The sequence below is a fragment of the Mesorhizobium qingshengii genome, assembly GCF_900103325.1.
Lineage (GTDB): Bacteria > Pseudomonadota > Alphaproteobacteria > Rhizobiales > Rhizobiaceae > Mesorhizobium > Mesorhizobium qingshengii.
On the sequence record NZ_FMXM01000012.1, the window covers coordinates 57672 to 173014 of the forward strand.

Genomic DNA, 115343 nt, shown 5'->3' on the forward strand with positions numbered 1-115343 from the left:
CGAAAAGGCGATCCGGCCGCCGGCCTTGTGCATCTGGTCGAAGAACTCGGTATCCTCGCCGCCGGTCTGACCACGCGCCAGGCTGAAGCGGCGGCCACGCAGACTGTCGGCGCCGGCCCGCAGCAGCACATTGCAGGTGTAGCCGGTGTGGATCTCGCCGCGCACCCAGACGGGCAAGGTTGAATGAAAGTCGCCGCGCCGCATCCAGTCCGGCGCATCCGGGCGATAGCGCGCCCGCACCGGACCGAGCACGGCGGCCGCACCGCTCGATTCGGCCGTCGCGACCAGTTCGGCGAGCCAGCGCGACGAAGCCGTCTCGTCATCGTCGATGAAAGCGACAAAATCCGCTGTGCTGGCGTCGAGGCAAGCGTTGCGGGCGATCGAGATGTTGCGCGCCGGGGCATGGCGATAGTGGATCGGCAGCGCCAGTTCCCGCGACAGCGCCGTCACCAGGTCGCGGGCGCTTGGCGTGTCGTCGTTGTCGGCGATGATAACGCTGACATCGAATCCTGAAGGCATGTCCATGGCAGCCAGCGAGCGCAGCGTGTCGGCCAGCTCCGGCCGCCGGAACGTGCAAACACCGATGTCGATGCTGCGGTTGACGGGCACCGCCATCACGCCACCCTGCGCCGCGAGCCGAGGCCGAGAAGCTGCAGCCAGAAGCCGACGGACCAGCCAAGATGCATGACCATTGCCGAGACGCCGACAAGCGCGACATCGGCATTGCGCTGGCGAATGGCCGTCCACAAGCCATAGCCCAGGCACACCGACGCCCAGAGCAGAAGCGGCACCGCCGCCAGCCAGTAGACGAAAGAGAAGGCCGCCAGCAGGACGACCGGAAACACCAGCAGCGGCACCATCTGCCGGACCTTCGGGATCACCCGGTGCTTCAGCACATTCTTGGCGCGGCCGCGGCCATAGCCGAGATACTGGAAAAAAAGCCCGCTCAACGAGGCGCGTGGATAGTAGACCATCTGCGTTTTGCCGCTCATCCAGATCTTGTAGCCGGCCTGCCGCAGCCGGTAGTCGAGCTCGGCGTCCTCGTTGTGGCTGAACGTCTCGTCATAACCACCCACGGCCCCGAACGCCGATATCCGCATCAACGCGTGATGGCCGTGATCGATCCATTCTCCCGCGGAAAGATGCCGGTGCTTGGAGCCGCCAGTGCCGAGCCTGGAGTTCTGTGCCGCGGCGGCCGCTTTCTGCACGGCGCCGCTGCCGCTGGTCAGCATCGAGACAACGACCGAATCGGCACCGGTTGCCAGCGCCTCCTCGACGAGGCGGTCGCAATAATCGTCGGGATAGCCGCCATGCGCGTCGATGCGGATGAGATAGTCCGCGCCTTCGCCGAATGTGCCGACGGCGAGATTGATCGCCGCGCTCTGTATGCGCCGCTTGTTGTGAAGCAGGATAACGCGCGAATCCTTGGCAATGACATCCTCGACAATGGCCAGCGTGCCGTCGGTGCTGCCGCCGTCGGCGATGATGATCCTGGCTCCAAGCCTTGCGGCCGAAGGTCGCAATTGATCGAGCAGCGCACCGATGTGGGCGGCTTCGTTCAGGCACGGAACAACGATCAGGCTGGATGACGGTTTTCCAGTTTGCGTCATCAACTCACGTCCATCTCTAGCCATCCTATGCCAATGCTTCCGCTGCGAAGGAACCGGGCACGGCGGTCAGGCTGCGCAGCCGCTCGACGAGCGCCCGGCAATCGCTGCGATCGTAGCTCCACGTCCTCGGGTTGCGGGCAAGGACACGCGCCTTCAGCCTGCCGAAGCGATGCTCCTCCATCTTGCCGAGCGCTGTCTCGAGCCCCTCGGGCGTGGCGTGGGAGAGCAGGACGCCGATATCCTGCTGGTTGAGGAACCGCCCGGTTTCGGTGTTGCCCATCGAGATCGGCACCGCGCCGAAGCGGCAACCCTCATAGAGTCGGTTGGGCAGCAGCCATTCGGAGTTCTGTCCTGCTTCGAAGAAATCGATCGCCCAGGAAAAATGAACTTCCCTGTAGATCGCCGCCATGTCCTCCGGGTTGCGATAGGGCCCGCGAAACGACAGCCACGGTTCGGATTCGACAAAGCCATGGAAATCCGGAAATTCGGACAGCGCCGGACGGCCGCGCAGCACGACCTCGAATCGCCCATCCATCCGGCGGGAGAAATCGGCCAGGAGTTCGAGCGAGCGGCGGCAGCGCAGGGCGCCGAACCAGCCGATCCGCCATGGCGGGCCGACCGGGCCGCCCGCCGGCTCGGGGTCGCCGGGCAAAATCGCCGCGGTCTCGAAATATTTGTTCTCGACCAGCTCGATCGGTGCCGCGACCTGGCCGAACGGCTTGAAGTAATTGGCGATGAAAGCGGGCGAACTGGTCACCAGCAGCTTCACGTCCCTGGCCAGAAAACGTTCGGTGGCGCGCAGCGCCTTGCCCAGAAAATCGTTGCGAAGCACGAGACGATGAATGTCGAGACATTCGTAGACGATCGGAACCGAGGTACCGAATGCCGACTTCGCACGCCGCGCCAGCGCCAGCATTTCCAGATTGCGCGCGATGATGAGATCGGGCCTCGGCATGCCGCCAAGGCTCGAGCCGATCGAAACCGCCGCCTTGGCGACCGCCGCGAGGCGCTGGCCGAACCGGCCATCACGCGTCGCGCCAAGGTCGATCGGTCGCAATCCCTCGATATCCGCAATCGGATCGGCCGTACGACGGAAGCCGCCCAACGTGACCTGGGCTCCACCTGCCCTGAGCATCGTGATCCGCCGGCGCACGGCCGGGTCGGAAACGTCGTGCACAAGGTACAAGACATGCAGCATGAAAACTCGACCGCTGTTGGCCCACCCACGGGAATCCTAGTACAGCTCTTGCTGCATCGCAACATTTTTGGTGCGGCGATCGACGTTTTCTGTTGCACTGCAAAATTAATGCCCTAGTTTGTCCTTGGCGGCGGTTGTGGATTTTCAGGGGTCGGAAATCCACGCAAAGATCAGGAATCCTGAATTTGGAAGCCAATGCATTCGATCCGCCAGAAGGCTCGCTCCGCAAATCGGTCGGGCGCGGCGCCGTTGTCACGGCCATGGCGCAGTCGGTGCGAGTCGCGACACAGATCCTATCCGTTATCGTGCTGTCGCGGCTCTTGTCGCCGCAGGATTTCGGCGTCGTGGCGATGTGCGCGCCGGTGCTGGCCTTCATCGCCCTGTTCCAGGATTTCGGCCTGACCCAGGCGACGATCCAGAAAACCGGCATCAGGCATGAGGAGGTGAACTACCTCTTCTGGATCAATGTCGCCGTCAGCGCGATCCTGGCCTGCGTGCTCGCGGGTGCCGCGCCGCTGGTCGCCGCCTTCTACGGCGAGCCGCGCGTGGCCGGCCTCGTGGCCGCGTTCGGGCTGCAGATCATGGCCTATGGGCTTGGCGCCCAGCATCTGGCGCTTTTGACGCGCCGCATGCAGTTCGGGCGTCTCGCGATCATCGATGTCGCCAGCGCTGTCGCCGGCCTCGCCGTGTCGATCGCCTGGACCTTCATCGACCGCTCCTACTGGGCGCTTTTTGCCGGCACGCTGACCGGTGCCGTGCTGCCGACGCTCTGCTACTGGGCAGGTTCGCGCTGGCGTCCGAGCCTGCCGCGCAAGGTCGCTGGAATCAGCGAGCTGGTCAATTTCGGCGCCGGGATTACCGGCTTCAATTTCGCCAATTTCTTTGCCCGCAATCTCGACAATGTGCTGATCGGAAAATACTGGGGCGAGGCCCAACTCGGCCTCTATGACCGCGCCTACAAGCTGCTGCTGTTTCCGTTGAGCCAGATCACCAATCCATTGTCGAAGGTGATGGTGCCGGCGCTCTCCAGACTGAAGGACGAGCCGGACCGCTACCGCAGCGCCTATCTGCGCGTCATGCCGCTGATCCTGCTGGTGGCGCTTCCCGGTGTCGCTTTCGCCACCGCGATGTCGGACGTGCTGATCCCGTTCGTGCTCGGCGAGCAATGGCGCGAAAGCGCCAGCATCTTCCTGGCACTTGGCTTTGCCGGGCTGCTGCAGCCGCTCAACAACCCGGCGGGATGGCTTTTCGTCAGCCAGGGCCGCTCCGGCGACTTCATGCGCTGGGGCATCGTAACGGCCGTGACCTCGGTGATCGCCTTCATGCTCGGCCTGCCTTATGGCGCGCTGGGCGTGGCGATCGCCTATGCGATCAGCGAGTATCTGCGGACGCCTTTCCTGTGGCTCTATATCGGCAAGAGCGGTCCGCTGCAGGCCCACCATGTGCTGCGCGCCGCAACGCCTTTCGTGCTTGGCGCACACCTGGCACTGGCCGCCATCTGGTTCATCAAGCCGCTGTTGCCGCAGCAGCATATCGTTGCCCTGGCCAGCGGCGCCGTCCTCGCCTACCTCATCACCATCGTCATCGCGCTGGCATTCGCTTCCGGCCGCGAAGCCCTGCGCGAGGCGATAAAAATGCTGCCGGCAAGACCGCCCGCGGCGACGCCTCGCGAGGCGCAATAATTTGGACGCCTTCGCTAGCTACGGACATCCACTCCAGTTTCAGGTCTGAATTCATGCACTACCGATCAATCTCCGACATGAACGACGCGATCGTCAGGAACCTTCACCGGCTGCCCCGCGACATCGACCTTGTCGTCGGCGTTCCCCGAAGCGGCATACTGGCGGCGACGCTGGTGAGCCTGACGGCCAACATTCCGATGACCGATCTGGATAGCTTCCTGACCGGACGGGTCTACACCTCGGGCGTCACCAAGCGCCGCGCCGCGCTCGATCGCAAGGTCTCCGAAATGCGCAAGGTGCTGGTGATCGACGACAGCGTCGCCGGTGGCAATGCCATGCGCGACGCGCGCGCCCGCATCGCGGCGGCCGGCATCGAAGCGGACTTCACCTTTGCCGCGGTGTTCGGCCTGCAGCCGGAACACCAGGAGACCGACTTCGTCTTCGAGGTCGTGCCGCATCCACGCATGTTCCAGTGGAACTTCATGCATCACAAATTCCTGGCGCAGTGCTGCGTCGATATTGACGGCGTGCTGTGCCTGGATCCGACCGAGGCGGAAAACGACGACGGTCCGGTCTACGAGAAGTTCCTCAGCGAGGCGCGGCCTCTGCATGCGCCGACCCACAAGATCGGCTGGCTGGTCACCAGCCGGCTGGAGAAATACCGCGCGCTTACCGAGGCGTGGCTCGCCAAGCACGAGATCAAGTACGACCAGTTGATCATGCTCGATCTGCCGAGCAAGGCGGAACGGCAGCGGCTTGGCGCGCATGGCAGTTTCAAAGCCGATTTCTACCGCAAATCCAATGCCGTCCTGTTCATCGAGAGCGAGCACGAGCAGGCGCTGAAGATCACCGAACTGTCCGGCAAGCCGGTGCTGTGCGTCGAAACGCATATGGTCAGCTTTCCCGACGCGCTGTCGCTGCCAGCGCTTGGCCAGGCGGCTCGCAACCTGCCGGCAAGGCTGCGGCAGATCAAGTCGCAGGAAGGGCGCAAAGCGGCCGCCAAGATCCTCGCCCGCGCGCTGCTTGGCGCGCGCGGTTACGAGACGCTGAAGAACCGGGTCAAGCGCCCGGCCTGACCCGGACTATCGGCATCCTTACGCCGCTTGCCGCGCGCGCTGCTGTACCGCCCTGTCGAGTATCGAAAAGAAGGTGGCGAACTGGCGATCCGGATCCAGTTCGGGCCGCCCGGCGAAGCCGCGCGCGAGGCCCGAGAGCCGGTCATATTCCTGGTTGTCGTTCCACAGCCGCCTGACGGCCGCGACCCAGTCGGCAAGCGGAGCATCGTAGTCCAGCACCACGCCTCCGGGGCCGATCGCTTCAGGCAGACCGCCACGCCGCGAGCCGACAACCGGGATTCCACTGCAATGGGCCTCCGACGCGACGCGGCCCCAGGCCTCTTCCCATTTGCTGGGGGCAAGCAGGATCCTGGTGCGGCCATAGACCGTCTTCATGTCGCTGGTGCGGCTCTCGAGCGTGACATTGCCGAGCGGCGTGATCGTCTCCTCGATGCGCGCCCGATGATCGTCCTCCAGCTTCCAGCTTTCGACGAACAGGAACGGGATTTCGGGGCACGCGCCAGCAACACGCACCGCAAGCTCGAAGCCTTTTTCCTCATAGGGGTTGATCAAAGTGACAAACTGGCCCGTCGTCGGGGTGCTGTAATGCGCCGGATTGATGGTCGGCGGGATCACCGCCGCCTCGATGCCGAACTCTCTCTTGTAGGTGCGCGCGGTGAACTCCGAGTTGGCGATGTACAGTGCCGAACGCAATTCCCGCAGATCGCCACCCAGTTCATGGAACTCGACATTGCGGAGATAAACGACCAGCGGCACGCCCTCGGCCTGCAATGCCTTGCCGAGCGGAACCGATTTGTGACACTGGACCAGCGCCACATCCGGCTTCTGCCTGTCGACGGCAAAGGCCGCTGCCTCCCAGGGAAACCACGCCCGGATCACCGGATAGCCGGGATAGCTGTCGACGACCGCCGGCTGCCGCAGCAGCTTCATCTTGGCGCGCGCCTTCAAGCCGAAGACACCATCCCCGAACAGCGCGGCCAGCACCGCGGCCTCATGCCCATGTTCGATCAACTGTTCGACCAGATGATGGGTGCTTGACTGGACGCCGCCGCTGAATTCCGGTGGGTAGCCGTTACCGCCTGCAAAAAGAACTTTCATGGTCCTGGCTCCTGGTCTTTTCGCGTTTCATTCCATGCAGCCCGATCGAGGGCTGCGTTGAAGGCCGCCTCAGGCATTCTGCGGCGGATCGAGTTTCGCGAACGGATTGGTACATGACTGCCATCCGGTGAACCGGATCGGATCGCTTGGCGAACTGCGCCATGCGTAGTCCGTCAGCATATGGAATTCGGCGATGACCCAGCGGTCGAAATGCACCAGATCTTCCCGCTTCTGCTGGGGCAGCAGGCGGCGTGCGGTGCCCAATTTGAGCTCCTCCGCCAGAGTAACGGCGTCGCTCAACTTCTCGCTCGGAAAGATCCACGGGTTCCTGTCGCGGAACGCCAGCACGAACTGTTGCAGATGCTCGATGCGCATGTTCAGCGTGCCGAGGTATTTTTCGAGCGTGACACGGACGAGGTCCTCGTCTGAAAACGAGGAGACGGCGGCATAGGCAATGCCCGTCGACACCACCCCACCCGCCACGATCGCCAGGGCCGAGCGTCTGGAAATTTCGATCATCCGATACCTCCTTTCACGCGATCCGGCTCGCCGCCCGCAAGGACAGCGCTGCCGCGGTCAGGCTCGGATTGGCGCAGGAGCAGCTTGGGTAGGTGCTGGTGCCGACGACAACCAGGTTTCTGAGCCGGTGGTGGATCATGTTGCTGTCGATCACCGAATCGGCCGGACCGGTGCCCATTCTCAGCGTGCCCTGGACATGCGATTCGGTCGGCCGGATGCCGCGGTCGAAGAGCTTTTCGACCGGCAGCGGGGCAAGCAGCGCAGGCAATTTCTCCAGCGCCCGGGCCATGCCCTTGACCGCGTAGTCCGACGGCGCCTTGAAGCTGACGAAGGCATTATCATCCTCGTCGAGGGTAACGAAATTCTCGTGATCGAGCAGGTTTTCGGTGACCACGACAAGCGGCAGCGCCTGGCGCAGCCGCCCCTTTTCGGCACGCATTCCGTGTTGCCAGCGGTTCTCGAAATAGACGAGCGCCGCCGCATGCTCAGATCGGTGCGGACCGTCATAGAGGCCGAAATTCAGCCCCGTCGTGATGGTGCTGCCGTCGAAATTGTCGACACCGTCGAGATAGACCTCGAAATTCCAGCCGTAGGATTCGTGCAGGCCGCGCCCGACGAATTCGTCGCCCAGACCGGATCGCAGCATGATGGCCGCGCTCTGGATGGCATTGGCGCCGAGAATGAAGAGGTCGCTGGTGACCGTATATTCCTTGCCGCCATGAACGAACGTGACCGAACGAACCGTTCCGCCGACATGATCGAGCCGCCGCACTTCGGCACCGAGGCAGACCGAAACGTCGGGATCCTCGAAGACATGCATCAGCCCGTTGTTGACCGTGAATTTCGCGTCGACCGGGCACAGCCAACAGCGCAGATTGGCACAGCACGAAGTGCGCTGCGCGGTCGGCACGCGTGCCCGTGCCGTCGGCATGACGAAATGCTGGCCGGGCTGCGCCGCCTTCATCATCCGGTCCGGTGTCGACATGCGATGCGGCGGTTGCGGAAACGGCCGCGAACGCGGCAGCATCGCCGCCATGTCGGGATCGCCTGAAATCGACATGATGTCTTCGGCGTCGCAGTAGAAGGGCTCGACGTCGTCATAGCTGATCGGCCAGTCGTTGCCGATGCCGTAGGTGGTTTTCAGCCTGAAGTCATTGGGATGGAACCTTGGCGTCTGCGCGAACCAGCAGTTCGTTCCGCCACCCAGTCCGATCGTGTAGTTCCAGGGCTTGTCGGAATTGGTCTTGTAGGTCGTCTCGTCATCGATGTCGGTGTTGGCGTTCTGGTCGAGTTGCCATTCATGGGTGTTGTGCCGGCCCCACTCCAGAACCAGGATGCGTGCCTTTCGCCGTTTCGCGAACTCATGCAAGAAGAAGGCCGAACCGAAGCCGGAACCGATCGCGACAAGATCGAAATGATCCCTGGTGATTTGCTCGGGCTTTACGTCCAGCACCATCAGCCACAAGTCCTTTCCGCGCCGAGCGCACCCACCAGATTCTGCTTGCGGCTCTCCACGCCCGGCCTCACGCCGCGATTCTGCCGATCGAGTGGTATTCGATGCCGTGGCGAGCGACGACCTTGGGGTCGTACAGGTTGCGGCCATCGAAGATGACCGGCGTGGTCAGCGCGTCCTTCAGCGCGTCGAAGGATGGAGCGCGGAAGCTCTTCCATTCGGTGGCGATCAACAGCGCATCGGCGCCGCGCAATGCCGCTTCCTTGGTGCCGCACAACAGCATATCGTCGCGCAGGCCGTAGATGGCCTGGCATTCCTGCATCGCCTCGGGGTCATAGGCCTGCACAGTCGCTCCGGCGTTCCAGAGCGCCTCCATCAGCACACGCGCCGGCGCCTCGCGCATGTCGTCGGTGTTGGGCTTGAAGGCCAGGCCCCACAGCGCAAAGGTCTTGCCCTTGAGATTGCCCTTGAAATAGCGATGTACCTTGTCGAACAGGACGGATTTCTGGTCGTTGTTGCGCTCCTCGACGGCGCGCAGCAGCTTGGCGTCGAACTTGACGCCTTCGGCGGTCTTGATCAGCGCCCGCACGTCCTTTGGAAAACACGAGCCGCCATAGCCGAGGCCCGGATAGATGAAATGGTAGCCGATGCGCGGATCGCTGCCGATGCCCTTGCGAACCTCCTCGATGTCGGCGCCAAGCTGCTCGGCAAGGTTGGCCATCTCGTTCATGAAGCTGATCTTGGTCGCCAGCATGCAATTGGCGGCATATTTGGTGAATTCGGCGCTGCGCACGTCCATCACGATCATCTTCTCGTGGTTGCGGTTGAACGGCGCGTAGAGCTCGCGCATCACCGCCTCGGTGCCCTCGCTCGAGGTGCCGACGATGATGCGATCCGGCTTCATGCAGTCGGCGACCGCGGAACCCTCCTTGAGGAATTCCGGATTCGAGGCGACGTCGAAGGCGAGGTCCTCACGACCTCTTTTCTTCAGCGTTTCGGCGATCCTGGCCTTTACCTTTTCGCAGGTGCCGACCGGCACGGTCGACTTGCCGACGACGATCTTGGGCGCGTCCATTTCCCGGCCAATGGTCTCGGCGACCGCCAGCACATATTTGAGGTCGGCCGAACCATCCTCGCCGGGCGGCGTGCCGACCGCGATCATCTGGATCTCGCCATGCCTGACCGCGGCGACGGCATCAGTGGTGAACTTGATGCGACCGGCGGCGTGGTTCTCCTTGACCAGGCTCTCCAGCCCCGGCTCGAAAATCGGCACGAGACCTTGGTTGAGCCGCTCGACCCGGCCTGCGTCGATGTCGACGCACACCACCTGGTGGCCGACTTCGGCAAGCACCGCCGCCTGCACGAGACCGACATAGCCAATTCCAAACACCGTCAAATTCATTCGGTTTCGTTCCCATTCAAGGCGGCGGACCGTTTTCGGCCCGGCCAGTTCAATTCGACTTTCCCAACTACTTTACGCTGCATGCCAGCGATTCCGGAAACTGACAGGGCTCGCCGAGCGCGGTGAAGGCAACGCGCTCGACCTGCAGCGAAAGCTTGCGGCCAGGATCGGCGAACGCACCCATCCAACCCTTCATCGTGTCGCTGCCCCACAGGCTGAAGAAGATCTTCTGCGCATGGGTGGGCAGCTTCGCGGGGTCGGTGATCGTGTTGACCAACTGGCCGTTGAGGTACCAGCGCAAACTGTCCTTCTGCCAGACGAAAGCGTAGTCGTTGAAAGCATTTTCGGTACCGCCCGCGACGTCGACCAGCTTCTCGTTCTTGCCCTTGCCGCCGATATAGGCGTTGACCTGCACCTTGGAGGTGTCCTTGGTCAGGATCTCGAAGTCGATCTCGTCCCAGGGCTGCTTGTCGGTGGGGCCGATATAGGAAAAGAACGCCGCATTGAGACCGGAACCGGTGTCGGTCTTCATCCGCGCCTCATAGGTGCCGTAGCCGAAGCGTTGCTTGGTCTGAATCTCGCCGCAAACGAAGTCGCGGTCCTTCAGCTTCTGCTTTTCGAAGCCGAGCGACAGCACGCCGTCGGAAAGCTCAACCATGCCCTTCGACCAGGTGCAATTCTGATGGCTGCCGTTGTTCCAGCCGTCGGAAACATACCAGCGCGCACGATCGAAGCTTTTGAAATCGTCGACGAATGATGGCGACGTCGGTATATCCTGGGCATGGGAAGGGGTCGTTGACAGGTTGCCGAGAGCGGCCAGCAGCAACGCGCTGATCGAACTCAGCCGCCTCAAGCCGGCTTGCCTGGCCTGAGGCGTGAACGGCGTTCCGCCGGTTGCGACGGTGGACGTAGCTTTCGGATTCGAATTCATACCAAACTCACCTTTGTGCTGTGCTTCCCCCAACCCAAAGTCGACATTCGAACCGCTCCTGAACGGGCCAACCTTGACCTCCTACGTGACCCTCCCGAATTGCTTTTCCTGCCTCGCATCAAATCTGTTGCAACAGTTCCGAGCCTTCACGCTCTGCCGGCGCCTGTCGGCTTGGCGAATTCGGCCGGGGTGGCCGAATCGGACGCGCCATCCTCGTGGAAGACCCCGTCCAGCGAATGACGGAGCTCCTTCATCATGCCGTTCTGGCGCGACAGCGCCGCGATCCGGCGCTCGCAGTTCAGGATCGTCTCCGTCAGCGCGCTGACTTCGGATGACCGACGGTCGGAGGCGGAGCCGTTTTCCATCGCCTCGACCAGGAAGGCGGCGTTGGTCGCCTTTGTCCGATAGCGATTCTCAAGTCCGGCTCTCTCGGCCTCGATCTCGGCCGCGATCTGCTCAAAAAGCTTTGCCAGACGATCAAGTCGCGAACCGTCGGTCTGCCGGTCGCGGGCCGGATCCCTTGATCTGAAGCCGAATATCGAGGCCATGAGTTCAGGTTCCTGTCATCGCCGGCTTCCAGGCCGGGTTTCTGGCCGATCCCCGCAACCGGGGTTCAAAAAATTGCATCGTCCTGCCCCTCTGACGGGAGAGACATTGAGACCATCCGATCGGGGCCAGTTCGGGTGGTCGTCTAATTTGCTGCACCGCAACATAGACTGCCATCCCCGGAGCCGTGAGGCAACCACCCAATTCGTAAACTCATAAATCCGTCCGAAATGGTTTGAACGACAAGCCGGCACTGGTGGACGAACCGGACGCGCCGGACACCCTCAACGCTCCTTGCCGGTACTGGTTCCGGCCATCAGAAAACGCAATGGCGGCACACGGCTCCGTTTCGAGGTGAAGCCGGCGCGGCGAAACAGCGACTCGAGCTTGTCGGCGGCAACGCCGCGAACGATGGGAACGAGGTTGGATTGACTGGCCAGTGCATAGGCCGCGGCCGATGCCAGCCCCCGCTCGGCCTTGACGTCGAGGAAATTGCGCAACCGGTATTTGTCGCGCACGTGCCGCTCGTGCCGCCTCAGCACCGCTTTCGAGCCTTCCGGCAGGCTTTCGATCGCCAGCAACGCCAGATCCGCATCGGCCAGGCGCTCCAGGTCCTGCGTCTTGTGACGACCGCTCAGCGAATCAGCGCGGACGATGGCGCCGTAGCCGCATGAGCGGATGACCTTGAACCGTGCCCCGCGAGCGACGGCGCGCGCGTAGAGCTCATAGTCCTCGCCCAGGCGCAAGCTCTCGTCGTAGCGCAGCTCGTGGCGGTCGAGGAAGGCACGGCTGATGACAGGCTTGAGGAAGCCCAGCTCGCCCCTTTGCACTCGTCGCCTGGAGATGTTGCCTTCGACGAAGCGCTCGAAATCGAGGAATTCCGGCTCGGCGGCGAATTGCGGGGCGACGATTTTCGTCACGTCGCCGGTCGCATCGTCCCGGATGAGCATGATGTTGTCCGCCGCGAAATCCCAGTCGGCGCCGGCAAACAGGTTGCGAAACCGGCCCTCCAGGAAAAAATCGTCGGCGTCGAGAATGCTGATGAACGGCGACCTTGAACCGGCGATCGCCGCGTTGCGGGCGAAAGAAGGACCGCGATTGACATCGAGACGCATCACCGTGAGCCGGCCGCTGCCGTCGTCGGCGGATCGGGCGACTGTCGCGGTGTCGTCAGTGGAAGCATCGTCGACGACGACAACCTCCGCCACTTCCGCTTCGCGCAACGCGGACGCGATAGCGACGGCGATTGTCGGCGCCGCGTTGCGGGCCGCGATGATCACGCAGACCTGGGGTTTGGTCATCGACATGGATTTGCCTCTCGTACAGGTGATACCGACTTGTTTTCGCCCCGTACCCATTCGATGCCCGATATGCTTTTCATCACTGACTGCCCGGCCGTTCAAAGATGCGGCGGCTGATGTCGGCCGATGCCGCCCAGCCGGCCTCGGCCAGATAGCGGACCGGCGCACGGCCGCACAATTCCCATAGCACCGTTCGCCGCTGCGGCCACCGCAGGGACGACAGCCACGGCGCGATGACCATGTTGAGCAGGTCCTCGTTGCCGATGCGTGACAGGATTCTCTTGGCCCGCTCCGACAGAAGCGTGCCGGCGCCGCCGAGCAGTACATCGGCGGCGCGCAGGCCAAGCAGCAGCGTGTCGTCCAGCCCCTGCCGGACCGCGGCGTCAAGCACAAGCTGCTGATCCGCCTCGTCGAGCCGGCTGGCGCTGGCGCGTACGTCGCAGACATAACCCGCGCAGGGTTCCCGATTGAACAGCGCCTTGGCGACGCTGATGCAGGACAGAAACAAAGTGTCGGCAGCCGAAGTGAACGGCACCGTCGCACCAGCGATCTCGAGCTGTCGCTTGCGCCGCAGAAACCCGTCCGCATCGCGCGGGCTCGGCGAGCCGGGCTGCTGGAGGCGATAATGAAGATCGACCGTGGACGGCCTCGGCCCGTCGCCGCGCGTCATATGCTGTTCGCCAAGGAAGCGAACCCACCAGACGGAGCGCGACTTGCCTGCGACCTCGTAGCCGATCGAGCGGAGCGCATCACGCGCCGGGAAAAACCCGGCCGGCGAAACCAGAATATCGACGTCGCCGGAAGGCTTCATGAAATGGTCGTCATAGAGCAGCTGCTGCTGGAACGGGCCCTTGAGGAAGACGAAATCGATCTGCCTGCCGCTGAGCACGTCATGGATCGCCATCGAATCCATGATGCAGGACGCGTTCATCGAAACCGTCCTCCTGCGGTAGGTGTCCAACCAGTGAAAAAGCTCTGCCGGCCTTTCACCCGCCGGCGCGCGCGACAGCGCCTTGAGGACAAAGGTCGCGACCTTGTTCAACCTGGCAATGTCGGCAACATTGGCGACGGTCAGGCCAGGCATCGACATGTCGCCGGCACTGGCTCCCGCCCCCGCGAAATACAAGCGCAGGCAAGCCTGTACATAGGCAATCTCGTCGGCACAGTCGGCGGCACGCAATCGTTCGTATGAACCGTCCGGCAAGGCCATTTAGCGCACTGTCTCCTCAAGAAGTGATTTGCTCGCCGCCTATGCTGCAAGTGCGAAGCAAGCATCACCAAAAACCTCGATGCCGTAAAGCCTTTCCTTTTGCAGTGCGGAATTCTGCCCTTTTGCAGCGCGGAGTTTCACAACCTTAGCGTTTGTCTCATGATCCGAGAGGCAGCGAAAATTGCGGTTGAGATATCACCCTTGCCAAGGCATTTCAGTGGGCCTTTGCCAAATGAAACTCCTTTTTTAGCAGTGCCTAAATAGAAGGCGCTCGGGCAAATATTTTATGCAAGCAAAATCAAATGCTTAAAGAATCGCCATCGACATAGCGCCGACGCACAAGGATTCATCTTGAAAGATGTCAGGTTTTAGGCATCTCTTACATACATCGCGACGCCCGCAACCCATAATTGATTAACGCCTGGTAAATCAGACTTGACTCATAAATGCTGCCATGCAGCTATTGCGCCGCAGCATGAGAAATGCTGACGGCACTCGACAGGCCGTTTCCAGTCTTTATTGGAGAGTAAAATGGAACAGAATGTTGAAAAGCATGAATACGAAACGCCAAGCCTGACGGTACACGGTTCGATTGAAACCATCACCCAGGGCGGCGGCGGCAGCACGGCGATCGATGCATCGTTTCCCGCGCATACGCCGATCGGCGACCTGACGTTCTCCTGAGCCTATCACAAACTTCCAGAGTGACGACGTTGGGACTCTGGACGCAAAAACAAGAGAGTCGGGGGGCTCAAAACCTCCGACTCCCCCTTTATTGCCTGGAACTGTCGAAGCGTAGTGTAAGCGAGGTTTGGGGATGAACTGGAACACATCCGACCACGATTTGGCAGACCACGATTTGGTGAGCGCGACCAAGGACGCCGTGGCTTGCGAGTTTGGCGAGGGCCTGGCGCTGCTCAACCTGAAATCCAACATCTATTACAGCCTGAATGGCGTCGGCGCCTTCATCTGGGACCTGATTCAGCAGCCGAAGTCGATCGGGGACATCCGCGGCGCCGTGCTTGCGCGCTACAATGTCGAGCCGGGGCGCTGCAAAGCCGACGTCGACGCATTGCTGAAGGGCCTGGCGGATAACGGGCTTGCGAGGGTGCACCATGAGGAACTTGTCTAAGCAGGTTCCGCAAAAGTGGTCCACGGTTTTGCGACAGGAACCTGCGACAGAAAAACGCCCGAAGCAGACGAAGCGCCCGCGAGGCATGCGTAGAGTTCTCTCCCTGAGCGGCTCGGAAATGATCTTCCTCGCCCGCTGCCTCTTGGTGGTCACTGCGGTTCGGCTGGGGCTGACGCTGCTGTCCTACAACCGTGTCCGCAGCCTGGTGACGCGGCTCGAGGCGCGTCAGTGCGCCAGCATGGGCGAACTGCGCCGGGTCGCATGGGGCGTTGCCGCCGCGGCCCGTTTCGTGCCGCGCGCCACTTGCCTGACCCAGGCGCTTTCAGGCCAATACATTCTCGCCCGCCAAGGCAATGCCTCGAAGATCCGCATCGGCATCGAACGCGGCACCGGCGAGCACTTGAAAGCGCATGCCTGGCTGGTCAGCGACAACCATGTCGTCCTTGGCGGATCGATCGACGGTTTCGCCCATCTCGTCGATCACGGCAGCCGATGAGCGGCGTGGCCGGAATCTTGCTGCGACAGGGACACGCGGCAGCGGTCCAAGGACACGCATCAGTGGTCCGGGGACGCGCTCCAGCGGTCGCCGCAGCGGATATACAGCAGATGCTGGCGCGCATGCGCCATCGTGGCCCTGATGGAAGTTCGTGGTGGCTAGACACCGGCATCGCCCTTGGCCACTCTTGGCTCAACACGTCAGATGAAGCCGGCCCCGGTCCGCTGACCATGGCGGGCGGCAAGCTGGCCATCACCGCCGATTGCCGCCTGGACAACCGTGACGAACTGCTGGCCAGGCTGGGCATCCGGGACAGGTCGGTCGCCGACGCGACTTTGCTGATGCGGGCCTATCTGCGCTGGGGCGAAGCCTGCCCCATGCAGTTGCAAGGCGATTTCGCTTTCGCCATCTGGGATGCCGAGCGACAGCTGCTATTTTGCGCGCGCGACCATTTCGGGGTCAAACCGTTCTACTATCACGCGGCGGACCGGCATTTTGTCTTTGCCTCCGAGATCGGTCCGATCCTTGGCGTCGACGGGGTCGACACGCGCGTCAATGAACGCCAAATCTCGGGTTTCCTGGCCGGGCTGCCCGACGACCCGCAGTCAACGCCCTACAACGATATCTTCAGCTTGCCGGCCCGCCACAGCCTCACCGTCACCGCGCAACGGGTTATGCTGCGCAGATACTGGCAGATCGAGCCGTCGTCACGACCGATGCGCTCGGATGCGGCCGAGGAATTCGCCGATCTGTTCTCGCAATCGGTCCGTAACCGCATGCGGGGAACCTCTTCGATCGGCGCAATGCTGAGCGGCGGCCTCGATTCCTCGTCGATCGCCTGTGTCGCCGGCATGCAGAATGCCGCCGCGCGCAAGCCAAAGCTGCCCACCTTCTCCCTGATTTTCGAGAAGGGCTCGTCGATGGACGAACGCCCGTTCATCGATGCAGTGCTTGATCAGCGCAACGTTGACGCGACGCTGATTCCGGTCGGCAACTATGCGCCGTTCGCTGAATTCGAACGCGTGCTGGAGGAACAGGAAGGAACGTTCCTGGCGCCGGGCCTCACGCTCACCCGCGGCATCTACCGGACGGCGGGCGCCAATGGCATCAAGGTGCTGCTGGACGGCCATGGCGGCGACGAGGTCGTTTCGCAAGGTCATGGCCATCTGCATGAGCTTGCCAATGCCGGGCGGTGGATGGACCTGTGGCGTGAGATCCGCAGTGCCTCCAACACCTATGGCGACAGCACGCTCGGCATGTATTTCCAGTTCCTGACCATCTACGGGCCGGCCTGGCGCATCGCGAAGCTGAGGCACATGGCGAACCGTGTCCTGAACAGGATCCGCAAGCCGGCCCAGGCGCCGCGCGGCGGAAGCTGGCGCGACCTGATCAATCCGGACCTAGCCAGGCGAACCGAGCTTGTCGACCGGTTTCACCGCGCCGGTTACATGCCGCCCGGCGTCAAGGCCAGCGATGCCTTGAGCCATCGCTGGATCCTTTCAAACGGCTATGTGCCGCATGCTTTCGAGGTCCTCGACAAGGCCGCGGCCAATTTCGGTGTCGAGCCGCGCTATCCCTTCTGGGACAAGCCGCTGGTCGAGTTCTGCCTGGCGCTGCCGGGCGAAGAAAAGCTCAGCCACGGCTTTGGCCGCTATGTGCTGCGCCGTGCCATGGAGGGCATCCTGCCGGCGGCGGTCCAGTGGCGGCGCGACAAGATCGATTTCACCTCCAATCTCGTCAATGGCATGCTGCGCAACCACCGCGACCTGCTGGAACAGCTGCTCGTTTCGGATTCCAGCCGCATAGCACCCTACGTCAATCTTCCGGAGGTCAGCGCAGCCTATGCGCGGCTGCAGCGCCAGCCTGACCAGGCAGCCCCCCTGGATGTCCAGTATGTCTGGCGCTCGGCTTCATTGTCGCTCTGGCTGCGGCAGGTCCAACTCTCCGGGAGCCCCGCATGATGTCTCGCAACGAGCCGCTCGCCCGATACCTCGATCATCCCCTTGCGCAGGGCGGGGCCGCGCGAGAACGGCGCTTCTACCGGGCCTACGGCCTGACCATCACGTCCGAAGTGTTGCTGCCCGAGTTGGAGCCGACGGCGCCGGCGCCGGCGGATGTCGTGATCGCCGTCGGTGCGATCGACCTGCCGAAGCCCTCGCCCGAGGCCGCGACCGACTTCCGCTTCGAGCCGGACCGGCAGTATCTGGCATGGGATGCCGTCGGCGCGTTCCTGATCACCGATGGTCGCCGCATCGACGTCGAGCCGGCGCCCGGCGTCGACGACGCGCTGATCGCGTTTCCGTTGCTGGGCCCGGTCCTGGCGCTGCTGCTGCACCGGCGCGGCCTGCTCGTCCTGCACGCCAGCGCCATTGCCGTGGCCGGCAGGAGCGCTATCTTCATTGGTGACAAGGGCGCCGGCAAATCGACGACGGCAAGCGCGATGATCCGTGCCGGACATGACTTGCTTACCGATGACGTGGTGGCCCTGGACCTGACCAATCCGAACCAACCGATGGTCGTTCCGGGTTTCCCGCAGATCAAGCTGGCTGCCGATGCGGCGGCCGCGATCTCATTCAGGGACGCGGAAGTCCGGCCGCAAGCGCATCCGGCGATCGACAAGATGCAGCATCGCCTGAACGGCGCCTTTTCCGGCGACAGGGTGCCGGCAAGCAGGATCTATATGCTGGAGCGCGGCGAAAAGGCCGATATCACGCCCTTGCCGGGCATCGCCGCCTTGCCGGCAATCATCAAATTCTCCTACGTGACGCGTTTCGGCCGCGCGGCCCTGCCCGGCGATTTCGCGGCGACGCATCTTCGGCAATGTTCAGGAATAGCGAACCATGTCGGCGTGTACCGCCTCGAGGTGCCGACGGGCCTGGAGCGGATCGATGAGGCCGTGACCCTGATCGAAAGAGATCTGGCGGGCGATGTCTAGGTCATCGGTCTTTAACCTGTCACTGTTTCGCGACGTCGCCGCATTCGGCGCCGTCATCGCCCAGATCGGTGGGCGGCGAACCTGGACGGCGCTGCTCTTCCTGATCCTGGGCAGCCTGACCGAAGGCATCTCCATCCTGCTGCTCGTGCCGCTGCTGCATCTGGTCGGGCGCGCCGACCAGGATTTCGCGGTCAGGCTGCCGAACAATGATTTCGTGCGCTGGCTGGTGCCGGACGGAACGCTGCAACTGACGACGGTGCTTTGCGCGCTGGTCGGGCTTGTCGCCGTGCAGGCGGCCTTCAACCGCTTCAAGTCGGTCTACATGGCGAAACTGCTGTTCGATTTCATCAACCGCTTGCGCATGAACCTGTTCGAGAGCATCGGCAAGGCGCGCTGGGGCGTCTTCACGCGCATGCGCAGTTCCGATCTCGACCATGCCCTGACCGGCGACATCGACCGCGTCCAGGGCGCCGCCTTCTCGCTGTTGATGCTGGTGCAGATTGCCGTGCTTCTGGCCGGCTATCTCCTGGTTTCCGTGTTCATCTCGCCGGTCATGACGTTGTTTGCCGTCGTGATTGGCATCCTGATGTTCGTGGCGCTGCAGCCCTTTCGGGCGCGGGCCACCGCCTTTGGCCGGGTTCTGACGGCCAATCGGCAGGACCAGTACCGGACGGTCTCGGAATTCCTTGGCGGCATCAAGGTGGCCAAGAGCCTGAACGTCGAGGCGAGCTATTTCGCACAGCTGCAATCGACCCTCGAAAGGATGAAGGCCGACAACGTCGACTATGTGCGCAACAGCACGATCGGCACCGCGCTGTTCCAGGTGGCGAGCGTCGTTGGCCTCAGCCTGTTTATCTATGTGGCGCTGGTCCGCTTCAACCTGTCGCTGGCCGAGATCGTCGTGCTGCTGCTGGTCTTCATGCGTATCGCGCCGCGCTTCATGGACATGCAAACGCAGGCCCAGCAGGTCCTGATCAATCTGCCCGCCTATGCCGCGATGCGCAGCCTGCAGACGCGTTTCGACGCCGAGCGCGAGCCGGGCGACGCCGAAGCCGGCGAAGGCGACAAGCTGTCGCTGGCAACCGGGCTCAACATAAGGGACGTTTCCTTCGGATATGCCGACGACCCCAACAAGACGGTCGTCACTGGCATCACCTTCGGCCTGCCGGCGGGCAAGGTCACCGCCCTTATCGGCCCCTCCGGATCAGGCAAGAGCACGATCGCCGACATGCTGCTCGGGCTGCTCGAGCCGACCGCCGGCAAGATTCTCGTCGACGGCGTCGAGATCGATGCCGCCAATCGCCGTCGCTGGCGCGGTCAGGTGGCCTATGTGCCGCAGGACGTGTTCCTTCTGCACGACACGATCGCGGCGAACCTGCGCCTTGCCGCGCCGCAGGCCAGCGACGAGGATTTGTGGACCGCGCTACGTTCCGCCCATGCCGGCGAATTCGTCGAGCGGCTGGACCTGCGGCTCGAGACGGTGGTCGGCGACCGGGGCGTGCGGCTTTCGGGTGGCGAGCGCCAGCGCATTGCGCTTGCGCGCGCGCTGCTGCGCAAGCCGTCCCTGCTCATCCTGGACGAGGCCACCAGTGCGCTTGACTGGCAGAACCAGTCGCTGATCGCCAAATCGATCGACGGATTGCGCGGCACGATGACGATCCTGACCATTGCACACCGGCCGTCGATGATAGCGTTCGCCGACTGGGTGGTGGCAATGGAACATGGCCGTATCGTTGAAGTCGGGCAATATCAGCGGCTGAAGGCAAAGGCCGGAAGCCGATTGTCGAGGATGCTGTCGGGCGAGCAGTCCGAGAGGGAACCTGCCGACGTGGCTTGAGGCCGGATGCGGCCGAGTTAGTGCAGGCTGCGCCTGGCGCCCAATTTGTCGCCTTCGGCCACCTCGGTGGTGTTCAACTTTCTTTCGGCGTCGCGAGCCATGTCGGCTGGCGTCGGCGCGCCGCCGGCGATCATGGCATAGACGAGCACGAAGTAACCCGCCTGAATGACGACGGCGCAAATGATGACGCGCACCAGTATCGTGCCTGTCGAAGCACCGCCCAACCAGGACCAGCCAACGACGATCGCCAGAGCGAAGATCATCCCAAGGATGAATTTTGGAAGTGCCATACCCAACAGCCCATAAACCGGCTCGGGTTATATCCAACGATTGCCCTACCCGAGCGCCGTCCCTTGTCATGCGGGCTTGTCAAGTCGCCCGCTCTCGGCCGGTTGCTTCCGGCCTTTCCAACCTGTCGGTACTCTGACAGGTATAATTTGCAATTCTATTAAGGCGAGCAATAGGCGGCAAGGGCAACTGGACATATTTTTGATTGGAGCTTTTGTGATCGACTCACTCATGGTGCAATGCACACGGAGGGATTTTGCCCGATCTCCTGCGGTCATCAACTTTCAGTAGAAATACGATATTAACTAGTATTTTATGTTATTTCTCCATAGTATCAGGTAGCTCTAAAGCACTGGCATGTTCCACGCTCCGGCAGATAGGGCGCCCCGCCTAAGAACCGCCTCAAAATTGCCCCTATTTTTTCGCCTATGCCCATTTATTGTCACAAATGTGCTAAGTATCCCGAAATTTGTGCATGGCGAGCTTATTATTTAGTCAATTCATGACGCGACTATTTCAGTAGGCCGGGAAATTGTGTGTTGCGCTGCAACATTTTTTTGGTATCGTGTGGTGAACCATTCGTTCAACGCATGGAGTTTACCGCATGAGGGACGTTGCCAAGTCGGCCACCGCGAGCTTTTCGCAGGCCGACATCGAATTTCCACCGCCGATCGGCGGCCTGCTCAAGCGCGGCTTCGATATCACCGGTTCACTGATCGGCCTGATCGCTCTCAGCCCGCTGTTTGTCATGATCGCGTTGCTGGTCAAGTTTTCCGACGGCGGGTCGATTTTCTATGGCCACAGGCGAATCGGACGCGGCGGACGGGTTTTCCCGTGCCTGAAGTTCCGCACCATGGTTCCGGACGGCGACAAGGTGCTGGCAGCCTATCTCGCCACCAACCCGGACGCCAACGCGGAATGGATAGCGACGCGCAAGCTGAAGAACGACCCCCGCGTCACCCGTGTCGGAGCGGTGCTGAGGAAACTCAGCCTCGACGAGCTGCCGCAGATCATCAACATCTTGCAGGGCGACATGAGCCTTGTCGGACCTCGGCCGGTCGTGCGCGACGAACTGGAGATCTACGGCACTTCCGCCGTGTATTACCTGAAATCCCGCCCCGGCCTGACTGGCTTGTGGCAGGTCAGCGGCCGCAACGACGTTTCCTATGACAGCCGCGTTGCGTTCGACCGCCATTATGTCGAAAACTGGTCGCTGTTCGAGGACGTTCGCATCATCATCAAGACCGTTCCTGCCGTCTGGATGTCGCGCGGCTCCTACTGACCGGCATCGAACAACCATTCGGCAGCAAGCACATCGGGCGATGGGGCCAAAGCGGATCGGAACGTTCAGTTGAAAACAGATATGTTCGAAGCCTCTCGCAGCGGCCCGTTTTCCGGCCGCCTGCGGCGGGCGCGATTGCTGGCCACATGCCTTGTCGTGTCGCTCGTCGTCCCCCACATCGCCGTCGCCGGCGACTATCGCCTCGGATCGCAGGACAAGCTCATCATCCGCGTCGCGGAATGGCAGACCGTCGAAGGCACGTTCCGCGACTGGTCGGCGGTGAATGGCGAATACACGGTCGGTCCATCCGGCACGCTGTCGGTACCTTTCGTCGGCGAATTGCCGGCCTCCGGCAAGACCACGTCCGAAATCGCGACTGCGATCGGCGAGGCGCTGCAGCACAAGCTCGCTCTGTCGGACAGGCCTGAAGCCTCGGTCGAAATGGCGCAGTTCCGGCCATTCTACATTTCCGGCGAGGTGCAGAACCCCGGCCAATTTCCTTATGTGCCCGACCTGACGGTGCTGAAGGCCATCAGCGTCGCCGGCGGCATCAGGCGAAACGCCGATTTTGGTCCCCAACTCGGCAAGGACCTGGTCACCGCCAAGGGCAACTTCGATATCTCCGACGACCAGCGCGTTCGACTGATCGTGAAGCGCGCCCGCATCGACGCCGACATGGCGGGCAAGACGAGCTTCGAGGTGCCGAAGGAGGTCGAGGGCGATCCGCGGTTGCCGGCCATCGTCGCCGACGAGATGACGATCCTGACGTCCGACCAAAAGGCGCTGAAGCTGAAGCTCGAGGCGCTCGACGATCTGAAAGGGGTTTTGCAGTCCGAAATCGAATCGCTGCAGAAGAAGATCGTCAACCAGCAGCAGCAAGTCGACCTGGCGCAGCAGCAGCTGGCCAGCATCGGCCCTCTGGCTCAGAAAGGCCTGATCGCCAACGCCCGACTGCTGGATTCGCGGCAGTCCGTCGCCGACCTGCAGGGCAAGATCCTGGACTACGAAACCGCCATCCTCACCGCCAAGCAGGCGATCAGCAAGGCGGCGCAGGACGCCATCGATGCCCAGAACACCCTGAGTTCAAGTCTCGCCACCGACCGGCAGCAGACCGAAGCCGACCTGAACGAGGCCGCGCTGAAGGTGAATATGCAGAAAGGCCTGATGGCCCAGGCCAGCGATCCCGCAACGAGAGTTGCCAGCGACAGCGACCAGCAATCCAGCCTGATCTACACACTGGTGCGGGTCGTCGACGGCAAGACCAGCGAAATCGCCGCGAAGGAAGATACGCCGGTGCTGCCTGGCGACGTGATCAAGGTCAAGCTGGCGCCGCTGGCCAGCCAGTAGACATTTGGACGATCGCCGAGGGCTCGCATTCAAGGAGTCGTCATGCGAGGCGGTCACTGTAGTCAAGGATATATGCTCCCTTGACGATGGGACGGGAATCGCGCGGCGGCGGGCCTCACGGCATCGAGTCGACTCTTCCAAATAAGGAAGCTTGGTCTGGCAAATTAAATATCTAACAATGGATATGTTCTGATGAACATCTATCGCGTTAGGCGATATATAAAAGGTAAATTTATTACGCTTCTTTGGAAGACGAGAGGGATAAAAATCTTTGACCGAGTATCCATTCTTGGTACCTCTCCTCATATTTCAGGAAAAGGCGAAATCAATTTCGGCTCCCTCGTTTCATTCCGAGGCTTTGGCTCGCGCTGCTGGTTTCATGTGCTTAGCAATGCAAAGCTGTCAATTGGCTCCAAATCGTTCATAAACAGCGGGGTCATGATCGACGTATCCGTCGCAGTCAGCATCGGAAGAAACTGTCTGATTGGTGACTGCGTCGTAATCCAGGATTCAAATTATCACGAGATCGAGCAAGGCGCCGGCGTTAAGTCAATGCCTGTCCTGATCGGCGATAACGTCTGGATTGGTCGAAATTCAATAATCCTGCCTGGGGTCGAAATCGGTGACCATAGCGTAATTGGAGCCGGGTCTGTCGTGACCAAAAGCATTCCCCCGCGAAGTCTGGCGGCAGGAAATCCTGCCCGCATAATTCGCGAGATTGCAGCGTCCCAAGATTACATTCGATCCTGACAGGGAGTTCGGTGGATCGGTTCGAGGCAAGTTTCGTCTTGCCTGAGGCCTGTCCGATCCCAACAGGGAGGGGATGGGACTATTTGCTCGTTTGAGCATGGCCATTTGCGAAAGCTGGATTCCACTTTTCGGGATCCTGCTCTAGGCCCTTGACCGCAGCCCGTCGCGGACTGGTCACAGGCACTTTCGCCAGCTTGAAAAAGCTGTAGTACAATAGAAAAGAGCCTGTCACGTAGGGGTTGAGAATGTCGACCTCGACGAAGGAGCGGATGAGCAGAAGCACCATCACACCGATGAGAATCACCGGCCCCGCTTGCCACGTCCTGAAGATCACCGCCGAGACGTGGCCGTAGAGCGTGCGCAGCATGATCAGCGCAATCATCGTCACCCCGACGGCGCCTAGCTCGACAAGCGCCTCGATATAGGTGTTGTGGAAATGGAAACCGGTGCGGCTCGTAATGTAGAATTCATTCCATAGCCGCTCGGCTTCGGCGAAGCCTTGCACCCAATAGGCGGCATAGCCGACGCCGAGAATCGGCGATTTCTGTGCGGCGTTCCAACCCTGCTCCCACAGATAGGTCCGCCCCGTGAGCGTGGAATCCTTGCCGAATATGTTGAGGACGAAATCCAGCAGCCCCATGTTCATGGCTGCGAAGGCCGACACTACGAGCAGGCCCGCCCCCACCAGAAATACTACCCTGCGGTAGCGGCGTGAGAGCAACTTGCTCATGGCAAGCAGAACCACCAGAGCCAAAACGGCCGGAATCGAGGCCACAGAGGTGGCGGAATGCGAAACGGCCAGCATATAGGCCGACAAGAGCAAGACAGGTACCATCGCGATGAAGCTCATCCGGCTACGGCGCAGAAAAGCGAGGAACACAACGCAGAAATAGATGCCGAGCGAGGCGACAAAGCCGATCTGGTTCTTGGAGGCAAACGCGCCGACGAAGTTGTAGGTGCCGTCGAGGACGTCCTCGGAATAGGCCCCGACCTTGAGCGAATAGAGCAGGACGACGAATATGCCGATCAAGGCGCCGATCGTCAGCGTACGTACGCTGACGGTTCGCGCCGCGATGTAGGCGCAGGCGATATGGGAAAAGTACTGGACGGCCGTCCGTGCGGTGATGCCGGGAGCCGCCGACCAGAAGACCGAGAAGCAGACATAGGCCGCAAACAGCAGGGGCAACCAAGCGCTGGACAGCTGCCGCAGGAACCGCCGGTAATCGACCAGGATGAGCGGAAGCCAGACCGCGTAATAGGCCAGGATCATTACCTGGCCGAAAATGACGGAGTAGGAAAACGCCCAGATCGAGACGGCCACGGCGAAACTGCCATAGACCGAATTCTTTTCGGGGTCGACCAGCAGGGACTTTGGAATCTTCATCTCAGAGTCCCGCCGACGCGATCCGAGCCCGGCGCGCCATAAGCCAGCCGGCATATTCGCGAACAGGGGCGTGCAATAAACGGCGTCTCCATTGTGCAGTGCAATATAAACTATCGCGTCCGGCGCTCAATGGCAAATCCGGTCACCTTGTCTTACAGCCAAGGGGACGCCGAGAGGTCAATTGGTTGCCCGTCGTCCAAGAACACTACCACAGGGCTCCGCCGGTGATCTGGATGTTTTCCATGGTGATGCCCTTGGCCAGATCGGAGCAGAGGAAGACCGCCAGCGCCGCGATCTCCCGCGGCTGCAGCATGCGCTGCTGCGGGTTACCCCTGGCGATCTCGGCCATCGCTTCCTCTGGCGTGCGCCCCTTTCCTTCGCGCTCGACGACCTGCGCCACATTGCGACGCATCAGTTCGGTCTCGACCCAGGTCGGGCTGATCATGACGCAGGTGACGCCGTGAGCGGCGCCTTCCAGCGCCACGCAACGAGTGAGGCCGAGAAGGCCGGCCTTTGAGGCACAATAGGCCGGGTTGTCCTTCCAGCCGACGGAAGCCGCCGTTGAACCGATGTTAACGATGCGTCCCCAGCCGCGCCCGATCATGCCCGGCAACACGGCGCGGGTGACGCGGAAGGCGCCGGTGAGATTGGTGTCGACGATCTTCTCCCACAGCGCGTCGGAATGACCACAGACCGGCTGCTCGGCGGTGGTGCCGGCGGCGTTGACCAGAATGTCGGCAGGTCCGATGGCCGCTTCTGCGTCCGCCGCGAACCGATTGGTGACCTCGCTGTCGCGCACGTCGAGATGCCCGGCGTGAACCTTGGTTCCGTGCGCTGCGAGAGCCGCGCGCACGCGCCCGATCTCGTCCGCGCCGGGATAATAGCCGGCATCGGATCTGTCGGCGCCGGCGGGCGCGATGTAGGAGCCGACGGCGACATTGGCGCCGGCCTCGGCCAATGCCGTGGCAATGGCAAGGCCCATGCCCGAAAACCCGCCCGTGACGATGGCGCTGCGGCCGGAAAGGTTCTTCATCAGGTGTGGTCTCCGGACAGTTCGGGGCGAGCAAGCCGGCCCAAGAGGATTTGAGATTCACACGGCAAGATAACCTCCATCCACGACCATCCCGGCCCCGGTGACGAGCGCAACCTTGCCTGCTGCGTGATTCACAATATCAGTTTCCTCAAAGTGGTTTGCCCAGCCATTCGCGATAAAAGCCTTCGAGGTCGGGTTCGAAATCATGGACGATCGGATAGCCTGGTGCCGCCGCCTCGACCTCGTGCAGCGTGCCGCACTGCGGGCAGATGAACTCGCGGATCTCCATCCATTGCGGATCGGGGAGATCGCTGTTGGGGTAGATCTCGCGCAGCGCTTCCTCGGTGTTGCGCACGTTGATCGCGGCGTTCAGCTTCCAGTTCCTGCGATAATCGCCGAAGGAATGGCCGCACTCGCAGCGGGTGATCCGCTCATCGCCGCTCTGGCAGATGAACAGGTGATCGCTCACCGGCAGCAGGATCGGATCCTTCCAGGCGACGCGATCCTGATAGACGGCGACTATCTTGAAGAAACGATCATCGTCCTTGTAGGCGCTCATGATGCGCCGCGTCTGCAGCCAGGGCAGCTTACCGGCGGCCAGATCGCGGATGACTTCCTTGCTGTACGAGGTCATGACTTTGCTCCCGGCGTGAAGATCGATCTGGCATCGACGTTCCAGAAATCGCTGAAATCCCTGGTGAAGCGCGACGACAGCTTGATGGCGCTGGCATACATTTTCTTCACCTCGGGCGCGAAGTCGGCCTTTTCGACGCGGCCGCGCTCCCTGGCGATCCAGTCCGAAACCGGGATCGCCCTGGCCAGACGTTGCTTGCGCATCTCAGCCCGGCGTTTGACGGTCGCGTCGATATCGGCGACCGGATACCCATCGGCGTCGTCCTTCAGCACAATGCCGAAAACCTGGTCCGCCGCTTCGCGGGTGAGAAAACCGTTCTCGACATCCCAGGCCGTCTTGATCGGGTCGCGCTCCAGCACGTCGCCGTAGCCTCCGCCGCCATTGTAGGAATGGCTGAAGATATCGCCGGACTTGTGCGGCGACGTGATGTAGGGGCCTTCGACCACGACATGGTCACCGCCGATGTTCTTCTCGTAATCCGAGACATGCGGGTCGATGCCGGGCGCATGCGCCAGCGGTTCACCTTTTGCCGCCAGCTCGTGGATGTTGGAATTGCGCACCGCGCGGTGCTTCTGGCAGGTCGGCGCCGGATAGCCGCCGCACATGCCGCCATTGTCGAACACCCTGGAAGAGTGCTCCGAGGTGTGCAACCTGAGATGCGAGGTCTTGTTGATCAGCCAGGTCGAGACGAAGGAACAGCCGCCGCGATATTTGCCGGCGCCGCCCGAGTTGGGCACGATTGAGCGGCCGATATAGACCATCGGCATCGACTGTTCCCAGACCTCGATGTTGCCCATGTCGGATTCCGGGTTCCAGCCGACATAGGCGGTGTCGAGCCCGTCCTTGATAGCGAGCGCGCCGGAGCCGGCGGCGGCGCATTCGAAATGCGCCATGCCGAACGGCGTGCCGTACTGGCTTTCGCCGCCCATCTCGATCATCGGGCTGTTGACCTGGCCGACAAAGGCTTCCTCGACGAAGCCGCGGGCGATGAAGCCGCGCGACAGGAGCCGCTGGAAGACGCCGTAGGCCGGCAGCAGCAGAGCCCATGAAGTGGCGGTCGCCACCATCTCGTTGTCGGGGTTGGTCCAGGTGCCGTGCGGCAATTTCAGCTCGGTCGCCATCCAGGCGCCGTCATTGACCAGGCCTTCGAAATTCATGTGCTGGGTCAAGGTGACGAACATGCCGCCATCCATGCCGGCCGGCGTGCAGTTCATCGAATGATAGCCCCAGGGCTGCGTGCCCTCGAAGTCCATGGTGATCTTGCCGTCGGTGGTGATCTCCATCTCGATCGGAATGTTGTAGAGCCAGTCCGGATCGCCAAGCAGCTGAAAGCCGGGTTTTCCCGCCGTGACGTGGCCGTAAAAGGTGTGGCCGCGGTAGATGCCGGGCACGGTGAGCTGGCGGGTGCGGGCGAGCTGGGCGCGGCGGCCTTCCTCGATGAACTCCTTCGACACCTTCACCCAGTAGTCGAGGCCGATCTCCGAGATCAGCTGCTTGACGCTTTCACGCATGTCGATGCAGGAGGCGACCTTGGCCTTCTCGTCGAGCACCCAGTAGATCGGCATGCGCAGATTGCGCTCGCAGCGGATGACATAGTCGCGGCGGATCTCGTCATTCTCGCCGATCTTCTCGGCGCAGACGAACAGGCCTTCGGTGAAGCGTTCCTGCGCCAGGCAGACGTCGCCACCCGGCGTGATGCCGCCGGCTTCCAGCTCGTGGCAGACCGCACCCGCCCAACCGACCAGCGTGCCTTCATGGAAGATCGGCACCACGTCCATCACATCGGGCACCTGCACGGTGCCGATGAAGGCGTCATTGTTGGCGAAGATGTCGCCTTCGCGGATGCGCGGGTTTTCCTCGTAGTTGTTCTTGATCATCCACTTGATGAAGCGGCTCATCGTATGGACGTGCACCATGATGCCGTTGGAGAGCGCGATGGCGTCGCCTTCCGGCGTGTAGATGGCGACCACCATCTCGCCGACCTCGCGCACGCCGGGCGAGGCCGAGATGCGGCGCGCCATTTCGCGTGCCGAGACGCAGTAGGCGCGCAGCTTGGTGTGCAGCGTCTCGAATTTCAGCGGATCCTGGTTGCGCAGCGTGAGTTCCGTGATGCCGTCATAGCAGCCGGTCTCTTCCATCAGCCGCTCGGAATCGAGCAACCGTTCGCGAAGACGCAGGGCCGAAGCAGGTTTGTCCAACATGGCGTTCGCCCTCTCAAGCGTGGGTGTAGTGCAGCAGCGTCCATTCATCGACGAAGACACGGTCTTGCGGATGAACGACGAGCGTGGTGGCGGGATGTTCGATGATGGCCGGGCCGATCACTTCGTGGCCGGGTTGCAGGAGATCCATCTCGTAGAGACTGGCCTTGTGCCAGCGCCCACCAATATAGGCCTCGCGCACCCCCTTATGGGCAGATGCCGGATTGGAGGCGCCAAGCGGCCGCCTGAGCAACACCGGCTTGACCTTGTCGGCAGTGGCGATCAGCCCGAGCTCGGTGATTGTGAAGCCGGCCTCGCCATAACGCGAAACGCGGTGGTTGACCTTGGCGTAGACCGCCTCGAACTCGTCGAGAACCTTGCGCATGTCGTCGGCCGAATTGACCTCGGCCAGCGGCGCCATGACCTCGACATCCTCGAGCTGGCCCGTGTAGCGCATCATCAGGAACGGCACAGTCCTGATCTTCTCCCTGGCATGGCCGTCGGCGATCATCTCGTCGACCGCGGCCTTGGTCAGATCGTTCCAGACTGTCGTCACTTTGGCGCCGAAAGCGGCCAGCGTCGCCTCGTCGGCGCGCGAGGAGATATCGTGCTGCGTCGACACCGAATGCCGGCGCATGAAATCGGCCGTGGTGCAGCCGAAGGCGGAGAAGGCGGCGGCGAACTGGAAGGTGATGATGTCCTTGAAACCGATGCCCCTAGAGCAACCGGCCAGATGCAGCGGCCCGGAGCCGCCATAGGACAGCAGCGTGAACTCCGAGGGATGGATGCCCTGGCCCGAAATGACCCGGCGCAGCGCGTTGTTGGCATCGGACTCCAGCATGTCGATCATGCCTTCGGCGGCTTCCTCGACGCCAACACCGAGCACACTGGAGCACTTTTCCTCGAAAGCCCGGCGGGCCTTTTCCACCTGCAGCACGACCTTGCCGCCAAGGAAATAGTAAGGGTTCAGCCGGCCGAGAATGGCGTCGCAATCGGCGATGGTGGGTTCGGTGCCGCCGCGATCGAAGCAGATCGGGCCGGGATCGGAGCCGGCGCTTTCCGGTCCAAGGCTGACCTTCTTCGTCAGCGGATCGACCTTGAGGATCATGCCGGCGCCGGCGCCGATGGTGTCGAGATGCAGCGTCGGCACGTTGAGCTTGAAACGGTCCATCAGCGGCTCGTTCTCGATGCGCGTCTGGCCGCGCGTGATGACACCCATGTCGAAGGAGGTGCCACCCATGTCCGAACAGATCAGCGAGTCGTTGCCGATCAGCTTGCCGACATAGGCCGCACCGAGGATGCCCCCGATCGGGCCGGAGATCATGGTTTCGTGCAGGCGCGGATGGTTGATCGAGGTCAGGCCGCCGAAGGACAGCAGCGTCTGAACGCCATATTTGAAGCCGTATTTCTTCGAGACGTCCTCGATGCCCTTGAGCTGCTTGCGGCCGCGCGAGGTGGCATAGGCTTCGATCAGCACCGAGTTCAGCCGCGACTGTTCGCGGATGACCGGGCGGACCTCGTGGCTGGTGTAGACGATGATGTCGGCGCCGGCCCTTTCGATCTCCGCGCGGCAGATCTCGGCGATGCGCTTCTCGTGCACCGGATTGACGTGCGAGAAGATGGTCATGATGCAGATCGCCTCGACCTTGTCGGCGATCAGTTTTTTCGCGGCGGCCGAGACTTCGTGTTCGTAAAGCGGCAGCACGATGTCGCCAAACTGGTCGATGCGCTCGGTGACGCCATGGGTGCGGCGGCGCGGCACCAGCGGATCGGGGTGATGATGGGTCACCGCATGCAGCCTGTCGGCATAGGAATAGTCGGCCCAGGCCTGCAGGCCGCGGCCCATCAGGATCATGTCCTCGAGGCCCTTGGTGGTGATCAGGCCGAGCCGGCGACCGGTGCGCGACAACAGCGTGTTGAGCATGCCTGTGCCGGAATAGAGCACGACGTTGACGCCGGAAAACAGCTGCTCCAGCGAGATGCCCCAGGCGTCCGCCGCGTCCTCGGCCGAGGCAAGGAAGCCCTCGGCTTCGTTCCTGGGCGTGGTCGCCGACTTGCCGATCTTGAAGTGGCCGTCCTGATCGACAAGGATCGTGTCGGTCATGGTGCCACCGGCGTCGATACCGATGACGATTGGGTTGCCAATGATCGGCAGATTGCCAACGATGGGGCCGGTGAGATGGGGCTGGGTCACGGTCGCCTCGGGATGTGTTCTAGGGTGACGCAAGGCTAGATTGGACAGGCGGCCTCGCGCCATATGCCTAAAGACACAATGACGGCTGGGCCGAGATCGCCGAGAAAAGGGCATGCGCATGGGCAATATCTGGGCGCCGCTCGCCAGGGCGATCGCCGCCACCGGCACGGACAGGCATGTCGACTGCCTGATCGACCTGATCGGCGCGGACATCGAGCACGACCTCGTCACCGTGACGCGCTATTCGGCGACGCAGACACCGGAATTCATCAAGCACCGACGCTTTTCGGACGAGATGGTCCAGCGCTACCTCGCCAGCTACTATGTCTTCGACCCGTTCTATGCGTCGTGGCGGCGCGAGCGAAGGCTCGGCATCATGCCGCTGAAGCGGCTTGCCGACGATGAGGCCAAGCGCGGCCAATATATAGCCGGCTTCCTGGCGCAGTCGGAAATCTGCGACGAGGTCGGCATCATGCTGGCTGATGGCGGCGACTGGTGCCTCGGCATCTTCCTCGACCGCTCGAAGATGTCGTTCAAGGACAGCGAGATCTCACTTCTGGATGAGCGGCTGCCGGTGTTCGAGGCGTTGCACGCCCTCGACATCAAGGCACGGGGAACCGAGTTCTCCCGCACCTCGGCGCCGACAGGTCCGGGCGCCTCGCCCCGGCAGGAGCCGACCATCCCGGCCAGCCTGTGGCCCGAGCTGTCGCAGCGTGAGCGGGAACTTGTCCAGCTGATCCTCGCCGGCCACCCGACCGCCAACATCGCCGAGCGTCTCGGCATCACCGTCGGCACCGTCAAGAACCATCGCCGGCGCATCTACGAGAAGCTCGACATCACCACCGAACGGGAATTGTTCCTGCAGTTCTTCCAGCACAGGGCCGAGAAGGCGTAGCTGGGAGATCGCGCCGTTGCCGCCTTCCGTGGGATGGATACAATAGGCGAAGAATTGTCCGTGCAGCTATTGGCAAGCAAGGCGGATACACGGTCTGGAGGGAACGGATGGGCAAGCCTCGCATCTTCCTGGGCTCGTCGGGAAAGCAGAAAAAGTTGCTTGATGCGCTGACACGCGGTCTTGAGGAGATCGCGCAGGTCGAGCCTTGGACGACCTCCTTCAGCCCCGGCACAACCACACTCGGGCGCCTCATCGAGCTTACACGCGAGGTCGACTTCGCCGCTTTTGTGTTCGCTCAGGATGACTGGACGAGCGCGAGCCAGCCGGCATCGTCCACGTCCCTGTCCGCTCAAGCTTCTCCACGAGATAATGTGGTCTTCGAAGCCGGGCTTTTCGGTGGAGTCCTCGGCATGCGCCGAACGTTTATCCTGCATGCAAATGGCGCCAAGCTTCCCAGCGATCTGCTCGGCCTGACGTCGATACGGTACGGCGAAGCCGCCACCGCCGCCGAGATGAGAGCGATCAATCAAAAATTGCGGAACGCAATCGAAAATGAGGGCCACGTAGCCCGCATAGAGGGTCTTTGGTGGCAGTTTTCCCTGACGGAGCGGACTGCAAAGGAGCCCTCAGCCGTGAGCCTGCTGCGCATCTCGCGAAACCGCGAGGGTGCCTTGGAGCTGACGGGACGCTCGTGGCAGGAGAATGGCAGCCTGTCCGCCAGGTACTGGAGCGAAGCGCTGAAGGAGAAGAGGGAGCCTTCCGGGGTCTTCTACTATTGGAACGGAGAACGACCCTTGGACGCGAACGCCCCACAGCTGCATGGGACGGGAGAGATCCGGCTGGATACCACCGATCGCGCGTCAGGCTATTTCACGACGCGCGCGGACACGCAGCCAGAACTGAACGCGCGCACCTCTGGCGTCTATTTGCGGGCCGATACCAAGGACTTGGAGATACTGGACGGGCGCGACAATCAGCGGCGGGTGGAGTTGATCGCGGAGCGGCTGGGCGATTGGAAGTCGATCGCCATCACCTGAGAACTCAGTGCGCGGGGGAGTGGCTCCCTGGCGCTTCGCCCGGCCGCAGGCCCGGCGCCGTATGGACAAGGTGTCGCCAAGGGAGCACGCTTCTCAATCGCTCTCCCCTGGCCCACCAGTATCCCGTTTGGCGGCTCCAATCCCGGCTTGAACTTGTCCGCCGTTGACTTCACATTCGCCGCCGATTGGGAGGAATGCTACATGCCGATGAGTTTCGCAGGACGGTTTGCTGGACGATCGACCGTGATCACCGGCGGCGCCTCCGGCATCGGCCTTGCTGTCGCGCAAAGGATCGTCGAAGAGGGCGGACGGGTTTGTGTGTGGGACCGCGACCCCGGCCAGATCGAGCAGGCCAAGGCCACCATCGCCGGTCTGCATGGCGTGATGGTCGACGTTTCCGATCCAGCCGCGGTTGAAGACGCCGCACGGCGGACGATCAAAACACTTGGCGCGGTCGATATTCTGGTCACCAGTGCGGCCATCACCGGGCCGAACACGACCACCTGGAACTATTCGACCGAGGACTGGCAGAAGGTCATCGACATCAACATCAATGGCGTTTTCTACTGTAATAAGGCGCTCGTGCCGCACATGCTCGAGCGCAACTACGGCCGCATCGTCAACATCGCCTCGATCGCCGGCAAGGAAGGCAACCCCAACGCTTCGGCCTACAGCACCTCCAAGGCCGCCGTGATCGGCCTGACCAAGTCGCTCGGCAAGGAACTGGCCAAGACCAGGGTGACGGTCAACTGCGTGACGCCGGCGGCGGTGCGCACCGCGATCTTCAAGCAGATGAGCCAGGAACACATCGACTTCATGCTGTCCAAGATACCGATGGCGCGCTTCGGCGAGGTCGAAGAGGTGGCGGCGCTGATCTGCTGGATCGCCTCGGAAGAGTGCTCGTTCACGACCGCCGCCGTGTTCGACGTTTCGGGTGGCCGCGCCACCTATTGAGACGGGCCAGGGCACCCCCTGCGTCAGCCTGATGCGCTACAATTCCGCGTGACGTGGCAACGAAAGACGCTGGACAGGCGTATAGTAGGCGGCGCCTGAATCGGCGATGGCGCAACAGGTGTGCGGAAAAGCCATGACACGGTGCAACAGCTCTGCAAGCACGATGACCTGCCAGGGCCGCGCCACTGCCGTGCGCTCGACGGGCGCTGCGGCCATCCGGCTGGAGTCTGCTGCATTTGCTTAAGGTCGACCCAACCTCGCTGTCCGATGACGACCTTCTGGACCGCTATCAGCAGTCGGCCTTCGACTATTTTCTCGAAAACGTGAACCCCGACAACGGGCTGGTCGCCGATACCTCACGGCCGAATTCGCCGGCCAGCATCGCCGTCGTCGGTTTTGCGCTGTCCTGCTATCCCATCGGCGTCGAACGCGGATGGATGGCGCGCGAGGCGGCTGCGAAGCTGACGCTTGCCGCGCTGCGTTTCTTCTGGACCAGCACGCAAGGCAATGGCGACGACGTCACCGGCCACAAAGGCTTCTACTACCATTTTCTCGACATGCGGACCGGCCGGCGTGTCTGGCGCTGCGAACTGTCAATGGTGGACACCGCGCTGTTGATGGCCGGCGTGCTCGTTGCGGGCGCCTATTTCTCGAGCGACGGCGAAGACGAGCGCGAGATCCGGGAGCTGGCCGAGGCGCTCTATCGGCGCGTCGACTGGCGATGGGCGCAGGGCAGAACGCCCACCTTGCGGCAAGGCTGGAAGCCGAAGAGCGGCTTTCTCCACTATGGCTGGGAAGGTTACAACGAAGCGACGATCCTCTACGTGCTGTCGATGGCCTCGCCCGACAGCCCAAGCTCGGATGACAGCTATGTCGGCTGGACGGCGACCTATCAATGGGAAAACATCTACGGCTACGATGTGCTCTATGGCGGTCCGCTGTTCATGCATCAGTTCTCGCATGCCTGGATCGATTTCGCCGGCATCCGCGACGCCTTCATGCGCGAGAAGAACTCGGACTATTTCGAAAACAGCCGGCGCTCGACCTACCTTCATCGCGACTATGCGCGGCGTAACCCTTATGGCTATGGCGGCTACGATGAGAACCTGTGGGGACTTTCCGCAGGCGACGGGCCAGGTGGCTTTCGGGCCAGTATAGAGCGTCGGCCTCACCGGTTTTCAGGCTATGCCGCGCGCGGCGCTCCTTTCGGGCCGGATGACGGGACGATCGCTCCGTGGTCCTGTCTGGCATCGCTGCCTTTCGCGCCGGACATCTGCCTGGCGGCGTTGCGCCATCTCGGGGATCGCTACGCCGACGTGATCGACAATTTCCGACTGCCGAGCGGCTTCAATCCGACATTGGCGAACCGGCGAAAATTCGGTCGGCATGGCTGGGTGTCGGAAGGCTACTACGGGCTGGACCAGGGCATCGTGGTGATGATGATCGAGAACCACCGCTCGCGCCTGATCTGGGGGCTGATGCGGTCCAACCAGCACATCCGTCGTGGCCTGGGCAAAGCGGGTTTCGCGGGCGGATGGCTGTCGCAGCCGGCAAGCCCGGCGCCAGGTGGCCGCGATGTCGCATGAAAAGACAAGGGCAGCTGCTTTCCCTGTCGACCGCAACGACGCCGAGCTGATCAGGGGCGCGCATCCGCCGCACTGGCGCAACCCCGACCCGACCGGACCATACAATCTCGTCGTCATCGGCGCCGGCCCCGCCGGGCTGACCGCGGCCCGCGAAGCGGCGAGCCTCGGCGCAAAGGTTGCATTGATCGAGCGCAGCCTGATCGGCGGCGTTTGCATCAATGTCGGCTGCATTCCGTCGAAAGCGGTCATCCGCACCGCCAGGCTCTATGCCGACATGCGCGATGCCGGGAATTTTGGCGGCGACACGCCGAAACATGTTCGCGTCGACTTTCAGCGCGCGATGACGAGGATGCGGCAGATCCGGCAGCGGATCAGCCGTGCCGATTCGGCCGAGAGCCTGGCTTCCGGAGGCATCGACCTCTACTTCGGCGAAGCGCGGTTTTCCGGGCCGGACTCGATTCTGGCCGCCGGGCAAACCCTGCATTTCAGGAAGGCGCTGGTCGCGACGGGAGCCCATGCGCGCCTGCCGACGATCCCGGGACTCACCGAGGCCGGCTACCTCAGCAACGAGACCATGTTCGATCTTGCCGAGTGCCCGAGGCGGCTTCTGGTCATTGGCGGCGGACAGCTTGGCTGCGAGATGGCGCAGGCGTTCTGCCTGTTCGGCGCGAACGTCATCCTGGCGCAGCGCGATCCGATGTTTCTGCCCGGCGAAGAACGCGACGCCGCCCAGATCCTTTCGGATGCGCTGGCGCGCGAAGGGGTAGAGGTACGTCTGAACACCGAGGTGGTGGCGGTGCGGACAGTGGGTGGGAAGAAGCTCGCCGACCTGGTGCGGGACGAGGAAACGACGACGATTTCCGTCGACGAGATCGTCACCGGCATCGGCCGGTCGCCCAATGTTGACGGTCTCGACCTAGAAAACGCTGGGGTGGTGTACGATGCCAACGGCGTCAAGGTGGATGATTACCTCAGGACCACAAATCCGCGCATCTACGCGGCCGGCGACGTTTGCCTCGAACACAAGTTCACGCATACCGCGGAGGCGACAGCCCGCATCGTCGTGCGGAACGCCCTGTTTTTCGGGCGCGGGAAGCTCAGTGAACTGGTCGTCCCGTGGTGCACCTACACCGATCCGGAGATCGCCCATGTCGGCCTCTATCCGACGGAGGCGCGCCAGAACGGCGTACCGGTCAAGACCTACACGGTGCTGATGCACGATGTCGCCCGGGCGCTGACGGACGGCGAGGAAGAGGGTTTTGTCAAGATCCACGTCAGGGAAGGATCCGACCGCATCCTCGGCGCCACGGTGGTCGCCGCCCATGCCGGCGAGATGATCAACGCAGTCTCGCTCGCCATCAGGTCGGGCATGGGACTACATGCGCTGGCCGACGTCATCCACCCCTTCCCGATGCAGGCACAAGGCATAAAGATGGCCGCAGACGCCTATCGGCGAACCCGGCTCACGTCGTTTTGGAAGCAGCTGGCGGGACGCTGGCTGGCATGGTCCAGGCGATGACGGCACACGGATCGGCTTTTTTCCGAAATGTCCGCAAAATACACGATCAGTATCTCAGTCGGAGCTTGACGGCACCCAGTATGGCTAGAGCGATTCATCGTTTCACCGAAGCGTCGAACCGCTCTATCTCTTTGTTTTGACGCAATTCCGGACGGAAAACCGTTTCACACTTTTCCTGGAATTGCTCTAAGGAAAATTGAACTCGCCTTGCGGCCGCGGAACACGCGTGGATGCAGCCTGTAACTGAAATGGAATACGCAATCCAACTCTTGGCCAAGGGTTACATCTGCGTGCCGTTGTGTGCCGGGAGCAAGCATCTCGATCTCCAGGCAATGGAGTATAATCCCCTACATTTGCAGGCCCGTCGAAAGGATCTGAAAGAGTTGGCGTTCCGATCGATTGCCTTTCATCTGTCGCAGAAGCCGCCAACCAGTGACGACATCCGGCGCTGGTTCCGGGAGTTTGGTGGAAATGTCGGGATCCTTGGAGGGTTCTCCAACCTTCTCATCCTGGATTTCGATAATGCCGCGGACTATCTGAACTGGGCGGGCAAGCACGAGGCTCTTTTGAGACGCACGCCGATTGCAAGATCGCCGAAGGGATTCCATGTCTATCTCAGGACGCGCGACCCGATGGCTTCGTCGAGCCTCTATTCCGGTATGCGCCGGATCGGCCACGTGAAGGCGCTTGGGGGCTATGTCGTCAGCAGCCCCTCCGTGCTCAAGGACGGCTCGTCCTACAGCTGGCTGAAGGAGCATTCGCCATTCAACGTCGACCCGCAGCCCGTCGAGAGCCTCGCCAGTCTCTCGCTTCGCGGGGTCTCGCCGTTCAAACACTGCTATGACCACATGCTGAACCGCGGCTTCTTCGAGCCCCGATGAGCACCTCGGACGGCGCGCGGCTGGACATTAGCATCGTCATCCCGGCAAGGAATGCGGCCGCGACGATCGACGCGACCCTGCGCAGCCTTGTGCCCGACAGAGATCTCATCGGTGAGATCCTTCTGATCGACGACGGATCCAACGATCAGACCGCGGCCATCTCGATCCAAAGCGCCCGGAAGTATGAATTGCCGCTGGAGGTCCTCGGTGCGCGGCTGGGCGGTGCCGGTGCCGCCCGCAACGCCGGCATGGCGCGAGCCAAGAGCAAGTTCCTGTTCTTCCTCGATGCCGATGACGAGGTGATCGCAGGAGGCTTGAGGCTGTTGCGTGAGACGCTTGTGAGCAGTCCCGGGGCCGGGCTATCGATCGGAGCCAGCATACGCCGCACCGGAGGCCGCCCGGACAAGCTCAAGGCCCCGCATGGATATACAAGCGACCGGGCCATGAACGCCCGGCGGTACCTTCTCAACGAGGTGTGGCCGATCGCCGTGGGCAGCGCATTGATCGCGGCCCAGGCGACGGCTGCCATCCGCTTTCCCGAAACCACCAGTCTCGATGAGGATACATGCTATTGGGCAGCCCTGCTTGCCCGCTCCGACGTGGCGACGACCCCCGCCCCGGTGCTTCTCTATCACCATGACGAAGAGAGGATGGAGCGGCGATTTGTCCAGACCCCCCGGGCCACATTTCTTGCGATAGCACTGGAACTGGACAAGCTTGCGGGTTCAGGCATTGCTAAAGACGTTCTGCAATGGAGGAAAGCCTGGATCGCGCAGCGGATTGCAAGGCAGCTCCTCAAGCACAAGAGATACGGGGATGCGATGCGCATGATGCGTGCCGTTCGCGCCCACAAGACCCTGGGCTGGAGTTGGAAGGCATTGCAATATCGCACCCGAATTCATGCCGGAGCCATGATGGAGCGGCCCGGCTATTCGTCGGGCGCCGGCGGGGACACGGAAAGACGTACACTGATCGTATCCTACGATCCGGCCTTTCCGGCGGTCTCGGGTGCGGATCTGAGAAATTTCCGCAATGCCGGTCTGGCCGCCGAATACGGCCCGGTCCGGCTTGCCTCGATCCGGCCGCTGAGCGATCCGTCAAAGCCGACCGATGCTCGCCTCCATACGGTGGGGCTGACGACCGCGGAGGAGCCGCGCTCGGGCTCGCTGGGCTGGTGGAGGATAGCCGGGGAGAACCGTATTCCTCGCGTAGCGCTCGTGCGCCTGCGGACCCTGGCGCAAACTTTCAAACCCGACACGATCATCGTCGAAGGCATTGGCCTGTTCAAGCTGCTGCGGCCCTTGAGACCACTGACCAAACAACTCATTCTCGACATGCACAATGTCGAGTCCGACCTGGCGGGACAGTTGCGGCGCGTCGATGCGGCGCGATCCGCCGCCGCGGTGATCGCCACGAGCCTCGGCATCAGGCGTCTGGAGAGAAAGGCGCTGGCCATCGTGGACAGGGTCTGGGTCTGTTCGACCAGCGATCGCGAAAAGCTGATGGCCGTTTGCCGGCGCAAGGTGCCGATCGATGTCGTTGCGAACGGAATTCCCCACGCCGGAGACATTCCCGAGGCGCTGCCGGCCGAGGCCGCGACCGAGAATGGTTTTCCGGTCATCCTGTTTGTCGGCCATCTCGGCTATCCTCCAAACGTCGATGCCGCCGAGCGATTGGTGGGCGCCATATTGCCCCGTATCCGCAAGGCCTTGCCGGCCGCGAGACTGGTTCTGGCCGGACGCAGCCCAAAGCCCGCCGTGCGGGCGCTGGCCGGATTGCCCGGCGTACAGCTGGTTGAAGACCCCGAGGACATGGCACCGCTCTTGTCCAGCGCGCATCTCAGCATCATCCCGCTCAGGGCGGGCGGGGGCACGCGCATCAAGATCCTGGAGGCAATGGCGTGGGGCGTACCGGTGATCGCGACACCGCTGGCGGCCGAGGGCCTGGACCTGGTCGAAGGCGAAGAGGTGCTGCTGTCAGCCTCCGACGAAAAGCTTGCCGAGATGGCCATCGAGCTCTGTCTCCACCCTGGACGCAGGGCGCGCCAACGCATTCGCGCGCATCAGGCGGTCTGGGCAAAGTTCGGCCCACAAACCATCCGCAATGCCATCCGCCATGGGCTTGGAGTGGATAGTGTCGGCAAATGACGACTGGGCCATCCCTCATCATCCAACTATGAGCCACCGATGATACCGCGCATCCTGCATCAGACATGGAAAACCGACAGCGTGCCGGAACGCTTCCAGGCCTATGCCGACAGCTGGAAACGGCACAATCCGGACTGGACATTCCTGTTCTGGAGCGACCGGATGCTGCTCGAATTCATTGCCGAGCACTACCCGGACTTCCTGCCGATGTTTTGCAATTACAAGAATGGCGTGCAGCGGTCGGACGCGGCCCGTTACATGCTTCTGCATCATTTCGGCGGGGTCTATGCCGACATCGATTGCGAATGCGTCGCCCCCTTTGATCCGATCATGAACGAGAGCCGGATCGTGCTGTGCAAGGAGCCGGTTTCGCATGCGGCCGTCCAGGCGGACTTCCGCGGCCTGCCCTACCTCTTGTTCAACGGCACGATGGCGAGCCCGTCCGGGCATCCGTTCTGGATGCATCTCTTGTCCATGATGCCTGGGTTAGCCGACGCCAAGGACGTGCTCGATGCCACGGGCCCTTGCTTGCTGACGTCCGCACAGCGGGGTTATGGTGACCAGGACGTCTTCGCCATTCACCCTTCCGGCCTGTTCGCGCCGGTGACGTCGTCCGGGAGCATGGAGCGAGAGGCCGGCGATGAGACGGCGCCGCTTTCGATCCATCATTGGGCCGGTACATGGTGGACACCGGGGCCACCACCAGGCTGGCGTAACAAGCTTCGCAACCAGGCTTACCGGCTCTGGTATCATCTGACGCGCGGTGCCTATCTGAGTGAGGCCGTGGCGAAGGCGAGCGTCCACAAGGCAGTTCTCACGTCGCCGCCGCCATCAGGTCGAAACATTGCCATCCTGGTGCCACTTCGCGACGCCGCCGACCTCGTCCAGCCATTTCTCGATGCGCTGGACGCTCTCGACTATCCCAAGGAGAAGATAAAGCTGGTTTTCTGCGAAGGCGACAGCCAGGACGGAAGCTGGGAGCGACTGCAGGCGGCGGCGCCTGGATTAGCCGGCAAATATCGTGACATAGTGCTGCTGCAGCGGCATGTGGGCACCAGCCTCGACAGGGTAAAACGGGCCAAACCACGGCTGCAACGCGTCAGGCGCAGTGCGATTGCCAAGGTGCGCAATCATCTGATCGATCACGGGCTGAGCGCCGACGACGATTGGGCGCTGTGGGTCGATATCGACGTCTGGCGTTTTCCCGCTGATGTTTTGAACCGGCTGATCGATGCCGGGCATCGCATCGTGGTGCCCAACTGCGTGAAGATTGCCAACGGTGGCAGCTTCGACCTAAACAGCTTCATCATCAGAGGGCAAAACAAGGACTATCGTTACTACCGCGAGATCCGTGGTGGCCTTCATCAGCCTCCCGCGCGCACCGAGAACCGCTATCATCTCAGCGATGTCCGCCATCTCGACGTCATCGGTCTCGATGCCGTCGGCGGCACCATGCTCCTGGTCGATGCCGGGCTGCATCGCGGCGGCCTTCGCTTCCCCGAGATTCCCTACCGGGACCTGATCGAGACAGAAGGCTTCGGCGCGCTTGCCAATGATCTCGGCATCAGGCCGGTCGGCCTGCCCAAGCTGGAAATCCTGCATGTTCCCTGGTGAGGCAGCGGCCCGCCGAAGCTCCTGCCTGAGAGGTTCGAGACAGGTTTGCGGTGCGAGCCGCAGGCGTCAATCGTGCAGTTCCCGCGATATCGGCGGACCAATCGAAAACCCGGAGAACGTGACCTCAAAACCCTCGCGTTGCGGCGAACAGCACATCATGCCGACATCGACCGTCTTCGAGGTCGGAAAGTAGGCAAGCCGCACAGGCTTCCAGTGGCCGTCGGAAGCGTCGAGATACTGGATGCGGATCGTCTCGGCATGGCGGGTCAACCGGATCCTGACGCCGTTCGGGTCCTTGGGAATGGCCACCAGCGACCAGTCGGATGTGTCGTTGGTGACGACGACAGAGAAATAGGCGAGGCCGTCGGTATACTCGATGCCGGCCTTGACCCAATGCGTTTCGCTGAGCCGGACCATCAATCCGGCCTGGTCGTAGAGCATCTCGTAGCGCCCGGCGACGGTAACCTCGGCGGTGAAATCGCCCTCGACCGGGCGGTACATAAAGTGGCCGTTGTCACGCCGGAAACCGTAGAAGGTCTCGCGCCAGAAGTCGGTCTCCCTGCCGGTGCGCACGCGAACGGCATCGCCGTCGATGGAATGCTGGGGCGGCGGATTGAGCCAGGTCAGGTCCTGCAATGTCATCGCGTTGCGCCCGTCCAGTCCCTTGATGCATGGCGGCTCGCCGGCCCGATCAGCCGGCGCCCGATTGACCTGCGCCCGTTTAGCCTGCGAATGTGTAGGCCGTCTTCACGGTGGTGTAGAATTCCGCCGCATAGCGGCCCTGTTCGCGCGGGCCGTAGCTCGACCCCTTGCGCCCGCCGAAGGGAACATGGAAGTCGACACCCGCCGTCGGCAGATTGACCATCACCATGCCGGCCTCCGAATTGCGCTTGAAGTGGGTGGCATGCTTGAGGCTCGAGGTGCAGATGCCCGACGTCAGTCCGAAAGGCGTGTCGTTGGCGACTGCCAGCGCCTCGTCATAGTCCTTGACCCGGATGACGCTGGCGACGGGTCCGAAGATCTCCTCGCGCGAACTGCGCATGGCGTTGGTGGCCTGCGTCAGCAGCGCCGGCTGCAAGAAGAAGCCCGGCGTCTTGCGGTCGAGCCGCTCGCCGCCGAAGGCGAGCGTAGCACCTTCCCTGACGCCGATGGCGATGTAATCCTCATCCTGCTGCAACTGTGTCGCGTCGACGACCGGACCGATCTGGGTCTGCGCGTCGAGCGCGTCGCCGACGACCAGTTTGCTCATGCGATCCTTGAGGGCATCGACGAAACGGTCGTGGATGCCGTCGGTCACAATCAGCCTGGACGAGGCCGTGCAGCGCTGGCCGGTCGAGAAGAAGGCGCCATTGAGCGCGCAATCGACAGCCGTTGCGAGATCGGCGTCGTCGAGCACCACCAGCGGGTTCTTGCCGCCCATTTCGAGCTGGAACTTGCGCATGTGCTCGATGCTTGCGGCGGCGACGCGCTTGCCGGTGCCGACCGAGCCGGTGAAGGTGATGGCGTTGACATCGGGGCTGTCGAGCATCGCCTGACCGACCACCGAGCCCTTGCCCATGACGAGGTTGAGCACGCCCTTCGGCAGGCCGGCGCGATGCAGGATGTCGACGATGGACCAGGCGCTCTCGGGAACCAGTTCGGCGGGCTTGAAGACGATGGTGTTGCCATGCGCCAACGCCGGAGCGATCTTCCAGGCCGGAATGGCGATCGGGAAATTCCACGGCGTGATGATGCCGACCACGCCGACCGCTTCGCGGGTGATCTCGACGCCAACGCCCGGCCGAACGCTTGGTACGACCTCTCCAACCAAGCGCAATGTTTCGCCGGCAAAGAAATCGAATATCTGGGCGGCGCGAATGGTCTCGCCGATCCCTTCGGCCAGCGTCTTGCCTTCCTCGCGCGCCAGATTGCGGCCAATCTCATCCTTGCGCGCCATGATCTCGTCCGCGGTCTTTTTCAGCACCGCATGGCGCGCCAGCGGACCGGAACGGGACCATGCCGGAAACGCCGCCTTGGCCGCGGCGATTGCCTGCTTGGCCTGCTCGGCTCCCGCCGAGGCATATTCGCCTACGACGTCGCCGGTATCCGAGGGGTTTATGTTGCGGGAACCGGCGTCACCGACCCATTCGCCATCGATGAGGTTTTTTCGAAACTGAGCCATGTCCTAGTCTTTCCTGCTGATTGGCCGCGCGGCGGCATCTGTCTGAATTGGTATTTGCCAGACAATTGCCTTGCGGGAAAGCACGCACTGAGCCGGTAGCCGCGACAAAAATCCCCTGACTTGCCGTCACGCCCGCGGCGTGGCGGCGAGAGCATCACAACCCGGCTAACATCCACCGGCCACCCCCAAGGCTCAAACGAATTGCCCTGTACAGAAATGTACATAGCCTTGATTTGCCCAATGCGGCGTGCCATGCGTCGTGTGGATGGCAGCACTCGAAACGACGATCCAGCGCGCCGGCGCCACCGGCAACATCAAGGCCACTCGCGAAGACTGGCTGAAGCTTGCGCTTGAAACGTTGATCTCCGATGGTGTCGAACGCGTCCGCGTGCTGACGCTTGGCCAGAAGCTCGACGTCTCGCGCTCGAGCTTCTACTGGTACTTCAAGAGCCGGCAGGATCTGCTCGACCAGTTGCTGGACTACTGGCGGCAGACCAACACCCGATTCATCGTCGAGCGCGCCGGACGACCTTCCGCGACCGTCATCCGCGGCGTGATGAGCATTTTCGAATGCTGGGTGGACGAGAGGCTGTTCGATCCCCAGTTGGATTTCGCGATCAGGGCCTGGGCGCGTCGCTCTCCCGCCATCAGGCGCGCGCTCGACGAGGCCGACGAGGAGCGCGTCAACGCCATCCGCGACATGTTCATGCGCCATGGCTATGACGAGGAAGACGCGTTCGTGCGAGCCCGCGTGCTCTATTTCATGCAAATCGGCTATTACTCGCTGGAGCTCAACGAGCCGATGAGCAGCCGCCTCATCCACGTCGCCTCCTATCTGCGCAGCTTCACCGGCCAGGAGCCTCCGGCAGAAGATGTCGAGGACTTCGCGCGTTACGTCGAGAAGACGCTTTCCGGCAAGCGATAGACACGGCCGGCGGGCCGGCCTAGCCAGACGGTTTCCCAGACGACATACGTAGGATGCCTATACCCATAGCCAGCACGCCAGCCTGCTCTGGATCAGCTTCGCGATGTACTAGACACATATGTACAATGCCGGTAGGGTCCCCGCCATGACCTGACGGAGTGCGGCGGAATGAAATCGCAATACAGGGCGATCGTTATCGGCGGCGGTGTGGTGGGAGCCTCGGTGCTCTATCACCTGGCGAAATTCGGCTGGAGCGACGTCGCGCTGATCGAACGCGAGGTGCTGACATCAGGGTCGAGCTGGCACGCGGCCGGCGGCTTCCATGCGCTGAACGCCGACCCCAACATCGCCGCGCTGCAGGCCTATACGATCGATCTGCTTTCCGAGGTCGAGAAGGAATCGGGCCAGAACATTGGCATGCACATGACCGGCGGCATCTCGGTTGCGTCAGCACCGGAGCGCTGGGAATGGCTGAAGGCCTCCTACCGCATTTTCCAGACCATGGGCATAGACGACGTCCATCTGGTCGGCGTCGACGAGATCAGGCAGCGCTGCCCGATCCTCAACACCGACGGCATGCTAGGCGGCCTCTATGCCGCGCGTGAGGGCCATATCGACCCATCGGGCGTCGTGCATGCCTATGCCAGGGCGGCAAAGCTGCGCGGTGCCGATATCATTGAGCACAACCGCGTGCTGGAACTTAACCGCCGCGCCGACGGCAGCTGGGACGTGGTCACCGAGAAAGGCACTGTCATTGCCGAGCACGTCGTCAATGCCGGCGGTCTTTGGGCCAAGCAGGTCGGCCGGATGGCCGGCATCGACCTGCCGGTTTCGCCGATGGAGCATCATTACCTCGTCACCGAGGCGCTGCCCGAGATCCAGGCGCTGGACAGGGAGTTGCCGCTGATCGTCGATCTCGAAGGCTTCACCTACATGCGCCAGGAGCACAAGGGCCTGCTGCTCGGCATCTACGAGATCAACCACAAGCACTGGAATATGGACGGCGCGCCGTGGGATTATGGCATCGAGCTGATCCAGGAGGACACCTACCGCATTGCGAACGAGCTGGCGCTCGGTTTCAGCCGCTACCCCTGCCTGGAGACAGCCGGCATCAAGCGCTGGGTGAACGGCGCCTTCACCTTCTCGCCGGACGGCAATCCGCTGGTCGGCCCGGTGCGCGGCGTTCCCAATTACTGGGTGGCCTGCGGCGTCATGGCCGGCTTCCTGCAAGGCGGCGGCGTCGGCAAGTCGCTCGCCGAATGGATGATCCACGGCGAGCCAGAGGCCGATGTCTACGGCATGGACATCGCCCGCTATGGCGACTTCGCTTCCAACCGCGAATACATCCGGCAGACGACCGGCCAGTTCTATTCTCGCCGTTTCGTCATGAGCTATCCCAATGAGCAGTTGCCGGCGGGGCGCCCCTTGAAGACGGCCGGCGCCCATGACGCCATGGATGCCGCCGGCGCGCGCTGGGGCAATTCCTGGGGCATGGAAGTGCCTCTCTATTTCGCGCCGCAAGGGCTCGTCGAAACACCCACGCTGAAGCGCTCCAACGCCTTCGACATCGTGGCTCGGGAATGCCGCAAGGTGCGCGAAGGCGTCGGGCTGCTCGATATCACCGCCTTCTCGCGCTACGAGATCATCGGACCACAGGCGAAAGCCTGGCTCGACCGGCTGCTTGCCTGTGCCTTGCCCAAGCCAGGTCGCGCAAAACTCGCGCCGATGCTGGGCGGGAACGGCAAGCTCAAGGGCGACCTCACCGTCTTCAACTGGGGCGACGGCAGTTGGTGGATCATGGGGTCCTACTATCTGCGCCAGTGGCACATGCGCTGGTTCGAACAGCACCTCGCCGACGGCGTCACCGTCCGCGACATTTCGGACACGGTCGTCGGCTTCTCGCTGGCCGGCCCCAATGCGCGCCGGTTGCTCGAACGGCTGACGCACCAGGATGTCTCGCACGAAGCCTTCGGCTTTCTCGCCTGCAGGGCACTGGATGTCGGCCTGGTGCGGGCCAGGGTGGGGCGGCTGTCGGTCATCGGCGAGCTTGGCTACGAGATCCATTGCCAGGCCAATGAACACGCGGCGCTGCGCCGCGCGTTGATGGCGGCAGGAAACGACCTCGGCCTGACCGAATACGGCTTTGGCGCGGTCAACTCGCTGCGGCTCGAAAAGAGCTTCGGCATCTGGTCGCGCGAATTCACGCAGGACTATACGCCGGCCGAGACCGTCATGGACCGCTGGATCGCCTTCGACAAGGGGGATTTCCTCGGGCGCGCGGCGGCTCTGAAAGAGCAGAAGTCCGGATCCAGGCGCACGCTGGTAACGCTCGAGATCGACGCTTATGACGCCGATGCCAGCGGCTACGAGCCGGTCTGGAACAAGGGCAAGCTCTCCGGTTTCGTCACCTCCGGCGGCTACGGCCATACGGTTGGCAAGAGCCTCGCCATGGCACTCGTCGAGCGCGAGGCGGCTGACATCGATACGCAGTTGACAACCCATATCGTCGGCGTCGAAAGAGGGGCGCGCGTCATCGCTTCGTCGCCTTACGATCCGCAAGGCAAGGCGATGCGGGCATGACCAATCGAACCCGCGCCGTGCGTGCAAAAGACCATGTGATGATCGACATTCCTTTCCGAAAACCAGGCTTGTCCGGCACGCCATGACCCGACGCTATTCCGCTCTGTCGCTGTTCAAGGAAGGTCTGGCCGGTCAGACCGGCTGGAAGCAAGCCTGGCGCTCGCCCGAACCGAAGCCAACCTATGATGCGATCGTCATCGGCGGCGGCGGCCATGGGCTGGCAACGGCCTACTATCTGGCAAAGAACCACAACATCGCCAGGGTCGCCGTACTGGAAAAAGGCTGGATCGGCGGCGGCAACACCGGCCGCAACACCACCGTGGTGCGCTCCAACTACTATTATCCGCAAAGCGTCGAGCTCTACGGGCTGGCACACCGGCTGTATGAGGGGCTCTCCAAGGACCTGAACTACAATGTGATGCTGTCGCAGCGCGGCATGGTCAATCTCTGCCACTCGACCGGCGAGATGGAGATCGGTGCGCGCACCGTCAACGCCATGCAGATCAACGGCATCGACGCGGAGCTGTTTTCGCCCGAGGATGTGCGGCGCGTGGCGCCGATCTACAATTTTTCGCCTGATGCGCGTTTCCCGGTGTTTGGCGGCATCTGGCAGGGTCGCGCAGGCACAGCCCGCCACGACGCCGTCGCCTGGGGCTATGCGCGGGCGGCAAGCCGGCTCGGCGTCGACATCATCCAGAACTGCGAGATCACCGACTTCATCATCGAGGGCGGCCGCTGCCGCGGCGTGCAGACGACGCGCGGCGCCATCCGCGCCGATCGCACCGGCATGGCGGTGGCAGGACATTCCTCGGTGCTGGGGACCAAGGCCGGCTTCCGGCTGCCGATCAATTCCTATGCGCTGCAAGCCTGCGTTACCGAGCCGGTGAAACCGATCCTCGATACGGTGGTGCTGTCGCCCGGCTGCGGCGTCTATGTCAGCCAGTCGGACAAGGGCGAGATCGTCATCGGCGGCGGGCTAGACCGCATCCCGTCCTATGCGCAGCGCGGCAATCTGCCGACGCTGGAGACGGTCATCGCCGGGCTGCTGGAGATGTTCCCGATCTTCGGCCAGCTCAAGCTGATGCGGCAATGGGCGGGGATCGTCGACGTCGTCCCGGACTCTTCGCCGATCATCGGCGAATCGCCCTTGCCCAACCTCTTCCTCAATTGCGGCTGGGGCACGGGCGGCTTCAAGGCCATCCCCGCCGGCGGCACGCTGCTGGCGCACTTGCTGGCGACAGGCAAGCACAACGACATCAGCCGCCCTTTCGACCTCGACCGCTTCGCCAGCGGACGGCTGATCGACGAAGCGGCCGGCTCCGGCATCGCGCACTGATGCATGTCGCCCAAAAGTGCGCAGCGGTTTTGGGGTAACGACATGCATAGAGGCAAAGACTAGAGGATCTTATGCAGCTTTTCCCTTGCCCGTTTTGCGGCCCGCGCGACGAGACCGAGTTCCACTATGGCGGCGATGCCGGCAACGCGAGGCCGGACGGCACCCAGGTGCCGATCGACCGTTGGGCAAACTATCTCTATCTGCGCTCCAATCCGAAGGGCACGGCGCGCGAAATCTGGGTTCACATGACTTGCGGCGAGTTCTTCGTCATGGACCGTGACACCGTCACCCACAATGTGCTGTCCTCGGCCACTCTTGGCGGGGAGCACGTGGCGTGACCGCCTCGCGTCTTGCCACCGGCGGCAGCGCCATCGACCGCTCGCGCCCGATCCGCTTCAGCTTCGACGGCGCCACCGTGCACGGCTTTGCCGGCGACACCATCGCCTCGGCGCTGCTGGCCGGTGATATCGCGGTCGTCGGCCGCAGCTTCAAATACCACCGCCCACGTGGCATCTGGGGCGCCGGCGTCGAGGAACCGAACGCGCTGGTGGATGTCGGCGGCCCCCGGGCGACGCCGAACACCCGCGCCACGACCGAGCCGGCGCGCGACGGGCTGGTGGCGAAAAGCGTCAACGCCACGCCCAATGCGCTGGCCGACCGCAACGCCTTCCTCGATCGCTTTTCGCGCTTCATTCCGGCGGCGTTCTACTACAAGACCTTCATGTGGCCGGACTGGCATATGTTCGAGCCGCGCATCCGTGCCATGGCGGGGCTGGGCAAGGTCGATACGGACTGGACCTCGCCAGGCACATCAGACCAGATCAATCATCATTGCGACGTGCTGGTGGTGGGCGCCGGACCGGCCGGACTGGCGGCGGCAAGGCTGGCGGCCGGCACGGGTCTGTCCGTCATGCTTGTCGACGACCAGCCTAAGCCTGGCGGATCGCTCGGCCATCGCGCGGGCGGGATCGACGGCAAGCCGGCGGCCGTCTGGGTCGAGGAGACGGTTGCGGAGCTGACCGCTGGCGGTCACCTGATCCTGCCATCCACCACCGCCTTCGGCATCTACGACCACAATCTGGTCGGACTGAACCAGCGCCATCCCGACGGCCGGCCGGACACGTTGTGGCGGGTCCGACCACGCCAGATCGTGCTGGCGACCGGCGCCATCGAGCGGCCGCTACCCTTTGCCAACAATGACCTGCCGGGCATCCTATCGGCGGATGCGGCACTCGCCTATCTCCGGCGGCATGCAGTGCTGGTCGGCCGCCGCATCGTCGTCGCCACCAACAATGACAGCGCCTACGAAGTCGCGGGAGCGCTCGCCGAGGCCGGCGCCGAAGTCACGCTCGTCGACATCAGGCGCGAAGGCATGCCCGCCACACCCGCCAAGGTGCGATTGATCAAGGGGCGGGCGCTGGCCGCTGCCAACGGCAAGCTGCGTGTCGAGGGCGTGACGCTGGATGACGGCACCAGGCTCGATGCCGACTGCGTGCTGGTCTCGGGCGGCTGGACGCCAACCATTCATCTCTTCGGCCAGGCCAGGGGCAAGCTTGCCTGGAGCGAGGCGCGCGCCGCCTTCCTGCCGGGCGATCCGGTCGACGGCATTGCCGTTGTCGGCGCGGCCGCCGGCGCGGTTTCCTTGTCGGAGGTGTTTGCCAACTCAGCGAAGGCGGTTGCATCGTTTGGCCAGACGAAAGCAGCAATGCCGCGCAGCACCGGACCGGAGGCGACGGGCGGCATAACAGCGGCATGGCCGATGCCTGGTTCGAAGGGGCGCATCTGGATCGACTATCAGAACGACGTGACGGTGAAGGACGTCGAACTGGCGGCACGCGAAAACTTCGTCTCGGTCGAACATCTGAAACGCTACACCACGCTCGGCATGGCGACCGACCAGGGCAAGACCTCCAACCTGCCCGGCCTGGCGCTGATGGCTGGGATCACCGGCCGCACGGTGCCGGAGGTCGGCACCACCACCTATCGCCCGCCATTCACGCCGGTGCCGCTGGCGAGCTTTTCCGGTGCGCGCGCCGGCGAGTTGATGGCGCCGGTGCGCCGGCTGCCGCTGGAGAGTGTGCACCGCGACAGCGGCGCGCTCTTCCAGGAATATGGCGGCTGGCTTCGCCCGGCTCACTATGGCGGTCGCGACGCCGGTGCGGATGGCGCCATTCAGTACGAAGCGTTGCGCGCCCGCCAGTCGGTCGCGCTGTTCGATGGTTCGACACTCGGCAAGATCGAGGTGATCGGGCCGCAGGTCGCCGAGTTCGTCGATTTCATCTACTACAACACCATGTCGACGCTGAAGCCGGGCCGCTGTCGCTACGGCTTCATGCTGTCGGAGAACGGCGTGGTCTTCGATGACGGCGTGCTGGTGCGGCTGGACGAGCATCGCTTCATCGTGTCGTGTTCGTCCTCGCATGTTGCCGCGGTGCATGCGCGGCTGGAAGAATGGCGCCAGGACCGCTTTGGCCGCGACGCGGTCCATATCCACAACGCCACCGCCGAAATGGCGACGCTGACCGTCTCGGGGCCGAATGCGCGGAAGCTGCTCCAAACGCTGGATTTCGGCCTCTCGCTCGACGACGCCGACCTGCCGCATATGGCGATCGGCCATGGCACCTATGCCGGTGACGAGGTCCGCATCGCCCGCGTCAGTTTTACCGGCGACAGGAGTTACGAGATTTCCATCCGGGCTGATCGCGCCGAGCCGCTATGGGCGCATCTGCGCCAGGCCGGTCAAGCCTTCGATGCCACTGTCATCGGCCTTGAGGCTTTGATGATCCTGCGCGCCGAGAAAGGTTTCATCGTCATCGGCAAGGACACTGACGGCACCACCCTGCCGCACGATCTCGGCCTCGAGGGTCCGCGCGCCAAACGCCAGACCGAGTTCGTCGGCCGCCGCTCGCTGTTCACCGAGGAGGCCTCGCGCGGCGACCGCCTGCAGCTTGTCGGGCTGACGGTGCCCCAAGGTGAAGCCCCGCTGCCGACTGGCGCGCACGGCATCAGACGCAGCGACGGCAAGCTACACAGCCAGGGCTTTGTCACATCGAGCTACCAGAGCCCGACACTCGGAAGGCCGGTCGCGCTTGGCCTGATCGAACGCGGCGCGGCCCGCCACGGCGAGGCGATCGAAATCCAGCATCTCGGCAAGGTCCGGACGGCGACGATTGCCGCGCCTTGCGCCTTTGACCCGGCAGGAGAGCGGCTGCATGCGTGATCTCGCGGAAAAATGGTCCGTCGCGCCGGACTGGCAGTCGGCGGTCATCACCGCGCCCGGCCTTGTGGTGCGCACGATCTCGGATCTCAATCAGCTGCTGGTCAGCGGCGATCTCGATGCCTGGGCGCGGGTATCCGGCGTGGACGGGACTGGCGTAGGTGCGTTTGGGGCGACGCAGGGCCACCGCTATGCGGCGCGGCTGGCGCGCGACCGGCTGCTGGCCGTGTCGAACAGTCCGCTCGCTATCGCCAAGGGCTGGCACGCAGAAGGCTTCGCCGTGACGGAGATCAGCGCCGGGCTGCACGTGTTCGAAGCCGAGGACCCGGCGCTCAACGCTTTCATCGCACGTGGAACGACGCTCGACCCCAGCCAAGCGAGTGCGAGTGCCGCGCTTTCCTTCGCCGGCATCAGCGCCGTCGTCTATCGCCATCAGGACAGGCTGCGCATCCATGTCGACCGCGGTCTCGCCGCCTATCTCTGGACGTGGATGGAGCAGGCCGCCGGCCATATCGCGGCCGGTTCATCAAATTAGCCAGCCTTGATCGCGCTCAGAGCGTGAACGACCAGAACAGGCACGCCAGCGTCGCGGCGGCGAAAACCACGAAGAACAGGCTGCGCAGCAGCACGTTGCGGCGCAGTTCGTTCATGACGAAGTGACAACCGACCACCGCCACGGCAAAGAGGAACCGCCAGTTCAGCAGTGCCCACAGGGCACTGCCCTGACCAAAGGCCCATCGGGCGACGAGACCTCCGACGATGGTCGCAAGCAGCACGATCACCGTCCAGAACAGGGCGTCGGCGGCATGGGTCAGGACAATGCTGGCCGCGCGGATCGGCAGGATCATCATCAACAGCGCGCTGAAGAAATAAACGGCCGCCAGCGGAATGAACGTCCCGGCATCGGCGATGCCGTCGAGACGCCTGACGCCGATCGCACCGTAGGGATAGCCGTGCCTGGCCACCGCCAGGCTCAACGCCATGAGCAGAGCGGTCAGCACGGCGACGAGTGCGAAGGTCGTGAGGGCTTTGCTCATGATGTTCCTGTCCCAAACGAATCAGACAGGAACAGATGTAACCGGCGGTCGTAAATTGCGCGTAAGCGAAGTTGCCGCAGTGCGGATTTCGGTTTGGCGAAGAGGTCGCCCGGGCCGGCCTCTTCGTCTCGGAACGCAGGCTCGACCGGGTTGACGATACCCTGGTGACGACGGTCGGCGGGATTGGCAGCCGTCCTTCAAGCTCGGTTCGGCCGCCTTCGAACCGGCCTGAAACCCGGCCTATCAAACACGCGGCATTCCAATATAACCTGATCATTTCTGGTGAACGAAGACGCGGATTTTCCATGGACCTAGATCCTTCGACGCTCAATCGGGCTCATCCGCTGCGCGATCAGATCTATCACCAGATCCGCAACCAGATCGTCGTCGGGCAGATGAAGCCGGGAGAAGTGATCAACGAGGTGGCTATCGCTGAAGCGCTCGGCGTCTCGCGCACCCCCGTGCGCGAAGCGGTCAAGCGGATCAGCGATGAGGGCCTGGTCAAGATCTTGGCGCAGACCGGCACCTATGTCGCGCCGATCAGCCGGGCCGACCTGGAAGAAGCCTATGTCATCCGGCGGGCCCTGGAGATGGAAAGCGCCAGGCGCGCGGCCGCCAAGTTCACGGCGGCAGCCAGCGCGCTGCTGGAAGACAATATGGCGGCGCACCGGCTTGCCATATCGCGCGGCAGATATGCCACGGCAATACAGCTCGACGACATCTTTCATCGCACCATCGCCGAGATCTGCGGCATGCCGATGATCTGGCGGGCCGTAGACATTTCCAAGGCGCAGATGGATCGCGGCCGCTATCTCGCCATTCCCAAGCCCGGCTACGGCGAACAGACGATCGAGCAGCATGAGGCCATTCTCGACGCGCTCAAGCGCCACGACGCCGAGGGCGCCGCGCAAGCGATGGAACACCATCTCGAAACGTCTTTATGCAACACGCTCGAGGTCGCCGCCGATCTCCTCGGCTGACAGCCGCGCTCGCGCATTCCGCGCGGCCGCCTGCCGGAGGGCGACGAGGCCGCCGTCATGGTCGGCTGGGTCGAGATGATTACATCCGGCAACCGCCTTCAGCCGTCGCGAAGCTTCTCTTTCGCAATTCGCCAGGCCTGCTCCACATGTCGTCGGGCGGCTGCTTCGGCGTCATCGCCGCGATGCGACTTGATGGCGTTCATGATGACGGTCATTTCGGCGATCGCGGCTTCGCGACGGTTCGCCGAAGCGATCGTCATGGAACGCAGGTGGTTGATGCGGACGTTCAGGCCCTGGACGATCTCCCAGGCGATGCGCTTGTCGGCGGCATCGAAAAGCACTTCGTAGAATTTCGTCGTCGCCCGCATCACTTCGATCGGCTTCGCCGACGCCCACGCCTCAAGCAGGTTTTGCAACGACCGTTCGAGGTCCGCGATCTGATCATCCGTCGCCGTCAGGGCGGCGGCACGCGCCGCGATGCCTTCCATCAGCGCGCGCAATTCATAAATCTCGTCGGTGCGGCTGAGATCGGGCCGGGCGACGGCGGGTCCATGACCCGGTATCATCTGGACGAGGCCTTCCGTCTCCAACTGCCGCAGGACTTCGCGCACAACCGAGCGGCTGACCCCCAGCTGGTCGCAAAGCGGTCGCTCGACCAGCCTTTCGCCGGGCTGGAAATGGAACTCCATGATCGCTTCGCGCATGCGCTCTAGCGCCAGCGTTCTGAGCGTCTTGGTGGACCGTTCGATCCTGAGCGTGTCGTCGGCCAATTCACGTACCTCCAAGAATGCAAAGAACAGATTCGGCGATCCGTTGACAAGTGTTTTGGTCTTCAATAGTATGGTATACCATAAGATGATCGGCAGAAAGAGGAACCTTGTCTGGACCTCGGCCCCGGTCGAGCCCCGAGGATTCCATGAAGCCGGCCATCCGAAAAATAGTCACCCATGTCGAGAATACCCTGATCGAAGGCGGCAAGGCGGCCCCCCGGCCGCTGCGCCTGATCGGCGTCGCGGCGGTGCTCGACAATCCGTGGGCCGGGCGCGGGTTCACCGAAGATCTTTCCCCCCATATCCGTGCCTATGCGCCGGTCCTGGGGGAGATGCTGACCCGTGAGATTCTCGCGGTCGCGGGATCCGGCGAAGCCATCGAGGGCTACGGCAAGGCCGCCATTTGCGGCACGGCAGGCGAAATCGAGCATGCTTCGGCGCTCATCCACACGCTGCATTTCGGCAATCACTATCGCCGTGCCGTCGGCGCCAAAACATATCTCGCGTTCACCAACCTGCGCGGCGGGCCGAACACGCCGATTATGATCCCGCTGATGGACAAGAACGACGAAGGCCGACGCTCGCATTACCTGACGGTGCATTTCCAGATCGGCGACGCGCCCGCACCCGACGAACTGGTGGTAGCCCTCGGCGCCTCGATCGGCGGCCGCCCGCATCATCGCATCGGCGACCGCTATCAGGATCTCAAGGAAGTTGGAGACCTGCATGGCTGAATCGTCGGCCTGGCATCGCGCAACGGCGCCTGACGGCACCAGCTTCATCCGTGCCGGCTCGGGCGCGCCGGTCCTGCTCATCCACGGTGTCGGCATGAACGCCGCGATCTGGGAACCGCAGATCGCGCGGATGAAGGACCGATGGGATGTCATCGCCATCGACATGCTGGGGCATGGCCAGTCACCGCTGCCGCCAGCGAATGCCGACCTTGCCGACTATGCCGCGCAGGCAATCCGGCTGCTCGATCATCTGGCCATTGGCGCCGTCTCTATCATCGGTCATTCGATGGGCTCGCTGGTCGGACAGGAGATTGCTCTCAACGCGCCCGAACGGGTGCGCGGCGTCATCTCACTCAACGCGGTCTTCCGCCGCCCGGCGGACCTTGCCGAGGCAGTGCGCGGGCGCGCCGCCGAATTAAATGGCGCGGGCAACCTGTCGGGAACGGACGCGACGATCGCACGCTGGTTCGGCGACCCGGTTCCCGACGAACTGGCCGAGGCCGCAAGGACGACACGCGCGGCATTGGAAAGCGTCGATCCGGAAGGCTATGCGCGCACCTATCGGCTCTTCGCCCATGCGGATGCGGCGCATGTCGATCGTCTTCCCGGCCTTGCCATGCCGGCATTGTTCATGACCGGCGCCGAGGACAGGAACTCCTCGCCGGCGATGTCGGCGGCGATGGCCCGTCTCGCGCCGCGCGGCCAGTGCGAGGTCCTGGAAGGCGAGCGGCATATGATGGCCGTCGCCTCACCGGAAAAGGTCACACGCCAGATAACCGCTTTTCTTGAAAGCGTGGACGGTGGCGCCGGCCTCCAGCCCGCCTTCGACGCTGGCGAATTCAGGCGGGCGCTTGGTTCCTTCCTGACCGGCGTGACCATCGTCACGACGATCGGAGCGGAAGGAGAGCCGCGCGGCTTCACGGCGAATTCGTTCACCTCGGTGTCGCTCGATCCACCACTCGTGCTGGTCTGCATCGCCAAGAAGGCGATGGGTCACCCCGTGTTTTCAACCTCGAAGGGCTTTGCCATCAACGTCCTTTCGGAGGGACAGAAGGCCGCCTCCGGCGTTTTCGCGTCGAAAGCGCCGGACAAGTTCTCGGCTGTCGAATGGCGCGCCGGCCGAACCGGCAGCCCGCTGCTCGACGGCTCGGTCGCGGCCTTCGACTGCGACCTCGACCAGCTGGTCGACGCCGGCGACCATTCCATCCTCATCGGCCGCGTCCGCGACTTTTCCCACAATGGCGCCCAGCCGCTGGGCTACTGCCGGGGTGCCTATGTTGCCCCCGGCCTCAGCCAGGAGGCACTGGCGGCAGCGCCGCCGGACATGGAAGTCGGAGCCATACTGGAAGACGAGGGCCGCGTGCTGTTCTTCGAAACCGCCGATGGTTTTCATCAATTGCCGGCGGGCCGCGGACTGGGTACGGCGAGCGACGCCAAAAGCCTCAAGGGCCGTCTCGCCGCCTCGGCGGTCAACGCCCAGCTCGGGTTCCTGTTCGCCGTCTGGGACGACACGGCGACGCCGTCGCGCACCCATGTCTATTACCGCGGCTCGGTCGACGCGCCCGCTTCCGGCAACAGTCAGGTCCGGCTCGTCGACATCGATCGCATCGCGCAACTCAGGATCGCCGATCCGGCGGTACGGTCGATGCTTGCCCGCTATGCCCGCGAACGCACGGAAGACGCTTTCGGGGTCTATGTCGGCAACGAGATCGAAGGCGAGGTCCAGCCTTTGGCAAGGCCGGCCGCGCAGCCTGCAATTCGGGGTAGACAAGCATGAAGTTTTCGCTGTTCGTCCATATGGAACGCTCGGACCTGGCAAAGCCGCACGCCGAGCTTATCGACGAGCTCGAGGAGCTCGTCCTAATGGCCGAGGAGGCCGGTTTCGAGACTGCCTGGATCGGCGAGCATCACGGCATGGAATTCACCATCTCGCCGAATCCGTTCATCAACATCGCCTATCTCGGCGCCAGGACGAAGCGCATCCGGCTCGGCACCGGGACGGTCATCGCGCCGTTCTGGCATCCGATCAAACTCGCCGGTGAAGCGGCCATGGCTGACCTCGCGACGCGAGGCCGGCTCGACGTCGGCATCGCCCGCGGCGCCTACAGCTACGAATATGAAAGACTTTTCCCGGGGCTCGACGCCTGGGGCGCGGGCCAGCGCATGCGCGAGATCATTCCCGCCATCAAGGGCTTGTGGAAAGGTGACTTCGAATTGTCCGGGCAGTTCTGGACGTTTCCCTCCACCACCTCCTCGCCCAAGCCGGTGCAGGAACCGCACCCGCCGATCTGGGTGGCGGCACGCGACCCGAACTCGCATGACTTCGCCGTTGCCAATGGCTGCAATGTCCAGGTGACGCCGCTCGCCTCCGGTGATGGCGAGGTCACCAGCCTGATGGAGCGCTTCAATGCGGCGTGCGCCGCGCACCCGGACACGGCGCGCCCCGACATCATGCTGCTGATGCATACATTCGTTGCCGAGGACGCCGCCGATGCCGAGCAACTGACGCGTGACCTGTCCCTGTTCTACTGCCAGTTCGGCGCCTGGTTCCAGAACAAGAAACCCGTTCGCCAAGGCATATTGGAAGCTCTCACCGACGACGAGATCGCGGCCATGCCGCAATACGCGCCGGACAAGATCCGCCAGAACCTCGTGATCGGCGAAGCCGAAGAGGTGATCGCCCGGCTGAAGGCATACGAGGCGCTCGGCTACGACCAGTACTCGATCTGGATCGACAGCGGCCTGCCGCACGAGCGCAAGAAGAAATCGCTGAAACTCTTCGTCGAAAAGGTGATGCCGGCCTTCCGTGACGGGGGTTCGCAATGACCCTCGTGGCCTTCAGCAACTTCATCGACGGAGCATTCGACGCGCCGACGGTCACCTTCGAAAGCATCGATCCGTCGACCGGAACGTCCTGGGCGACGATGCCGGCAGCGACGGAAGCCGATGTCGACCGCGCCGTCGCCGCGGCGCACCGGGCGCTGCACTCAGCCGCCTGGGCTTCGCTGACGGCGACGGCGCGCGGCAAGCTGCTGGTGCGTCTCGGCGATCTCGTCGTCGCCAATGCCGATCGGCTGGCGGAACTCGAGACGCGAGACACCGGCAAGATCATCCGCGAGACCCGCGCCCAGATCGCCTATGTCGGCGACTACTACCGCTATTATGGCGGGCTGGCCGACAAGCACGAAGGCTCGTTTGTCCCCATCGACAAGGCGGATATGGAAGTGACGATCCGGCCCGAGCCGATCGGCGTCGTCGCGGCGGTCGTGCCCTGGAATTCGCAACTCTTCCTGTCCGCCGTCAAGCTCGGGCCGGCACTGGCGGCTGGCTGCACTGTCGTTCTCAAAGCGTCAGAAGACGGCCCCGCCCCGCTGCTGGCCTTCGCTGAACTCGTCCATGAGGCCGGCTTCCCCGCTGGGACCGTGAACATCCTGACAGGCTTCGGACATGATTGCGGCCGCCGCCTGACAAGCCATCCGCTTGTCTCGCGCGTCGCCTTCACCGGAGGCCCGTCAACAGCGCGCGCCATCGTCAGCAACACGGCGGAAAACCTCGCCTATACGACGCTGGAACTCGGTGGAAAGAGCCCCGTCGTCGTCTTCGCCGATGCCGACCTGGACAGCGCCGCCAACGCGGTCGTCGCCGGAATTTTCGCCGCGTCCGGACAAAGCTGCGTCGCTGGCTCGCGGCTGCTGGTCGAGCGTTCGATAAAGGGCGAATTCCTGGACAGGCTCAAGCGCAAGGCCGAGGCCATCAGGATCGGAAATCCGCAGGATCCGGCCACCGAGATGGGGCCGCTGGCGACGGCACGTCAACGGGAATGGATCGAGAAGATCGTGGGTGCCAGCCTTGCCGGCGGGGGGCGGCTGATCACTGGCGGCGATAGACCCGCCGGTCACGACGGCGGCTTCTACTACGCACCAACCATCATCGATGCCCAGGACAATGCCGGGTTGCCCTGCGTGTGCGAGGAGCTGTTCGGCCCCGTGCTCAGCGTGCTCGCTTTCGACACCGAGGCCGAAGCGCTGGCGCTTGCCAACGACACGCCATTCGGCCTCGCCTCGGGCGTGTACACCGCCAATCTCGGCAAGGCCCATCGCATGGCGCGCGGCATCCATGCCGGCGTCGTCTGGGTCAATACCTACCGCGCCGTCTCGCCGCTGGTGCCGTTCGGCGGCTACGGCATGTCCGGGCTCGGCCGCGAGGGCGGGCTCGATGCAATCCGCGACTACACGCGCTCGAAATCGGTCTGGATACGGACATCGGACGAGCCGATCCCCGATCCGTTCGTCATGCGATGAGGGCAGCGCCACCACCACCGCGCAATTCCACAACAACAAGAAACCAAACAACCAACAGAGGAGAATGACATGAAACTGATTTTGGCCGGCATCCTGGCCGGGCTTCTGGCGGCCACCGCCGCACGCGCCGACGAAATGGTGTTCACCAGTTGGGGTGGGACCACCCAGGAGGCGCAGACAAAATCCTGGGCCGCGCCATTCGAAGCGAGTTCCGGCGTCAAGGTGCTGCAGGATGGGCCGACCGACTACGGCAAGCTGAAGGCCATGGTGGAAGGCGGCAGCGTCGCCTGGGACGTCGTCGACGTGGAAATGGATTTCGCCATCAAGGCGGCCAAGGACGGCCTGCTGGAGCCGATCGATTTCACCGTCGTGCCTAAAGCCGATCTCGATCCGCGCTTCACCACCGACCATGCCGTCGGCAGCTTCTACTATTCCTTCGTCCTGGCCTGGAACAAGGGGGCCGTGTCGGGCGAGCCGACAGGATGGGCCGACATGTTCGACCTGAAGAAATTTCCCGGCAAGCGCACCTTCTACAAATGGTCGGCGCCGGGCGTCATCGAGATCGCGCTTCTGGCCGATGGCGTGCCGGCCGACAAGCTCTATCCGCTCGACCTCGACCGGGCTTTCAAGAAGCTGGACACGATCAAGTCGGAAATCGTCTGGTGGGACAGCGGCGCGCAATCGCAGCAGCTGATCGCTTCCGGTGAAGCGGCCTTCGGGCAGCTCTGGAACGGGCGCGTCTTCGCCCTCAAGCAGGACGGCGCCGACGTCGGCGCGTCCTGGAACCAGAATATGACCGCCGCCGACGTTCTCGTCATTCCAAAGGGTTCGAAGAACAAGGCAAGCGCGATGAAATTCCTGGCTTCGGCGACGAGCCCGAAAGGCCAGGCGATGTTTGCCGAGGCAAGCGGCTATGCGCCCGTGAACACGGCAGCCAAGGCCGAGATGCCGGCCGATGTCGTCAAGTCGCTGCCGGACGCCTTCGTCGACGGCCAGATCAATCTCGACATGAACTACTGGGCTCAAAACCGCGACACGATCGCCCAGCGCTGGTATGCCTGGCAGGCCAAGTAGCAACCCTCACCGTGAACCGGCGGGACGCCGCAAGGCGTTCCGCCTGATGTGCCGGGATCATCGCCATGTCGGGCAATTTGCCTCATCGACCGCCAGTCTTGCGAAAGCCCGTCGTGCGAACACGACGCGGCCTCGGTGGTGCCTTGCCGGCGCTGATCATCGTAAGCCTGTTCTTCGTGGTGCCGGTCGTGGCGCTGCTGCTGCGCAGCGTCACTGAGCCCACGCCCGGCCTGCAGAATTATGCCATCCTGTTTGGCGACGGCACCTATGCGCGGGTGTTCTTCAACACCTTCCTGGTCGCCTCCATCGTCACCGCCGTCACCGTCATGGTGGCATTTCCGGTTGCCTGGACGCTGGCGATCATGCCGCCCGCCCTCGGCTCGATTGTCTTCGGCATCATCATCCTGTCGATGTGGACCAATCTGCTCACCCGAACCTATGCCTGGATGGTGCTGCTTCAGCGCACCGGTGTCATCAACAGGACATTGATGGATATCGGCTTGATCAGCGAACCGCTGCCTCTCATCAACAATCTTACCGGCGTCACCATCGGCATGGTCTACATCATGCTTCCCTTCATGATCCTGCCGCTGGTCGGAACCCTGCGCGCCATCGACCCGATGACGCTGCGCGCCGCCGCCCTGTGCGGCGCGAGCCCCCTCGACGCCTTTCGCCGGATATTGCTGCCCTTGTCGCTGCCGGGAATAGCCGCCGGCGGGCTGATGGTTTTCGTCATGTCGCTCGGCTATTTCGTGACGCCGACGCTGCTCGGCGGGACCTCCAACATGATGCTCGCCGGGATGATCGCCCAGATGATCCAGTCGCTGCTCAACTGGGGGCTGGGAAGCGCCGCCGCCTTCATCCTGCTTGTGGTGACCATGGCGCTCTACGCGCTGCAACTGCGCCTGGTCGGCACCCAACGCGTGACGGGAGGCGTCTGATGCTGCTCGACTACGACCGGCTGGGCTGGCTGCGCGGCGCCCTTCTGGCCTTCACTGGGCTTGTCGCCGCTTTCCTGCTGCTGCCGGTGGTCTTCATCGTACTCCTGTCCTTCGGATCGTCGCGGTGGCTGGCCTTTCCGCCGCCCGGCTGGACGCTGAAATGGTATGAGGAGCTTTTCGCCGAACCGGCCTGGCTCGAAGCGGCACTGACCAGCGCGCGTATTGCCACGATGGCGACGGTTCTCGCCGTGGTCATTGGACTTATGGCTTCCTTCGCCCTGGTCCGGGGAAAATTTCGCGGACGCGATGCCGTGCGCGGCCTTCTGCTGACGCCGATGGTCCTGCCGGTGGTCGTCTTCGCCATCGCCATCTACGCCTTCTTCCTGCGGATCGGGCTTGGCGGCACAACAGCAGGCTTCGTCATCGCCCACACGGTGCTCGCGCTCCCCTTTGCCATCATTCCCATCAGCGCGGCGCTCGAAGGTTTCGACAAGTCCATCGAGGACGCCGCGATCGTCTGCGGCGCCAGCCCGTTCGAGGCAAAGCTGCGGGTTACCTTGCCGTCCATCAAGATCGGCATCTTCTCGGCGGCGATCTTTGCCTTTCTCGCATCCTGGGACGAGGTCGTGGTCGCCATCTTCATGGCCAGCCCGACCTTGCAGACCTTGCCGGTCAAGATCTGGGGCAGCCTGCGCCAGGATCTGAGCCCGGTCATCGCCGCCGCTTCCAGCCTTCTCGTCCTGCTCACCCTGAGCCTGATGATCGTGACAGCACTGATCCGGCGGAAATTGTCGACATGACCGAACCGTTCCTCTCCATCCGCAATCTGCGCAAGACGTTCGGCAGCTTCGTTGCCGTGCACGATGTCACCATCGACATACCCAAGGGCGAATTCCTGACCTTCCTCGGTCCCTCGGGCTCGGGCAAGTCGACGACGCTCTACGCGATCGCCGGCTTTCAGGACCCGACATCCGGTGACGTTCTTCTCGAGGGCAGGTCGCTGCTTTCGGTGCCGTCGCACAAGCGCAATATCGGCATGGTGTTCCAACGCTATACGCTGTTCCAGCATCTCACCGTCGCCGAGAACGTCGCCTTTCCGCTGCGCGTGCGGCGCCGGCCGGACGCCGAGGTGAACCGAAAAGTCGCCGAGATGCTGTCGCTGGTGCGACTGGAGGGTTTCGGCGGCAGATATCCCGGCGCGCTGTCGGGCGGACAGCAGCAACGCGTCGCGCTTGCGCGGGCGCTTGCCTACGATCCGCCGATCCTTTTGATGGACGAGCCGCTGTCGGCTCTCGACAAGAAGCTGCGCGAGGAAATCCAGGCCGAGATACGGCGCATCCATCGCGAAACCGGCGTAACGATCCTTTACGTCACCCACGATCAGGACGAGGCCCTGCATCTTTCGGACCGCATCGCTCTGTTTCGGGACGGGCGCATCGCCCAGATCGGTACCGGCGAAGACCTCTATCTGAGACCCGCGTGCGAATTCGTCGCCAGCTTCATCGGCAATTCGAACTTCCTGCCGGCCGAGCATCTCCAGACCACGGATGGCGCGGCGACGATCCGCCTCGCGGACGGCTCAATCGTGTCGGGCGTCAAGGCCACCCAGGAGTTCGGCCAAGGCCAGAAAACCAGGCTGATGGTGCGGCCGGAAGCGTTTCGGCTGAGACCTGGCCCGGCCACTGCCGGGCTTGCGGTCGAGTTCATCGATGCCGCCTTCTTCGGCGAGCGGCGGCGCGTCGTCGCGCGCACCTCGGCCGGTCAGGAGATCGACGTCAGGCCGCCTTCGGACATGGCGAATGACCACGACGAAACCGCGCAGCAGAGCGGCCAGGTATTTTTCGATCCAGCCGCCGCATTCCTGTTTCCCGCCCTGCAGACGACCTAGCCCGGCAGGCTTTGCAGGGGTAGTTTTTCGACCGGATGAACCGGCGCAGGATCGCCATCTCCTGTGAACTTTGCCCGAAGCGCGTCGGCGTAGAGCCGGGCGAGCCCGGTGTGGCGCCGCCGCAAGTAATCCGACTGATCGAGCCGCCACAGCCGCTCGATATCCGCCATGATCGCCGGATTGCTCCACTTGGCATAGCCGCCCGCCGAATAGACGGTGATTTCGCCGGCGAACAGCCGCTCGTCGGTGACCAGAAAATCGACCCTGATATAGTCGAGGTCGCCGGCGATGCGCGGGGCGATGACAGCTGCCTGGCGAATGAATTCGACGAGGCGCGGCGTGACCGGCAGCGCCTGATCCTCACGCGGATAGTCGATATCACGCCCAGGCAAGGGATTGCCATCCAGATCGAACAGGCCGGACTTCAGCGCTTTCTTGTCCTCGGCCCGAACATGGCAGACAACGCCGCTGCACACCTGAACCTTGATTTCGGTGGCAATCTTGCCGCCGCTCAAAGGCAGCGCCTCCTCGACAAACGCCTCCGGCACGATCGACCAGTAAGCCCATTCGCCAAAGCGGCGCCCGTGGCGCTTGCCCAGCCAGCGCTTCATCTTGCGCAGGACGGTGGCGCGATCCGGCTCGCCGCCGGAAACGAGGAGGTTCATGTCGCAGCCATGGTTGGCCTTGACCATCACTTCGCCGGAAAACAGCGAGGACGGGATGCCGTCAGGGTCACGACCGCGCCACAAGGTCTCAGGCACCGGCAGTTCCGGGCAGGCGCGGCGGATGTAATCCTTGGCGGCCAGCTTGTCCGACAGCGTGACGAAGAGCGGATTGTGGTCGATCACTTTTCGCCACAGCATGCGCTCGTTGTAGCGTTCCGGCGCGGCGGGATTGGGCATGTAGCCAAGCCGCTTGAAGAACCGCATGACGAGAACCGGATGGCGGATCGTGATCAGCAGCCGCGCCGCCGCCAGAACGAGGCGGTGCCTTGACGAAAGCTCGGCATTCGTCCTCATCTCAAGCGCTCACACCCCGACGAGAATTCGGCCGCAGCCGATCCGATCGCTTCACCATGATTGTGCACCCTGCCCTGTCCCAGCTAAACACCAACCTCGCGCGGCCAGCAAGGGCGCGAGGCGCGGACGAGCGCAGCGCGGTGCCGGCGAGCTCCTTCGGCGGCGGTCGATCCAGGCCATTGTGTGACGAGTGGGCTTTCACTAGTCTTTCGGCCGGGTCGAGGATCGCACGCATGACGCCGAAACTGAACCGCTGGAAGCGCTTCGCCGACTGGGATGAACGGCCTTTGCGCCTGGACAAGTTTGCGGCGGAAGACCCTGCCAACGGCTTCTCCGCCTTCTCCAGCCCGGCCGATCCCAAACCTGGCATCGGCATCGCGGGCGGGCGGGTCGTGTCCCTCGATGGGGTGCTCGAACACGACTACGACATGATCGACCGCTTCATTGCACGCCATCACATCGATCCGGACGTGGCGCCTGAAGCGATGGCACTGGACTCGGCGACGGTCGCGCGCTGGCTGGTCGACATGAACGTGCCGCGCGAAACGCTGGTGCGGCTCGCGCATGGCATGACACCGGCGAAACTCGCCGAGGTGGTGTCGCAGCTCAACGCGCTGGAAATCGCCTTCGCCTACTCGAAGATGCGGGCCCGCAAGACGCCGGGCAACCAGGCGCATGTCACCAACGCCAAGGACGACCCGCTCCAGCTCGCCGCCGACGCCGCGACCGCCGTCGCCTTTGGCTTCGACGAGATCGAAACGACGATGCGCGTGTCACGCAACGCCTGGTCCAACGCGGTGGCGTGTGCGGTGGGCGGTGCGGTCGGCCGCTGGGGAACGCTGTTCCAGTGCTCCAGCGAGGAAGCCGAAGAGCTGCGCATCGCCATGGCCGGCTTTACGTCCTACGCCGAGACCGTTTCCGTCTACGGCACCGAGAAATCGTTCACCGATGGTGACGACACGCCATGGTCCAAGGCATTCCTCGCCGCCGCCTATGCCTCGCGCGGCGTCAAGATGCGCTGCACGTCGGGTGCCGGTTCCGAGTTGCTGATGGGCTTCCATGAAGCGAAATCGCTGCTCTATCTGGAGGCGCGCTGCCTCTGCCTGCAGCGCGGCATGGGGGTGCAGGGCACGCAGAATGGCGGCATCGACGGGGCGCCGTTGACGGCCACGATCCCCGGTGGCGTCCGCGAGCTGATGGCCGAGAACCTCATCGCCGTCTGGCTCGATCTCGAATGCGCATCGGGCAATGACGCGCGCTCCACCGAATCGGAGATACGCGTCGGCGCCAAAATCCTTCCCTACCTGATTGCCGGCTCGGACCTGATCTGCTCCGGGATGGGCTCGATCCTGAAATACGACAATTCGTTCAACCCGTCGCTGATCAACGGCGAGGAGCTGGAAGACTATCTGGTGCTGCAGCGAGATTTCGAGGCCGATGGCGGGCTGACGCCGCTGCCCGAGTCACGCGCGATCGAATTGCGCGAGCGGGCGGTGGAGGCGATCGCCGCCGTGTTCGAGGAGCTCGGACTTTCGACCCCGACCGAGGACATGAAGACCAGCGTGGTCTACGCCTCCGGCTCCGACGATACGCGCAGCCTGATGCCGCGCGACGTGTCCTTCATCAGCGAGGCCATCAAGGAGCGCGGCATCACCGTGATCGACGTGGTCAAGGCGTTGGCCAACCGCGGTTTCCGGGAAGAGGCCGAGAATCTCCTGAACGTGGTGAAGCTGCGCCTTTCCGGCGACTATCTGCAGACCTCGGCGATGATCCGCAACGGGCGGATCGTCAGTGCGGTGAACGATCCCAACGACTATCTCGGCCCCGGCTCCGGCTATCGCGTGTCCGAAGAACGGCGCCTGCAGCTCAACGACATCCGCGACGTGCTGGATCAGAAGGAGGTGCTGCGCTCGGAAGCCCTGCACGAGAAGGACGAGGCAAGGCACATCCGCTATCGCAACCTTGGGCCGGCAGCCAACGGGTCGACAAACGACGACGTCGTCATCGGCATCAGCCCGGCCTTCGGGTTGAAGCTTTACCGGACGACGGCCGGGCATCGGCTGTCCGAAGTGCTGGGCGCCATGCTGGATGCAATCCGCGCGCGCGGGCTCAAGGCGCGCGTCGTTCGCTTCCGTCACACGGCCGACACCTCCTTCCTCGGTCTGTCCGCCGCGCGGCTTGCCGGCAGCGGTATCGGCATCGGCATCCAGGCCAAGGGCACGGCCGTCATCCATCAGCGTGACCGCCAGCCGCACAACAATCTGGAACTGTTTTCCAATGCGCCGATCACCAGGCTCGAGCACTATCGCGCGCTCGGCGCCAACGCGGCGGCCTACGCGCTTGGCGAAATGCCGGAGCCCATCGTCGTGCCGCAGCGAGGCGAGGCCATGGGGTCGCGCTACCATGCCCGCGTCGCCCTAATCTACGCCATCGAAACCGGACTGACCGAGGCCGGCGCGGCTCCCGAAGAGGTCGACGTCACCCTGACGGGAGCGAAATCGTGACCCGGACGCGCGCCGACTATCCGCTCGCCGAAACCCAGCCCGGCGCCGTCACCGGCAAGCATGGCAAGGCGCTGCCTGACATAACGCTGGATGCGGTGCTTGCCGGCGAGGTGACGATGGAAGACCTTCGCATCACGCCGCAAGCGCTGCAGGCCCAGGCCGACGTGGCGCGCGATGTCGGCCGGCCGACTCTCGCCCTCAATTTCGAGCGGGGGGCGGAGCTTGTCGAGGTGCCGCAGGATTTCATCATGCAGGTCTACGAACTGCTGCGCCCCGGCCGCGCCAAGTCCAAGGAAGAATTGCTCGAGGCCGCCGCCACGATGCGCGATACCTATCAGGCTGAACGCATCGCCCGTTTCATCGAAGAGGCCGCCGAGACCTATGCGGCGCGCGGCCTTTTCACGTTCCGCTTCTGAAAGGGCCGCATGAGCTGGAAAACGGAATTCCGTTCGCTCTACTATCTCGGTGCGCCCGAGCCGGATGATCCGGTGCTGGTGCCGGCGCAAACCGCCATCCTGGTCATCGACGTCCAGAACACCTACCTGGAGCGGCCGGATCGCGCGTCGCTTACGCCGCAGGAACAGCAACGCTACGACCTGTGGACGCCGTTCCACGAGCGCATGCACGACACGGTGATACCGAACACGGCAAGATTGCTGGCGCTGGCACGGCAAAAAGGCATCGAATGCCTTTTCGCCCGCATCGCCTGCCACACCAAGGACGGGCGCGACCGCTCGCTCTCCCAGAAAATGCCGGGCTGGAACAATCTGCTGCTGCCAAAGAACGACGCGCCGTCGCAGCTCGTTGCCGAACTTCAGCCGGCCGGCGACGAAATCGTGGTGACCAAGACCACCGATTCCGCGCTGACTGGGACGAATCTGCGCCTCATCCTTCACAATCTCGGCATCAGGAATGTCATCTGCTGCGGTATCTTCACGGACCAGTGCGTGTCTTCGACGGTGCGCAGCCTGGCGGATGAGAGCTATGCCGTCATCGTGCTCGAGGATTGCTGCGCGGCGGCGACCGAGGAGCTCCATCGCAAGGAGCTCGAAATCATCAACATGATCTACTGCCACGTGATGTCGAGCGGCGAGCTATGCAAAATCATGGCCTTGGCAAAGTGACGCAGCGTCCGTAGTGTCATGGCTGCACTCGCAGGCCGGGAGACATCGGCCGCCATGTGCGGGGACCAAAGTACAGCTGTCACCAATGGAGAGGGCTTCATGGCCATAGAAACTGCACGCGGGACGATCGACGTCTCGAAGAGTAACAGCATCAACCTTTTGCACTCGAAGGCCGTGGGGCTCGCGGGAGTGCTCTTTCTGGCCGTCACCGGCGCGGCGCCAATGTCGGCGATGCTGGGCAATGTCCCGTTCGCGGCAGGCTACGGCATCGGCAAATACACGCCGGCCGCCTTCCTGATGGCGACGATCGTGCTGACCATCTTCTCGGTCGGCTATGCCGCGATGGCATCGCGCGTCTCGTCCGTCGGCGGCTTCTACTCCTTCATCAGCCAGGGACTCGGCCGTGAGGTCGGCATGTCGGCGGGCATCGGCTCGCTCGCCTGCTATTCGCTGTTCGAAGCCTCTCTCACCGGTTTGTTCGCATTTTTCGGCAATCTTTGGATCTCCCAGCACTTCGGCATCAACGTGCCGTGGATCGTGCTTGCGCTCGGCATGATCGTGGTCATCGCGGCACTTGCCTACCGCGATGTGAAGCTGTCGGCGCGGCTGCTCGGCATTGCCCTCATTCTCGAAGTGATCATGCTGGTGATCTTCTCGCTGGGCGTCCTTTTCGCCCATGGCGGGACGAACTTTTCCGGCGATTCGCTAAATGTGTTCAAGGTGTTCACGCCCGTCGCCGAGCAGACAGTCGGAACCGTGGCCATACCCGCGGGCGCGGCCGCCGTCGGCATCTTCATGGCGTTCTGGTCCTGGGTCGGCTTCGAGATGGCGCCGAACTACGCCGAGGAATCCCGCGATCCGAAGCGCATCATTCCGCAGTCGCTGCTGATTTCGGTGATTGGCCTCGGCCTGTTCTACACCTTCGTCAGCTGGTGCGCGGTGGCGGCCTATCCCACCGAGGCCAACATGGTGGCCAAGGCATTCTCCGACGGGGTGAATTTCTTCCTGACACCCATCCAGAGTTTTGTCGGCGGCTGGGGCTACCAGCTGATGTCGCTTCTCATCCTGACCAGTTCCTTCGCCTGCGGCATGGCCTTCCACAACACCGCTTCCCGCTACCTGTACTCGCTGGCACGCGAAGGCGTCCTGCCACAGGCGATCGCGGAGACGCATGATCACCACAAGAGCCCCCACAAGGCCTCGGCGCTGCAGTCGGTTCTGGCGGCGGTCTGGGTCCTGCTCTACGGTCTGGCCTATGGCTTCGACGATCCGTCGGGACAGGCCTGGCTTGGCGTCTATACGCTGTTCGCGGTGCTTGGCACCGGACTGCTGCTGGTGCTGCAGGCCGTTGTCTCGCTGGCGATCTTCATGTGGTTCAAGAAGAACGGCGGCGGCAACATGCTGACGACGGTCATCGCGCCGTTGATCTCGCTGGTTGTCCAGCTGGTCCTCGTCTACACGCTGGTGGCCAATCTCGCGACGCTCGGCGGCACCAATGGTTTCGCCAGGAGCATCCCCTATGTCGGGCTTGCGATCCTTATCGTCGGCCTGATCTGGGGCTTCGTGCTGAAGTCCGCCAACCCCAAGGCGTACGGGAACATCGGTCACATGGTGAACGAAGGCTAGGGCGTCCATCGCCCTGGATTTCTTGCGGCAACGGGGACGGAGGATCACTCTGTCCCCGTCTCATTTTGGAGCTTCAAGTCATGACCCAGTCTTTGAAGGGTCGGTCCGTCGTCGTTACCGGCGGATCGAAAGGCATCGGCAAGGGCATAGCGCGGGTGTTCGCGCTCTCGGGTGCCAAGGTCGCCATCATCGCGCGCCATCTCGACCAGGCTGAAGCGGCTGCCGCCGAGATCGGCCACGGCGCCTTCGGCGTGGCCGGCGACGTCACTTCGCTCGCCGGCATCGAGACCGCGTTCGCGGCGGCAGCGGCAAGAAACGGTGGGATCGACGTGTTGTGCGCCAATGCCGGAATTTTCCCGCAAGCGCGGCTCGAGGACATGACGTCCGAACAATGGGACGAAGTCGTCGACACCAACCTCAAGGGCACCTTCCACGCGGTCAAGGCGGCGGTTCCCTATCTCAAGAAGTCCGACCAGGGCCGCATCGTGCTGACGTCGTCGATCACGGGCCCGATCACCGGTTTCCCTGGCTGGTCGCACTACGGCGCCACCAAGGCGGGGCAGCTCGGCTTCATGCGCACGGCCTGCATCGAGCTGGCGAAATACGGCATCACCGTCAACGCCGTCATGCCGGGCAACATCATCACCGAGGGCCTTGTCGGCCTGGGCGAGGACTACCAGAAGACCATGGCCGCCTCGATCCCGCTCAAGCGGCTCGGAACCGTGGAGGACATCGGCCACGCCGCGCTCTACTTTGCGTCGAAGGAAGCGGGCTACGTGACCGGGCAGACGATCATCGTCGACGGCGGCCAGATCTTGCCGGAGAGCCTGGAGGCACTGGCATAGAGCGGTTCACGAACCGCTCCGTCTCCTTGTCTTGACGCAATTCCCAAGGGAAAGCGCTACGCGCTTTTCCCGGGAAAACCGTTTCACGCCTTTCCTGCGATTGCTGTCAGGAAAACTTGCTCAGATAGGCCTCGCACAGCCCGACGGTTCCCTCGGTGTAGGGAAGGCCCATCGACTTGGCGAGGTCCGTCTCCGCGTGCGAGCCGATCCACGCAACCAAGAGCAGGCGGCGCAGCATCACGAAGGTCGGGATCTCGTCCTCGTCCGCTTTGGGCAGGTCAAGCACGCGGCGATAGCCGGTCGTCCACGACTGGATAAGATCGGCGGCCTGCGGCTCGTGCTCGTAGAAGGAGATGGGCGTCGCCGCGTCGTACATATACCAGCCGAAGCCGCAATCGTCGAAGTCGATGACCTTTACTGTCTTGCCGTCGATCAAAAGGTTTGCCAGCCGCAGGTCGCAATGAATGAGGCCGAAGCGGTCATGGCCCTTGCCGAAGGCAGCCAGCCTGCGGCCGATCAGGTCCGCAGTGCGGCCAAAGAGTTTGGCCTTCGCGGCGTCGACGCCCATGCCGTCGCGCCAGCGTCCCCAATGCGGGCTTTCCTCGCCGAGGCTTGTTTCGAAATCCCACACGTGGCGGGTGAACCAGGACGGGCGCTTCCACTGCCGGGCGTGGATGTGCATGCGGGCCGTCACCTCGCCCAGCACCTCGAAAGGCTCGGCAAGCGCCTCGCCTATGCCCGGCTCCGAACCGGTCTCCCATTGCGACAACACGACGTGGCGGGGTTGCGCCAGCCTGGCATGGCCGACACGCTGGATCTGCTCGCCGTCCTTGCCCGCGACCGGCACGGGTGTGGAGACGATCCCGGTCTGGCGCAGGTCGGTCAGCCAGGCCAGTTCGGATTGGATGGCCGTCCTTGTATGGTAGCCGTCGCGATGGATGCGGAGTGCCCAGCGCCGGCCGTCGGGAGCCGCGATCCTGTAGGTCGCGTTTTCCGACAGGTTGATCATCTCGACGGAAACATCCGCCGGCAGATCGTAGTTGGCGGTGGCCGCCTCCGCCGTCTCCTGCAGGATGCCGAGTTGCTGGTCGTGGGTGAGCGCGTCGAAATCCGTCACTGTCAGTCCTGCCCGATCATTGTGCCCTTGCCCCAGCCAGAACCCGAACGATCCCGACAAGTCCAGCCGCCGGCTCGAGCTGGACGCCTGGCAGTTTCAACCAGGTTCGGGCCATGTCAACTCGCCTTGCCTGCCTGGTGCAGCAGTTCCCGCGCGCGCGGCATTGCCGCATCGAAGCGATCCATGATGTCCTGGCAGGTTTCGTGATCCAGAAGCACGCCGGGCTTCCATTGCAGCACCCGCTTGTCGAGCGACGAGAAGATCGCCCAGACGCCCTGCTCGTAGAGTGCGCGCGACGCGAAGACGGCGCCCTCCGGGTGGTTGCTGAATTCCAGGCCGAGGATCACGCCTTTCTGGCGCACGCCGGTGAAGATGTCGCCGTGCCGAACCAGCATCTCGCGCATGGCCTGTGCCATGAACTCGGTCACGGTGCCGACATTGGCAACCAGGGCAGGCCGCTGCAGCATCTCGATGACCTTGTGGGCGACGACACAGCCGAGCTCGGCCCCACCCGTGGTCGAGATGTGCGCCGCCCCGTCCTCGTTGAGCCAGCCGCCGGCCTTGTCGTTCACCAATGCCGCGCTGATCGGATAGAGGCCGCCGGACAGGCCCTTGGCCGTCACCATGATGTCCGGCTGGATGCCATAGGCCTGCCAGCCCCACATGCTGCCGGTGCGCATCAGGCCGGTCTGGACCTCGTCGGCGATGTACATCGCGCCATGCTTTTCGCACAGCGCCTTGCAGGCGCTGAGATAACCGTCCTTCGGCATCGGGAAACCGTAAGTGGCGGGGATCGTCTCCATGATCAGCGCCGCGACGTCTTCGCCCTTGAGCGCCTGCTCCATGGCGTCGATATCGTTGAAGGGAACCTGGATGAACGTCTCCGGCTGGTCGGAGAGAAAGATCTTGGTGAAGCGATCGTCGCCGGTCGCCACCGCGAGCCCCGAATGCCCGTGATAACCCTTGATGATCGACACGATCTTGCGCCGCTTGGTGGCATAGCGGGCGCTCTTGATGGCGATGTCCACCGCCTCCGCGCCGCCCGGCGCGAAGACCGCATATTTCATTCCCGGCGAGACATTGACTAGGGATTCGGCCAGCGCCGTGCGCGCCACGGAGGGGAACCAGTGATTGCCGATATCGAAATAATCGAGCGCGCTCTTCAGCGTCTCGACCAGCTCCGGATGGCGGTGACCGAGATTGTAGGTGCCGCCGTTCAGGTGCAGGTCGATCAGGCGGCGCCCCGACATGTCGTAGAGGAAGTAGCCCTCCCGCCTGCCGATCACCAGATCTATCCCGGCCTTCTGCCAGAACTTGGTCTTGTCGGGATTCCAGAAACGGATTGCCTTGTCAAAAAAATCCTGCTTCGACTCAAAACTGAAGGGGCCGAAGTCGTACATGCTGTCTTTTCCCCAAAGGTTGATTGGCGCTCACCAAGGCTGGCGAGGCTCGCCCGCCGGATGATGCAGGATTACGAGCCGCGGAGAAAGGGTGGAGAGGGATGATCCTGAAGGACAGGACCGCGATCGTGACCGGCGCGGGATCGGGCATCGGCAGGGCGGCGGCGCTGATCATCGCGCGCGAGGGCGCGGTGGTCGGGGTGGCGGACCGCAGCGCCGACGGCGCGAACGCGACCGTCGAACAGATCCTTGCTGCCGGTGGCCGGGCGAAAGCGCTCGTGTTCGACCTCACCGACGATCAGGCGCTTGAAGCCGGTTTCCGCGATTTCATCGACACGCAAGGCCGGATCGACATCCTCCACAACCATGCCGGCGTGCAGGTCGAGGGTGACGTGCTGGGTGTGAGCGTCATAGGCTTCGACGCGTCCTGGACGCTCAACGTGCGGGCTCACTTCCTCGGCGCCCGCATCGTCATGCCGTTCATGAAGAAGGCCGGCCGCGGAGTTATTCTCAACACGTCGTCGAGCTCCGGCGTGCTCTACGACCGTGAGATGATCGCCTATACGACGACCAAGCACGCGGTAATCGCGATGACCAGGCAGATGGCGGGCGACTATGGCCGCTTCGGCATTCGCGTCAACGCGCTGTGCCCCGGCTGGGTCGACACGCCCTTCAATGGCCCTTTCATCGCCCAGATGGGGGGCCGGGACGCCATCGAAGCCTACATCCGCGAAAAGGTGCCGCTTGGCCGCTGGGCAAGCGTCGAGGAAATCGCCGAGTCCGTGCTGTTTCTGGTCTCCGACCGGTCCTCGTACATGACGGGCCAGATCCTGGTCGTCGACGGCGGAGAAACGGTAGTCTAGCGGATCATCGTTTCACGGAAACGCAGAACCGCTCTACCGAAATGCTTTCCGGGTTACTCGTCGATGCAAGGGCCGACGGCCGAGTTTGCCAAGGGACTGTTTGGTGGAGCCAATCGGAATCGAACCGACGACCTCTTGAATGCCATTCAAGCGCTCTCCCAACTGAGCTATGGCCCCACTTCCGGCAGTCAACCGGCGCCGTTTCCGGCGAAGAGATCCGGCGCGGGTTGGAGACCGCGCCGTTAGTGCAGGCGGCTTCTAACCCCGCCCTTCGTCAATATCAAGCCTTGAATACCGGCTTTTTGTTCACAGGCCGAGAAAGCCTGCAAACGCTTGCGTCCCAGGCCGATCAGACCTCGTCGTCGTCGTCGCCAACGCCGATCATGTCGGCGACGTCGTCATCTTCTTCCTCTTCGTCGGCCAGGAAGGTGTCGTCCTCGTCGTCGCCGAGGTCGACGTCGTCCTCGTCATCGCCGAGATCGGGCAGATCATCGGCCTTGACGTCCTCGTCGGCCTCTTCGAGCGAGACGACCTCAACGCCCTCTTCGTCCTCGGCGTCCACTTCCTTCTCGGCCACTTCCTCTTCCTCCTCGAGGGCGGCGATCTTGCCTTCCTCGAAATAGGAACGCGGATAGGTCTTGCCGGTGTAGGGCGAGACGATCGGGTCCTTGTTCAGGTCGTAGAATTTTCGGCCCGTCTCCGGGTCGATGCGTTTTGTGCCAAGTTCGGTTTTTGCCACGGCAAGCCTCGTCAATAAAAGAGTGGTCCCCTTAACCACAGTTTGCAGCGCTGTCAAAGCGAAAAGCCGGCGTCACAAAACCATGCATTGAAAGGCCTCGCGGCAAGTGGCGACCATGGGGATGACCATTTCGCCCCGCCGTGATACGAGACCGCCGCAACAAATGAAAAGCGCCGGCCCGCCGGCGTTCCGTCCAGGGAAATTCCATGTCTCACGCTGCCGCCCCAAAGCCGGCCACCGCCCGCAGATCATCAGCCCTTTCCGGCACGGCGCGTGTGCCGGGCGACAAGTCGATCTCGCACCGCTCCTTCATGTTCGGCGGCCTCGCTTCCGGCGAGACCCGCATCACCGGCCTGCTGGAGGGCGAGGATGTGATGCGCACGGGTGCGGCCATGAAGGCGATGGGCGCGCATATCGAGAAGCGCGGTGCCGAATGGGTGATCCGCGGCACCGGCAACGGCGCGCTGCTGCAGCCGGAAGGCCCGCTCGATTTCGGCAATGCCGGCACCGGCTCGCGGCTCACCATGGGCCTGGTCGGCACCTATGACATGGAAACGACCTTCATCGGCGACGCCTCGCTGTCGGGCCGACCGATGGGCCGCGTGCTGGAACCCTTGCGCCAGATGGGTGTGCAGGTGCTGAAGGCGACGCCCGGCGACCGCATGCCGATCACGCTGCATGGGCCCAAGCATGCCGCGCCGATCACCTACCGGGTGCCGATGGCCTCGGCGCAGGTGAAATCGGCGGTGCTGCTGGCCGGCCTCAACACGCCGGGCATTACCACCGTCATCGAACCGGTGATGACGCGCGACCACACCGAAAAGATGCTGAAGGGCTTTGGCGCCAATCTGTCGGTCGAAACCGACGAGCGCGGCGTGCGTCACATCTTCATCGAAGGCCAGGGCAAGCTTACCGGCCAGACGATCGCGGTGCCGGGCGACCCGTCCTCGGCCGGCTTCCCGCTGGTGGCGGCACTGATCGTGCCGGGCTCGGACATTACAATCGAGAACGTTCTGATGAACCCGACCCGTACCGGGCTACTTTTGACGCTGCAGGAAATGGGCGGCAAGATCGACATCCTCAACCCGCGCAATGCTGGCGGCGAGGATGTCGCGGACCTGCGCGTACGCTACTCCGAACTGAAAGGCGTCGCCGTGCCGCCCGAGCGAGCGCCATCGATGATCGACGAGTACCCGGTGCTCGCGGTCGCCGCCAGCTTCGCCGAGGGCGAAACGCTGATGCAGGGGCTGGAAGAGTTGCGGGTGAAGGAATCCGACCGGCTGTCGGCCGTCGCCAACGGCCTGAAGCTCAATGGCGTCGACTGCACCGAGGGCGAAGCTTCGCTCGCGGTGCGCGGCAAGCCGGGCGGCAAGGGCCTCGGCGGCCATCCGAACGGCCAGGACACGACCGTGCAGACCCATCTCGACCACCGCATTGCCATGAGCTTTCTGGTCATGGGGCTGGCAACGGAGAAGCCGGTGACCATCGACGACCAGGCGATGATCGCGACCAGCTTTCCCGAGTTCATGGGGCTGATGAAGGGGCTGGGCGCGGAGATCGGGTGATAGTCGTGGCAATCGCATACCTTGGAGATTGGGTGTCGACATGGGAAGCGTTGGCCTGCCAATGACACACGTCTTCACCATCGCCATTGACGGCCCAGCTGGCGCCGGCAAAGGCACACTTGCCCGGCGTCTGGCCGACCACTACCGGCTGAACCTGCTCGACACCGGCCTCACCTATCGCGCGGTGGCCTATGCGCTGATCCAGCACGCGCTGCCGCTCGACAATGTCTCGGCGGCCGAGACCGCGGCCCGCCAGGTCGATCTGGCAAGGCTCGACCGGGCGGTCTTGTCGGCGCATGCCATCGGCGAGGCCGCCTCCAAGGTCGCCGTTTTCCCGACGGTGCGGCGCATCCTCGTCGAAAAGCAGCGCGACTTCGCCAAGACACCACCAGGCGCCGTGCTCGACGGCCGCGACATCGGCACTGTCGTCTGCCCCGACGCCGACATAAAACTCTATGTGACGGCGAGCGCCGAGGTGCGGGCAAGGCGGCGGCTGGCCGAGATCGAAAGCATCGGCGGCACCGCCAATTTTGACGAAATCCTCGCCGATATCGGGCATCGCGACGAGCGCGACATGGGCCGCGCCGACTCGCCGTTGAAGCCGGCCGCCGACGCGCACTTGCTTGATACCAGCGAAATGGCTATAGAAGCCGCGTTTCTCGCAGCCAGAGCTGTTATCGACGACGTGCTGGCCAAGAGAGACAACGCCTGAGCTGGGTTTTCATGCTGTTTCCGATTGCCGGAGACGAAGAAAATACCCATATCGGGCACGAACCAGCCTGCCAGCATTCTTCATGCGCCGGAATTGCCGCCTAAAGAGCGGCCCAGGGCTTTTGTAGCCCGGAACGCCGGCAGGCCCACGCAACGCTAACCCACGGCGCCCGTCCCGCGACAGATGCGGGGCATTCCAGGAGAAACAATGTCAGCTGCAAATCCCACTCGCGACGATTTCGCGAGCCTGCTCGAAGAATCATTTACCGCCGGCCATTCCGGCGAAGGCCAGGTCGTCAAGGGCATCATCACCGCCATTGAAAAAGACATGGCGATCATCGATGTCGGCCTGAAGGTCGAAGGCCGCGTGCCGCTGAAGGAATTCGGCGTCAAGGGCAAGGACACGACGCTGAAGGTCGGCGACACGGTCGAGGTCTATGTCGAGCGTATCGAGAACGCGCTTGGCGAAGCGATGCTTTCCCGTGAGAAGGCTCGCCGCGAAGAGAGCTGGGTCCGTCTCGAAGAGAAGTTCACCAAGGGTGAGCGCGTCGAAGGCGTCATCTTCAACCAGGTCAAGGGCGGCTTCACCGTCGACCTCGACGGCGCCGTGGCCTTCCTGCCGCGCAGCCAGGTCGATATCCGCCCGATCCGCGACGTCTCCCCGCTGATGCACAACCCGCAGCCCTTCGAGATCCTTAAGATGGATCGCCGCCGCGGCAACATCGTGGTGTCGCGCCGCACCGTGCTCGAGGAGAGCCGCGCCGAACAGCGTTCGGAAATCGTGCAGAACCTCGAAGAAGGCCAGGTTGTCGAAGGCGTCGTCAAGAACATCACCGACTACGGTGCGTTCGTCGACCTCGGCGGCATCGACGGCCTGCTGCACGTCACCGACATGGCATGGCGCCGCGTCAACCATCCGACCGAAATCCTCAACATCGGTCAGACGGTCAAGGTGCAGATCATCCGCATCAACCAGGAAACCCACCGCATCTCGCTCGGCATGAAGCAGCTCGAGAGCGATCCGTGGTCCGAGATCGGCACCAAGTTCCCGATCGGCAAGAAGATCAAGGGCACCGTCACCAACATCACCGACTACGGCGCGTTCGTCGAGCTGGAGCCGGGCATCGAGGGTCTCATCCACGTTTCGGAAATGTCGTGGACGAAGAAGAACGTGCATCCCGGCAAGATCCTGTCGACGACGCAGGAAGTCGACGTCGTGGTGCTCGAGGTCGATCCGGCCAAGCGCCGCATCTCGCTCGGCCTCAAGCAGACGCTGGAAAACCCGTGGGAAGCCTTCGCGCGCACCCATCCGGTCGGCAGCCAGGTCGAGGGCGAGGTCAAGAACAAGACCGAGTTCGGCCTGTTCATCGGCCTCGAAGGCGACGTGGACGGCATGGTGCACCTCTCCGACCTCGACTGGACCCGTCCGGGCGAGCAGGTCATCGAAGAGTACAATCGCGGCGACATGGTCAAGGCGCAGGTGCTCGACGTCGACATCGAGAAGGAACGCATCTCGCTCGGCATCAAGCAGCTGGCCAAGGATACGGTCGGTGAAGCAGCGACTTCAGGCGAACTGCGCAAGAACGCCGTCGTCACCTGCGAAGTCATCGGCGTCAAGGATGGTGGTCTGGAAGTGCGGCTGGTCGACAGCGGCATCGAGACCTTCATCAAGCGCTCCGATCTGAGCCGCGACCGCGACGAGCAGCGCCCCGAGCGCTTCACCGTCGGCCAGAAGGTCGATGCCCGCGTCATCGCCTTCGACAAGAAGACCCGCAAGCTGCAGGTCTCGATCAAGGCGCTGGAAATCGCCGAAGAGAAGGAAGCGGTCGCCCAGTACGGCTCGACCGACTCCGGCGCTTCGCTGGGCGATATCCTGGGTGCCGCGCTGAAGAAGCAGGGCAGCTAAGCATCGGCTGCCGCCGCGCAGTCGCGCGGCCATCGACAAAAACCCCGCTGGATCGCTCCGGCGGGGTTTTTCTTTACGGTAAGATAAACTTCCTCGCGTATTTGCCATTGGTCCGCGAGGGAGGCTTTTCATGCGCAATGGCGACGATCGCTCCAGCAAGGGATCGTCGCGGTTGCTGCGTCTTTACGTCAGGTCGCCGGCCTTTTTCTGCTATTGCGCAATGGCGATCTTGATGACCGTTCTGTGGTCCTTGGACTTCCGGCTCAATGGCGACGCGGACGACCTCCTGAAACTGCATGAAGTCCGTACCTTTCTTGAAACGGACAACATCTTCGACCGGACGCTGCCCGGCATTGTCCAGCCAGAGCCCTATATCTCGCATTGGCCATGGATCGTGGACCTGCCCTATGCCGCCTTCGCGCGCCTGCTCGCACCGTTTGCCGGCTTCGAGCCGGCACTGATGCTGGCAAGCTTTGCGGTTCCGCTGTTGCTGCTTGCGCCGGCGCTCTATTTCTACAATCGACTGGTGATCGCCACCGGCTTTGCCTACCCGGCCGTTGCATTGCCGCTGGCTTTGATCTTTGCCGTGCGCACCTTTTTCGAATACGCCCCGGGACGGATCGACTATCACAATCTGCAGATATTGCTGCTGCTCGCGGCCCTGGTGTTGATGATGTCGCCGAACCGCTTTTCAGCCTTCGTCAACGGGCTGCTGGCGGCCCTGGCAATTGCTGTCAGCGCCGAGTTCGCGCCGTTCTATGCTCTCGTGATGGCAGTCTACGCCTTTGACTGGATCTTTGGCCGCGAAGGCGGTGAAGACAGGATCGTCGGTTTTGGGCTGGCCTTGGCCATGGGCGCGATCGGTCTGTTCGCCGCGATCATGCCGCCTTCAGCCTATGCCGCTGTCAGATGCGACACCTATTCGACGCCGCATGTGACGGCATTGGCCGCGGCCGGGCTTTCATTTGCCATCGTGCCCTTTGTTGTCGGCCGGCGCGGCGGATGGGCAACGCGCGCAGCAATTCTGCTGGTGTTCGCGGTCGCGAGCCTGGCGACGCTGGTGATGTTGTTCCCGCAATGCCTGGCCGGCCCTTATGGCTCGCTCGACGCCTATGTTCGCGACAACATGCTCAACAGAATTCTCCAGGAATTGAGCCTTTTTCGGCGCCCTGATTTCGTTCTGTCGGCAAGTTTTCCGAGCATGGTGCTGCTTTTTGTCGGCGCGCTTGCCCCGGTTGTCATCTGCCTCGATCCGCGTGGCCGAAGCCGGCCTCACGTCATACTGGCGCTGTTCTCGCTGCTCGCGCTGGTACTGGCGATCGATTATCTCCGCTACTTCCGCTATCTTCCGGTTTTTTCCGGCATCGGCCTGATCTTCGTGCTGGCGAGTTTCCTGCCACGCGACGCCAGACTGGCCCGCTACCTGGAATCTCCCGTACCGGTGGCATCGCGCAGATACGCGTTGATCGTCCCCGGCCTCGTCTTGTCTGGAGCAATGGCTCTATACCACCTATCGGTGAGACCATCCCAGGCAGCGATTCCCGCTGCCGAGTTCGCCGACAGTTGCTATTTCAGCCATTTTGAGCCGCAACGGGGTTGGCCGGCAGGCGCCGTCGTTCTTTCACCACCATTGATCGGATCGCATTTTATCGCTCTTGCCGAAGGTCCGAAGGTCGTGACGATCCCCAACCACCCTTCGGCCCAGGGCATCGAACGGAGCTATCGTTTTCTCGACCCTTCGACCGCCGACCCGCGCGCGATCCTCGATGCCTCCAAGGCGACGCATGTTGCGATTTGCGCGTGGCGCAGCCCGCCGTCGCCATATCTCGAAACCGCCTATCCATTCGCGGCGGCGCTGATGGAGGGCCACCCGCCGGCATGGTTGAAGGAGTGCCCTACGGATGCTTCATCGCCACTGCGAATCTACAGCTACCGCAATCCCGATGGATCGGACGCCGGCTGCCCCGCTTCGACGCTCTCTGCTCAGGCCCTGCCGTAAAGCGGCACCAGCGTGCCGCTCATCGCCTGATTGGCCGGTGAGGCGAGATAGGCGATGGCTTCGGCCGCCGCCTCGAGGCTGACCCATTTGGTGACATCTGCGTCCGGCATGTCGGCGCGGTTCGCCGGCGTGTCGAGCGTCGACGGCGCCACGGCATTGACCAGGATGCCCTTGCCCTTGAGTTCCTCGGCCATTGCCACGGTCATTGCCGCGACCGCCGCCTTGCTGGCGGCGTAGGCAACCATGCCGCCGCCACGCCGTGGGTCGAGCCCGGCGCGCGCCGTGACGTTGACGATACGGCCGGCGGTGCCCGACACCAGCATCGAACGCACCGCCGCGCGGCAGCACAGGAAGGCGGTGCGTGCATTGGTGTCCATCATCTCGGCAAAGGATGCCGACTCGATCTTTTCCACCGGCGCCGCGGCAAAGCCGCCGGCCAGGTGGATCGAGCCCCACAGGCCTGGAACCTGGCTGTAGAACGCCTCGACCTTGGTGGAGTCCGAGAGATCGACATTGTGCACCAGCCTGACACGGTCATGCGCGGTGAAGGGAAAATGCGCGGGCGCCGCGGCATGGGCATTGGGCACATGGCAGATCGCGCCCTCACCCAGCAGTTTGCCGACTACCGCGCCACCAAGCGCGCCGGTGCCCCCGGTCACGACGATATGCCTGCCTTCGAGTGTTTCCGTCATCCTGGACCGCTCCTGTCATTTTCTTATGATTATGTCGCTTGTTAGCCGCGCCGACGCAAAGCGTCGCGCCTTTCGCACTACCACTCAACTGAAATCTCGACATGGCTGTTGTAGCGTCTTTGCATGCGTCGGGCCGCCGACGAAAGCGATGTCGCCTGCCGTGCGGCTCATGTCGTGCAAGAGCGAAGCCGGCGAATGGTTCGATGCAGGTTTGAAAATCAACGCTGGCCTGGCTGTCACTCGACCGTGATCTCGATGACGCGCGGCAGTCCGGTTGCCCGCGCGCGTTTCAGCGCGCTCGCCAGGGCGTCGATGTCGGCAATGCGTTCGGCGCCGATGCCATAGGCTTCCGCCAGCTTGCAGAAATCCGGCGGCGCCGGCGACACACCGACCGGCTCGACACCGACATCGAGCATCGAGGTTTCGATCTCGCGGTAGCCCCGATTGTTCCAGACGACGAAGATGACCGGCGCCCGGGCATCGAGCGCGGCACCCAGTTCCGGCAGGGTGAACTGGAAGCCGCCGTCACCGGTCAGGCAGACGACCGGCGCATCAGGCACGGCAAGGGCGGCACCGATCGCCGCCGGCGGGCCATAGCCAAGCGCGCCGAAGCCGGTGGCGGCATTGAACCAGCCACATGGCCGGTCATGATCGTAGTAAAGGTTGGCGGCATAGATCGGTTGCGTGGAATCGCCGACGATGATCGCGCCCGGCAACGCATCGCGGATCGTCTCGACGGCGCGCACCTGTGCCTGCAACGTCGGATTGATCTCGGCAAAGGCCGCTTCCCGTGCGGCGGCGGCGCGCGCCGGGCCGGCTTCGTTTGCACGGACATGGCTGGTTTCCCGGAGCAGTGCTTCGAGCGCCACGGCGCAATCGGCCTGGATTGCGACCGTCACCGGGCGGCGGGCAAGCTGGTCGGCGCCGATATCGATGCGGATCAGGTTGCCGGGCAGGACAAAACCGCCGTCGCTGTAGCCGTCATAGTCGGTCGGGCCGAATTCGGTGCCGGCGGCGATGACCAGGTCGGCTTCGGCCATCAGCGCCCGCACCGCCTTCAGGCTGGGACTGGCCGGCACGCAAAGCGGATGGCCGTGCAAGAGGCCGCGCGCATTGGCGGTCTGCACGACCGGCGCTCCGAGCCGCTCGGCAAGGTGCCGCAATGGCGCTTCGGCGCGCTTGGCGCCGCCGCCGGCAAGGATCAGCGGACGGCGCGCGGCGGCGATGAGTTTGGCCGCGCTGGCAATTGCCGCGCGATCCGGCACGGGCGGCGCGGCGTTGCTCAGGACGGCAGCGATGCCGTCCGCCGGCTTGACCATGACGTCGGTCGGGATCTCGATATGCACCGGCCCTGGCCGCGACGATGAAAACAGGGCGAAGGCACGGGCGAGCGCGCCGGGCAGTTCGCCGGCTTCGGTAACGCGCTCAGAAAACAGCGCCACCTTCTCCATCATGCCGCGCTGGTCGGGCAGTTCGTGCAGATAGCCCAGCCCCTTGCCGAGCGTCGGCGTGGCGTTGACGCCGGAGATCACCAGCATCGGCACCGAATCGGCGCGCGCCTGACCCATGGCGGTGATGGTGTTGGTGAGCCCAGGTCCGGTGATGACGAAGGCGACGCCCGGCCTGCCGCTGGCGCGCGCATAGCCGTCGGCCATGAAGCCGGCACCCTGTTCGTGGCGCGGCGTGACATGGCGAATCTTCGAGCGGGCAAGTCCCCGGTAGAGCTCGACCGTGTGCACGCCGGGAATGCCGAAGACCGTATCGACGCCATGGGCTTCGAGCAGCGAAATGAGCGCCTCGCCGACAGTCGTCCCAATGGCCGTCATTGGCGCAGCACCGGCCGTGTCAGGCAGGTCGGGCCGCCCTCGCAGGCGATGCAGAGCGCATCCGCCTCGAAGGTGGAAACCGCGCAGCCGGCCGCCTGCATGGCAGCCGCCGTCCTCGGAAAGCCGGCAACGGCGATCACCTGGCGCGGCGCCGTCGGCAGCACGTTGAGGCTGAGTCCGTTGGAGGCGAAGAATTCGTCGGCATCGCCCTCGACCAGCTTGATGCCACGCGCGCGCAGCAGCTGGTAGAAGGCGGCCGGCAGCAAAGGCGCGTAGACCAGCGCCAGATCGTCGGCAAGCGGACTTATCACCGACATCAGATGCAGGCAGGCTTCCTCGCCGTGCCAGAGCGGCAGGTCGAAGCCAAAAACCGAAATGCCCTTGGGCGATAGCAAGTTTGACAGCTGCTGGATGCCGTCCTGGTTGGTGCGCACGCCACGACCGACGGCCAGCGTGTTTGCATCCACCCAGACGCAGTCGCCCCCTTCCACCTGGCCCGGACCATCGATGCGGCCAAGAATGGGGATACCCATGCGCCTGTAGGCTATCTCATGCAGACCGGGCTCGGGTTGGCGCAGCGCCTTGCCCATCGAAAGAATGATCGCGCCATGATCGGTCATCAGCGACGGATCATGGGTGAAGACGGAATCAGCCAGCCCGTCATCGGCGTCCGTCAGCCATTCGATCTCGGCGCCGGAGGCGGCGACCAGGCTGGTCAGCTGCTCATGCTGGGCAGCGGCTTTTTGCGGATCGAAGCCGGGGCCGTAGTGCCATTCCTGCGCCTTGGCATGACGCATGGCGCTCTTGGAGGAGCGCATAAGCACGCGCTTCAGCGGCCCGGCCATCGACTGCGACCCGTATGTTTTGCCCACTCAATTCTCCCGAAGCGTCCGTTGCCGCCACTAACCACTACAGCAAGCCGTGATCAATAGTCCAAAAACCATGGTTGACGGAGGCAAGCGGAACGGTCCATCTTGAGAATGGGAACTCTGTCAGTGACGGGTAATGGGTAAAAGAATCCAGCAGCGACGAGCTCGACCGCTCCGCGGAGCGTCGAAGGGATGATGGCTCAAGGCGCCGCACCCGTACTGAAACACACGGCGCAGGACGGCGCCGCCGAAGCCATCCATGTCGAGAACCTGCACAAGAAGTTTGGTGAACTGCATGTGCTGAAGGGCGTTTCGCTGTCGGCGCGTGACGGCGAGGTTATCGCCATCATCGGCGGCAGCGGCTCGGGCAAATCGACACTGCTGCGCTGCATCAACTGCCTGGAAAACCCGACCAGCGGCATCATCCGCGTCAATGGCGAGGAGATCAAGCTGAGGGCCGACAGCCACGGCCACACAGTTCCGGCCGACCGCAGGCAGATCGAACGCATCCGCTCCAAGCTCGGCATGGTGTTCCAGAACTTCAACCTGTGGAGCCACATGACGCTGATCGAAAACGTCATCGAGGTTCCGGTGCATGTGCTTGGCGTCAAGCGCGAGGTGGCCATCGCCGAGGCCGAAAAGCTGCTTGCCCGCGTCGGGCTGGCCGAAAAGCGCGACGTCTATCCGGCCTATCTGTCGGGCGGCCAGCAGCAGCGCGCCGCGATCGCTCGCGCCTTGGCCATCAATCCGCGCGTCATGCTGTTCGACGAGCCGACCTCGGCGCTCGACCCCGAACTGGTCGGCGAGGTGCTGAGGGTCATCGGCGACCTGGCGCGCGAAGGCCGCACCATGGTGCTGGTGACACACGAGATGAAGTTCGCCCGCGAGGTCGCGACACACGTCGTCTATCTCTACAACGGGCTGGTCGAGGAAGAAGGACCGCCGGAGCAGATCTTCGGCGCGCCCAGATCCGAGAGGCTCAAGCAGTTCATCCGCAACATCGGCTAGGAACAGGCCGCGACGGAAGAAAACCGGGAACCAACAACAAACTGGGAGTCGTTAAAATGAAGACTGTTCTGAAGACATTCGCCGCAGCACTGCTGCTGGGCGTCGCGGCCATGGGCGTGGCCAAGGCCGATCCGGTCAAGATCGGCGTCGCCGCCGAACCCTATCCGCCCTTCACTTCGCCGGATGCGTCCGGCAAATGGGTCGGCTGGGAGATCGATTTCATCGACGCCGTCTGTGCCGAAGAAAAGCTCGACTGCGTTATCACCCCGGTCGCCTGGGACGGCATCATTCCGGCGCTGACGACCAAGAAAATCGACGTCATCGCCAGTTCGATGTCGATCACCGAGGAGCGCAAGAAGACGATCGACTTCTCCGACAAGTACTACAACACCCCGACGGCGATCATCGGACCAAAGGACCAGAAGTTCGGCTCCGCTCCGGACGACCTCAAGGGCAAAGTCATCGGGGTCCAGGTGTCGACGGTGCATGCCGTTTACGCCAAGAAGCACTTCACCGGGGCGCAGGAAATCAAGGAATACCAGACCCAGGACGAGGCCAACCAGGATCTCGCCGCCGGCCGTCTCGACGCGGTACAGGCCGATTCCATCGCGCTTGGCGAATTCCTGAAGTCGGACCAGGGCAAGGCCTGCTGCGATCTGAAGGGCATGGTGGCTCCGGACGATGACGTGCTCGGGCCGGGCGTCGGTGCCGGCGTCCGCAAGGAAGACACCGACCTGAAGGAAAAGATCAACGCCGGCATCAAGGCCATTCGCGCCAACGGCAAATATGACGAGATCTCGAAGAAGTACTTCGATTTCGATATTTACGGCGGCTCGACGCAGTCGAACTGACGCCCCGCACGCGAGCAACGGAGGCACGGCGCAGCCGCACCTCCGTTGCTGACCTTGCAACGCATGCTTGCCGCTGACCGCTGCCGTCAGCAGCCGACACCAGCAATTCGGGGGCGACGCTGATCGACGCATTTCTTTCGGCCTCGGCGGCCGGCATCATCGAACTGCTCTCGCCCACGCCGCCTGGCTGGGGCGGGACGCTTTTGGTTGGGCTTCTGCATTCGATCGAGATTGCGCTGGGCGCCACGTGCCTCGGTCTCTTGATCGGCACGGGCGGCGCCTATGGCAAGCTCTATGGTGGCCCGGTGGTGCGCGATCTGCTGGCGGTTTACACCACCGTTGTGCGCGCCGTGCCCGAACTGGTGCTGATCCTGCTGCTCTATTATGCCGGAACCGACCTGATCAACCAGGCACTGACGGCAATCGGCTATCAGCGCATCGACATCAGCGGCCTTGCCGCAGGTATCGCCGTGCTCGGCTTCGTCCAGGGCGCCTATTCGACCGAGGTGATCCGCGGCGCGATCCTGGCCATTCCGCAAGGCCAGATCGAAGCCGCCCGCGCCTATGGAATGTCTCCCGGCCTTCTGCTGCGGCGCATCACGTTGCCGGCAATGCTGCCTTTCGCCATACCGGGCCTTGCCAATCTGTGGCTGATCGCCACCAAGGATACCGCACTGCTGGCGGTCGTCGGTTTCTACGAACTGGCGCTGGCAACGCGGCAGGCCGCGGGCGTCACCAAGGCCTATTTCACCTTCTTTTTCGCAGCAGGCGTGCTTTATCTGCTGCTATCCCTGTTTTCCAATCTGATCATCGGTCGTGTGGAGGCCTGGTCGCGGCGTGGCATGCCTTCCCTCAAGGAAGCACGCTGATGGCCAACGAAGCGGCCATCATCAACGTCGTCGCGCGAACGTCGCTATGGCTGCAGCCGCACCGCATCTTGCTGATCCTGATCGCGCTCGGCCTGGTTCTGGCGGCTGCCTTCTTCATGCGTTGGGACTGGTTGCCGCAATATTATGAGATGGGATTGATCGGCATCTGGCGCTCGCTGTGGATCCTGGCTGTCACCTGCATTCTGGGCTTCCTGTTCGCGGTGCCGCTCGGGCTGGCGCAGGCCACCGGCTCGTTCTGGTTCGCGGCACCCGCCAAGGCCTTCTGCACGATCATCCGGGGAACGCCGCTGCTGATCCAGCTGTGGCTGCTCTATTACGGTCTGGGCTCGCTGTTTCCGCAGTACCCGTGGATTCGCGAATCCTGGATGTGGCCGTATCTGCGGCAGGCATGGCCCTATGGCGTGCTGGCGCTGACCTTGTCCTTCGCCGGCTATGAGGGCGAAGTAATGCGCGGGGCGTTTGCCGGTGTTCCCAAGGGGCAATTGGAAGCCGCGCGCGCCTTCGGCATGAGCCGCTGGAAAATCTTCCGGCGCATCTGGCTGCCGCAGGCCTTCTACCGGGCGCTGCCGACGCTGACCGGCGAGACCGTGCTGCAGTTGAAATCGACGCCGCTGGTGGCGACGATCAGCGTCATCGACATCTTCGCCGTTTCGTCGAAGGTGCGGCAGGACACCTACCTCACCTATGAACCCTTGCTGCTGCTGGCGCTGATCTACATGACGATCACCGGCATTCTCGTCTTCGCCTTCAGCAGGATCGAGGCGCGGATCCCCAACAAAATTGGGTAGAAGCGAATAGCGAATAGCGAGTAGTAATCGGGGACCGGGGACGCGCGATAGCCGACAGCTCGCCATTCCCCTATTCGCTATTCCCTATTCGCTACTCACTCAGGAACTCATCGTGATGCAACTCAGTCTCGACCAGGCCAAAGGACTGTGCCGGATGGCGGCGCTTGGCGCCGGTGCCAACGAAGAAGCGGCGCAATCGCTCACCGCCTCGATCGTCGCCGCCGAGGCAGAAGGGCTTTCGAGCGTCGGGCTGTCCCATTTCATCGATTACCTCGAGGCGCTGGAAGCTGGACGCATCGACGGCAATGCCGATCCGGTGATCACCCGGCCGGCATTGGCGGTCTATCTCTCCGACGCGCGCGGCGGTCTGGCGCATACCGGTTTCGACCGCACCATCGACGATCTTGCCAAGGCCGCGCGGTTGTTCGGCGTCGCCATCTTCTCGCAGAAGAACGCCTATACATGCGGCGCTCTCGGCTATTTCACCGGAAGGCTGGCAGCACAGGGGCTGGTGTCGTTCGCCGCCACCAACGGCCCGGCCATTCTCGCCGGCTCGGGCTCGATCAAGCCGGTCTACTGCACCAACCCGATGTCGTTTGCCGCACCCGCCGCCGACGGCGCGCCGCTGGTCATAGACCAGTCGTCGAGCGCCACCGCTTTCGTCAACATCCGCAAGGCGGCGGAAGACGGCAAGAAGATCCCCGAAGGCTGGGCGCTGGACGCCAGCGGCAACCCGACCACCGATCCGGCGGCCGCCATGAAAGGCGCCATGCTCGCTTTCGGCGGCCAGCGCGGTGCCAACATCGCGCTGATGGTCGAAGTGCTGGCGGCCGGCCTGTCAGGCGCCAACTGGTCGCTCGACGCGCCATGGTTCACCGGCGGAGCGGAGAGCCCCGGCACGGGGTTGTTCGTGCTTGCGGTGGAGCCCAAGCTGCTCGACCCGGACTTCGAGCAGCGGATGAAGGACCAACTCGACCGGCTGCGCCGGCGCTATGGCGTGCATGTGCCCGGCCGCGCCCGCGCCGAAGCCGCCGAGAGAGCGCAAGCGCGCGGCATCACCGCGTCCAAGGCGGTGGTGCAGCGCATCTCCGAATTCGCAGCGCGTTATTCTTCCTGAATAGTCTTACTTATCAGATAGTTATCTGAAGTCTGCCTGCCCCTTGCGTGGCACGGCGCGATTTTTTGTTCGCGCCGCTGAACCTTTTTGCGCGTTGCGACGACCCAGCTTTGTCCAGGGCAAGGCGAGCTTGCCCGATCCACACCGGGGGAAACAGCAAACCGAAAGCGAAAGCCTGCTTCACGCGGAGGATGTCCCTTTGCGCCTCGGAAACTCAACCGAAATCAAAAGGAAAATTGCCATGACCAACACCAAGATCACCATGCTCACCGCGGTTCTTCTTCTCGGCTCGTTCATGGGCGCCACCCAGGCGGCCACCTTGAAGGCCGCACCGGTGAAACCGTCCGCGCCCGGCGTCATCACCGCTCCGAGCGGCGGCGCCACCGAGGACCATTATTGCAAGAACGGCCATGCGAAATTCGCCAATTGCAGCGCCGATTTCATCGCGGCCTGCAAGAAGATCGGTGGCACCATGTCGGATGTTCAGGGCTGGGGTGGGCGTACTTGCTTCACGCCCTCCTGATACCGTCTCAGGTCAGGCCGCTCCGTCGGCCCCTGGCTTCGCATGATGTCACCCGGAAAACCCCGCTTCGGCGGGGTTTTCTGCGTTCGGCGGCATTTTCATTGCCGTCGGCCTCTTGGCGCGGCCAGCCGCCCTTGCCGGCCTGTTCGTGTTGCTGGTCACGGTCTGGTTTCACTGGGTCACCATGGCCAGGGTTTTTCGGGCGCCGAAAAGTCGCTTTTGTGGGCCGCGATCCTGCTGTTCTTCGTCATTCGCGGCGGCAACCGCCATTCGGTCGACGCCCGCATCGGCAAGGCATTCTGACGCGGTCGAAACAAGGGGGACAGCGACGACGCGTCACCCTTTGCCTTTGGCGCAAAACCGACTATGAAACGGCTTCAGCCAAGCCATCTGGAACGTGGGCCGGAGCCAGCCATGACCGAAATCCTGCAGACCCCAAAGCTCGTCGTCGTCTTTGGCGGGTCAGGCTTTGTCGGCCGCCATGTGGTGCGCGCGCTAGCCAAGCGCGGCTATCGCATCCGGGTCGCCTGCCGGCGGCCCGATCTTGCCGGCCACCTGCAGCCGCTTGGCAATGTCGGCCAGATCCAGCCGGTGCAGGCCAATGTGCGCATGCGCTGGTCGGTCGACCGCGCCGTGCAGGGCGCCGACCATGTCGTCAACCTGGTCGCCATCCTGCATGAGACTGGCCGGCAGAAATTCGCCTCCGTCCACGAGTTCGGTTCCCGCGCCGTGGCCGAAGCGGCGCGCGCCGTCGGCGCCGGCCTGACCCATATTTCCGCGCTTGGCGCCGATCTGGAGTCCGGGTCGGACTACGCGCGCACCAAGGCGCTTGGTGAAAAGGCCGTCCTCGAGACGATCAAGGACGCCGTGATCTTCCGGCCATCGATCAATTTCGGGCCCGAGGACGAATTCTTCAACCGCTTTGCCAACATGGCGCGCTATTCGCCGGTGCTGCCGCTGATCGGCGGCGGCCAGACCAAGTTCCAACCGGTCTATGTCGGCGACGTTGCCGAAGCGGTGGCGCGTTCGGTCGACGGCAAGGTCCCGGGCGGCCAGATCTATGAGCTCGGCGGGCCGAACGTGCTGACGTTCAAGGAGTGCATGGAAGAGCTTCTCGAAGTGATCGAGCGCAAGCGCCTCTTGGTGCCGGTGCCGTGGTGGATAGCGAACATCCAGGCCTCGATCCTTGGCCTGTTGCCCAACCCGCTGCTGACCAAGGACCAGGTGATGCAGTTGCGCGAGGACAACATCGTTTCCGACGCGGCGACCAAGGCCAACCGGACATTGGCGGGGCTTGGCATCCAGCCGCAATCGATCGGCTCGATCCTGCCGAGCTACCTCTGGCGGTTCCGCGCCGCCGGCCAGTTCCAGCAGCGCAAGCCCGCAGCTTGATTCACGACAACCGCCCAAAGGCGTGCGTTCGCAGGCCGGCATCACCTGAATATCGACACGCCTAGCGAGGCGTGACCTGCATTGGCAGGCCGCCTTGCGGCTGCGTGGTCAATTTCTGCACCGGCCAGGGCTTGGTCTCGGCCGTCGTGTCGAAGCGGAAGCGCGACAGCATGATGGCGAGCGCGATGATCGCCTCCTGCATGGCGAAGCTGGCGCCGATGCAGACGCGCGGGCCCGCGCCGAACGGCAGATACTGGAAGCGGTCGATCTTTTCGCGGTTGCCCGGGTGGAAGCGTTCAGGCAGGAAGGCGTCGGGCCTGTCCCAAAGCTTCCGGTGGCGATGGACAACCCAAGGCATGACCAGCACGGCCGCGTGCTTCGGGATATAAAGATCCTTCCACATCTCCGGTTCGATCGGCTCGCGGTTGATCGATGGCGCCGGCGGATAGAGCCTGAGCGCCTCGTCGAAAGCGGCGCGGGTCAACGGCATGGCGTCCAGCCACTTCGTCGGGTCGGGCTCGCGCGCCAGCACCTGGTCGATCTCACGCTCGATCCTGTCGCGCTCCCACGGTGATTCCGCGAGACAATAGAGCGTCCAGCCGAGTGCGCGCGCCGTCGTCTCATGGCCGGCGCCGATGAAGGTGATGATGTTGTCCTCGACCTCGGCCCGCGTCAGCCCGTCCGGGCCTTCGGCCTTGAGCAGCAGCGTCAGGAAATCCTGCGGCACGCCATCGGGATCGCGCTTCAATCTGTCTTCGCGCATCTTGACCGTGTCGGTCACGATCTTGCGGAAATAGGCCATGGTCTTGCGGCCACGGATGCGGGTCAGGCGCGGCAGCCAGTCGGGTGCTCGCAAAAGATCGAGCGGATCGACGCGGCCCATGGTCTCGAACAGGCGATCGATTTCGTTGGCAAAACTGCCCGGCTCGCCAGCGATCTCGCCGGAGAAGAGCGTCTCGGCCAGAATATCGTAGGTGAGCAGGGTCATGTCATGGGCGATGTCGGACGTGCCGCCATCTTCGTAGCGGGTGACGAACTCCTGCGTGCGCCTGAGCATCGGCTGGGCAAAGCCGAAGATGTGGCGCGGCGTGAACACCGGCGCCATCGCCTTGCGCGACCGCCTCCAGACCTCGCCCTCGGCGGTCAGCAGGCCGTCGCGCAGGATCGGCCGCAGGATCTTCTGGCGCACCGTCGCCATCTTGTAGTTCCTGGCGTTGTCGACCAGCACATGGCGGATGAGGCCCGGATCGTTGGCAATAACCAGATGCCCCCCAACACCATTCACCGATATCCAGGGCTCGTTGTAGGTGGGCTCACCCCACAGTTCGAGCGGGTTGCGGTAGACAATGCGGATCATCTCCAGCGTCGAAGGCGGCGACGTGCGCGGCTTCGGTGCGGGGGGAACGAAGGGGGCGGGCTGGGTGTCCATCATGTGCTCCGCTGATACATCAATGTAGTGGCTGGCAATCCAGGCGTCCATGTGGCCGAACGGCAAGGCACAATCCGCGCGACCGGGACATCGCGGCAGACGGCCTGTTCATCCGATCGTGACCGCCGCGCGCAATGTCCCGCCTTGTCCATCAGGACGCTCTACCGTAGTGACAGTTACCAACAGATACCGCCAAACGAAGGAGCCGTCCTTGAAGCACCAGCTGAACATCATCATCGGCAGCACGCGGCCCGGCCGCGCCGGACCGGTATTTGCGCAGTGGCTGGAGACATTCGCGCGCGAGCACGGGAAATTCGAACCGGTGCTGACCGACATCGCCGCGTTCAACCTGCCGGTGCTGGACGAACCGCATCACCCGAAGCTCGGCAACTACCAGAACGATCATACCAAGGCCTGGTCGAAGGCGATCGACGCCGCCGACGCCTTTGTGTTCGTGGCGCCGGAGTACAATTATTTCGTGGCACCCGCGATCGTCAACGCCGTCGACTATCTCGCGCGCGAATGGAAATACAAACCCGCCGCCATTCTCAGCTATGGCGGCGTCTCCGGTGGCCTGCGCGCGGCACAAGCCCTCAAGCCGCTGCTGACTTCGGTCGGCATCATGCCTATCCCCGAGGGCGTTTCGTTGCCGCTCTATCAGAAACTGCTCGAGAACGACGGCTCCTTCCGGCCCAGCGAACATGTGCAGAGCGGAGCCAAAGCCATGCTGGACGAGCTGCTGCGCTGGAGTGAGGCGCTGAAGCCGATGCGCGCCTCATGAACAAGCCGGTTTTCGGCCAAAAGCCTGGCTTGCTCATGCCATAAAGAGGTGGAATGTTCGCGCAAATGAAGGAGCCGGGGGCGGTTCGACTTGCGCTTGCTGTTTGCCTTGCTGCTGATCTTGTCGGCGACCGCCACCGCGATGGCGGAGCGGCGCGTGGCGCTGGTGATTGCCGCTGACGACTACCGCCTGGTCCGTCCGCTCGCCAATCCCGTCCATGACGGCGAGGCCATGGAAGCGGCGCTGAAGAAGCTCGGTTTCGAGGTCGTTCTCGAAACCAACCGCGATCTCAGGCGCATGCGTCGGGCGCTCGATGATTTTCGCCAGGACGCCAAAGGCGCCGACGTGGCGCTGGTCTACTTCTCCGGCCACGGCGTCGAAATCTCCGGCGACAACCGGCTGCTGCCGGTCGATGCCGACGCCTCTTCGCTCGATGCGCTGGAAAAGACCAGCCTGCCGCTGGAAGAGGTGCGCGACGCGGCCGCCGCCACCGCCAAGATCGGGCTGATCGTGCTCGACGCCTGCCGCAGCGATCCGTTCTCGGGCACGGGGAGCGAAGGGCGTGGCGCGACATCGCTGGCCAAGGATGTCGCCGACAAGGTCAAGCCGGGCCTCGGCCGCATTGGCCGCGCCGAAAACATCCTGTTCGCCTTTTCGGCGGCACCCGGCGAGACGGCCGCTGACGGAACCGGCCAGAACTCGCCATTCACGACAGCGCTAGCCAAATATCTCGGCACCGATGGCCTCGAGATCCGTTCGGTGCTGACCTTGGTCCAGCAGGAGGTCTACGACCTGTCGCGTGGAAAGCAGCTGCCCTATGTCGAGAGCGGCCTGCCGAAACTGTTCTTTGCCGCCTCGGCAAAGGAGCAGTTGCCGGAACGCGAACGCCTGCTGCTCGCCATGGCCGATGTCACACCGGAAATGCGCGGCGAAGTCGAACAGATCGCCAGCGATGCCGACATGCCGCTGGCGCCACTCTATGGCGCGCTGATCAGTTCAGATGCCAGCCATTTGTCGGCCGACAGCCTGAATGCCAGGCTGCGCGAGGCGGCCGATGCCTTCGTCAAGGTGCGCAGCGAAATGAAGACGCTCGCCTCAGACGATCCGCAGGTAACGGAACTGCGCCGGCAGGCCGAGGAGCAGCTTTCGCTCGGCGCCTTCGATGGCGCGCGTGCGATCCTCGCCAAGGCGGCCGACATCGACAATGTTTCGCGTAATGCCTTGAAGGCCAATTTCGTCAGTCGAACGCTGTCGGAAGCCGCGACGCGTTTTCTTTCCGGCGGTGCGGCGCGCGCCGACCTCGACTACGCCACCGCCATCAAGGACTACGAATCGGTGCTGGCCCTCTACGGCGAAGCCGGGCAAACATCGCTGGCACTGGACGACGCCGACCGTCAGATCCGCACGTTGGATGAGCTTGGCAAGCTCTATACCCTTGTCGGCAACACCGACGCGGCAGGCCGCGCCTTTGCGGCGCTGGTCTCCAATCTGGAGCTGCGTTCGGGCCGCGAAACCGATCCGAGCGTCAAGCGCGATTTCGCCGTCAGCCATATCAAACTCGGCAACATCAGGCTGGCGCAAGGCGATCTGTCGGCCGCGCTGCAAGGCTACCAGGCGGCAAAGGCGATCTTGCGGGACCTGACCGCGGCCCGGCCGGACAAGCTGCCATGGTTCGGCGATCTGGCCATGGCCGATGACAAGATCGGCAATGTGCTGGTGACGCAGGGCGATCTGGCTGGTGCCGCGCAGGTCTACCAGGAAAGCCTGTCCATCAAGAAGCAGCTCGCCGACAACGAGCCGGACCGCGCCGAGCTGCAGCGCGATCTGACCATCAGCTATGACGAGATCGGCGACCTTGCCCATGTGATGGGCCAGCTGGACAATGCGCAGGCGGCCTATGAGGAGAGCCTGAAGTTGCGGTTGGCGCTGGCCGACAAGAAACCGCGGGATGCCGAGCGGCAGCGCGATGTCTCGGTCAGCCATGAGACGATCGGCGATCTCGAGCGCGAGCGCGGCGATCCCGCAGCAGCACTCGCGGCCTACCACGCAAGCCAGGCGATCGTCGAACGGCTCGCGAGCCGCGACCCGGACAATACCGAGCTGAAGCGCGACCTGTCGGTCGGCAACGCAAAGATCGGAAATGCGCTGAGCGATCAGGAGGACTGGCCGGCGGCGCTCGCCGCCTATCAGGATGCCCTCTCGATAGCCCGCGTGCTGGCGGCCAGCGACCCGAACAACACCGACTGGCAACGCGACCTTTCTGTCAGCCTTGAAAAGGTCGCCGGGGTTCTGGCCACACAGGGCGACCAGAAAGGCGCGCTGAAAGCCTATATGGATAGTTTCGTCATCGCCGAGCGGCTGGCCAAGCTCGATCCCGGCAATGCCGACTGGCAGCGCGACCTGTCGATCACGCTGTCCGAAATCGGCATGCTCAAAGTCAAGCAGCGCGACATCAAGGGGGCGCGGCAGGCATTCCAGGATAGTCTCGACATCCGCCAGCAGCTTGCCCAGTCCGACCCGAACAATGCCACCTGGCAGCGTGACCTGGTGGTTGCCATGATCGATTACGCCCAGGTCGCCAAGAACCCCAAGGCGGTGCTTTCCCAAGCGCTCGACATGACGCAGGAGCTCGACCGCAGCGGGCGGCTGGCGCCGCGATACAAGTTCATGATCAAGTTTCTCAGGGATCGGCTGGCCAAGGCGAAATAAGGCCTGGCGGGAGCCCAGCATGGACAGCCGGCTCATTCCCCGGGAAATGCCTGCAAACCTTGGAAAAACCGCCTTTAGCGCCTATATCTAGGCAATAGCAGAGGCGCGATTCGGGGCCGATTTTTCGCGCTGTACAAGCGGCATCTAGACAACAGGTTTTCATGAGCGACCAGACCGAAAACGCCAACGGCGCCGAAGCCGAATACGGCGCCGATTCCATCAAAGTTTTGAAGGGGTTGGATGCTGTCCGCAAACGCCCCGGCATGTATATCGGCGACACCGACGACGGTTCGGGCCTGCATCACATGGTCTATGAGGTGGTCGACAACGCCATCGACGAGGCGCTGGCCGGTCACGCCGACCTCGTCACGGTGACGCTCAACCCCGACGGTTCGGTGACGGTTATCGACAATGGCCGTGGCATTCCGACCGATATCCACACCGGCGAAGGCATTTCGGCGGCAGAAGTGATCATGACGCAGCTGCATGCCGGCGGAAAGTTCGACCAGAACTCCTACAAGGTGTCCGGCGGTCTGCATGGCGTCGGCGTCTCGGTGGTCAACGCCCTTTCGGCATGGCTGAAGCTCAAGATCCGCCGCAACGGCCAGATCTTCGAGATGAGCTTCACGCATGGCAATGCCGATGCGCCGCTGAAGGCGACGGGCAGCTATGAGCAGAACAAACAGCCAGGCACCTATGAGGGACGCAGCGGCAGCCAGATCACCTTCTTTCCGTCGGCCGAGACCTTCACCATGGTCGAATTCGACTTCGCCACACTGGAACACCGGCTGCGCGAGCTCGCCTTCCTGAATTCCGGCGTCCGCATCGTTTTGACCGATGCCCGCCATGCCGACATCGTGCGCCATGAGCTGCACTATGATGGCGGCCTCGAAGAGTTCGTCAAATATCTCGACCGGGTCAAGAAACCGCTGATCGACAAGCCGATCGCGATCAAGGCCGAGCGCGACGGCATCACCGTCGAAGTCGCGATGTGGTGGAACGACAGCTACCACGAGAACGTGCTGGCCTTTACCAACAACATCCCGCAGCGCGACGGCGGCACCCATCTGGCCGGTTTCCGCGGCGCGCTGACCCGCCAGGTCACCGGCTATGGCGAATCTTCTGGCCTGACCAAGAAGGAAAAGGTCTCGCTGATTGGCGACGACTGCCGCGAAGGCCTGACGGCTGTGCTGTCGGTCAAGGTTCCCGATCCGAAATTCTCCTCGCAGACCAAGGACAAGCTGGTCTCGTCGGAGGTGCGCCCGGTCGTCGAAGGGTTGGTCAACGAAGCGCTCGGCACTTGGCTGGAAGAACATCCGAGCGAGGGCAAGGTGGTCATCGAGAAGGTGATCCAGGCCGCGGCGGCGCGCGAGGCCGCGCGCAAGGCGCGTGACATCACCCGCAAGAGCTCGCTCGGCGTCACCTCGCTGCCCGGCAAGCTGGCCGACTGCCAGGAACGCGACCCGGCGAAATCCGAAATCTTCATCGTCGAGGGCGACTCGGCCGGCGGCTCGGCCAAGGGCGGCCGTTCGCGCCAGAACCAGGCCATCCTGCCCTTGCGCGGCAAGATCCTCAATGTCGAGCGGGCACGCTTCGACCGTATGCTCGGCTCCGACATGATCGGCACGCTGATCACCGCGCTCGGGACTTCGATCGGCAAGGACGAATTCAACGCCGACAAGCTGCGCTATCACAAGATCATTCTGATGACCGACGCCGACGTCGACGGCGCCCACATCCGCACCTTGCTGCTCACCTTCTTCTTCCGGCAGATGCCGGAGCTGATCGAGCGCGGCCATCTCTACATCGCCCAGCCGCCGCTCTACAAAGTGACGCGCGGCAAGAGCTCGCAATACATCAAGGACGAAAGCGCCTTCGAGGAGTTCCTGATCGGTTCGGGGCTGGAAGAGGCGTCGCTTGCGCTCGGCTCGGGCGAAGTTCGCGCCGGGCAGGACCTGCGCAGCGCCATCGACGATGCGCTGGCCGTGCGCCAGCTCATCAACGGCCTGCACACGCGCTACAACAGAGGCGTGGTCGAGCAGGCGGCGATCGCCGGCGGCCTTAACCCGGACGTGTTTACCGACCTCGGCCGCGCCAACGCCATGGCCGAACGCGTCGCCAAGCGCCTCGACATCATTGCCGAGGACACCGAGCGCGGCTGGACCGGCCGCATGTCGACCTCGAATGAAGGCACTGGCGGCTATGTGTTCGAGCGCACCGTGCGCAGCGTCAAGGAATACGCGCATCTGGATCTCGCCCTGATCAATTCGGCCGATGCGCGCCAGCTTGACCGCTATGCACAGCGCCTCAGCGACGTCTACGGAACGCCACCGGTGCTGCGCCGCAAGGAAGTCTCCGAAACCATCTCGGGACCACTGGCGCTGCTCAACGCGGTCTTTGCGACCGGACGCAAGGGCCTGACCATGCAACGCTACAAGGGTCTCGGCGAGATGAACGCCGAACAGCTCTGGGAAACCACGCTCGACCCGAATGTGCGCTCGCTGCTGCAGGTCAAGGTCAACGACGCGACCGACGCGGACAGCCTGTTCTCGCGGCTGATGGGCGACGAGGTCGAACCAAGGCGTGAATTCATCCAGGACAACGCGCTGTCGGTCGCCAATCTGGATATCTGATCTCTGGTGTTGGCGCGCCGCGGCGCGCCAATTGTTCCGCCCCTGACAAGCAAAATCATTTCATAGCCCGCCGGAACAGAAGTCCCCTCGGGACATTGTGACAACATCGATCACAATTTCTCACAGGAGGCCTTCATGGGACGTGGCATTTTGCTCTGGTTGCTCGGAATCCCGATTCCAATCATCATTCTGATCATGCTTTTCGTGCGGTAGGGGGAACTCATGCAGTCCACCCTATCGACTGTCGACGTTTCCTCCTCCACCGAATCCTCCGCCACGGCCGTCAGCTGGGGACCGATCATCGCCGGCGCCTTCGCGGCATCGACCTTGACCTTCATCCTCATGCTGCTCGGCTCCGGGCTTGGGCTGAGCATGGTTTCACCCTGGTCGGGCTCGGGCGCTTCGGTCACCACCTTCGCGGTTTCCACCGCCATCTGGCTCATCATCGTGCAGTGGCTGTCCTCCGGTGTCGGCGGTTACCTTGCGGGACGCCTGCGCACCAAATGGGTCGGCATCCACACCGACGAGGTCTATTTCCGTGACACCGCCCACGGCTTCCTCGCCTGGGCACTGGCCACCTTGCTGGTCGTCGGCGTGCTCGGCTCCGCCCTGTCCGCAGCGGTGGGTTCAGGCGTGCAGGCGGTGTCCACCGTGGCGTCGGGTGCGGCCATGGGTGCGTCGGCCGGTGCCTCAGCGAACGCCGGCGGCGCACCGACCGACAATGCGACGTCCTACCTGGTGGATTCGCTGTTTCGTCCGGCCGATCCGAGCAAGCTCGCGGCCGCCAGTCCGGACGGCGATGCCGCAGCTGTCGGGCAGGCCTCGCGCATCCTGATCGCCAGTGCAGCAGCAGGCGAAATCTCGGCCGACGACAAGACCTACCTGTCGCAACTGGTCGCCGCCCGCACCGGTCTTTCCGAAGCCGATGCCAAGGCACGGGTCGATGCGCTGGTTGCCAAGGTGCAGGATGCCAAGGTCAAGGCGCAGCAGGCCGCCGATACCGCCAGGAAGGCAAGTGCGACCTTCGCGCTGCTCGGCGCATTGTCGCTTGTCATCGGCGCCTTCATCGCCAGTGCTGCCGCGGCCCTCGGCGGCAGGCAGCGCGACGAGGAGGAAGCGCTTTTCATCACCAGCCGCTGAACCGGCTACGCCGTTGAAAACGCAAAAGCCCGGCCGCGAGGCCGGGCTTTTCTTTGGCTCAATCTCAATGTCGCCGGATCAGTGATCCATGGCCTTGACGATTTCCTCGGTCATCTTCTTGGCGTCGCCGAGCAGCATCATGGTGCCGTCCTTGTAGAACAGCGTGTTGTCGATGCCGGCATAGCCGGAGCCGAGCGAGCGCTTGACGAACAGGCAGGTGCGGGCCTTGTCGACATCGAGGATCGGCATGCCGTAGATCGGCGAGGACTTGTCGTCACGGGCCGAAGGGTTGGTGACGTCGTTGGCGCCGATGACATAGGCGACGTCGGCCTGCGCGAACTCGGAGTTGATGTCCTCGAGCTCGAACACCTCGTCATAGGGCACGTTGGCTTCGGCCAAGAGCACGTTCATGTGGCCGGGCATGCGGCCGGCCACAGGGTGAATGGCGTATTTGACGTCGACGCCGTTGGCCTTGAGCTTGTCGGCCATCTCACGCAGCGCATGCTGCGCCTGGGCGACCGCCATGCCGTAGCCGGGCACGATGATGACCTTCTGCGCGTTCATCATCAGATAGGCGGCATCGTCGGCCGAACCCTGCTTGACCGTACGCTCGATGCCGTCGTCGGCTGCTGCCGCGGTCTCGCCGCCGAAGCCGCCAAGGATGACCGAGATGAAGCTGCGGTTCATGCCCTTGCACATGATGTAGGACAGGATCGCGCCGGACGAGCCGACCAGCGCGCCGGTGATGATCAGCGCCAGATTGCCGAGCGTGAAGCCCAGTGCCGCCGCCGCCCAGCCTGAATAGGAATTCAGCATCGAGACAACGACCGGCATGTCGGCGCCGCCGATCGGGATGATCAAGAGGATGCCGAGCACCAGCGAGGCGGCGACAATCAGCCAGAACACCAGCTTCGATTCGGTGCCGACCAGCAGCACGATCAGCACGATCAGCGCGATGCCGAGCGCGGCGTTGATGAAGTGGCGGCCGCCGATCATGATCGGCTTGCCCGACATGCGGCCGTCGAGCTTGAGGAAGGCGATGACCGAGCCGGTGAAGGTGATGGCGCCGATGGCGACGCCCAGGCTCATCTCGATCAGCGCCTGGGCATGGATGTCGCCCGCCGTGCCGATGCCAAAGCTTTCCGGCGCGTAGATGGCCGCGGCCGCGACCATGACGGCGGCGAGGCCGACCAGCGAATGGAAGGCGGCGACCAGCTGTGGCATCGAGGTCATGGCGATGCGGCGCGCGGTGATGGCGCCGACGCCACCGCCAATGGCAAGACCGAGCACGATCAGGCCGAAGCGGCCGGCCGACGGCGTTGCCAGCGCCAGCGTGGTGGCGATGGCGATGGCCATGCCGATCATGCCGTACAGATTGCCCTGGCGGCTGGTGGTCGGGTGCGACAGGCCGCGCAGCGCCATGATGAACAGGACGCCGGAAACCAGATAGAGGAAGGACGCGAAGTTGGCGTTCATGGCGCTCTACTTGTCCTTCTTCTTGTACATGGCCAGCATGCGCTGGGTGACGAGGAAGCCGCCGAAGATGTTGACCGATACCAGCATCAGCGCGACGAAGCCAAAGCCGGCGGCGATGCCGGAGGCCGCGATGCCGACGGCGAGCAGCGCGCCGACGACGATGACGGACGAGATGGCGTTGGTGACGGCCATCAACGGCGTGTGCAGCGCCGGCGTCACCGACCAGACGACATAGTAGCCGACGAAGATCGCCAGCACGAAGATGGCAAAGCGGAAGACGAAGGGATCGATGGCGCCGCCGGACAGAGCATGGGCGGCATCACCGGCCGCCTCGGCGCCACCGGGTGCGGTCGCCATGTTTTGTACCGCCAGCCGAACGGCGGCGGAGGCCTGGTCGAGCTGGTCGAGGGCTTTCTGCAGGGTCTGATCCATCACGCTGTGCCTTTCGACTTCGACGAGGGCGACTTGGATGCGGCCGGTTTCCTGGGCGCGGCTTTCTTCGCGGCAGCAGGTTTGCCCGAAGCGTCGGCGACCATGGCCTTGGCCGGGATCGCGGCCGGCTCGACATGAGGCTGCTGGTCGGCCTTTATGAAAGCAGGATGCACGATCTTGCCGCCGTCGGTCAGCATCGTCGCCTTGACCAGATCGTCGTCGCGATTGATGGCCAGCGTCTTCGTCGTCTTGTCGACCAGCGTCTCGAGGAAGGCAAAAAGGTTCCTGGCATAGAGCAGCGACGCGGATGCGGCGATGCGGCCGGGCACGTTGAGATGGCCGACGATCTTGACGTTGTTGGCCGTGGTGACGACCTGACCTGCCACGGCACCCTCGACATTGCCGCCGCGTTCGACGGCAAGGTCGACGAGCACCGAACCCGGCTTCATCGAAGCGACCATCGCCGCCGACACCAGTTTCGGCGCCGGCCGGCCGGGGATCAGCGCCGTGGTGATGACGATGTCCTGCTTGGCGATATGCTCGGCGGTCAGCGCCGCCTGCTTGGCCTGGTACTCCTTCGACATTTCCTTGGCGTAGCCGCCTGCCGTCTCGGCCGCCTTGAACTCGTCGTCCTCGACCGCGAGGAACTTTGCGCCGAGCGAGGCAACCTGTTCCTTGGCGGCCGGGCGCACATCGGTGGCGGTGACGACCGCGCCAAGCCGGCGCGCGGTGGCGATCGCCTGCAGGCCGGCGACGCCGACGCCCATGATGAAGACCTTTGCCGCCGGCACGGTGCCGGCCGCCGTCATCATCATCGGCAACGCCCGGTCATATTCCGAAGCGCCGTCGATCACCGCCTGGTAGCCGGCAAGATTGGCTTGGCTGGACAAAACGTCCATCGACTGGGCGCGGGTGATGCGCGGCATGAATTCCATCGAGAAGGCGGTGACGCCGGCCTTGGCGAGCGCCGCGACGGCGGCATCATTGCCATAGGGATCCATGATGGCGATGACCGCCGCGCCTGATTTGTAGCTCTTCAGTTCGGCATCCATCGGCCGGCGCACTTTCAGCACCACATCGGCCTTGGCGACATCGGAAGCCTTGCCGATCGTTGCTCCGGCCTTGGAAAATTCCTCGTCGGGGATACGCGACCTTGTGCCGGCGCCGGTCTCGACGACGACGTCGAACCCCAGTCCCGCCAGCCGTTTCACCGTGTCGGGCGAGGCTGCGACGCGTGGCTCGTTCGCATCGAGCTCACGAGGGATGAAAACCGTCTGTCCCACCGCATGATCCTTTCGGCTGGAACCTGTTTCCGCAAGACGTCGGCCGGGATCCCCGGCGGCGCCCTCGGCAAAGGGTCTGAAAAGTCTATCGGAGAATGAAACCGCCGACGGCCAGGATCAGGACGAACAGGATGGTCGCCGAGAAGAAGCCGCCTGCAAAGAAACCGAAAGCCATCGCCAACAAAAGCGCGCCGCAAAACAGCGAGCCGTATTTGGCGAGCATGAGAAAGCCCGCATAGGTGCGATCATGTTCGGCATAGTCCATCTTCGCGCCCAGTTCGACAGGACCGGTCGGCGTGTGCTCAGCCATAGGAATTCCCCTTCGAAGACATCTTTGAGGCACATAGCGAAAAGCCGGGCCGAGGGCAATGGTGCTATTGCCGCATCGCCGGCGACAACTGCCTCAAAGGAAAGTTGAAGCCCTGCCGGATCCCTGGCCGGGGTGCCTGATGGGAGATTCCGAAAGCGGTCGAGGCGGTCGCGAAAGGCCCGTCGCCGCAACCGGCGCTGTCAGCCGGCAAGATGCGGGAAAAGCCCGAGCAATCCGACGACGATCAGATAAAGCGCGACGATGTAGTTCAACAGCCGTGGCATCACCAGAATCAGCACGCCGGCGATCAGCGAGATGAGTGGGGTGAGCGCGAGCTGGGAAATGTGCATGTCGGATTCCTTCGAACAGGTTCGTTGGCAGGATGACAAAGGACGGCGCGAAGCACGCCGCCGTCATCAGAACGCGGATATGGCCGGAAAGCTCCAGACGCCTGGCGAAAATCGCGTAGCCTCAAGCGGCTTCGCGAAAGTACTTTGCCGTTGGCAGAATGGTCAGCGGCGCCAGTTCGCCCGCACCAGGCGTCTCGAACAGCATGCGTTGCTCCATCGGAGTCGACCGGAAGAACGGGAACCGAGAGAAGGAGCGCTCGCGGATCGCGTTGACGTTGGCCCTGTAGAGCACGACCTTGTAGTTCAGGCCTGGATAGTCGCGCAGCTCGCCGATCTGCTCAGAACAGTAGATGCGGCGGTAAAAACCCGCATGTTCCGGCCGAATGGTCGACAGGCAGTAAGGTGCATCGAAATAGAAGCAAGCCATACCGGCGAGGCGCAACGTCAGATAGGGAATCTGCGGATAGATTTTTGACCAGTCGGGGTCGGCGGCAAATCGGCTCGGGTCGGCGAAATGCGCGCCGGCGGCAAGCATTGGCCGCAAGATGTCACCGTAGACCGTGGTGGAGGGCGATTGCGGGGTGGCGCTGCAGGCGTGATGGATGCGCAGCGTGCTGACCAGTTCCCCGTCAATGTAAATGCCGAACTTCGAGCAGTTCTCGGTTTCGTCGAGCTCATCATGCACGATATGTTCGGGGTTTTCCGGCACCATATCGCTCAACCGATAGGACTTGTAGCGCAACCTGTAGATGTCTTCGAGGTCTTCGCCCTTGTCGCAGCGGCGATACTCTGTGCGCTCCAGCATTGCCGAAATGTTTCGAGCAAAGCTCGACATGTTATCGGACGAATTTTCTCCGTCCGCGCCCGCCGCATGGCGAAGCGCCGCTAACTGCCCGTCCATCATGCGTCCCCGTAAGTTGCCGCCGCAGTTCAACCCTACGACAGGGCCTCGGGATGTAAAGATGAAAATGGGATAGACGCTGTTTACTCATCGTTAACGTTAACAATTCGTAAAGTTTTACGAAAATGCGTCGCTTCTCCGGCAAGGAATCAGCGGCGTGCAATCCTCTTGGCTGTCTTGATGTCCTTGGCAAAGGGCCAGACCGTGCTCGACATCGTGTCGATACCGGACGCGCTGAGCGCGGAACCGAACAGGAAGCCCTGCACAAGGTCGGGTTTGACCTGTAGCGCCAGGATCTTGAGCTGCTCGAACGTCTCGACGCCTTCTACCGTCACCGAAAGCCCCAACGGCCGTGACAGATTGACAATGCCCTTGAGCAGTTCAAGCGAGCGGGCGTTCTGGGTGACATCGATCAGGAAGGAGCGGTCGATCTTGATCTTGTCGAGCGGCAGCTTGTGCAGGTAGCTCAGGCTTGAATAGCCGGTGCCGAAATCGTCGAGCGCGATGCGCACGCCAAGCTGCTTCAGTTCCTCAATGTACTGGCGCGTCAGCGACTTGTCGTCGAGCAGCGCTGTTTCGGTGACCTCGATCTCCAGCCGGCCGGCGGCGAGGCCGGAGCCGGCCAAGGCATCGCGAACCTTCTGGATGACGTCACGGTTGCGGAAATCCTTGGCGGAAAGGTTGACCGAGACGCTGGTCTGGTTCGGCCATTTGGCGCATTCGGCGCAGGCTGCCTGCAGCACGAAGGTGCTGATCTCGGAAATGATGCCCATTTCCTCTGCCAATGGAATGAAGATGCTCGGCGAAACTGGCCCAAGATCCGGATGGTCCCAACGGCACAACGCCTCGCAACTGGCGATGCGCATGGTGTTCATCGCCACGATCGGCTGATAGACCACCCGCAGACTCTTGGCCTCCACGGCGCTGCGCAGATCCGCCTTCATCAGCTGACGGTTGCGGAAGGCAGCATCCATCGAGGCCTCGAACAGCCGCCAGCTGTTCTTGCCGAGTTCCTTGGCCTTGTAGAGCGCCAGGTCCGCCTTGACGATCATGGCGTCGACATCGGTGTCCTTGACCCGCGACAGCACCGCACCGCCGCTGGCCTGGATGCGCAGCCCGTGACCGGCGACGTCCACTTCCCCCTGCAGGCCGGCGAAAATCTCGTCGAGCTGACTGGTCAGATCGCTCTCATCCTCGACACGATCGAAGAAGATCATGAATTCGTCGCCGCCGAAACGGCTGACCGTGATGCCTTGCCCGGCAATGGCGGCGAGCCGCTCGGCAACAGCGTAGATCAAACCGTCGCCGATCGGATGTCCAAGCGTGTCGTTGACGCTCTTGAAATCGTCAAGGTCGAGCACCGCCAGCCCGCAGAGACGGTCGCGGTCGCCGGACGCCATGGCCTCGCCGACCAGTTCGTGGAAATAGGCGCGGTTGGGCAGGCCGGTGAGGTTGTCGTAGCGCGCCATGAAGCGGATCTTTTCTTCCGCCTCGACACGGGCGGTCACGTCCTCGAACGTGATGACACCCAGCTCCTGGCTGCCTTCGCGAGCCGAGAACTCATAGTGCTGGCCATTGGCGAGCGAAACGAGGACCTTGCGGTCACGGCCCTCGCGCAGGGCGCGCGTCAGCTGAGCCTCGATATAACGGCAATCCTTGGGCGCCAGCATGCCGCCGGCGACGCCGCGCATCAGAAGGCCATGGATCGACCGCCCGAGCAGCGCATCCGGCGACTTGAGCGACATCAGATGCGCGGCCTCGGCATTGGCCACCGCTACCCGGCCGTCCGGACCGAGCATGACAAGGCCATGCGACATGGTGTTGAGCGCCCGGTTGAAGCGCTGGGCAATGCGGTTCGCCTTCTTTTCCTCCGACAAGGCAGCAAAAAGCACCTCGCGGACCAGGTCAGCGAAGCGCTTGATGGCAAACAGGAAAGGCGCCGAGAGCAGGCCAAGGATAAAATGATAGGGATCACCGCGCAGGATAAAGCCCAGCGAGATCGGCCAGGTCATGGTCATGATGAAAATCATGACCATCCTGGGCGAGCCGTAGTTGCGGCCGGCGATCGCAGTAGCGGAGGCGAGGGTCACGCAGACGGCCGCGATCTCGGCGAAACTGTCGTAGGCCAGATAGATGCCGACGAAACAGAAGGTGCCCAGCATGAAACCATGCATGGAGCCGTAGAAAATGTAATCGTTCTCGCGTTGACGCGCTTCTTCCCGACTCTTCGGCACCGGCGCATTCCGATACTTTCGGATGTTGCGCAGACGCAGGAATGCAACCGTCAGAAAACCAAACGTCACGGCAAGATAGGCTGGATCCCTGGTTTTCCAGTAGACGAGCACCACCAGCAGGGTCTGGGCAAAGAATCCAATCGAAAGCGTCAAACCGTCGCGAAACAGGGTTTCCACGAACGGAATGTAGACGTCGACCGGGATCTCGTTCTTTTTTCTCAGATTCAACGCCTGAATCCCAACCCTTGGGACACAAGCAGTGTCACATCCGCCTTAAGAAAGATTTAGAGAGACCGTCACGCCCTTGCCGTCAAGCCGGGTGACGCTGCGGAAAGCTAGGAAAGTGTTCTTCAGGTAAACAAGGCGTATCGATCACTCCGCGGCCCGAAGTTCGGGGCGCGCCGGCGTGTTCGACAAGCGTTCGAGCAGCCTTTGACGTTCGCCCGCGGCCTTTTCGGCGCTGGCTTGCCGGACATGGCCGTAGCCGCGAATAAGCGCCGGCACCGAGACCAGCGCAACCGCCGCATCGACCCTGGCCGGCGTCAGCGACCTGGCGACGAGCTCCAGATCCGCCTCATACTGCCCAAGCAGCTGCCGCTCCTTGCGCCGCTCGGCGGAGTAGCCGAACAGGTCGAAGGCGGTGCCGCGCAGGCCCTTCATCGCCGCCAGCACGCGAAAGCCCTTCATCATCCAGGGACCGAAGCTCGATTTCCTTGGCTTGCCGTCATTGCCGCGGCGCCCCATGATCGGCGGCGCGAGATGGAATTCGAGCTTCTCGTAGCTCTGGAACTGCTTTGCCAAGTCGGCGGCGAAGGAACCGTCGGTATAGAGCCGCGCCACCTCGTACTCGTCCTTGATCGCCATCAGCTTGAATAGGTTCCTGGCCGCTGCCTCGGTCACCGCGGTCGAGCCGGGCACGGCCTTGGCCTCGGCGGCGCGCACAATGGCCAGCCTATCGGCGTAGCGCCTGCCGTAGGCGGCGTTCTGATAGGCGGTCAGGAAAGCGATGCGGCGGGCAATGATGTCGTCCAGCGTCTCGGCGACATCGGCAATCTGCCCGGCCTTGCCCGGCTGAACGACGAGAGCGCGCACGAAATCCGGCTGATGGGCGGCGCGACGGCCCCAGCGGAACGCCGCGATGTTCATCGCCACGGCTTCGCCATTGAGGTCGATCGCCTTCTCGACGGCCTCAGCGGACAGCGGCAAGCCGCCATGCTGGAAGGCAAAGCCGAGCATGAACATGTTGGCGCCGAGCGAATTGCCGAACAGCGCGGTGGCGGTTCGCGTGGCGTCGAAGAAATGCGCCTTGTCGTCGCCCGCGGCAGTACGGATCGCCTTCTTCAGGCGCTCTATCGGCAACGAGAAATCGGCAGACCGGGCGAACTCGCCGGGCATGATCTCCGCGGTGTTGGCTAGGAAGATGGTATGGCCCTCGCGCACCGCGGTCAGCACCTTCTTGGCGCCCGACACCACCAGATCGCAGCCAAGCACGAGATCGGCCTTGCCGGCCGAAACGCGGATGGCATGGATGTCGTCCGGGGTGCGCGCGATGCGGACATGGGTGAACACCGAGCCGCCCTTCTGGGCGAGGCCGGCCATGTCGATCATACCGCAGCCCTTGTCCTCGAGATGGGCCGCCATGCCGAGCACTGCACCGACGGTGACGACGCCGGTGCCGCCGACGCCATCGATGATCGCCGCCCAGCCTTGCTCGCCCAGCGGGAATTCGGCCGGCGTGGGCACGCCGTCGAGCGGATCGGCCTTGCCGGCAAGGCCTTCGGCCTTGCGGATCTTGGCGCCGTGCACGGTGACGAAGGACGGGCAGAAGCCGTTGACGCAGGAGAAATCCTTGTTGCAGCTCGACTGGTCGATCCTGCGCTTGCGGCCGAATTCGGTTTCGACCGGCTGGATCGAGACGCAGTTCGACTGCACGCCGCAGTCGCCACAGCCTTCACAGACCAGCTCGTTGATGAAGACGCGCTTGTCGGGATCAGGAAAGGTGCCGCGCTTGCGGCGGCGGCGCTTTTCGGCGGCACAGGTCTGGTCGTAGAGCAGGATCGAGACGCCCTTGACGTCGCGCAGCTCGCGCTGGACGAGATCTAGATCGTCGCGGTGATGGATGGTGGCGCCGGCCGGGAATTCGGCCGTGCCGGCATATTTTTCGGGTTCGTCGGTGACGATGGCGATGCGGTCGACGCCCTCGGCGCGCACCTGCCTGGCGATCATGTCGACGGTCAGGCCGCCTTCATGCGGCTGGCCGCCGGTCATGGCGACGGCGTCGTTGTAGAGGATCTTGTAGGTGATGTTGGCGTCGGTCGACAGCGCGAAGCGGATCGCCAGTGTGCCGGAATGGTTGTAGGTGCCGTCGCCGAGATTCTGGAAGATGTGGCCGCGCTTGGAGAAGGGTGCCTGGCCAACCCATTGCGCGCCCTCGCCGCCCATCGCCGTGAAGCCGACGGTGTTGCGGTCCATCCACAACGCCATGAAATGGCAACCGATGCCGGCCGCGGCGATCGAACCGTCCGGCACCTTGGTCGAGGAATTGTGCGGGCAGCCGGAACAGAAGAAGGGCGTGCGCGAGCCGATGTCGGTGGCGTCGGCCAGCATTGCCTGGAACTGGCGCAGCTTGGCCACCCGCGCCGAAATCTCTTCCGACGGGCCGATGGTTCTGACGATCCTCTCGCCAAGGGCAATGGCGATCTCGTTGGGGTCGAGCGCGCCCTTGGCCGGGAACAGCCAGTCGCCGCGCTCGTCCTTCTTGCCGACAATGACCGGTTGCGTGGCGGTGCCGTAAAGGCTCTCGCGCAGCTGCACCTCGATCAGCGAGCGCTTCTCCTCGACGACGACGATGGTGTCGAGGCCGCGGGCAAAGTCGGCGATATGATGCAGGTCGAGCGGCCAGGGGCAGCCGACCTTGAACAGCCGCACGCCGATGCGGTTGGCGGCGGCCTCGTCGATGCCGATGTCCTCGAGCGCCTGGCGGACATCGAGATAGCTCTTGCCCAGCGTGATGATGCCGATCTTCGGGTTGCGGCCGCCCGAATAGACGATGCGGTTCAGCCCGTTGGCATGGATGAAAGCGGAAGCGGCGGCGCGCTTGTATTCATGCAGCCGCTCCTCCTGGCCGAGCATATCGATCTCGTGGCGGATGTTGAGACCGCCGGGCGGCATGTCGAAATCCGGGACGACGATATCAAGCCGTTCGAGCGACGCGTCGACCGAGGCCGTCGATTCGATGTTGTCCTTGACGCATTTGATCGCCGCCCAGGTGCCGGCGAAGCGCGACATGGCAAAGCCGTAGAGCCCGTAGTCGATGATCTCCTGGACGCCGGCCGGGTTGAGGATCGGCACCATCGTGTCGACAAACAGGAATTCGGTGGCGTGAGCGTTGGTCGAGGATTCGGCCATGTGGTCGTCGCCCATCAGGGCGAGCACACCGCCATGTCTGGACGAGCCGGCGAGATTGGCGTGGCGGAACACGTCGCCAGAGCGGTCGACGCCCGGCCCCTTGCCGTACCAGACCGAAAAGACGCCGTCATGGGTGCCCTCGCCCAAGAGTTCCGTCTGCTGCGATCCCCAACAAGCGGTGGCCGCCAGTTCCTCGTTGAGGCCGGGCTGGAAAACGATGTCGGCCTGGGCGAGCTGCTTCTTCGCCTTCCACAGCTGCATATCGAGGCCACCGAGCGGCGAGCCGCGATAGCCGGAGACGAAGCCGGCCGTGTTCAGGCCAGCGCGGCGGTCGCGCTCGCGCTGCATCAGAAGCATGCGGATGACCGCCTGCGCGCCGGAAAGGAAGATGCGCTCCTTTCCGAGGTCGAACTTGTCGTCGAGCGCGACGTCGTGCAGCGTCATCAGGTATTTCCTCTGCGAAGGCCGCGCGGGGGACAGGCAGCCAACGTCGGGGTCGGATGACGCATCCTTTCTCCCCTTGCAAGGCAGGTCAAACAAAATCGAAGGATCCAGCAGAGCGCGGAGAGCGAACCGCTGGACACCCGTCAGGCGGATAGAACGGCACTGGCGCAGCGTTCGCAGCCGGGGTGCCCCCCGGCGGCGCTCGCAAGCGGGAGATATCAGGCGGCCTTCGAACAGTCGGGCTTCGGCTCGCCCGGCAGCTTGCCGTCGACGTGGCCGATCATGTCCTTGTTGAGTTCGTAGACCGGTCCGACCACCAGCGGCCGGTCGGGCAGGACCGACTGATCGAGCGACGATGTCAGCGTCGTCTCGAAGCTTTGCAGCAGCGTGCCGTTGGCATCTTCAATGCGGATCGAAACGGCATAGGGCTTGTCCTTGACCACGCAGGTGAGTGGCGGGCTGGTGAGCGTGATGTGCGGCAGCTTGGGCCAGATCTTCTGGTTGACGATGATCGGATCGCCGCCAGCCGGGTTCTGGAAATTGACCACGGCGACCTGCCCCTCGCCCATCGGACGCAGCGGATTGAGGGTGATGACATAGGTGGCGATGCCCAGCCGGTAGTTGAACTCGAAAAGCTTGCCCGAAATGGCGAACAGCTGATCCTTGCCAGAGTCCCGGCAGGCGCCAAGGGCGAGGGCGGCAAACAAGCACGCACCCAGAACGATCGAACGCGAAAACTTTCTAGACATCGGAGACCTCCCTGGCCGCTGTGCGGCGGCGATAATGTCGACTGGCCTTCTGACGGTTGCCGCACACCGCCATGTCGCACCAAAGGCGGCTGGAATTGCGGCTTCGGTCAACAAACAGCCAACTGCAGTTGGGGCAGATTCTGAGCCTGGCGACGGTGTCGTCGCGCAGCAGCGACAGGGCCGAGACGGCCAGCGCCGCCTCGAAGGCGATCGGCGTGGCCGGATCGCCGAACGGCCGTCCCGCCGTACCGATTTCGCAGCGGCTGGACGACAGACCGTCGGCGCAGGCCCGCAGGAAGCCCGCCAGGTCGCCGGTGGCGATCGCGCCTTTCGACACAGCGCCGCGAAACAATCGGTCGGTGCTCTCGCGGATCGACCGCACCACCGGCGCTATCGTCTCCGGCGACAGAGCCTGCAACCGCCTGCCACCGAGCTCGGCCGCGCGGAAGCCGCTTGCGGCATCGGCGAAGCGCGCGATCTCCACCGGATCGTCGAAACGATCGAAGGTCTTCTGGGGGTCGTCGCGCAACACGACGGTGTTGGCCGTGTCGAGCGCCAGAATGCCGCCGGTGAAGCGATGCGGGGTCCAGGATACCGTCATGCGCCAAATCTAACCGATAAATCCTGTTTGACAAGTTAGATTCCACGATGCAACCTTGCCTCGGGCGCAGCCTCGGCGGCGACCTTTCGTTGAGCATGTCGTCGTCCCAAAACCGCCTCGCATTTTGGGCGACATGCTCTGAGGACCGCGCATGCTCTATTTCTTCCAGCAGGTTCTGAACGGGCTGCATTCGGGCGCGCTCTATGCCCTGCTCGCCTTTGGCTATGTGCTGACCAACGGCATCCTGCACCGCACCAATCTTGCCTATGGCGCGGTGTTCGCCTTTTGCGGCCACACGATGATCCTTACCGCTGCCTTCGGTTACCAGGCGCTGTGGATGACGCTATTCACGGCGGTGGCGCTCGGCGTCGTCGCGGCTTTCCTTTACGCGGCGCTGATCAGCCATGTCCTGTCGCGCAACGTGTTCGAGCCGCTGGCCGACCGCTCGCCCAACGCCATCGTGGTGACGACGCTGGGCATATTGCTGGTGCTGTCGGAGGCAAGCCGCATCGCCGCCGACACCCACGATCTATGGCTGCCGCCGATGCTGGCAGTGCCGGTGATCTTCGCGCAGGATGACCGCTTCAAGGCGACGCTGACGCTGATCCAGCTGCTCGACTGCGCCGCCGTGCTGGCGGCCATCGCACTGGCCGCATGGGCATTCGCGCGCTCGAGCTACGGTAGGTCATGGCGCGCGGTTTCCGACGACCCCAAGGCGGCGGCGATGTGCGGCGTCGACGTGCGTGCCGTGTTCCGCCACGCAGTGCTGTTCGGCGGCTTCTGCGCCGCGCTCGCCGGCGTGCTTGCCGGCATCTACTATGGCAACATCAGCTTCGGCACCGGCCTGACCTATGGTCTGAAGATCCTGTTCGTGACGGCGGTCGGCGGCTATCTCTCGCCGCCGCGCGCGGCGCTCGGTGCGGCTGCCTTCGGCATGGCCGAATCGCTGTGGGCGGGCTATTTCCCGCTCGAATGGCGCGACGCCTGGATGTACGTGTTCCTCGTCGCCATGCTGGTGCTGATCGGCGCCGGCCGCGACCAGCAGAAGATCGTCTGAACCGTATCAGACTTTGGTTGCATACCGCGAGGGCAGACCGCCGGTATCCGGCCCTGCCGCTGGTTCGATGATGATTTGCCGCCTCTCCTTGTTGACCCGTCAGTCCACGCGCGGCATACCGTTGGACCACGCGGCGTGACGGAGACAAGGGGGAAGCCGGCACGCCTCCGATACCAGGGAGGAATGCATGGCAGGGCTTCTCGCTCTATCCAGGACCATTGATCGCGCGAATGAATTCATCGGCAAATGGGTATCGTGGCTGATCCTGCTGGCGATCCTGGTCAGCGCCGCCAACGCCATCATCCGCAAGATGTTCGACATATCCTCGAACGCGTGGCTCGAGTTGCAATGGTATCTGTTCGGTGCCGCCTTCATGCTGGCAGCCGCCTACACACTGAAGCAGAACGAACATATCCGCATCGATGTCGTCTACGGCCTGTTTTCGCGCCGCGTGCAGCACTGGATCGACCTGCTCGGCCACGTCATCTTCCTGATGCCGTTCGTGACGCTGATGGTGATCTATTTCGTTCCCTATGTGTCGCTGTCGTTTCGCAGCGGCGAGATGTCCAACAACTCCGGCGGGCTGATCATCTGGCCGGCCAAGGCCATCTTGCTCCTCGGCTTTTTCCTGCTCGCGCTGCAGGGCATTTCCGAGATCATCAAGAAGATCGCCATCATGCGCGGCGACATGGACGACCCCAATCCGTTCATATCGGCACATGAGCAGGCCGAACTCGAAGCCAAGGCGCTGGCCGACGAGGTGCGCTCATGATGGAGTTCATCGCCCAGAACATGGCGCCGATCATGTTCGCCTCGCTGATCATCTTCCTGCTGATCGGCTACCCCGTCGCCTTTTCGCTGGCCGCCAACGGCCTGATGTTCTTCTTCATCGGCGTGCTCCTCTCGCCCTATTCCGGCGGATCGATCAACCTCGCCTGGCCGCTCCTGCACGCGCTGCCGGACAATTTCTATGGCAGCCGGGTGATGTCGAACGACACGCTGCTGGCCATTCCGTTCTTCACCTTCATGGGCATCGTGCTTGAACGATCGGGCATGGCCGAAGACCTGCTCGACACGATCGGCCAGCTGTTCGGGCCGATCCGCGGCGGCCTTGCCTATGCGGTGATCTTCGTCGGCGCGCTGTTGGCCGCAACAACCGGCGTGGTGGCCGCTTCCGTCATCGCCATGGGCCTGATCTCGCTGCCGATCATGCTGCGCTACGGCTACGACCGCCGGGTGGCGTCCGGCGTCATCGCGGCGTCGGGTACGCTGGCCCAGATCATCCCGCCATCGCTGGTACTGATCGTGCTCGCCGATCAGCTCGGCCGTTCGGTCGGCGACATGTATGCGGGCGCGCTGATCCCGGGCCTCGTGCTCACCGGCCTCTACATGCTCTACATCCTGATCATGTCGATCATCCGCCCAAACTCGATGCCGGCGCTGCCGCTCGAGGCACGCACGCTCGGCCACGGCGTCCTGTCGCTGCTGGCGGCGCTGCTGGCGGCGGTGGTGGTGTCCTACGCGGCGTACCGCTATCTCGTGCCGGCGCATGGCGACAACGCCGACATCCTCGGCGCCACCGCAGGCGTGCTCTTCATCTATGTCGTGGCAATTGCCGACAAGCGCCTGAACATCAACATGATGTCACGGCTGGCACAGCAGGTGGTCATCGTGCTGATCCCGCCGCTGGCGCTGATCTTCCTGGTGCTTGGCACCATCTTCCTTGGCATCGCCACCCCGACCGAAGGCGGCGCGATGGGCAGTGTCGGCGCATTGGCCATGGCGGCGGCAAAGGGGCGACTGTCGCTGGACGTGATCAAGCAGGCATTGACCTCGACAACGCGGCTATCGTCCTTCGTGCTGTTCATCCTGATCGGCGCACGGGTGTTCTCGCTCACCTTCTACGGCGTCAATGGCCA

General features: G+C 63.3%; 98 protein-coding genes, 1 tRNA gene and 1 pseudogene (2 of these 100 cut by a window edge). 59 read left to right on the forward strand and 41 right to left on the reverse strand.

What is annotated here, in order from left to right:
- The 3 genes in view from BLS48_RS19440 to BLS48_RS19450 are tightly spaced (at most 25 nt apart) and all read right to left on the reverse strand, a layout consistent with a single transcriptional unit that may run on beyond the window.
- On the reverse strand, positions 1-615 hold the 5' portion of the coding sequence (locus BLS48_RS19440; protein WP_091580727.1) for a glycosyltransferase family 2 protein. Its footprint begins 333 nt before the window's first position; only the first 615 of its 948 coding nucleotides appear in the window; the start codon lies at positions 613-615; the stop codon falls past the left edge of the window.
- On the reverse strand, positions 615-1610 hold the full coding sequence (locus BLS48_RS19445) for a glycosyltransferase family 2 protein (RefSeq protein WP_091580730.1): 996 nt from the start codon (positions 1608-1610) through the stop codon (positions 615-617). Before BLS48_RS19445 ends, BLS48_RS19440 begins: the two co-directional genes overlap by 1 nt.
- Positions 1611-1635: 25 nt before the next feature.
- Positions 1636-2808: a glycosyltransferase gene (locus tag BLS48_RS19450; RefSeq protein WP_091580733.1), complete on the reverse strand. Its 1173-nt coding sequence runs from the start codon at positions 2806-2808 to the stop codon at positions 1636-1638.
- 185 nt (positions 2809-2993) lie between these two features.
- Here BLS48_RS19450 and BLS48_RS19455 point away from each other — a divergent pair, with 185 nt between their 5' ends.
- Both BLS48_RS19455 and BLS48_RS19460 read left to right on the forward strand, forming a co-directional pair.
- Complete coding sequence (locus tag BLS48_RS19455) at positions 2994-4490, forward strand: lipopolysaccharide biosynthesis protein (RefSeq protein WP_091580735.1); 1497 nt, start codon at positions 2994-2996, stop codon at positions 4488-4490.
- Positions 4491-4543: 53 nt separating this feature from the next.
- On the forward strand, positions 4544-5566 hold the full coding sequence (locus BLS48_RS19460) for a phosphoribosyltransferase family protein (RefSeq protein ID WP_091580738.1): 1023 nt from the start codon (positions 4544-4546) through the stop codon (positions 5564-5566).
- A gap of 18 nt (positions 5567-5584) precedes the next feature.
- Here the strand turns inward: BLS48_RS19460 and BLS48_RS19465 are convergent, their stop codons facing one another.
- The 8 genes from BLS48_RS19465 to BLS48_RS19500 form a co-directional block, all read right to left on the reverse strand.
- Positions 5585-6664 (reverse strand): glycosyltransferase, encoded by a 1080-nt coding sequence (locus BLS48_RS19465; RefSeq protein ID WP_091580740.1) that lies wholly within the window; start codon positions 6662-6664, stop codon positions 5585-5587.
- Between the two features lie 69 nt (positions 6665-6733).
- Positions 6734-7183, reverse strand: coding sequence for a hypothetical protein (locus tag BLS48_RS19470; protein WP_091580743.1), 450 nt, complete (start codon positions 7181-7183; stop codon positions 6734-6736).
- A 13-nt stretch (positions 7184-7196) separates the two neighbouring features.
- Positions 7197-8639 carry a GMC oxidoreductase gene (locus BLS48_RS19475; protein ID WP_091581058.1) on the reverse strand — a complete coding sequence of 481 codons (1443 nt, stop codon included), beginning with the start codon at positions 8637-8639 and terminating at the stop codon, positions 7197-7199.
- Between the two features lie 67 nt (positions 8640-8706).
- Complete coding sequence (locus tag BLS48_RS19480) at positions 8707-10038, reverse strand: UDP-glucose dehydrogenase family protein (protein ID WP_091580745.1); 1332 nt, start codon at positions 10036-10038, stop codon at positions 8707-8709.
- 67 nt (positions 10039-10105) lie between these two features.
- Positions 10106-10969 (reverse strand): endo-1,3-1,4-beta-glycanase ExoK, encoded by an 864-nt coding sequence (gene exoK, locus BLS48_RS19485; RefSeq protein WP_091580748.1) that lies wholly within the window; start codon positions 10967-10969, stop codon positions 10106-10108.
- 146 nt (positions 10970-11115) lie between these two features.
- Positions 11116-11517, reverse strand: coding sequence for a hypothetical protein (locus BLS48_RS19490; RefSeq protein ID WP_091580751.1), 402 nt, complete (start codon positions 11515-11517; stop codon positions 11116-11118).
- A gap of 282 nt (positions 11518-11799) precedes the next feature.
- Positions 11800-12822: a glycosyltransferase family 2 protein gene (locus BLS48_RS19495; RefSeq protein ID WP_091580753.1), complete on the reverse strand. Its 1023-nt coding sequence runs from the start codon at positions 12820-12822 to the stop codon at positions 11800-11802.
- Positions 12823-12895: 73 nt separating this feature from the next.
- Positions 12896-14026, reverse strand: a complete 1131-nt coding sequence (locus BLS48_RS19500) for a nucleotidyltransferase family protein (protein WP_091580756.1) — start codon at positions 14024-14026, stop codon at positions 12896-12898.
- A gap of 531 nt (positions 14027-14557) precedes the next feature.
- Here BLS48_RS19500 and BLS48_RS19505 point away from each other — a divergent pair.
- The 6 genes from BLS48_RS19505 (at position 14558) to BLS48_RS19530 (ending at position 20426) form a co-directional block, all read left to right on the forward strand.
- A complete protein-coding gene (locus BLS48_RS19505; protein WP_010913078.1) occupies positions 14558-14710 on the forward strand; it encodes a lasso peptide in 153 nt (50 codons plus the stop codon).
- Positions 14711-14843: 133 nt separating this feature from the next.
- Positions 14844-15158 (forward strand): PqqD family protein, encoded by a 315-nt coding sequence (locus BLS48_RS19510; protein WP_091580759.1) that lies wholly within the window; start codon positions 14844-14846, stop codon positions 15156-15158.
- Between the two features lie 85 nt (positions 15159-15243).
- The gene (locus tag BLS48_RS19515) at positions 15244-15654 is read left to right on the forward strand and encodes a lasso peptide biosynthesis B2 protein (protein ID WP_244529704.1); all 411 of its coding nucleotides are present in this window, start codon (positions 15244-15246) and stop codon (positions 15652-15654) included.
- The gene (locus tag BLS48_RS19520; RefSeq protein WP_167365155.1) at positions 15651-17615 is read left to right on the forward strand and encodes a lasso peptide isopeptide bond-forming cyclase; all 1965 of its coding nucleotides are present in this window, start codon (positions 15651-15653) and stop codon (positions 17613-17615) included. Before BLS48_RS19515 ends, BLS48_RS19520 begins: the two co-directional genes overlap by 4 nt.
- Positions 17612-18589, forward strand: coding sequence for a phosphoenolpyruvate carboxykinase (ATP) (locus BLS48_RS19525; protein WP_091580766.1), 978 nt, complete (start codon positions 17612-17614; stop codon positions 18587-18589). The genes BLS48_RS19520 and BLS48_RS19525 overlap by 4 nt, the downstream gene beginning before the upstream one ends.
- Entirely contained in the window at positions 18582-20426 is a 1845-nt protein-coding gene (locus BLS48_RS19530) for an ABC transporter ATP-binding protein (RefSeq protein WP_091580769.1), read from the forward strand. Before BLS48_RS19525 ends, BLS48_RS19530 begins: the two co-directional genes overlap by 8 nt.
- A gap of 17 nt (positions 20427-20443) precedes the next feature.
- Here the strand turns inward: BLS48_RS19530 and BLS48_RS19535 are convergent, their stop codons facing one another.
- Entirely contained in the window at positions 20444-20716 is a 273-nt protein-coding gene (locus BLS48_RS19535; protein ID WP_091580771.1) for an exopolysaccharide production repressor exox, read from the reverse strand.
- Between the two features lie 602 nt (positions 20717-21318).
- On the opposite strand from BLS48_RS19535, the gene BLS48_RS19540 reads away from it, so the two are divergent.
- From BLS48_RS19540 to BLS48_RS36570, 3 genes are all read left to right on the forward strand, one after another.
- Positions 21319-21996 carry a sugar transferase gene (locus tag BLS48_RS19540; protein WP_091580773.1) on the forward strand — a complete coding sequence of 226 codons (678 nt, stop codon included), beginning with the start codon at positions 21319-21321 and terminating at the stop codon, positions 21994-21996.
- An 81-nt stretch (positions 21997-22077) separates the two neighbouring features.
- The gene (locus BLS48_RS19545) at positions 22078-23343 is read left to right on the forward strand and encodes a polysaccharide biosynthesis/export family protein (RefSeq protein ID WP_167365156.1); all 1266 of its coding nucleotides are present in this window, start codon (positions 22078-22080) and stop codon (positions 23341-23343) included.
- Positions 23344-23535: 192 nt separating this feature from the next.
- Complete coding sequence (locus tag BLS48_RS36570; protein WP_091580777.1) at positions 23536-24093, forward strand: acyltransferase; 558 nt, start codon at positions 23536-23538, stop codon at positions 24091-24093.
- Positions 24094-24172: 79 nt separating this feature from the next.
- Here the strand turns inward: BLS48_RS36570 and BLS48_RS19555 are convergent, their stop codons facing one another.
- The 5 genes from BLS48_RS19555 to BLS48_RS19575 form a co-directional block, all read right to left on the reverse strand.
- Positions 24173-25477, reverse strand: coding sequence for an O-antigen ligase family protein (locus tag BLS48_RS19555; protein ID WP_091580778.1), 1305 nt, complete (start codon positions 25475-25477; stop codon positions 24173-24175).
- A 205-nt stretch (positions 25478-25682) separates the two neighbouring features.
- Positions 25683-26510, reverse strand: a complete 828-nt coding sequence (locus BLS48_RS19560; RefSeq protein ID WP_091580780.1) for an SDR family NAD(P)-dependent oxidoreductase — start codon at positions 26508-26510, stop codon at positions 25683-25685.
- 148 nt (positions 26511-26658) lie between these two features.
- Positions 26659-27144 carry an acetone carboxylase subunit gamma gene (locus tag BLS48_RS19565; RefSeq protein ID WP_091580782.1) on the reverse strand — a complete coding sequence of 162 codons (486 nt, stop codon included), beginning with the start codon at positions 27142-27144 and terminating at the stop codon, positions 26659-26661.
- On the reverse strand, positions 27141-29345 hold the full coding sequence (locus BLS48_RS19570) for a hydantoinase B/oxoprolinase family protein (protein WP_091580785.1): 2205 nt from the start codon (positions 29343-29345) through the stop codon (positions 27141-27143). The genes BLS48_RS19565 and BLS48_RS19570 overlap by 4 nt, the downstream gene beginning before the upstream one ends.
- 13 nt (positions 29346-29358) lie before the next feature.
- Complete coding sequence (locus BLS48_RS19575) at positions 29359-31488, reverse strand: hydantoinase/oxoprolinase family protein (protein WP_091581061.1); 2130 nt, start codon at positions 31486-31488, stop codon at positions 29359-29361.
- Positions 31489-31648: 160 nt separating this feature from the next.
- Here BLS48_RS19575 and BLS48_RS19580 point away from each other — a divergent pair, with 160 nt between their 5' ends.
- The 3 genes from BLS48_RS19580 to BLS48_RS19590 all read left to right on the forward strand — a co-directional run bounded on the left by BLS48_RS19580 (position 31649) and on the right by BLS48_RS19590 (position 34422).
- Complete coding sequence (locus BLS48_RS19580; RefSeq protein ID WP_091580787.1) at positions 31649-32431, forward strand: helix-turn-helix transcriptional regulator; 783 nt, start codon at positions 31649-31651, stop codon at positions 32429-32431.
- 107 nt (positions 32432-32538) lie between these two features.
- A complete protein-coding gene (locus BLS48_RS19585; protein WP_091580790.1) occupies positions 32539-33468 on the forward strand; it encodes a TIR domain-containing protein in 930 nt (309 codons plus the stop codon).
- A gap of 201 nt (positions 33469-33669) precedes the next feature.
- On the forward strand, positions 33670-34422 hold the full coding sequence (locus tag BLS48_RS19590; protein ID WP_091581064.1) for an SDR family NAD(P)-dependent oxidoreductase: 753 nt from the start codon (positions 33670-33672) through the stop codon (positions 34420-34422).
- A 36-nt stretch (positions 34423-34458) separates the two neighbouring features.
- Here BLS48_RS19590 and BLS48_RS19595 read toward each other — a convergent pair whose 3' ends face one another.
- On the reverse strand, positions 34459-34638 hold the full coding sequence (locus BLS48_RS19595) for a hypothetical protein (protein ID WP_091580793.1): 180 nt from the start codon (positions 34636-34638) through the stop codon (positions 34459-34461).
- Positions 34639-34658: 20 nt separating this feature from the next.
- Here BLS48_RS19595 and BLS48_RS19600 point away from each other — a divergent pair, with 20 nt between their 5' ends.
- From BLS48_RS19600 to BLS48_RS19620, 5 genes are all read left to right on the forward strand, one after another.
- On the forward strand, positions 34659-36008 hold the full coding sequence (locus BLS48_RS19600) for a glucoamylase family protein (protein WP_091580795.1): 1350 nt from the start codon (positions 34659-34661) through the stop codon (positions 36006-36008).
- On the forward strand, positions 35998-37527 hold the full coding sequence (locus BLS48_RS19605; protein ID WP_091581066.1) for a mercuric reductase: 1530 nt from the start codon (positions 35998-36000) through the stop codon (positions 37525-37527). Before BLS48_RS19600 ends, BLS48_RS19605 begins: the two co-directional genes overlap by 11 nt.
- A 383-nt stretch (positions 37528-37910) precedes the next feature.
- A complete protein-coding gene (locus BLS48_RS19610; RefSeq protein WP_425284715.1) occupies positions 37911-38408 on the forward strand; it encodes a bifunctional DNA primase/polymerase in 498 nt (165 codons plus the stop codon).
- Positions 38405-40555 carry a glycosyltransferase gene (locus BLS48_RS19615; protein WP_091580800.1) on the forward strand — a complete coding sequence of 717 codons (2151 nt, stop codon included), beginning with the start codon at positions 38405-38407 and terminating at the stop codon, positions 40553-40555. The genes BLS48_RS19610 and BLS48_RS19615 overlap by 4 nt, the downstream gene beginning before the upstream one ends.
- Before the next feature lie 39 nt (positions 40556-40594).
- Positions 40595-42169, forward strand: a complete 1575-nt coding sequence (locus BLS48_RS19620) for a glycosyltransferase (RefSeq protein WP_091580802.1) — start codon at positions 40595-40597, stop codon at positions 42167-42169.
- A 66-nt stretch (positions 42170-42235) separates the two neighbouring features.
- On the opposite strand, the gene BLS48_RS19625 is transcribed toward BLS48_RS19620, so the two are convergent.
- Together BLS48_RS19625 and BLS48_RS19630 are read right to left on the reverse strand one after the other, a co-directional pair.
- The gene (locus BLS48_RS19625) at positions 42236-42811 is read right to left on the reverse strand and encodes a DUF1349 domain-containing protein (protein WP_091580806.1); all 576 of its coding nucleotides are present in this window, start codon (positions 42809-42811) and stop codon (positions 42236-42238) included.
- A 79-nt stretch (positions 42812-42890) separates the two neighbouring features.
- Positions 42891-44330, reverse strand: a complete 1440-nt coding sequence (locus tag BLS48_RS19630) for an aldehyde dehydrogenase family protein (protein ID WP_091580809.1) — start codon at positions 44328-44330, stop codon at positions 42891-42893.
- A gap of 265 nt (positions 44331-44595) precedes the next feature.
- On the opposite strand from BLS48_RS19630, the gene BLS48_RS19635 reads away from it, so the two are divergent.
- The 6 genes from BLS48_RS19635 to BLS48_RS19660 all read left to right on the forward strand — a co-directional run bounded on the left by BLS48_RS19635 (position 44596) and on the right by BLS48_RS19660 (position 52923).
- Complete coding sequence (locus BLS48_RS19635; protein WP_167365157.1) at positions 44596-45255, forward strand: TetR/AcrR family transcriptional regulator; 660 nt, start codon at positions 44596-44598, stop codon at positions 45253-45255.
- A gap of 168 nt (positions 45256-45423) precedes the next feature.
- On the forward strand, positions 45424-47835 hold the full coding sequence (locus tag BLS48_RS19640) for a GcvT family protein (protein WP_091580814.1): 2412 nt from the start codon (positions 45424-45426) through the stop codon (positions 47833-47835).
- An 82-nt stretch (positions 47836-47917) separates the two neighbouring features.
- Positions 47918-49171 (forward strand): sarcosine oxidase subunit beta, encoded by a 1254-nt coding sequence (locus BLS48_RS19645; protein ID WP_091580817.1) that lies wholly within the window; start codon positions 47918-47920, stop codon positions 49169-49171.
- A 71-nt stretch (positions 49172-49242) separates the two neighbouring features.
- Positions 49243-49509, forward strand: coding sequence for a sarcosine oxidase subunit delta (locus BLS48_RS19650; protein WP_091580820.1), 267 nt, complete (start codon positions 49243-49245; stop codon positions 49507-49509).
- Positions 49506-52391, forward strand: a complete 2886-nt coding sequence (locus BLS48_RS19655; RefSeq protein WP_091580823.1) for a sarcosine oxidase subunit alpha family protein — start codon at positions 49506-49508, stop codon at positions 52389-52391. The genes BLS48_RS19650 and BLS48_RS19655 overlap by 4 nt, the downstream gene beginning before the upstream one ends.
- Positions 52384-52923 carry a hypothetical protein gene (locus BLS48_RS19660; protein WP_091580826.1) on the forward strand — a complete coding sequence of 180 codons (540 nt, stop codon included), beginning with the start codon at positions 52384-52386 and terminating at the stop codon, positions 52921-52923. Before BLS48_RS19655 ends, BLS48_RS19660 begins: the two co-directional genes overlap by 8 nt.
- Before the next feature lie 16 nt (positions 52924-52939).
- Here BLS48_RS19660 and BLS48_RS19665 read toward each other — a convergent pair whose 3' ends face one another.
- Positions 52940-53425 (reverse strand): hypothetical protein, encoded by a 486-nt coding sequence (locus BLS48_RS19665; protein ID WP_091580829.1) that lies wholly within the window; start codon positions 53423-53425, stop codon positions 52940-52942.
- Between the two features lie 305 nt (positions 53426-53730).
- Between BLS48_RS19665 and BLS48_RS19670 the strand changes: the two genes are divergently transcribed.
- Positions 53731-54405, forward strand: coding sequence for a GntR family transcriptional regulator (locus BLS48_RS19670; RefSeq protein WP_091580832.1), 675 nt, complete (start codon positions 53731-53733; stop codon positions 54403-54405).
- A gap of 98 nt (positions 54406-54503) precedes the next feature.
- Here the strand turns inward: BLS48_RS19670 and BLS48_RS19675 are convergent, their stop codons facing one another.
- Positions 54504-55175: a GntR family transcriptional regulator gene (locus BLS48_RS19675; protein WP_091581069.1), complete on the reverse strand. Its 672-nt coding sequence runs from the start codon at positions 55173-55175 to the stop codon at positions 54504-54506.
- A 146-nt stretch (positions 55176-55321) separates the two neighbouring features.
- Between BLS48_RS19675 and BLS48_RS19680 the strand changes: the two genes are divergently transcribed.
- The 8 genes from BLS48_RS19680 to BLS48_RS19715 all read left to right on the forward strand — a co-directional run bounded on the left by BLS48_RS19680 (position 55322) and on the right by BLS48_RS19715 (position 64113).
- Complete coding sequence (locus tag BLS48_RS19680) at positions 55322-55909, forward strand: amino acid synthesis family protein (protein ID WP_091580835.1); 588 nt, start codon at positions 55322-55324, stop codon at positions 55907-55909.
- Positions 55902-57686: an alpha/beta fold hydrolase gene (locus BLS48_RS36575; RefSeq protein ID WP_091580837.1), complete on the forward strand. Its 1785-nt coding sequence runs from the start codon at positions 55902-55904 to the stop codon at positions 57684-57686. Before BLS48_RS19680 ends, BLS48_RS36575 begins: the two co-directional genes overlap by 8 nt.
- Positions 57683-58735 (forward strand): LLM class flavin-dependent oxidoreductase, encoded by a 1053-nt coding sequence (locus BLS48_RS19690; protein WP_091580840.1) that lies wholly within the window; start codon positions 57683-57685, stop codon positions 58733-58735. Before BLS48_RS36575 ends, BLS48_RS19690 begins: the two co-directional genes overlap by 4 nt.
- Positions 58732-60210, forward strand: coding sequence for an aldehyde dehydrogenase (locus BLS48_RS19695; protein WP_091580844.1), 1479 nt, complete (start codon positions 58732-58734; stop codon positions 60208-60210). The genes BLS48_RS19690 and BLS48_RS19695 overlap by 4 nt, the downstream gene beginning before the upstream one ends.
- A 69-nt stretch (positions 60211-60279) precedes the next feature.
- Positions 60280-61284, forward strand: coding sequence for an ABC transporter substrate-binding protein (locus BLS48_RS19700; protein ID WP_091580847.1), 1005 nt, complete (start codon positions 60280-60282; stop codon positions 61282-61284).
- 65 nt (positions 61285-61349) lie between these two features.
- Positions 61350-62225: an ABC transporter permease gene (locus tag BLS48_RS19705; protein WP_091580849.1), complete on the forward strand. Its 876-nt coding sequence runs from the start codon at positions 61350-61352 to the stop codon at positions 62223-62225.
- Complete coding sequence (locus BLS48_RS19710; RefSeq protein WP_091580852.1) at positions 62225-63025, forward strand: ABC transporter permease; 801 nt, start codon at positions 62225-62227, stop codon at positions 63023-63025. Before BLS48_RS19705 ends, BLS48_RS19710 begins: the two co-directional genes overlap by 1 nt.
- Complete coding sequence (locus tag BLS48_RS19715) at positions 63022-64113, forward strand: ABC transporter ATP-binding protein (protein ID WP_091580854.1); 1092 nt, start codon at positions 63022-63024, stop codon at positions 64111-64113. Before BLS48_RS19710 ends, BLS48_RS19715 begins: the two co-directional genes overlap by 4 nt.
- Here the strand turns inward: BLS48_RS19715 and BLS48_RS19720 are convergent.
- The gene (locus BLS48_RS19720; protein WP_091580857.1) at positions 64110-65132 is read right to left on the reverse strand and encodes an ATP-grasp fold amidoligase family protein; all 1023 of its coding nucleotides are present in this window, start codon (positions 65130-65132) and stop codon (positions 64110-64112) included. The two genes, BLS48_RS19715 and BLS48_RS19720, sit on opposite strands and share 4 nt — an antisense overlap.
- Positions 65133-65365: 233 nt before the next feature.
- Here BLS48_RS19720 and BLS48_RS19725 point away from each other — a divergent pair, with 233 nt between their 5' ends.
- The 5 genes from BLS48_RS19725 to fabG all read left to right on the forward strand — a co-directional run bounded on the left by BLS48_RS19725 (position 65366) and on the right by fabG (position 71231).
- Positions 65366-67636, forward strand: coding sequence for a propanediol/glycerol family dehydratase large subunit (locus tag BLS48_RS19725; protein ID WP_091580859.1), 2271 nt, complete (start codon positions 65366-65368; stop codon positions 67634-67636).
- On the forward strand, positions 67633-68052 hold the full coding sequence (locus tag BLS48_RS19730; protein WP_091580861.1) for a diol dehydratase small subunit: 420 nt from the start codon (positions 67633-67635) through the stop codon (positions 68050-68052). The genes BLS48_RS19725 and BLS48_RS19730 overlap by 4 nt, the downstream gene beginning before the upstream one ends.
- Positions 68053-68061: 9 nt before the next feature.
- A complete protein-coding gene (locus BLS48_RS19735; protein ID WP_091580864.1) occupies positions 68062-68760 on the forward strand; it encodes a cysteine hydrolase family protein in 699 nt (232 codons plus the stop codon).
- 99 nt (positions 68761-68859) lie between these two features.
- A complete protein-coding gene (locus BLS48_RS19740) occupies positions 68860-70386 on the forward strand; it encodes an APC family permease (RefSeq protein ID WP_091580866.1) in 1527 nt (508 codons plus the stop codon).
- An 80-nt stretch (positions 70387-70466) separates the two neighbouring features.
- The gene (fabG, locus tag BLS48_RS19745; protein ID WP_091580871.1) at positions 70467-71231 is read left to right on the forward strand and encodes a 3-oxoacyl-ACP reductase FabG; all 765 of its coding nucleotides are present in this window, start codon (positions 70467-70469) and stop codon (positions 71229-71231) included.
- Positions 71232-71337: 106 nt separating this feature from the next.
- Here the strand turns inward: fabG and BLS48_RS19750 are convergent, their stop codons facing one another.
- The gene (locus BLS48_RS19750; RefSeq protein WP_091580874.1) at positions 71338-72348 is read right to left on the reverse strand and encodes a phosphotransferase enzyme family protein; all 1011 of its coding nucleotides are present in this window, start codon (positions 72346-72348) and stop codon (positions 71338-71340) included.
- A 116-nt stretch (positions 72349-72464) separates the two neighbouring features.
- On the reverse strand, positions 72465-73748 hold the full coding sequence (locus BLS48_RS19755; RefSeq protein ID WP_091580876.1) for a class-III pyridoxal-phosphate-dependent aminotransferase: 1284 nt from the start codon (positions 73746-73748) through the stop codon (positions 72465-72467).
- A 101-nt stretch (positions 73749-73849) separates the two neighbouring features.
- Here BLS48_RS19755 and BLS48_RS19760 point away from each other — a divergent pair, with 101 nt between their 5' ends.
- A complete protein-coding gene (locus BLS48_RS19760; RefSeq protein ID WP_091580879.1) occupies positions 73850-74611 on the forward strand; it encodes an SDR family NAD(P)-dependent oxidoreductase in 762 nt (253 codons plus the stop codon).
- A gap of 101 nt (positions 74612-74712) precedes the next feature.
- Here BLS48_RS19760 and BLS48_RS19765 read toward each other — a convergent pair.
- Both BLS48_RS19765 and BLS48_RS19770 read right to left on the reverse strand, forming a co-directional pair.
- Positions 74713-74788, reverse strand: a tRNA-Ala gene (locus BLS48_RS19765).
- A 172-nt stretch (positions 74789-74960) separates the two neighbouring features.
- Positions 74961-75350, reverse strand: coding sequence for a TIGR02300 family protein (locus tag BLS48_RS19770; protein ID WP_091581070.1), 390 nt, complete (start codon positions 75348-75350; stop codon positions 74961-74963).
- Positions 75351-75556: 206 nt separating this feature from the next.
- Between BLS48_RS19770 and aroA the strand changes: the two genes are divergently transcribed.
- The 4 genes from aroA (at position 75557) to BLS48_RS19790 (ending at position 81531) form a co-directional block, all read left to right on the forward strand.
- On the forward strand, positions 75557-76915 hold the full coding sequence (aroA, locus tag BLS48_RS19775; protein WP_091580881.1) for a 3-phosphoshikimate 1-carboxyvinyltransferase: 1359 nt from the start codon (positions 75557-75559) through the stop codon (positions 76913-76915).
- 61 nt (positions 76916-76976) lie between these two features.
- Positions 76977-77627, forward strand: coding sequence for a (d)CMP kinase (cmk, locus tag BLS48_RS19780; protein ID WP_091581073.1), 651 nt, complete (start codon positions 76977-76979; stop codon positions 77625-77627).
- A 207-nt stretch (positions 77628-77834) separates the two neighbouring features.
- Positions 77835-79532: a 30S ribosomal protein S1 gene (gene rpsA / locus BLS48_RS19785; RefSeq protein ID WP_091580884.1), complete on the forward strand. Its 1698-nt coding sequence runs from the start codon at positions 77835-77837 to the stop codon at positions 79530-79532.
- A 130-nt stretch (positions 79533-79662) separates the two neighbouring features.
- On the forward strand, positions 79663-81531 hold the full coding sequence (locus BLS48_RS19790) for a hypothetical protein (RefSeq protein WP_091580886.1): 1869 nt from the start codon (positions 79663-79665) through the stop codon (positions 81529-81531).
- On the opposite strand, the gene BLS48_RS19795 is transcribed toward BLS48_RS19790, so the two are convergent.
- The 3 genes from BLS48_RS19795 to BLS48_RS19805 form a co-directional block, all read right to left on the reverse strand.
- Positions 81516-82223: an SDR family NAD(P)-dependent oxidoreductase gene (locus BLS48_RS19795; protein WP_091580889.1), complete on the reverse strand. Its 708-nt coding sequence runs from the start codon at positions 82221-82223 to the stop codon at positions 81516-81518. The genes BLS48_RS19790 and BLS48_RS19795 overlap by 16 nt on opposite strands.
- Positions 82224-82459: 236 nt before the next feature.
- Positions 82460-84049: a 5-guanidino-2-oxopentanoate decarboxylase gene (locus BLS48_RS19800; protein WP_091580892.1), complete on the reverse strand. Its 1590-nt coding sequence runs from the start codon at positions 84047-84049 to the stop codon at positions 82460-82462.
- Complete coding sequence (locus BLS48_RS19805) at positions 84046-84894, reverse strand: dimethylarginine dimethylaminohydrolase family protein (protein WP_091580894.1); 849 nt, start codon at positions 84892-84894, stop codon at positions 84046-84048. Before BLS48_RS19805 ends, BLS48_RS19800 begins: the two co-directional genes overlap by 4 nt.
- A gap of 216 nt (positions 84895-85110) precedes the next feature.
- Between BLS48_RS19805 and BLS48_RS19810 the strand changes: the two genes are divergently transcribed.
- The 8 genes and pseudogenes from BLS48_RS19810 (at position 85111) to BLS48_RS19845 (ending at position 91487) form a co-directional block, all read left to right on the forward strand.
- Positions 85111-85926: an ABC transporter ATP-binding protein gene (locus tag BLS48_RS19810; RefSeq protein WP_425284717.1), complete on the forward strand. Its 816-nt coding sequence runs from the start codon at positions 85111-85113 to the stop codon at positions 85924-85926.
- A 56-nt stretch (positions 85927-85982) separates the two neighbouring features.
- On the forward strand, positions 85983-86777 hold the full coding sequence (locus tag BLS48_RS19815; RefSeq protein WP_091580899.1) for a transporter substrate-binding domain-containing protein: 795 nt from the start codon (positions 85983-85985) through the stop codon (positions 86775-86777).
- 155 nt (positions 86778-86932) lie between these two features.
- Positions 86933-87646, forward strand: a complete 714-nt coding sequence (locus BLS48_RS19820) for an ABC transporter permease (protein ID WP_208604647.1) — start codon at positions 86933-86935, stop codon at positions 87644-87646.
- Positions 87646-88455 (forward strand): ABC transporter permease, encoded by an 810-nt coding sequence (locus tag BLS48_RS19825; RefSeq protein WP_091580904.1) that lies wholly within the window; start codon positions 87646-87648, stop codon positions 88453-88455. The genes BLS48_RS19820 and BLS48_RS19825 overlap by 1 nt, the downstream gene beginning before the upstream one ends.
- 115 nt (positions 88456-88570) lie before the next feature.
- On the forward strand, positions 88571-89572 hold the full coding sequence (locus BLS48_RS19830) for an Ldh family oxidoreductase (RefSeq protein WP_167365163.1): 1002 nt from the start codon (positions 88571-88573) through the stop codon (positions 89570-89572).
- A 241-nt stretch (positions 89573-89813) separates the two neighbouring features.
- Positions 89814-90095 (forward strand): hypothetical protein, encoded by a 282-nt coding sequence (locus BLS48_RS19835; RefSeq protein ID WP_091580909.1) that lies wholly within the window; start codon positions 89814-89816, stop codon positions 90093-90095.
- An 82-nt stretch (positions 90096-90177) separates the two neighbouring features.
- Positions 90178-90398 (forward strand): annotated as a pseudogene (locus BLS48_RS36225) (DoxX family protein); the annotation flags it as partial.
- A 111-nt stretch (positions 90399-90509) separates the two neighbouring features.
- Positions 90510-91487, forward strand: a complete 978-nt coding sequence (locus BLS48_RS19845) for a complex I NDUFA9 subunit family protein (RefSeq protein WP_091580912.1) — start codon at positions 90510-90512, stop codon at positions 91485-91487.
- 61 nt (positions 91488-91548) lie between these two features.
- Here BLS48_RS19845 and BLS48_RS19850 read toward each other — a convergent pair whose 3' ends face one another.
- A complete protein-coding gene (locus BLS48_RS19850; RefSeq protein ID WP_091581075.1) occupies positions 91549-92916 on the reverse strand; it encodes a cytochrome P450 in 1368 nt (455 codons plus the stop codon).
- Between the two features lie 211 nt (positions 92917-93127).
- On the opposite strand from BLS48_RS19850, the gene BLS48_RS19855 reads away from it, so the two are divergent.
- The 4 genes from BLS48_RS19855 to BLS48_RS19870 all read left to right on the forward strand — a co-directional run bounded on the left by BLS48_RS19855 (position 93128) and on the right by BLS48_RS19870 (position 100179).
- Complete coding sequence (locus BLS48_RS19855) at positions 93128-93697, forward strand: NADPH-dependent FMN reductase (RefSeq protein ID WP_091581078.1); 570 nt, start codon at positions 93128-93130, stop codon at positions 93695-93697.
- A gap of 90 nt (positions 93698-93787) precedes the next feature.
- Positions 93788-96406, forward strand: a complete 2619-nt coding sequence (locus BLS48_RS19860) for a caspase family protein (RefSeq protein ID WP_244529708.1) — start codon at positions 93788-93790, stop codon at positions 96404-96406.
- Between the two features lie 161 nt (positions 96407-96567).
- Complete coding sequence (gene gyrB / locus BLS48_RS19865) at positions 96568-99039, forward strand: DNA topoisomerase (ATP-hydrolyzing) subunit B (RefSeq protein WP_091580915.1); 2472 nt, start codon at positions 96568-96570, stop codon at positions 99037-99039.
- Between the two features lie 222 nt (positions 99040-99261).
- Complete coding sequence (locus BLS48_RS19870) at positions 99262-100179, forward strand: hypothetical protein (protein WP_091580917.1); 918 nt, start codon at positions 99262-99264, stop codon at positions 100177-100179.
- Positions 100180-100257: 78 nt separating this feature from the next.
- On the opposite strand, the gene BLS48_RS19875 is transcribed toward BLS48_RS19870, so the two are convergent.
- The 10 genes from BLS48_RS19875 to BLS48_RS19920 form a co-directional block, all read right to left on the reverse strand.
- The gene (locus tag BLS48_RS19875) at positions 100258-101655 is read right to left on the reverse strand and encodes an NAD(P)(+) transhydrogenase (Re/Si-specific) subunit beta (protein ID WP_091580920.1); all 1398 of its coding nucleotides are present in this window, start codon (positions 101653-101655) and stop codon (positions 100258-100260) included.
- 6 nt (positions 101656-101661) lie between these two features.
- A complete protein-coding gene (locus BLS48_RS19880; protein WP_091581083.1) occupies positions 101662-102087 on the reverse strand; it encodes a proton-translocating transhydrogenase family protein in 426 nt (141 codons plus the stop codon).
- Positions 102087-103370 carry a Re/Si-specific NAD(P)(+) transhydrogenase subunit alpha gene (locus tag BLS48_RS19885; RefSeq protein WP_091580923.1) on the reverse strand — a complete coding sequence of 428 codons (1284 nt, stop codon included), beginning with the start codon at positions 103368-103370 and terminating at the stop codon, positions 102087-102089. The genes BLS48_RS19880 and BLS48_RS19885 overlap by 1 nt, the downstream gene beginning before the upstream one ends.
- An 85-nt stretch (positions 103371-103455) precedes the next feature.
- Positions 103456-103680 carry an aa3-type cytochrome c oxidase subunit IV gene (locus tag BLS48_RS19890; protein WP_091580925.1) on the reverse strand — a complete coding sequence of 75 codons (225 nt, stop codon included), beginning with the start codon at positions 103678-103680 and terminating at the stop codon, positions 103456-103458.
- 200 nt (positions 103681-103880) lie between these two features.
- Positions 103881-104030, reverse strand: a complete 150-nt coding sequence (locus BLS48_RS19895) for a DUF3096 domain-containing protein (RefSeq protein WP_080680904.1) — start codon at positions 104028-104030, stop codon at positions 103881-103883.
- Between the two features lie 121 nt (positions 104031-104151).
- Positions 104152-104931 (reverse strand): N-acyl amino acid synthase FeeM domain-containing protein, encoded by a 780-nt coding sequence (locus tag BLS48_RS19900; protein WP_091581086.1) that lies wholly within the window; start codon positions 104929-104931, stop codon positions 104152-104154.
- A gap of 149 nt (positions 104932-105080) precedes the next feature.
- Positions 105081-107393, reverse strand: coding sequence for a putative bifunctional diguanylate cyclase/phosphodiesterase (locus tag BLS48_RS19905; RefSeq protein ID WP_091580928.1), 2313 nt, complete (start codon positions 107391-107393; stop codon positions 105081-105083).
- Between the two features lie 144 nt (positions 107394-107537).
- Positions 107538-111017, reverse strand: a complete 3480-nt coding sequence (locus BLS48_RS19910; RefSeq protein WP_091580930.1) for an indolepyruvate ferredoxin oxidoreductase family protein — start codon at positions 111015-111017, stop codon at positions 107538-107540.
- Positions 111018-111235: 218 nt separating this feature from the next.
- Complete coding sequence (locus tag BLS48_RS19915) at positions 111236-111766, reverse strand: hypothetical protein (protein ID WP_091580933.1); 531 nt, start codon at positions 111764-111766, stop codon at positions 111236-111238.
- Positions 111759-112367, reverse strand: a complete 609-nt coding sequence (locus BLS48_RS19920; protein ID WP_091580935.1) for a CGNR zinc finger domain-containing protein — start codon at positions 112365-112367, stop codon at positions 111759-111761. Before BLS48_RS19920 ends, BLS48_RS19915 begins: the two co-directional genes overlap by 8 nt.
- A 151-nt stretch (positions 112368-112518) precedes the next feature.
- Here BLS48_RS19920 and BLS48_RS19925 point away from each other — a divergent pair, with 151 nt between their 5' ends.
- The 3 genes from BLS48_RS19925 to BLS48_RS19935 all read left to right on the forward strand — a co-directional run.
- Positions 112519-113424, forward strand: coding sequence for a branched-chain amino acid ABC transporter permease (locus BLS48_RS19925; RefSeq protein WP_091580938.1), 906 nt, complete (start codon positions 112519-112521; stop codon positions 113422-113424).
- 187 nt (positions 113425-113611) lie between these two features.
- Complete coding sequence (locus BLS48_RS19930; protein WP_091580940.1) at positions 113612-114196, forward strand: TRAP transporter small permease subunit; 585 nt, start codon at positions 113612-113614, stop codon at positions 114194-114196.
- On the forward strand, positions 114193-115343 hold the 5' portion of the coding sequence (locus BLS48_RS19935) for a TRAP transporter large permease (protein WP_167365158.1). Its footprint extends 625 nt past the window's final position; only the first 1151 of its 1776 coding nucleotides appear in the window; it begins with the start codon at positions 114193-114195; the stop codon falls past the right edge of the window. Before BLS48_RS19930 ends, BLS48_RS19935 begins: the two co-directional genes overlap by 4 nt.

What these genes read in the sequence shown, in the direction of transcription:
- BLS48_RS19445 (WP_091580730.1), bottom strand. Translation starts at nt 1,610, where the DNA reads ATGACGCAAACTGGAAAACCGTCATCCAGCCTGATCGTTGTTCCGTGC.
- BLS48_RS19450 (WP_091580733.1), bottom strand. Translation starts at nt 2,808, where the DNA reads ATGCTGCATGTCTTGTACCTTGTGCACGACGTTTCCGACCCGGCCGTG.
- BLS48_RS19460 (WP_091580738.1), top strand. Translation starts at nt 4,544, where the DNA reads ATGCACTACCGATCAATCTCCGACATGAACGACGCGATCGTCAGGAAC.
- BLS48_RS19465 (WP_091580740.1), bottom strand. Translation starts at nt 6,664, where the DNA reads ATGAAAGTTCTTTTTGCAGGCGGTAACGGCTACCCACCGGAATTCAGC.
- BLS48_RS19470 (WP_091580743.1), bottom strand. Translation starts at nt 7,183, where the DNA reads ATGATCGAAATTTCCAGACGCTCGGCCCTGGCGATCGTGGCGGGTGGG.
- BLS48_RS19475 (WP_091581058.1), bottom strand. Translation starts at nt 8,639, where the DNA reads ATGGTGCTGGACGTAAAGCCCGAGCAAATCACCAGGGATCATTTCGAT.
- BLS48_RS19480 (WP_091580745.1), bottom strand. Translation starts at nt 10,038, where the DNA reads ATGAATTTGACGGTGTTTGGAATTGGCTATGTCGGTCTCGTGCAGGCG.
- exoK (WP_091580748.1), bottom strand. Translation starts at nt 10,969, where the DNA reads ATGAATTCGAATCCGAAAGCTACGTCCACCGTCGCAACCGGCGGAACG.
- BLS48_RS19490 (WP_091580751.1), bottom strand. Translation starts at nt 11,517, where the DNA reads ATGGCCTCGATATTCGGCTTCAGATCAAGGGATCCGGCCCGCGACCGG.
- BLS48_RS19495 (WP_091580753.1), bottom strand. Translation starts at nt 12,822, where the DNA reads ATGTCGATGACCAAACCCCAGGTCTGCGTGATCATCGCGGCCCGCAAC.
- BLS48_RS19500 (WP_091580756.1), bottom strand. Translation starts at nt 14,026, where the DNA reads ATGGCCTTGCCGGACGGTTCATACGAACGATTGCGTGCCGCCGACTGT.
- BLS48_RS19505 (WP_010913078.1), top strand. Translation starts at nt 14,558, where the DNA reads ATGGAACAGAATGTTGAAAAGCATGAATACGAAACGCCAAGCCTGACG.
- BLS48_RS19510 (WP_091580759.1), top strand. Translation starts at nt 14,844, where the DNA reads ATGAACTGGAACACATCCGACCACGATTTGGCAGACCACGATTTGGTG.
- BLS48_RS19515 (WP_244529704.1), top strand. Translation starts at nt 15,244, where the DNA reads ATGCGTAGAGTTCTCTCCCTGAGCGGCTCGGAAATGATCTTCCTCGCC.
- BLS48_RS19520 (WP_167365155.1), top strand. Translation starts at nt 15,651, where the DNA reads ATGAGCGGCGTGGCCGGAATCTTGCTGCGACAGGGACACGCGGCAGCG.
- BLS48_RS19525 (WP_091580766.1), top strand. Translation starts at nt 17,612, where the DNA reads ATGATGTCTCGCAACGAGCCGCTCGCCCGATACCTCGATCATCCCCTT.
- BLS48_RS19530 (WP_091580769.1), top strand. Translation starts at nt 18,582, where the DNA reads ATGTCTAGGTCATCGGTCTTTAACCTGTCACTGTTTCGCGACGTCGCC.
- BLS48_RS19535 (WP_091580771.1), bottom strand. Translation starts at nt 20,716, where the DNA reads ATGGCACTTCCAAAATTCATCCTTGGGATGATCTTCGCTCTGGCGATC.
- BLS48_RS19540 (WP_091580773.1), top strand. Translation starts at nt 21,319, where the DNA reads ATGAGGGACGTTGCCAAGTCGGCCACCGCGAGCTTTTCGCAGGCCGAC.
- BLS48_RS19545 (WP_167365156.1), top strand. Translation starts at nt 22,078, where the DNA reads ATGTTCGAAGCCTCTCGCAGCGGCCCGTTTTCCGGCCGCCTGCGGCGG.
- BLS48_RS36570 (WP_091580777.1), top strand. Translation starts at nt 23,536, where the DNA reads ATGAACATCTATCGCGTTAGGCGATATATAAAAGGTAAATTTATTACG.
- BLS48_RS19555 (WP_091580778.1), bottom strand. Translation starts at nt 25,477, where the DNA reads ATGAAGATTCCAAAGTCCCTGCTGGTCGACCCCGAAAAGAATTCGGTC.
- BLS48_RS19560 (WP_091580780.1), bottom strand. Translation starts at nt 26,510, where the DNA reads ATGAAGAACCTTTCCGGCCGCAGCGCCATCGTCACGGGCGGGTTTTCG.
- BLS48_RS19565 (WP_091580782.1), bottom strand. Translation starts at nt 27,144, where the DNA reads ATGACCTCGTACAGCAAGGAAGTCATCCGCGATCTGGCCGCCGGTAAG.
- BLS48_RS19570 (WP_091580785.1), bottom strand. Translation starts at nt 29,345, where the DNA reads ATGTTGGACAAACCTGCTTCGGCCCTGCGTCTTCGCGAACGGTTGCTC.
- BLS48_RS19580 (WP_091580787.1), top strand. Translation starts at nt 31,649, where the DNA reads ATGCGCATGGGCAATATCTGGGCGCCGCTCGCCAGGGCGATCGCCGCC.
- BLS48_RS19585 (WP_091580790.1), top strand. Translation starts at nt 32,539, where the DNA reads ATGGGCAAGCCTCGCATCTTCCTGGGCTCGTCGGGAAAGCAGAAAAAG.
- BLS48_RS19590 (WP_091581064.1), top strand. Translation starts at nt 33,670, where the DNA reads ATGCCGATGAGTTTCGCAGGACGGTTTGCTGGACGATCGACCGTGATC.
- BLS48_RS19595 (WP_091580793.1), bottom strand. Translation starts at nt 34,638, where the DNA reads ATGGCCGCAGCGCCCGTCGAGCGCACGGCAGTGGCGCGGCCCTGGCAG.
- BLS48_RS19605 (WP_091581066.1), top strand. Translation starts at nt 35,998, where the DNA reads ATGTCGCATGAAAAGACAAGGGCAGCTGCTTTCCCTGTCGACCGCAAC.
- BLS48_RS19615 (WP_091580800.1), top strand. Translation starts at nt 38,405, where the DNA reads ATGAGCACCTCGGACGGCGCGCGGCTGGACATTAGCATCGTCATCCCG.
- BLS48_RS19620 (WP_091580802.1), top strand. Translation starts at nt 40,595, where the DNA reads ATGATACCGCGCATCCTGCATCAGACATGGAAAACCGACAGCGTGCCG.
- BLS48_RS19625 (WP_091580806.1), bottom strand. Translation starts at nt 42,811, where the DNA reads ATGACATTGCAGGACCTGACCTGGCTCAATCCGCCGCCCCAGCATTCC.
- BLS48_RS19630 (WP_091580809.1), bottom strand. Translation starts at nt 44,330, where the DNA reads ATGGCTCAGTTTCGAAAAAACCTCATCGATGGCGAATGGGTCGGTGAC.
- BLS48_RS19635 (WP_167365157.1), top strand. Translation starts at nt 44,596, where the DNA reads ATGGCAGCACTCGAAACGACGATCCAGCGCGCCGGCGCCACCGGCAAC.
- BLS48_RS19640 (WP_091580814.1), top strand. Translation starts at nt 45,424, where the DNA reads ATGAAATCGCAATACAGGGCGATCGTTATCGGCGGCGGTGTGGTGGGA.
- BLS48_RS19645 (WP_091580817.1), top strand. Translation starts at nt 47,918, where the DNA reads ATGACCCGACGCTATTCCGCTCTGTCGCTGTTCAAGGAAGGTCTGGCC.
- BLS48_RS19650 (WP_091580820.1), top strand. Translation starts at nt 49,243, where the DNA reads ATGCAGCTTTTCCCTTGCCCGTTTTGCGGCCCGCGCGACGAGACCGAG.
- BLS48_RS19660 (WP_091580826.1), top strand. Translation starts at nt 52,384, where the DNA reads ATGCGTGATCTCGCGGAAAAATGGTCCGTCGCGCCGGACTGGCAGTCG.
- BLS48_RS19665 (WP_091580829.1), bottom strand. Translation starts at nt 53,425, where the DNA reads ATGAGCAAAGCCCTCACGACCTTCGCACTCGTCGCCGTGCTGACCGCT.
- BLS48_RS19670 (WP_091580832.1), top strand. Translation starts at nt 53,731, where the DNA reads ATGGACCTAGATCCTTCGACGCTCAATCGGGCTCATCCGCTGCGCGAT.
- BLS48_RS19680 (WP_091580835.1), top strand. Translation starts at nt 55,322, where the DNA reads ATGAAGCCGGCCATCCGAAAAATAGTCACCCATGTCGAGAATACCCTG.
- BLS48_RS36575 (WP_091580837.1), top strand. Translation starts at nt 55,902, where the DNA reads ATGGCTGAATCGTCGGCCTGGCATCGCGCAACGGCGCCTGACGGCACC.
- BLS48_RS19690 (WP_091580840.1), top strand. Translation starts at nt 57,683, where the DNA reads ATGAAGTTTTCGCTGTTCGTCCATATGGAACGCTCGGACCTGGCAAAG.
- BLS48_RS19695 (WP_091580844.1), top strand. Translation starts at nt 58,732, where the DNA reads ATGACCCTCGTGGCCTTCAGCAACTTCATCGACGGAGCATTCGACGCG.
- BLS48_RS19700 (WP_091580847.1), top strand. Translation starts at nt 60,280, where the DNA reads ATGAAACTGATTTTGGCCGGCATCCTGGCCGGGCTTCTGGCGGCCACC.
- BLS48_RS19705 (WP_091580849.1), top strand. Translation starts at nt 61,350, where the DNA reads ATGTCGGGCAATTTGCCTCATCGACCGCCAGTCTTGCGAAAGCCCGTC.
- BLS48_RS19710 (WP_091580852.1), top strand. Translation starts at nt 62,225, where the DNA reads ATGCTGCTCGACTACGACCGGCTGGGCTGGCTGCGCGGCGCCCTTCTG.
- BLS48_RS19715 (WP_091580854.1), top strand. Translation starts at nt 63,022, where the DNA reads ATGACCGAACCGTTCCTCTCCATCCGCAATCTGCGCAAGACGTTCGGC.
- BLS48_RS19720 (WP_091580857.1), bottom strand. Translation starts at nt 65,132, where the DNA reads ATGAGGACGAATGCCGAGCTTTCGTCAAGGCACCGCCTCGTTCTGGCG.
- BLS48_RS19725 (WP_091580859.1), top strand. Translation starts at nt 65,366, where the DNA reads ATGACGCCGAAACTGAACCGCTGGAAGCGCTTCGCCGACTGGGATGAA.
- BLS48_RS19735 (WP_091580864.1), top strand. Translation starts at nt 68,062, where the DNA reads ATGAGCTGGAAAACGGAATTCCGTTCGCTCTACTATCTCGGTGCGCCC.
- BLS48_RS19740 (WP_091580866.1), top strand. Translation starts at nt 68,860, where the DNA reads ATGGCCATAGAAACTGCACGCGGGACGATCGACGTCTCGAAGAGTAAC.
- fabG (WP_091580871.1), top strand. Translation starts at nt 70,467, where the DNA reads ATGACCCAGTCTTTGAAGGGTCGGTCCGTCGTCGTTACCGGCGGATCG.
- BLS48_RS19755 (WP_091580876.1), bottom strand. Translation starts at nt 73,748, where the DNA reads ATGTACGACTTCGGCCCCTTCAGTTTTGAGTCGAAGCAGGATTTTTTT.
- BLS48_RS19760 (WP_091580879.1), top strand. Translation starts at nt 73,850, where the DNA reads ATGATCCTGAAGGACAGGACCGCGATCGTGACCGGCGCGGGATCGGGC.
- aroA (WP_091580881.1), top strand. Translation starts at nt 75,557, where the DNA reads ATGTCTCACGCTGCCGCCCCAAAGCCGGCCACCGCCCGCAGATCATCA.
- cmk (WP_091581073.1), top strand. Translation starts at nt 76,977, where the DNA reads ATGACACACGTCTTCACCATCGCCATTGACGGCCCAGCTGGCGCCGGC.
- rpsA (WP_091580884.1), top strand. Translation starts at nt 77,835, where the DNA reads ATGTCAGCTGCAAATCCCACTCGCGACGATTTCGCGAGCCTGCTCGAA.
- BLS48_RS19790 (WP_091580886.1), top strand. Translation starts at nt 79,663, where the DNA reads ATGCGCAATGGCGACGATCGCTCCAGCAAGGGATCGTCGCGGTTGCTG.
- BLS48_RS19795 (WP_091580889.1), bottom strand. Translation starts at nt 82,223, where the DNA reads ATGACGGAAACACTCGAAGGCAGGCATATCGTCGTGACCGGGGGCACC.
- BLS48_RS19800 (WP_091580892.1), bottom strand. Translation starts at nt 84,049, where the DNA reads ATGACGGCCATTGGGACGACTGTCGGCGAGGCGCTCATTTCGCTGCTC.
- BLS48_RS19805 (WP_091580894.1), bottom strand. Translation starts at nt 84,894, where the DNA reads ATGGCCGGGCCGCTGAAGCGCGTGCTTATGCGCTCCTCCAAGAGCGCC.
- BLS48_RS19810 (WP_425284717.1), top strand. Translation starts at nt 85,111, where the DNA reads ATGATGGCTCAAGGCGCCGCACCCGTACTGAAACACACGGCGCAGGAC.
- BLS48_RS19815 (WP_091580899.1), top strand. Translation starts at nt 85,983, where the DNA reads ATGAAGACTGTTCTGAAGACATTCGCCGCAGCACTGCTGCTGGGCGTC.
- BLS48_RS19825 (WP_091580904.1), top strand. Translation starts at nt 87,646, where the DNA reads ATGGCCAACGAAGCGGCCATCATCAACGTCGTCGCGCGAACGTCGCTA.
- BLS48_RS19830 (WP_167365163.1), top strand. Translation starts at nt 88,571, where the DNA reads ATGCAACTCAGTCTCGACCAGGCCAAAGGACTGTGCCGGATGGCGGCG.
- BLS48_RS19835 (WP_091580909.1), top strand. Translation starts at nt 89,814, where the DNA reads ATGACCAACACCAAGATCACCATGCTCACCGCGGTTCTTCTTCTCGGC.
- BLS48_RS19845 (WP_091580912.1), top strand. Translation starts at nt 90,510, where the DNA reads ATGACCGAAATCCTGCAGACCCCAAAGCTCGTCGTCGTCTTTGGCGGG.
- BLS48_RS19850 (WP_091581075.1), bottom strand. Translation starts at nt 92,916, where the DNA reads ATGGACACCCAGCCCGCCCCCTTCGTTCCCCCCGCACCGAAGCCGCGC.
- gyrB (WP_091580915.1), top strand. Translation starts at nt 96,568, where the DNA reads ATGAGCGACCAGACCGAAAACGCCAACGGCGCCGAAGCCGAATACGGC.
- BLS48_RS19870 (WP_091580917.1), top strand. Translation starts at nt 99,262, where the DNA reads ATGCAGTCCACCCTATCGACTGTCGACGTTTCCTCCTCCACCGAATCC.
- BLS48_RS19875 (WP_091580920.1), bottom strand. Translation starts at nt 101,655, where the DNA reads ATGAACGCCAACTTCGCGTCCTTCCTCTATCTGGTTTCCGGCGTCCTG.
- BLS48_RS19880 (WP_091581083.1), bottom strand. Translation starts at nt 102,087, where the DNA reads ATGGATCAGACCCTGCAGAAAGCCCTCGACCAGCTCGACCAGGCCTCC.
- BLS48_RS19890 (WP_091580925.1), bottom strand. Translation starts at nt 103,680, where the DNA reads ATGGCTGAGCACACGCCGACCGGTCCTGTCGAACTGGGCGCGAAGATG.
- BLS48_RS19895 (WP_080680904.1), bottom strand. Translation starts at nt 104,030, where the DNA reads ATGCACATTTCCCAGCTCGCGCTCACCCCACTCATCTCGCTGATCGCC.
- BLS48_RS19900 (WP_091581086.1), bottom strand. Translation starts at nt 104,931, where the DNA reads ATGGACGGGCAGTTAGCGGCGCTTCGCCATGCGGCGGGCGCGGACGGA.
- BLS48_RS19910 (WP_091580930.1), bottom strand. Translation starts at nt 111,017, where the DNA reads ATGACGCTGCACGACGTCGCGCTCGACGACAAGTTCGACCTCGGAAAG.
- BLS48_RS19915 (WP_091580933.1), bottom strand. Translation starts at nt 111,766, where the DNA reads ATGTCTAGAAAGTTTTCGCGTTCGATCGTTCTGGGTGCGTGCTTGTTT.
- BLS48_RS19920 (WP_091580935.1), bottom strand. Translation starts at nt 112,367, where the DNA reads ATGACGGTATCCTGGACCCCGCATCGCTTCACCGGCGGCATTCTGGCG.
- BLS48_RS19925 (WP_091580938.1), top strand. Translation starts at nt 112,519, where the DNA reads ATGCTCTATTTCTTCCAGCAGGTTCTGAACGGGCTGCATTCGGGCGCG.
- BLS48_RS19930 (WP_091580940.1), top strand. Translation starts at nt 113,612, where the DNA reads ATGGCAGGGCTTCTCGCTCTATCCAGGACCATTGATCGCGCGAATGAA.